This window comes from Corynebacterium sp. FDAARGOS 1242 (genome assembly GCF_016889985.1).
Taxonomy (GTDB): Bacteria; Actinomycetota; Actinomycetes; order Mycobacteriales; family Mycobacteriaceae; genus Corynebacterium; species Corynebacterium minutissimum_B.
Genome location: NZ_CP069568.1, coordinates 402,688 through 518,030, shown reverse-complemented (window position 1 = coordinate 518,030; position 115,343 = coordinate 402,688). Strand labels below are relative to the sequence as shown.

Sequence of the window (115,343 nt, the reverse complement as noted above, 5' to 3'; positions counted from 1 at the left end):
CGGCGGTCCACCACAAGTTTCATGTCAGCCTCCTGCTCGTGGGCATTGCAGTCTCGCTCAAAGCGACGGCCGTGTTCGCCGCGCCGTTCATCGTGTGGCTCATGGTTCACCACTGGGCACCGGAAGGGACGAAGGCGCTCAAACGAGTCGGTATTTTCCTTCTGTCCGGAATCTTTGCCGTGGCTGAGGTCGCGTCAGCGGTTGCGGTGATCACGTGGGCGTCGGGAAGCTCGTGGGGCTGGCTCTCACAGATTAGCGGAAACTCCAAGGTGATTAACCCGTTAGCAGGGCCGACGCTGCTTGCCGACGTCCTCGTGCCCCTCATCCAGTTCTTCTCACCCGATACGACCTACAACGGCGTGCTCGGGGTGCTGCGTTCTGCAGGCATGGTGCTCATGCTGCTCGGGCTCGTCTTGGTGTGGTGGTGGGGACGCACCGGTGTGCGCCGAGCCATCGCCGCCACGGCTGCGGCCTACCAGGTGGCATTCGTCTTCAACTCCGTCACGCTGCCCTGGTACTACGCCTCAGTGTCGACGCTGATGGGCACGTTCCGCCCGCCGCTGCCCATCCTCAAGCTCGTTACGGGCGCCACCTTCTTCATCGGAGTTGCCTTTGCTGGTGACGGAAACCACCAGCTCTACAACTGGTTCTGGGTCATCGGCATGGTAGTCGTGGCATGGAGCGCCACGCAGTGGATCTTTGCTGGTGTTCCTGCAAGGTCGGCGTCTAAGACGTCCTGACTTAGGCCACTTTAGTGCGGAAGTTCGCGGCCGGTGATTGCTTGGATGGTGGCGGTGATATCGGGCGGGAGTGGTATGGCGGCGTGGATGGTTTCGCCACCAATGTTGAGTTCAAAGCTGCGGTATTTCTTGAGTGTTCTCACCAGGCGTTTGATGGATTGACCACTGCGGGTCTCCATCAGGTGGGCCACGGCTAGTGCTGCCATCACAATATTGAGATGTGCTGTGATCGAGTCTTGTTTCCTGGCGTAGATTGGGCGTGCTTTCAGGTCTGATTTCGACATCCGAAACGATTTCTCAATGTTAAATAGCCTGCGGTAATGCCCGATAACCTCTTGGGCGTCAAGAGCGGTCAGGTCGGTTTCATAGCCTTTTATTCCGGCTAGGGCTCGGTGTTTGGCAGCAAGGGCGTAGTTGACCTTCTTGTTCGGGGCGCAAAGATCGATATAGCGGTTGCGCTTGATTGCGATATCGCCGTCAACAGCGCGTTTGACTTTTGCGACTTGCTCTTTGATTCCGCGCAGGCTGCGCCTAGCCCGATCGTGAGAGTACTGGTAATGCGTCACCGTATTCGGGGTTGTGTGTTTGCGCCCATCGCTTGCCGAGGCTTGTGTCCAGATCTGGCCGTGGGTGTAGTCTTCACCGGGGTTTTCCCGCCGCCAGGTTTCAATCACCTCAGGCACGGTGGGGGTTTTCACCGACAAAATGTAGTGCAGACCTGCATCTATCAATGCTTGTTTGTTCGCCGCGGAGAACATGCCTGCATCAGCAACGACGGTGACCTCGTCGAGCTGGTAGGCCTCTTGGAACCGTGTGATCATCGGCAGCATCGTGTGGGTTTCTGCAGAGTTGCCAGCAAACGCGCCCACATGCAATGGAAACCCAGTGGCATCAGTAAGCAGCCCGACAAGGATTTGTGGCTCTACACGGCGCTCTTTGGAAAACCCGGGTTTGCGAAGCTCATCAGGAGTATCGGTTTCAAAGTACAAGGTGGTCACGTCGTACAAGATGAAAGTACCTGGCCCGATACCTGCATGATGGGCCAACGCTTGGGTTAGTATCTCTCCGAACGATTCGGTGGCGAAGGAGGAAAGACGCCTCTGGATGGTGCGGTAGCTTGCGCTGGTGATGCCAACCTCGGCAAGAGTCTCGATGGAATCCAGCTTTGAGCCAGGATTAATCAACCGGGCACGCACCAGATCGCGAAACACCGGATCATCACCGCTTGCTGCAGCAAGACCTAACTCGTTGAAACACGCATCAATACAGTCCAGTAAGTATCCGGCCCGCTGACCGACTACCGGCAGCGGGTTGGAAACGCTGCCTGTTGCCGGTGCGATGTGTTTCACCTCGCCGAAGTCCAATGCCAGTTGGTCACCATCGACGATGCGTTGAGCTTCAGCTCTTAAAAGTGCAAGCTCAGACTCTGAATGCGCTGAGCCGACATGCTTCATCCTTTTCGCACCTTTGCGTTCAGAGAACACCACCTGCACCGCCATCGCCCCAGAAGCGGTCTTGACAGTGCGAATATAAGGACTCACAAAAATCAGACTACTGAACACCCCCGGCACTACCCACTTAGTGCGGAAAAATTCCTACCCACCGACGAAAACCAACAGGTTACAGTGTCAAGAGTGACGTTACTCACCCACCCATGACCTAAGTCAGGTTTCATGTCAGCCTCCTGCTCGTGGGCATTGCAGTCTCGCTCAAAGCGACGGCCGTGTTCGCCGCGCCGTTCATCGTGTGGCTCATGGTTCACCACTGGGCACCGGAAGGGACGAAGGCGCTCAAACGAGTCGGTATTTTCCTTCTGTCCGGAATCTTTGCCGTGGCTGAGGTCGCGTCAGCGGTTGCGGTGATCACGTGGGCGTCGGGAAGCTCGTGGGGCTGGCTCTCACAGATTAGCGGAAACTCCAAGGTGATTAACCCGTTAGCAGGGCCGACGCTGCTTGCCGACGTCCTCGTGCCCCTCATCCAGTTCTTCTCACCCGATACGACCTACAACGGCGTGCTCGGGGTGCTGCGTTCTGCAGGCATGGTGCTCATGCTGCTCGGGCTCGTCTTGGTGTGGTGGTGGGGACGCACCGGTGTGCGCCGAGCCATCGCCGCCACGGCTGCGGCCTACCAGGTGGCATTCGTCTTCAACTCCGTCACGCTGCCCTGGTACTACGCCTCAGTGTCGACGCTGATGGGCACGTTCCGCCCGCCGCTGCCCATCCTCAAGCTCGTTACGGGCGCCACCTTCTTCATCGGAGTTGCCTTTGCTGGTGACGGAAACCACCAGCTCTACAACTGGTTCTGGGTCATCGGCATGGTAGTCGTGGCATGGAGCGCCACGCAGTGGATCTTTGCTGGTGTTCCTGCAAGGTCGGCGTCTAAGACGTCGGCGTCTAAGACGCCGACGGTTAAAAGGCCGAGGCCTGCGCGCGCCGAATAACCTCGCGCGCGAGGTGACCATGCAGTCCATCAATGGGACGCCCCGGCAAAGAGTCGTCCTCGGTAAACAGGTGCGCCAAGATTTCGTTATCGTGCCACCCATTGTCCGAAAGGACAGTAATGACGCCCGAGACGTACTTGGAAATGGCGCCCTTTGAGTTAAAGAAGGACGCGGGGACTAGGCGGTTTCCCTCTGGGTCACGCCAAGCAATGAACTTGCGGGCATTGAGCAAGTCAAAGACGCGGGTGATAGGAAGATCCAGCTTTTCAGCCACGTCTTTGAGCGTCAGCAGCTCCTCGCCGGCGAGCAACTCGACCAGTTCGGGATGGGAATTCTCTTCAGGTTTCGCAGAATTAGTCACAGACACAACTGTAGCGGGATCACACTTTGAGGAGAGGATCGACCATACTGGAATCCATGACAAGGCTGAACGTGGGCGACATTCTTGAGGGACGCTATCGTATCGACCAGCCGATCGCCCGCGGCGGCATGTCCACTGTGTACCGCTGCGTGGATATGCGTTTGGGCCGCGCCGTCGCCGCCAAGGTCATGGATGAGCGCTATCACGATGACCCCGTTTTCGTCACTCGTTTCGAGCGCGAGGCCCGCGCCATGGCGCAACTGAGCCACCCCAACCTCGTCGGGGTCCATGACTTCTCCGCGGACGGACTGCCTATTTATCTCATTATGGAGCTCATCACTGGCGGTACCCTGCGCGAGCTTCTCGCGGAGCGTGGCCCCATGCCGCCTCATGCCGCCGCTGGAGTCATGCATTCGGTACTGGCAGGGCTCAGCGAAGTCCACGACGCCGGGCTCGTGCACCGCGATATCAAACCGGATAACGTGCTCATCACGAACACGCATCGCGTCAAAGTGGGTGACTTTGGTCTCGTGCGCTCAACCAGTGCAGAGCACGATAGCTCCGGCCAGATTGTCGGCACCGTTAGTTACCTTTCTCCGGAGCAGGTCACCGGCGCGGAGATTTCACCGGCTTCCGACGTCTATTCGGCGGGAATTGTGCTCTTCGAGCTGCTCACAGGCACCGTTCCCTTCAGTGGTGAAACTCCGCTGGCCCATGCCACCGCACGCGTCCACGCGGATGTCCCCGCGCCCTCCTCACGTATCGAGGGCGTGCCGATGCTTTTCGACGCCCTCGTGGCCACCGCCACCGCACGCCACCCTGGCGAGCGTTTCGCCGATGCAGGCGAGTTCCTCGATGCTTTGGACGATGTCTCCCGCGAGCTTCAGCTGCCGGCCTTTACAGTCCCCATCCCCCATAATTCGGCCGCTGCCCGCACCGCTGCTGTGCCCACGGACTTTGCCGGCACTGGCAATACCCGAGTCTTCGAAGCAACCTCTGCACTCAACACTCCGCGGTCTGACGCGCCCCAGCCAGTTGCACCAGACTTCGAGACACGCGTCGAACCGCCCCTAGATTCCCCTCCGGCTGAGCCGCCGGTGCCGGTCGAGGAGCCCTACGCTCCTGCCGGTGCCGAAGAAGAACCCGAGGAACGCCCGCTGACCAACCGCAGCGCGGTTTCCCTTTTCGGGTTCCTTATCCTCGTTAGCCTCGCCACGCTCGCCGTTGCGGTGGCGGCGTGGTGGTTTGGCTCCGGAGAATACGGCACGTGGCCGATTCTCTGGAGACCGTACTAGCTTCTAGTTGCGCAGCATCTCCGCGATGAGGAAGGACAGCTCCAGCGATTGCTGGGTGTTCAAACGCGGGTCCACGGCAGACTCGTAGCGGCCCGGCAGATCCACGTCCGTGATGTCCTCCGCGCCACCGAGGCACTCGGTCACGTCCTCACCGGTGAATTCAAGGTGCACGCCGCCCGGGTGGGTGCCCAGCTCGCGGTGAACCTCGAAGAAGCCCTGAACCTCATCGACAATCTTGTCGAAGTGGCGGGTCTTGTAGCCGTTGGACGCGGTGAAGGTGTTGCCGTGCATCGGGTCGGACTGCCAGACCACCTTGTGGCCGGATTCCTCCACTGCCTTGATAATCGGGGGCAGTACGGAGCGCACCTTGTCATGGCCCATACGAGCAATCATGGTGAGGCGGCCCGGCTCACGGTTCGGGTCCAGCTTCTCCGCGTACTCCACTGCCTGCTCCGGCGTCACACCTGGGCCCAGCTTGATGCCCACAGGATTGCCAATGATGGACGCAAACGCCACGTGGAAGTCCTCGATACCGCGGGTACGCTCACCAATCCACAACTGGTGTGCGGACAAGTCATAGAGCTTGGTTTCGCCATTGAAATCCGTACCCAGTCGCAGCATGGAGCGCTCGTAATCCTTCAATAGGGCTTCGTGAGAGCAGTAGATCTCCGCCGAGCGCAGGGTTTCATCAGACACGCCACAGGCATTCATGAACGCCAGGCCGTTTTCAATCTCATCGGCCAAAGCCTGGTAGCGGGCGCCCGCCGGCGAGTTTGCCACGAATTCGCGGTTCCACTCATGCAGGCGGTATAGGTCCGCGGTGCCGGAGTGTGTCAGGGAACGAACCAGGTTCATCGCGGCCGACGAGTTTGCGTAGGCACGAATCATGCGGGCGGGGTCGTGGCGGCGAGACTCCTCATTGGCTTCAACGCCGTTGACGATGTCACCGCGGTAGTTGTACAGGCCGTTCGCATCGAGATCAGAGGAACGCGGCTTCGCGTACTGGCCGGCAATACGGCCCAGCTTCACTACCGGGGTAGACGCGCCATAGGTCAAGACCACAGCCATCTGCAGCAGGGTCTTGATGTTGCCGCGAATGTGCGGCTCAGTGTTGGATTCAAAAGTCTCTGCGCAATCGCCGCCCTGGAGGAGGAAGGCTTTGCCCAAGGCGACGTCGGCAAGCTTGCGCTTGAGCTCCTCAATTTCCGGGGCCACGACGATGGGCGGGACCGATTCCAGAATCTTGCGCACGTTATCTGCTTGCAGCTGGTCCCAGCTAGGCTGTTGCTTGGCCTCACGTGCAATAACGTCCTGGAACTTCTCGTTGATGCCCTCCGGCAGCGGCGGCAGATCAGGAAGCACTTCTTTGGGAATATCTACTGTCCAACTCACACCCAGTATTAAACCATCTCGCGCCTATAGTGCGTTAGTTAATCCCCCGATTGCCCCACCTTATAGATTCACGCGGTTGCCGCGGCTCAACGGCAAGTGTTGCTCACAGGTGCGAAACTTGGCGAGGTTATGGCGGGCGTCGACAAGCGCATCGTGATTCCCATTCGGCACCGGCGGCAACGTGGGGCGTCCCGCAAACTCCCAATACTGCTTGAGCTCACGTGTATAGCGCGGCATTCCCTTAGGCAGCCCAGCCATGTCGCCCCAAAGCTGGGCCAAGACCACATGGTCATAGGCGCCGACCCATGCCCACAGCTCAATGGGGCTGGAATGGCCGCCCATAAACTCGAGGAGCTCCTCACGGATAGTGGCGCGGGACTTCCACACCTCGTTGCCGGGACTCGGCAGTTTGTCTAGGACGTTCTCACGTACCCAGGCATTCGCCTTGGATGGGTCAAAATCGGTGGACACGGCATAGTATTCGCTACCGTCTTCGCCCACGATGCCGATGGAGACCAACTCGATGGTCGATCCGTCCTCGATAAACTCGGTGTCGTAGAAGTAGCGCACGGTTTCGTATCCTAGCCTCTCTTCCATTCCCCATTGTCACCGGGGCCCATACTCAGCGCCGCTACCACACATGTCCTGGACCTGGTGGCGGAGATTCCCGGGAACGACTATTTCCTCGTCACCAAGCTGCTCATGGCCGCAGCATCGTGGTTGTCCAGTGGCTCAACGGGCTCTGCTTGGCGACGCCCCAGCGCCGGCGGCTTCAGCGACCAGCCCAGCACGGGAATCTTGCCCAAGGCCCACAGCGCCAGTGATGCCAGCCCCGCGTACACCATGCACATGCTCAACCAGAACCACGTATTGTCCAACGGCCACTGCCCCGCCAGAGAAACCTCTCGTGGGTACAGCGCCATGGGGAAGCCATACAAGACAGTCAAACCAATTGGGTGTCCCAGATAGATCGGGAGCGTGTGTGCGCCGATGAATCTAAGCCCCGTCGACACTGCCGGAATGTAGGACACAGCCACCGCCACGGCGATGCCCACAGGAACTTCAAAGAACTGCTCCACCATGCGCACCAGAATGTGAAGGTCATGGTCAGCCAACACCTCAGCGCCGGGAAGCGGCCACGCCACCTCCATGGGATTGGCGCGCTGATCCCAGTCACGGTGAATGAAGAAGCCAACGGCGTAAGCCACCAACGTTGCCGAATAAGCCCACAACGTGCGCTGCTCCCAGCGTCCTTGGAATGGTGCCTCGAGAGCATCGGCGAAGACCGTGATCGCGTCACGGAAGTACGCCGCTGCCACGAACACGGGCAGGAACATGACTGCCTTGGCAATGGTGTGAAACTCCGCTTGCCACGCCATGAAGAGGATCGGGAAAAAGCTCAACGAAAGCCCCAGCCACCCCGGGAGCGTGCGCACGCACCACAGGAAGACATTAAAAAGAATGAGGGCATAGAGGAACCACGCCATGGAGTGGCCCACGAGAAGGCTGGCCACCATCTGGCTCGGATCAAAAATGGGATCCCCAAAGACCCAGTGATACTCCACGCGTTTTGTCTGCTGCTCAATGAGCATCCACACCACATAGGGCACAAAGAAAAACCACAGACGCCGCGTAACCAGTTCGGCAAAGCTAAAGCGAAAAACCTTCTGAGAAAAATAGCCACTGACAAGGAAGAACAAAGGCAGGCGCAGAGGATCTAGCCACACGTTAAAGGCAGCCAGCCACGTATCTTGGGCCTCTGGTACGGCTAAAGTGACGTGGAGCAACACCACGCCAAGGATGGATAATCCTTTCGCTACATCAGGCCAGGCAAGGCGATGAGAGAGAGAAGAGCTCACAGATTACTGCGCCTCCGAACCGGGCTCGGCCCCTTCCGGGTAGCCGTGTCCAGCTTGCAGGGATGCTTTGACATCAGAGGCGTAAACATCCACATATGGCTGCCCGGTCAGCTCCGCCAGCTGCTTCATCACATAGTCCGTGAAAGCGCGGGCAGTGTCGTGATCTTCTGGATCAAGGCCGCGTTCTGCTGCCCACGCGGTGGGATCAATAGGCTCGCCCACGCGCATGCCAACGCGCACCGGACGCGGAATCCACGAGCCAATAGGGTTGGCTTTTCGGGTATTGATCATGGCAATCGGCAGCACCTTTTCCCCTGTGGTGAGCGCAATGCGGGCCATGCCGGTGCGCCCCTTGTAGATGCGGCCATCCGGCGAACGCGTGCCTTCGGGGTAAATACCAAACAGATCGCCGCGCCCCATGATGCGCTGCGCGCTGGCCAACATGGCATCGCTAGCGTTCTTATCCACACGGTCAATCGGCACCTGGCCCACGGAGCTAAAGAACCACTTCTGCACTCGCCCCACCAGTCCAGGGGTGGTGAAGTATTCGCTCTTAGCCAGGAAGGTGATCTGCCGCGGGCACAACAGCGGAAAATAGAAAGAATCCATGACCGCTTGATGCGAAGACGCCAAGATAGCCGGGCCCGACTCTGGAATGCGTTCCATACCCTCAGACCATGGGCGGTTCCATACCCGCAAGGCAGGCCCAAAGAAGATGTGCTTAAAAGCCCAATACCACTTGTTTCGCATCGCTTATAGTCCTATCTCTGGTTGTGCCGGCCCCGCGGATGACTCCACGAAGGGCAAGTATACGGTGTTAACCTCGGCGCTCCTGACGGGCGAGATCTGCGACACCGATCATACCTGCCGCCGAGCCCAACTCGGCGGTCGCGACGCGCGCCACGGGGCGGTGACCGGCACCGACAATCTGTTGTGCCATGCGCTCACGGGCTACATCGAGGAATAAATCTGCGTCCTGCGAGACGCCTCCACCGATGATAATGAGCTCTGGATCGAGCACGTCCGCCACCATAGACAGACCCTGGCCGAGCCACTGCCCGAAGTCCTCCATGACGGCTGTGGCCAGCGGATCTCCTTGACGAGCCGCAGCCGTGATGTCTTCACCGGAGGGCTTGTTAGGAAGCGCGGTCTCATACTTCCCACGCAATTCTGCGAAGGTGTCCGGCAGCGCCGTGCCGGACGCGTAGCGCTCCAGGCAGCCGCGCTTGCCACAGGAGCATAAGCGTCCGCCGGGGTTGACAACAAGGTGCCCGAACTCGGGGGCAGTTCCGAAGGCACCGCGGTAAATGCGGCCCTCGGTAAACAACGTAGCTCCGATGCCAGTGCCCACGGCAAAGAAGACCCACTCCTTGGCACCGCGGCCGGCACCGAAACGCCACTCGCCCCATGCAGCCGAATTAGCATCGTGCTCCAAGCGAACCGGTACGTCTATTCGCTTGCTCAACGTCTCGCGCACAGCGGCGTCACGCCACGGCAGGTGCGGAGCAAAACGCACCACTTCGCAGTCAGGATCCAGGAACCCGGCGAGGGCGAGTCCTACCGCAGTGATGTCATGTCGAGCTGAAAGTTCCTCTACGCACCGAACGATGTCATCTTCCAGCTGGCCAGCATCGGTGGCTGTGGGCACGCTTGTGGAATCTACAATCTCTCCAGCTGCATCGATGACTGCAGCACGAAGGTTGGTGCCGCCGATATCGAAACCAATGGTGAGGCCAGCGTCGTCGCCTTCGGCAGAGGGAGAGTGTTCAAGCATGACTAGTAGGATATACCTCCGACTTAGCTCCGGTCACATTCAAGAACCTCGCGCAGACGCGCTCCCATAATTTCCCACGTCCAGTGCTCCTCCACGTGGCGGCGTCCGGAGGTTGCCATGTGGTGCCTCAGGGGGACGTCGCCAAGCAGCAGCTCCACCGCTTCCTCCACCTCCGCGAGGACCGACCCCCTCACGACAACGCCTGACTCTGGGGTGATGGTCTCTGGAGCGCCACCAGAATCCCCCGCGATGACCGGCAATCCCGCCGCCTGCGCCTCTAGGTAAACAATCCCCAGCCCTTCGACGTCGAGCCCTCCACCACGGGTGCGGGCTGGCATGGCAAAAATATCGGCCGCATGCAGTGCCATGAGCAGCTCGTCGGTGTCCCGCGCCTCTTTAAGCACTGCATCAGGACAGTACTCCTGCGCAAGTACCCGCAGTGTGGACTCATAGCTTCCACGGCCGATAATAAGCAGCTGGGCATCCGGGTACGTCTGCCGTACTCGCGGCATGGCGCGCAAAAGTTGATCTTGGCCTTTGCGGGGCACCCATCGTGAGATACACACGATGACCGGCCCCTCACCCAAACCAAAATGCTGGCGCGCTTCCGCCTTCTGCGCCTCCGTTGCGGGCACAAAGTCCTCGAGGCTCACCGCTGACGGCATATGTACCCACCGCGGGTGCGGGCCAAACGCCCTGGTCAATCGACGGCGGGTGTACTCCGAAATATAGGTGACGACATCAGAGGTGCCTCCAATCCGGCGCAGTGCTTGACGGGCCCCAGGCAACATGGACCAGCCCACCTCGTGACCGTGCGTCGTCGCCACGATGCGGCGCGCCCCCGCTTTCCGTGCCGCTGATGCCATCAGCGCAAGAGGAGCCGCCGCGCCGAACCACACGGTCTCAATGTCGTGTTCACGGATAAGGCGCTGCATTTCGTGGGCCGTGGCCGGGGTCGGCAGCATCACCTTACGCGGCCACCGCACCACCGTATAGTCCACCGACTTGTCATATTCAGCAGCGGCATCCACATCCTGTGTTGAGGCAAAAACGACGACGTCCTGCGGGGCGAGAGTGCGGAGGAAATCTCGCAGGTAGGACTGAATTCCCCCAATGGTAGGCGGGAAATCATTCGTGACCAGGAGCGTCCGTGCCATGCGCTAGTACCGGACAGCGCCCTGAACCGGCATCGAATTCAGCGGAACCACAGCAACCGGGACACCATACGTCGATGCATGAACGACCTGCCCGTCGCCGATATACATGCCCACGTGGGTAATGCCCGGGTAGTAGCCCACAATGTCACCTGGCTGCAGCTGATCCAGCGGCACCGGCGTGCCACCAGCGATCTGCGCCTGCGACGTGCGCGGAATACTCTTGCCCATTTGCTGGTAGCTCCACACCATCAGACCTGAGCAATCGAAAGTGTCCGGCCCTGCAGAACCCCAACCATACGGTGCGCCCAGACGAGTCATCGCAGCGTGCACCGCAGCAGAGCCGGAACCATCAGCGAGTGCAGCAAGATCAATATCGGAGGAGCCGCCAAAGTGCTCAACCCATGCTTGACGTGCCTCAGGGCTTAAAGCATCAATTTTTTCTTCCAGCTCCTGTTGCTGCTCTTCGAGCTCCGATTGCTCATCCATAAGCGTCTCTCGCTGGCGCTCCAGTTCATCACGGCTACGGCGTGCCTCTTCAGCGGCATCGACTGCTTCCTGGTGGGCAGCATCAGCCGCTGCGGAAGCAGCCACCATAGCGTCTTCTTCACGCTTCGCTGCCTTTGACAAAGCGCCAAGGTACCCCATGCGTTCCACTGCACTAGCGACATCCTCAGCGTCGAGCGCCGCTGCGATTGGTGACGCCGCATCACGCCGATAGCGCTTTTGCGCCAACGCATCAATTCGCTTCTGTTGTTCGGCCAACGCTGCGGACGCCTCGTCAGCGTTGCGCTGAGCCCCGGCTGCCTGCTCATCGAGTTCGCCGATTCGCTTCTCGGTCTTCTCGATCTCATCCTCGAGGCCCTTGACCTCCTCCCCCTTGGCAGACACGCGCTGGGCGACGTCCGCCATACGCTCGATGAGTCCAGCGAGATCCTCCGGCGCGTCCTCCTGCCCGACCTCTTGAGCAACAACCGAAGGCGCGACAACGGTTGGTGGAACTGCCGCCACCGCACACGCAGTGATAACGGAAGCAAGACGGCGACGCGACATGGACACCCCAGAATCCTAAGAGAATGGCAATAGTTGACTGAAGTATAGCCTCAGTCAAGGGAAACTAAAATACTTCCGTTTAACAATAGCGGAACCCCTTCCCCACACTCATCTTCAACGCGACGAGAGTGACGGAAGGGGTCAAAAATATCGCCTGAGACGCCTCTTAGAAGCGAACAGCAGAGTGGATCGGCATGTAATTCAGGGAACGCTCGCCCACCGGGGTGCCGGTGTTCAGCGCGTCAATGATGGTGCCATGGCCGGTGTAGATACCAACGTGGGATGCACCGGAGTAGTAAACGATGATGTCACCCGGCTGAAGAGCATCCAGGGAGACCTGGGTGCCGGCAGATGCCTGCGCCTGGGAGGTGCGCGGGATCTCCACGCCAGCCTGACGGTAAGCCCAGGAGGTCAGACCAGAGCAGTCAAAAGCGCTCGGACCGTTGGCGCCGTATACATACGGGGAGCCGACTGCAGAACGAGCAGCCTCAAGGACCTTCTCGCCGACAGACTTAACCGGGGCGGGGGCCGGAGCCTCCTGTGCTACCGGCGCCTCAACGGAGGCAGCGTAGTCGGAGCCCTGGTTGGACTTCAAGGACGGGACGTACTTATCAACGTTCGGAACCTGCTTGATGTTCGGAACGTTCTCCAAGCCAGCGACCTCGAAGCGGATGTCGGTGTTCGGAACGACGACCTCGGCGGCGTTGGCGGCAGCCGGTACGGTAACGGCTGCGGTTGCTGCGACAGCAGCGGTGGTTGCAATGCGACGGGTGTTCAGGTTGCCCTGGCGACGGTGCTTAGCCACGAATTTAAACTCCAAATCTTCCAGTGCGCCTACCTTCGCTGCCTCCAAACAGAACATAGTTCTCTTGGAGTGCAACGAAAGCTCTGACCCATGGGCGGGCCTAGCGTTCGACGGTGACCCATTCCTGTAGGACCACCTCCGCTCGGCCCCCGAATTTTAGGAGGGGCCAGACGCGGCGCTTAAATCTTCAGTTCGTATTGAGCACCGGTGCTTGGTACACCGTGTCGGTAACTCAATGTCTCGAATAGGTTACGAAACCATCACAAGCGATGTCGAGTTAGAAACACGATTCCCCCTTCGTTACCGTCCTGTTACCAAACGTCAACCCTAAAGAGACCATCACACATTTTCAGGGTCCAATAGCCAAGGGGGCCCACACTACACATACCCTCACCTGCAACGACGTGATGCCAATAGGATCGCTGGAAACTGGACCATTACAAGTCCCTTCACACGGAAACAGTAAGAAAAATTTAGACTGTGAGCTTCGTCACCTCGCTGTAATGTGGAGTATCAGAAGCCCCATATAACCCTTTCAGCACAGTTTTCCCACCAGAAAAAGTGCCGTCTTCCAGCGGTTTTCCTGTCACCCACGTCACCCCGCTCAGAGATCTGGGCCTCAAAAATTCAAGCGGACACGCTCACATCGCAAAGGTAATGCGCAGGTAAACAGAAGGTTACGAGCCTCCTCCAAGGGACTTGCCCCTGCCCTACTGGCAGCCCTCATACATAAACACGCCAAATGACGCCCTACGGCCGCCTGGCAGCCCCAGCTCCTTTGTTCAGCCGAGCACTCTTCGTCGCCGTGTATTTCGACGCGCAAGCCGGCCTCATCGCCGCCTTCCTCTCGCAGAAGGGGATATCTTCGCCGCCGGTGGTGATGCAAGAATCTGCACAGCCTTTCATGCCGAAGACTTATAGATATAGGTATGTACCAAGGCTTTTCCTACTGCCGGCTCCACCGAACCAGACCCACAGTTAAGCCACAACACCTAGACCACGCGCCACACCCAGAAAGGCACGGCGAGCTGGAGGGAGACGGCGCCAAACGCTGCGCGTCTCGAGAACGCAAAAGCCCGCTCCCCTCCTCTGATGAGGAAGGAAACGGGCTCGGTGAGCGTGTTTCAGAGGCTGGCGCTAAATGCGGCCGTTCTCTTCGTCGTCGCGACGGTTAGCCTCGTTGAGCTGACGGAACATCTCCGCCTCTTCAGCGTGGTTCTCCTCGCGGATTTCCTGTGCGCGGGACATAATGCCAGCGTCATCCGGGGAGAAGATGCCCTGGGTCTCGGCGTCAGCCAAACCAAGCTGGTTAAGCTGCTTCGGAACTTGAGCACCGGCGTACTCGAGCGGAATCGGGTGGCCGTGATCATCGACGGGTCCAAGCGGCTGGTGAACCTCGATGAAGGCACCATTCGGCAGCTGCTTGATAACACCAGTTTCGATACCGTGCTCCAGGACCTCACGGTCAGAGCGCTGCAGACCAACGCAAATACGGTAGGTCATGAAGTACGCAATCGGAGGCAGAACGATAAGACCGATACGGCCGACCCAGGTCATCGCGTTCAGCGAAATCTGGAAGAAGTTTGCCACGTGGTCGTTACCACCAGACAGCGTTACCAGCAGGAAGAAGACGATGGCAGCTGCACCGATAGCGGAGCGAACCGGAACGTCTCGTGGGCGCTGCAGAAGGTTGTGGTGGGCGTCGTCTCCAGTCAGCTTCTTCTCAATGAAGGGGTAGGCGAAGAGCAGGACAACCATAAGGCCACAGAGCAGCGCGACCCAGAATGCGGACGGGATGGTGTAGTTGCCGATGTAGAGCTCCCATGCCGGCATGACACGGGCGACACCGTCAGTCCAGAGCATGTAGATATCCGGCTGGGAACCAGCCGAGACCTGGGACGGGTTGTACGGGCCAAGGTTCCAGATGGCGTTAATCGTCATCAGACCAGAGATGAGAGCCAGAACTCCAGCAACCATCATGCCCATGCCGATTGCCTTTGTGGCGAAGACCGGCATAATGCGGACACCGACGACGTTGTTCTCAGCGCGACCCGGTCCAGGGAACTGGGTGTGCTTCTGGAACCAGACCATGATGAGGTGTGCTGCGATGAGGCCCAGGATGATGCCCGGGATAACCAGCACGTGCAGGATGTAGAAGCGGTCCAGCATCAGGTCGGACGGGAAGTCGCCGCCGAAGATGGCCCAATGCAGCCAGGTACCGATGATCGGCAGACCCAGGATGATGGCGGACATGATTCGCAGACCAACACCAGAAAGCAGGTCATCCGGAAGGGAGTAACCGAGGAAGCCCTCGATCATGCCCAGCAGGATGAGTGCGCAACCGATAATCCAGTTAGCCTCACGCGGGCGGCGGAAGGCACCGGTGAAGAAGATGCGCAGCATGTGGGCAATCATGGACATCATGAACATGAGTGCTGCCCAGTGGTGCATCTGGCGGATGAAGAGGCCACCGCGCACCTCAAAAGAAATGTCCAGTGCGGTTGCATAGGCGCGAGACATCTCGACGCCATTCAACGGGGTATATGCACCGTCGTAGATGACCTTCGTAATGGAAGGGTCGAAGAACAGTGCCAGGTAGATACCGGTCAGCAGCAGGATGATGAAGCTGTACAGCGCCATCTCACCAAGCATGAAGGACCAGTGAGTCGGAAAGACTTTGTTGAGCTGGGTACGCAGGACGCCGGCGGCTGAATAGCGCTCGTCCATGTTGTTGCCCATCTTGGCAAGTTTGTTACTCATTATGACTTACGCTCCCAGAATGCAGGTCCGACGGGCTCAACGAAGTTGCCCTTGGCAACCATGTAGCCTTCGTCGTCCACCTCGATCGGCAGCTGCGGCAGTGCACGGGCTGCCGGGCCGAAGACCGGCTTACCGTAGTGCAGTGCGTCGAACTGCGACTGGTGGCACGGGCAAAGAATGCGGTTGGTCTGTGCCTCGTACAGCGAGGTCGGGCAACCAATATGGGTACAGATCTTGGAGTAGGCGTAGTAATCGCCGTAGTGGAAGTCCTCTTGGCCCTTACGCTCGATGGCTTTCTTAGCGTCATCGTTGCGCAGGCGAATGAGCATCACAGCGTTGCGGTTTCCGTGAATGGAGTGCATGTGATTCTCGTAGACGTCCTTTTCCTCGGACCACTCGGCGCCATCGTTGACGTCCTCCGCTGCGAGCGGGAAGACGGTCTCCATGCCGCCAGCGGCAAGGTCCTCCGGACGAACACGCACCAGGCGTGCAAGGCCGCGGGTGGTGTAGTGCTCACCAGACTCGCCCACGTGCTTCTCAGCGATGGTACCGGTGTCACGAGCGAGGTAGAGCTTTACGCCCTTCTCATGCATGGTCCAACCGGAGGTCCACAGCGTGCCGTCGCCGGTGTAATCCAAGTCGTGGCGCTTCTTCCACGGGTTGTTGATAGCGCCGGCAAGCGGAGCGATAACCGCCAGGCCGAAGAGGACGCCGGCGCCGCCGAGCAGACCCTTGATGGTCTTACGGCGACCCAGAGTCGACGTGTTCCACGAGTCATTCAGCAAAGCAGTGAGGGTACGGCGGTCAACCTCGTCGGAAGGACCGTCGTGACGACGCTGCACGGAAATCTCTTCCGGCAGAATCTTCTTCACGTACTGAACGATGGCGAAGCCAAGACCCAGAATGCACAGACCGGAGGTCAGACCGAGAAGCGGGGTGTATAGAGTGTGCCACCACAGGCCGTCCTCACCCAGCATCTTGTAGTTCCACGGCCAGAACAGGTAGACGCCGAGGAAGGCGATGCCCATCAGCACGGAGATAACGAGCCAGATGGTGATGTTGGTAGCGGCGCGCTTCTCAGCCGGGTCGCCGTCCACCGGGAAGCGCTCCTTACGGAACGCAACGGTGACGTCATCAAGCTCGGTACCGAGAGCGGCGAGCTCGTCGTTGCTCATAGCATCGAGCTCTTTACGAGAGTAATTCTTCTTTACGTTGCTCATGAGCGAGATCCAATCCACATAGCGGCAACGCACAGAAGGCTGATGCCGATAATCCACATTGCCAGGCCCTCAGCCACCGGGCCGAGACCGCCAAGGTCCCAACCTGCCGGAGACGGGGTTTCCTTCGCAGACTTGAGGTAGGCGATGATGTCCTTCTTCTCATCTGCAGTCAGCTGACGGTCAGAGAACTTCGGCATGTTCTGCGGGCCGGTCAGCATTGCCTGGTAGATTTCCTGCTCATTAGCCGGTGCTAGCGGCGGAGCAAACTTACCGGAGGACAGCGCACCGCCCTGACCGGTGAAGTTGTGGCAAGACGCGCAGTTCATGCGGAAGAGCTCCGAGCCCTTGGCAACGTCCTCAGCCTGAATCTGACCGTTGTAGTTGGTACCGCGCAGGGACTCCTGGGCGATGGAGCCATCGTCGTTGTAGACAATGTCGGGGCCGCCACCGTTGGCAGCGACATAAGCCGCGAGAGCCAGAGTCTGCTGCTCGGTGTAGCGCGGGGTCTTACGCTCAGCCTGTGCGTCGTTGGACATCATCGGCATACGGCCGGAGTGCACCTGGAAGTACACAGAGCCGGCGCCGACACCGGCGAGGGAAGGACCGCGATCCTCGATGCCCTGAAGGTTCGCACCGTGGCAAGTAATACAAGCGACTTCGTAGATGTCCTTACCCTCTTGAACGAGAGCTTGGTCATCCTTGGCAGCGGTAGCCACCTGAGCGTCCGGAGTCAGGGCGGAAGCCAAGACACCGGCGCCGGTGAGACCGATGCTCAGAGCGAAGACGCCAGCAAGCGTGCGCTTCGCCTTACGGCGACGGCGGGTCTTCTTAGCCGCGGCAGTGGTCTCCTCCACTGCGGCGGGCTGCTGGATGTTATCCATCATTTTCCTTTAGATAACTCGTACATGGAAGTGAATGGCTGTAGGCCGGAAGGTCCGGCGCTTACGGCCTACTGAACTAGGTAGATGACTACGAAAACGCCAATCCACACAACGTCAACGAAGTGCCAGTAGTAAGACACTGCCATCGCTGCGGTTGCCTGTGCCGGCGTGAACTTGGAGCGGGCAATACGCGCCAAGATGATTCCGAAGGAAATCAGACCTGCAGTCACGTGGGCCGCGTGGAAACCGGTCAGGATGTAGAAGACCGAACCAAACACGGAGGACTGGACAGTCACACCTGCCATGATCAACTCTGTCCACTCGAATGCCATGATGCCCAAGAAGACAACACCCAACGCGAGGGTCACCGAGTACCAGAGTCGGAGCTTGTATACGTCACCCCTTTCTGCTGCGAACACGCCGAACTGAGAGGTCACGGAGGAGAGAACCAGAACAGTCGTGATGACAAAGCCCATCGGCACGTTGATGTGCGCGGTGTGCTCAGCCCAGTCACCCTCCTGGCCGTTCGCACGCGAGGTGAACCACATCGCGAACAGTCCAGCAAAGAACATCAATTCCTGAGACAGGAACACGATGGTGCCGACGCTGACCATGTTGGGTCGGTTCAGCGCGGCAACACGTGGTGCTGCCATACCTTGGTTAGAAACTACGCTCGTCACGCATAACAGTATGGCCGGTTGAGACGCATAAGTCATCTCAATTCCCCCCGATTTTTTGAGGCAACGAGCTAGACCTTCCCAGCCTTCGCGCACCTATCCCACATTTATTCGGTACATAAAGATGTGGGAACTTTGTGCCACGCTTTCCGACGTCCCATTGACGCAGGTAGCGCGACCCCTCGCCTATCGACCATCACACACGCCCCTCGAAATAGTGCGGTGCCAACTCGATTCGCAAGCACTTAGCGCGATTCCTTCAATGAGATAAATCACAAGGGCGAAAGCGGCATCAGTGCAGGTTTGCAACTTTCGGTTGACCCCCGAAGAAAATAGGCTTTTACGTGCTAAAAGTGGCATTGAGAAGGCGCAGTTCTACGAAAGACACTAGGCACATCTACCCCAATGGAGAAAATTTTACGGAACCGAGGGAACTTTCTTGCGGTTTATCCGACTCCGCGATCGACAAAGCCCCCGCCCGGTTGATATCGGGCGAGGGCTAGAGAAGTCGTGGCGCTTATCTGCGCGGCAGAAGAAACCTCTTAGTGCTTTTCCTTCGGCAGGCCGTACTGCAGGGACAAGCCGGTGACAGAGGCAACAAGCAGGACTGCGCCTAGGGCGATCAGCCACAGATACATGAAGATGATGCCAAGGCCGAGAACTGCAATAGAACCGGTCATGGCCAGCGGCCAAATGGAGTTCGGGGAGAAGAAGCCGAGAATACCGGCCTTGTCCTCGGTCTCTGCCTCTTCCCAGTCTTCCGGAGCCAAGTCGACCCGGTTATCGGTGAAGTGCAAGTAGCCGCCGAGCATGAGGCACAGGAGCATGGCAAGGACCATGCCCACGATGCCGACCCACTCAGGGCCATAGAGGTAGCCGTCATCCTTGACGTAGTTCACGCCGATGACGTAGACGATGAGCGACACGAAGAGGTAAGTCGCAATGGCGTAAAAGACCTTAGATGTTGCACGCATTGTGTATCAGTTCCTTTTCTTATGCCGCTTCAGCGGTGTCGACGAAGTTGTCGGCATCGCGGGTATCGCGCAGGGAGTTGAACGGTGACGTGGTCACAGCGTAAGGCTCTTCACCGATGTGCTCAAGAGCTTCAGCATTGGTAGCCTCCGGGTTCTCTTCGCGGAACTTGAGGTACTCATTGAAGTCAGCGCGGTCAACGACACGCAACTCGAAGTTCATCATGGCGTGGTAGGTACCGCACATCTCGGCACAGCGGCCGACGAAAGCGCCCTTCTCCTCAATCTTCTCTACCTGGAAGCGACGCTCCTGAGCGTTAACCTCCGGGTGAGCGTAGACGTCACGCTTGAACAGGAATTCCGGAACCCAGAAGGAGTGGGAAACGTCACCGGATGCAAGACGGAACTCAATCGGGGTATCGACCGGGAGAACCAGGACCGGAACTTCCTCGGTGGAACCTACGGTCTCAATCTTGTTGAAGTTGAGGTAGGAGATGTCACCGGTGGACTTGCCGTGAATCGGGTTCGGGTTCGGGGTGCCCTCCGGGTCGGTGGCGGATTCTTCGGCGAGCTTCTGACGCTCAGCGTCAGCACCGTCGTAGTTCTCGCCGTCTACCTTGTTCTCGGCGTAACCAAACTTCCAGTTCCACTGGTACGCAGTGACGTCAACGGTAACCTCTGGATTCTTATCCAGTGCGGTGACCTTCTGCTGAGCCTGAACGGTGAAGAAGAACAGGCCCATGATGATGAGAATCGGCATGATGGTCAGCGCCAGCTCGAGCGGCACGTTGTACTGCAGCTGCTTCGGGAACTCGCCCTTGCCAGCCTTTTCTGCCTTCTTCGCGTTCCAGCGGAAGATGGCGGTGAGGAAGAGACCCCACATGATGAAACCGATAATCCAGGCTGCAACCCAGACCCAGATCCAGAAGTTGTACATCGATTCAGCCTCAGGGGTAATACCCTTCGGCCAGCCGAAACCGAGGAGGTTCTCCACGGCGGTCGGCGCTGCGACATCACAACCCGCCAGAGCGAGGCCGCCCATGGCGATGACGCCTGCTAGACCAGCCTTGCGGGCGAGATTGCGTTCTTTACGCTGTCCCACGTGTGTTCTGCCTTTCTGTGCACACAAACTTCTCGAATACTCATAGAGCATTCCTACCCAATTAGGATAGAGCATCACGCTCGAGTTTCAGACCTTTTCACTGGCCTGATGAGGAGATGATTCCGCTCCATAAATAGTGAACGAACGGGATGTTACAGGCCCACCTGCACAAGATCACTCCCGCTCCCCCACCCTCCCCCTGCCCCTTATGACTCAATTCACAAGGTTTACTCTGCCCCATCATCCGAAAGTTCGCACCCTAACGGGGAGCGCGGCGCGGGGTTCGCAGATCCTCAACACACGGCCGTAAAGTGTGTCGCAGATGAACCTTCATATATAAGGAGAAACACGTTTATGTGCGGACTCTGCACGCTGCTTAGCGCCGATCGCAACGCCGCCGAGCATCTCGAAGCCCTCGAACAGTCCCTGCAGTGCATGCGCCACCGCGGCCCCGATGCCGCCGGCACCTGGCACGACGAGGATGCCGCCTTCGGCTTCAACCGCCTGTCCATCATTGACTTGGAGCACTCCGACCAGCCTTTGCGCTGGGGCCCAGAAGACAATCCTGAGCGCTACGCTCTGACCTTCAACGGCGAAATCTACAACTACGTCGAACTTCGTGAAGAGCTCACCGCCGCAGGTTATTCCTTTAATACCCAAGGCGATGGTGAGCCCATCGTCGTGGGGTACCACCACTGGGGCAAGGACGTTGTCGAGCATCTGCGCGGCATGTTCGGCTTCGTTATTTGGGATACCGAAACCCGCACCATGTTTGCTGCGCGCGACCAGTTCGGCATCAAGCCGCTCTATTACGCGACGACGAACAAGGGCACCGTATTTGCCTCCGAGATGAAGTGCATCCTCAGCATGGCAGATTCGTTGGGTCTAGACCTGAACCTTGATAAACGCGCCATCGAGCACTACGTTGACTTGCAATACGTTCCAGAACCGGAGTCTCTGCATGCCAACATTCGCCGAGTAGAGTCCGGTTGCACCGTCACGCTACGCCCGGGCGAAGAAGTAGTGGCTGAGCGCTACTTCTCACCCCGCTTCCCCATCCAGCCTGTTAAACAGGGCGAGGAGCAGCAGCTCTTCGATAAGATTGCGCGGGCGTTGGAGGATAGCGTCGAGAAGCACATGCGTGCCGATGTGACCGTGGGCTCCTTCCTCTCTGGAGGCATTGACTCCACCGCCATCGCTGCTTTGGCCAAGCGCCACAACCCGGACCTGCTCACCTTCACCACGGGTTTCGAGCGTGAGGGCTATTCCGAGGCGGACGTCGCTGCCGAGTCCGCTGCCGCCATTGGCGTGGAGCACATCGTCAAGATCGTTTCCCCGGAGGAATACGCCGACGCGGTGCCAAAGATCATGTGGTACCTGGACAACCCCGTGGCAGATCCGTCTCTAGTCCCCCTCTACTTCGTGGCCCAGGAGGCCCGCAAGCACGTCAAGGTGGTGCTCTCGGGCGAGGGCGCCGATGAGCTTTTTGGCGGTTACACCATTTACAAGGAGCCGCTGTCCCTCGCACCGTTTGAGAAGATCCCCTCCCCTCTTCGACAGGGCCTGGGCAAGCTTTCGCAGGTGCTTCCCGACGGTATGAAGGGCAAGTCCCTACTCAACCGCGGCTCCATGACTATGGAGGAGCGCTACTACGGCAACGCGCGTTCCTTTAACTTTGAACAATTGCAGCGCGTTCTCCCTTGGGCCAAGCGCGAGTGGGACCACCGTGAGGTCACCGCACCGATTTATGCCCAGTCCCAGGACTTCGACCCGGTAGCACGTATGCAGCACCTAGACCTTTTCACCTGGATGCGCGGCGATATCTTGGTCAAGGCCGACAAGATGAACATGGCCAACTCCCTTGAGCTGCGCGTTCCTTTCTTGGACAAGGAGGTCTTCAAGGTAGCGGAGACAATTCCACACGACCTGAAGATTTCCCACGGCACCACCAAGTACGCGCTGCGCAAGGCCATGGAGCAGATTGTTCCGCCGCACGTACTACACCGCAAGAAGCTCGGCTTCCCCGTGCCCATGCGCCACTGGCTAGCTGGCGACGAGCTCTACGGCTGGGCACAGGATCAGATTACGCAGTCCCAGACCGAGGACATCTTCAATAAGAAGGAGGTCCTCGAGATGCTCAAGGAGCACCGCGATGGCATCTCCGATCACTCCCGCCGCCTGTGGACCGTGCTGTCCTTCATGATCTGGCACGGCATCTTTGTGGAGGATCGCATCGATCCCCAGATTGAACAGCGCGATTACCCAGTGAAGCTCTAAAACACAGGAAAGCCCTCGCCACTGAATAAACTGGCGAGGGCTTTGCTGATCCCTACAGCATTGATGTCTACTAAGAATCAGTTGAAGGAATCACCACAGGCACAGGAGCCTCCGGCGTTCGGGTTATCAATGGTGAACCCCTGAGCCTCAATGGTGTCAGAGAAGTCGATCTTGGCACCGGTGAGGTATGGGATGGACATCTTGTCCACGACGAGATTGACGCCACCGATGGTGTCGACCTTGTCGCCATCGAGGGTGCGGTCGTCGAAATACAGCTGGTAACGCAGGCCAGCGCAACCGCCCGGCTGGACGGCGATGCGCAGGGACAGGTCGTCACGGCCTTCCTGCTCAAGCAGGGACTTTGCCTTGGCGGCAGCGGCGTCGGTCAGGATAACTCCGGTTGCGGACGCGGGAGCAGTCATGGTTTCTCCTCTTAATATGTACGGAATTTTCTGGAGCCCACCCTACCCCCTCACGCGGAAGGAAGAAAGGATGTCTCGCTAGCACTGGTGTCGTGTCACTTAACCCAACAACAATGAGGGCGGGCCTATTCCCAGAATGTCGTGACAACCTTGTACGCTTAACAACGTGAAACTTCCGTGGCAAAAAGACGATCAGACCCCTTCCCCGGCCGAGCAGACCCCGGCGCCTGAGGAGAAGGCCGCCGCCGAGAAAAGGTACCCCAAGGGCTACACGCCGCCAAAGGGCCGTCCTACTCCTAAGCGCGATGCGCAGGAAATTGCGCGCGGCGTCAAGCGCGATCCCGCGGGCATGTCTGAGGCCCAGCGCCATCAGCACCGCAAGGAGCTCAAGGCCTCCATGTCCAAAGAGGAGTGGAAGGACTACAAGCGCAAGGAACGCCAAGAGTCCCGTGCGCGCAACAAGGAAGCCCAGGAGCGCATGGCTGCCGGCGATGAGCGCTACCTCCTTGCCCGCGATAAAGGTGAGGTCCGCCGCTACGTGCGTGACTGGGTAGACTCGCGCCGCTTCCTCAACGAGTGGGTTATGCCCTTCGCCATCGTGCTCTTTGTGCTTTTGTTCATCAGCAGCAGGAATCCGAACCTGGCCAACATCATCTCCATTGGTTCCATGGCGGTCATCGCGGTCTTCGCTGTCGAAGGTATCTGGCTGTCGCGCAAGTGCAACAATGCTGTGCGCCTGAAGTTCCCGGGCACCACCGAAGCTGGCTTCGGCTTGGGCTTCTACGCTTACTCCCGCGCTTCCCAGCCGCGCAAGTGGCGTACCCCGCGCCCGCAGGTCGAGCGCGGAGCCGCCGTCTAGTTCGGAGGACTCATGCCTGATTTCACCGCCGTTCCGCAGCTGCGCAGCATGCCCCCTCAACAAGCCCCTCAACACACAGGGCGTCTTGCGGAAATCGCCGCGTGGCTTGCTGCCGCGCAGGATTCTGAGAAGGCCCAGCCTCTCGCTCATGTACGTGCGATCATCTTTGCTGGCGCACACGGTATTGCCGAGCGCACTATCGACGGCGTCGGAATCGGGCCATGGAGCAGTGCTGATGAAGAGTCTTGGCGCGAGGATCTCACCACCGCAGCTCACCGTGCGGGGGCCGGTATCGAGTTCGTTGAGTGCGCGGAAGCAGCATCTATCGACCTCGTCCCTGCCATGTCTGCTGAAGAGCTCGAGCGCCACGTTGAGCTCGGCAAGAAGTCAGCGGATCGTGAAGTGGATTCCGGTTCAGATCTCCTTCTTACCTCCGATTTCGGCATTGGTGGCGAGACCGTCGCCGCTGCGGTCATGGGCCGCATTACTCGCACAGAGCCGGTAGCCATTCTGGGCACGCGCACCAGTGGCAGCGTGAGCGATCAGATGTGGAAGACCCGCGTGACGATTGTGCGCGATGCTATGTTCCGCGCCCGCAATCTTGAAGGCTGGGAGGTCGTGCAGACCATTGGTTCCCCGAGCCTCGCAGCATTGGTGGGCTTCATCGCGCAGGCCACAGCGCGGCGAACGCCCGTGCTTATCGACGGCCCCCTGGCCGCCACCGCAGCCGTCCTCGCCGAGCGCAGCGCCCCCGGTGTCAAAGGGTGGCTGCGTGCGGGAAGTACGTCCCTCGAACCAGCCCACGCCCTCGCGCTCAAGGAGCTGGGCCTTAGCCCGCTCCTCGACCTCAAGCTGAGCGCCGGATATCCCTTGGGCGCGCTTGCGGCGCTACCGCTCGTGCAGCTGGCCGCTGAGCTTGGCTAGACAGCGACGTTATTTCGCTTTCACGAGCGTGTGCAGCCAGCCGTGGGTATCCTCCACGGCGCCGCGCTGAATCCCGGTGAGACGCTCACGCAAGGCCATGGTGGTCGCACCGGCCTCATCATTGTTAATGCGGAAGTCCACATCATCACCCATCACATGTCCCACCGGGGTAATGACGGCGGCGGTACCGCACGCAAAGGTTTCCTTCATCGCACCGGAAGCAACATCGTCGGCCCATTCCTTGTAGGTAATGCGGCGCTCTTCGACCTTGAGCCCCATATCCTCGGCCACCTGCAGCAGGGATTTGCGGGTAATACCCGGCAGCAGCGAACCCGACAGTGCCGGAGTAACCAGGGTCTGATCCCCCTCTTCGCCATAGATGAAAGCTAGGTTCATGCCGCCCATTTCCTCGATGTAGGTGCGGTCGATGGCATCCAGCCAGACCACTTGGTCGCAGCCCTTCTCCGCTGCCTGAGCTTGCGCCAAGAGGGACGCGGCGTAGTTGCCAGCGAATTTAGCAGCACCGGTGCCACCCGGGGCGGCACGGACGTAGTCGGTGGATAGCCAGACAGATACCGGCTTGATGCCGCCGGAGAAGTACGCGCCTGCCGGGGAGGCGATCACGACGTAGCGGTACGAGTTCGCCGGGTGCACGCCCAGGGATACATCTGTAGCGATCATGAAAGGTCGGAAGTACAGGGCTGCCTCTCCGCCGGCTTCGGGGACCCAGGCCTGGTCGACGTCGACAAGCTGGCGCAGGGACTCCACAAACTCCTCCTCCGGGAGCTGCGGCATAGCCATGCGCTCAGCAGAGGACTGCAGACGCTGCGCATTCTGTTCCGGGCGGAAAGTAGCGATGCTGCCATCCGGCTGACGGTAGGCCTTGATGCCCTCGAAGATGGCCTGGCCATAGTGGAATACGGTGGACGCCGGTTCCATGCTGAACGGTTCATAGGGGCGCACCTGTGCATCGTGCCAGCCCTTGTCCTCAGTCCAATCGATGGTCACCATGTGGTCGGTGAAGTACGTGCCAAAGCCCGGGTTCGCCAGAATCTCCTGCAGACGCTCCGGGGAGGTGGGGGTATCAGTTCGCGTCACGGTGTAATTCAACATGCCACACAGCGTACTCCCCACCTGCCTATTGAGGTGCAGAAATACAGGAAGTTCGCCCCTGCGCGGCAGCGGCCACTACCACGGGTAGGGTGTGAGGAGTATCCCATTGTCAGTTTTCTCAAGGAGGACATCGTGGCTTCTTCCACGTTCGAACTGCCCGCACGCGGCGCTTTCCCCACCGTTGAGTTGGCCAAGAAGGCCCCCAAGCAAGCAGACGCCCTGCTGATCGCTACTTTTGTTGGCGAAGACGGCCTCGAGGTTCCCGGCACATCCCTGCTCGGTTCATCTGCGTTGCGCTCGACGTATGAGGCTCTCGCGGCCGTGGGCGCGACCGGCAAGGTTGGGGAGATCGTGAAGGTTCCCGCCCCACAGAAAGCAGGTGCTGCACAGGTCATCGCGCTGGGCATGGGTGATGTTGAAGCGCTTGACGATGAAGCCCTGCGCCGCGCCGCCGGCAGCGCTGCCCGCGCCACCACAGGTGTGGGAACGATCGTGACGACCTTGGCGGACTTCGGCGTGTCCGCTGCGGTTGAGGGCCTCATCCTCGGTGGTTACTCCTACCGCGGCATCCGCTCCACCGAGCTCAAGGACGAAGAGCAGCCGGCCACCTTCGTCGTCGTGGCCGATAAGTCCGCCACCGAAGAGTTCGAGGCTGCCCGCACCGTGGCCGAGTCCGTCCTGTTGGCCCGCGACCTGGTTAATACCCCGGCCAACGAGCTCTACCCTGAGTCTTATGCCGCGTTCCTGTCTGCCCAGGCGAAAGATGCGGGCCTCGATGTCGAGGTGCTCGATGAGAAGGAGCTAGACAAACAAGGTTTCGGCGGCATCCTCGCCGTGGGCAAAGGCTCGGCCCGCCCGCCGCGCCTGGTTCGCCTGAGCTGGAAACCGAAGAAGGCCACGAAGCACGTGGCTCTCGTGGGCAAGGGCATTACCTTCGATACCGGCGGTATCTCCCTGAAGCCGGGTAACGGCATGTGGGACATGATCTCTGACATGGGTGGCTCCGCTGCGATGGCGGCAACCATTATCGCAGCGGCGAAGCTGAAGCTGCCGGTCCAGATCACCGCTACTCTGCCGCTGGCAGAAAATATGCCGAGCGCGAACGCTACTCGCCCGGGCGATGTGATTACCCACTACGGCGGCCTGACCTCCGAGGTCCTCAATACCGACGCCGAGGGCCGCCTCGTACTCTCGGATGCGATTGCCCGCGCCAGCGAGGACAAGCCGGACTACCTCATCGAAACCGCTACCCTCACCGGCGCGCAGATTGTGGCGCTGGGTGCGCGTACCTCGGGCATCATGGGCTCCGAGGTCTTCCGCGATCGCCTCGCCGAAATCGGCCGCGAGGTCGGCGAGAACGCCTGGGCCATGCCACTGCTGGAGGAGCACGACGAGGAGATCAAGTCTCAGGCCGCGGACATCCGCAACATCAACGCCAAGCGCGAAGGCGGTATGGAGTTCGCCGGTACCTACCTCAAGCAGTTCGTGGGCGAGGGCATCGAGTGGGCTCACATCGATATCGCCGGCCCGTCCTGGAATGGTTCCGCACCGCGCGGCTACACCCCGAAGCGTGCTACCGGCGTTCCGGTGCGCACCGTGGTGACTGCACTGCGCGAGATTGCAGAATCCTAGAGTGTTTCACCGGCGATGACGTAGTCCTCCTTGTCCGCCAACGGAAGGACCGTGCCGTCGGACATGGCGCGGTCGGTGACGAGCCCGTTGTCATCGACTAGCGCCACCTCGTTGCCACCCTCCCGCAAGCGGCGCAAGCCTTCCTTGAGCATGCGGCGGCCCACGGTGTGAAGGCCGGAGACCTGCGAGAAATCGAGCGCGAGGCGCTTGCCAGAGAACTGACGCTCCTCCAGCTCGTAGAGAATAGCTTCGGTGGCGGTGAAGTTGATGTGACCTTGAAGGCGGATAATCGCGGTCTCGCCGTCCTCGTCCACGCTGCGCACTGGGTGCACGCCAAAGCGGTTATCAGTAGACATCAGGTGCAAGCCCATGTCCGAGGACAGCTTCTGGAAAATAGCGGTGCCCCGCACGCTATTGCCCTGCTCGTCCAAGCGTGGGGAAAGCGTGGCCACGCCGAGCTGGCCAGGCAGGGTACCGATAAGTCCACCGGCCACACCAGATTTAGCGGGGATACCAACCTCCGCCATCCAACGTCCAGCGCCGTCATACATGCCGCACGAGCTCATCACTGCCAGCGTGAGGCGGCAGACGTCGGCATCAAGAATCTTCTCCCCCGTCACCGGCTGGCGCCCACCATTGGCTAGCGTGGCGGACATGACGGCCAAGTCACGGACGTCGACAGACAGCGCGCACTGCGAGGTGTAAGACAGCACAGCGTCGTGCGCGTCATCCTGAATAATCCCGTAGGAGCGCAGCATATGGGCAATCGAGAGGTTGCGCTCGGCATGTTCGAGTTCGGAATCACACAGGCGCTTATCGACGTTCACCTCACGCCCCGCCAGCTTCGAGACAAAGCTGCGGATGCGCTCCACGCGGTCTTCCACAGTCGAATCCACGCCGTTGATCAGCTGGTTAACCACGATGGCGCCGGCATTAATCATCGGATTAACGGGGCGGTGGTCCTTGGCCAGGGAGAGCTCGTTAAAGGCTTGGCCCGAAGGTTCCAGCCCCACCACTTCACGCACCTCACTCAGGCCCAGCTCCTGCAGGGCAAGCGCATAAATGAAGGGCTTAGAAATCGACTGGATAGTAAAGCGGTTCTCCGCATCACCGGCGCTGTACAGGTGGCCGGTGACGGAGCACAGGGCGACGCCAAGCTGGTCCGGGTTGGCGTCGGCAAGCTGCGGAATGTAGTCCGCTACTTCACCACTGTCTTCGTCGCGTACGGAGTTTAGGATCTTCTCTAAATAAAAAGGAATCGGAGTTTTCATCCCGACCCAGCGTATAGAATTGTGATGCATGAAGCCCGCACTCATTATCGTTGACGTCCAACACGACTTCTGCCCGGGCGGTGCTCTCGCCACTGGCAAGGGCAACGACGTAGCTGATCGCATTGGCGCTCTCCAGCCCAGCTATGACACCGTGGTAGCTACCCAAGATTGGCACATTGACCCGGGCACCCACTTCTCTGAGAACCCGGACTTTATCGATTCTTGGCCCCCGCACTGCGTGGCCAATTCCTTCGGCGCGGCTATGCATGAATCCATCGGCGCTGTACAGGCTTACTTTCGCAAGGGTGAATACACCGCGGCCTACTCCGGTTTCGAAGGCGCGGCAGATGGTGTTTCATTGGCGGAGTGGCTGCGCGAGCATGACATCACCGACGTAGACATCGTCGGAATCGCCACGGATCACTGTGTCCGCGCCACGGCTGCTGACGCTGTGAAGGAAGGCTTCACTGTGCGTGTGCTGGCGGACTACTGCTCACCAGTTGATGCGGCCCGGGGCGAGGCCGCACTTGAGGAACTTGCCCAGGCAGGCGCCACCATCGTGAGGGGATAACCCCCATTAACCCTCGTTAACCCTCGTTCTGCTGGCGGCGCTGCTCGAAACGCTCGCGGCGTTCGCGCTGTTCTTCCCTTTTGCGCAAGATGCGCTCCCGTTCGATGCGCTCCCGCATACGCTGTGGATAGCCGGTTTCCTCCACGTCGTAGATATCGCAGCGCAATAGCTTCGCTACTGCGTCTATCCCCTTCGGCCCACCAATGCGGCGCCGGATGAAGGCACCGTTCTCATCGACGACAACCACGGACATCTCGTTGACCACGGTTTCGGGCTCCACAAAGGCCTCGATATACGCGCGGCCTTGTGCCCAGCGCTGAAGCTCCTGGGCGTCCTCCGCGCGAATGGTCTCCCCCGGTGCGCGGGGCGGGCGCAATTGAGATCGGGAACTGTTGCGTCGGAAGGGGTTGAACATGACTCCCCAGCCTACCCCGTGGTGAGGGTGCCCCAATTCACCCCACCCATGCGCACTGTCTGCGGGCACGCTGTAGAATCGAGCACTAGCGTTTCACTACTTCCAACTTTCGAGGAGTCTTATAACTTATGGCACACTCCGTTGTGATGCCCGAACTGGGCGAATCCGTTACCGAAGGCACGATTACCCAGTGGCTTAAGTCCGTTGGTGACACCGTTGAGGCTGACGAGCCTTTGCTCGAGGTTTCCACCGACAAGGTCGATACCGAAGTCCCCTCCCCGGTCTCCGGCACCATCCTCGAAATCAAGGCTGATGAGGATGACACTATCGATGTAGGCGAGGTCATCGCCATCATTGGTGATGAGGGCGAGTCCGCTCCGGCCGCTGACGAGTCTGACTCCGCGGATTCTTCCGAGAAGGCTGCAGAGACCCCGGATAAGCCTGCTGAAGACGCAGAGTCTGAAGCTGCTCCGTCGGGCGATGCTACCGACGTGGAGATGCCAGAGCTCGGCGAGTCCGTCACTGAGGGCACCATCACCCAGTGGCTGAAGTCCGTCGGCGACACCGTCGAGGTCGACGAGCCACTGCTCGAGGTCTCCACCGACAAGGTCGACACCGAAATCCCATCCCCAGTCGCCGGCACCCTCCTTGAGATCCTCGCCGATGAGGACGACACCGTCGACGTCGGCGCCGTCATCGCCCGCGTCGGCGACGGCTCCGCAGCAGCATCCGAGAAGCCTGCTGCTAAGGAAGAGCCGAAGGCAGAAGCCAAGGAAGAACCAAAGGCAGAGGCCAAGGAAGAGAAGTCCGAGGACAAGCCGGCTGCTTCTGGCGACGCTACCGACGTGGAGATGCCGGAGCTCGGCGAGTCCGTCACTGAAGGCACCATTACCCAGTGGCTGAAGTCCGTCGGCGACACCGTCGAGGTCGACGAGCCACTGCTCGAGGTCTCCACCGACAAGGTCGACACCGAAATCCCATCCCCGGTCGCCGGCACCCTCCTTGAGATCCTCGCCGATGAAGACGACACCGTCGACGTCGGTGCCGTCATCGCCCGCGTCGGCGACGGCTCCGCAGCAGCCTCCGAGAAGCCAGCTGCCAAGGAAGAAAAGAAGGAAGAGCCGAAGGCAGAAACCAAGGAAGAACCAAAGGCAGAGGCCAAGGAAGAGAAGACCGAGGACAAGCCGGCCGCTGCCTCCCAGTCCTCTGAGCCGAAGGCAACCGAGACCTCCACCAGGGTCAACAACGGTGACAACGTCCCGTACGTCACCCCGCTGGTACGCAAGCTGGCTGAGAAGCACAGCGTGGACCTGTCCACCGTGTCCGGCACTGGTGTGGGTGGCCGCATCCGTAAGCAGGATGTTCTGGCTGCCGCTGGTGAGGGCGAGGCTCCGGCATCCTCCGCTGGCACCGGCTCCTCCAACCCGCGTACTCGCTGGTCCACCAAGTCTGTGGATCCGGAGAAGCAGGAACTCATCGGCACTACCCAGAAGGTCAACCGTATCCGTGAGATCACCGCCTCCAAGATGGTTGAGGCTCTCCAGATCTCCGCTCAGCTGACCCACGTCCAGGAAGTCGATATGACCGCCATCTGGGACCTGCGCAAGCAGTCCAAGCAGGCGTTCATTGATAAGTACGAGGCCAACCTCTCCTTCCTGCCGTTCATCGTAAAGGCCACCGTTGAGGCACTGGTGTCCCACCCGAACGTCAACGCCTCCTACAACCCGGAGACCAAGGAGATGACCTACCACGCTGACGTGAACGTGGCCATCGCCGTGGACACCCCGAAGGGCCTGTTGACCCCGGTCATCCACAAGGCTCAGGAGCTCACCCTCCCGGAGATCGCACAGCGGATTGCTGAGCTGGCTGACAAGGCCCGCAACAACAAGCTCAAGCCGAACGACCTGACCGGTGCCACCTTCACGGTGACCAACATCGGTTCCGAGGGTGCCCTGCTGGACACCCCGATCCTGGTTCCGCCGCAGGCCGGCATCCTGGGCACCGCAGCTATCACCAAGCGTGCAGTTGTGGTGACCGAGGACGGCCAGGACGCCATCGCTATCCGCCAGATGTGCTACCTGCCATTCACCTACGACCACCAGGTGGTCGACGGTGCCGACGCTGGTCGCTTCATTACGACCATCAAGGACCGTCTTGAGACTGCAGACTTTGACGCAGACCTCAACCTCTAAGCCCTTGGGCAAACCCTAAAGGCAGCTCCCCCGCCATTGCGACGGGGGAGCTTCGTCGTTTTGTCTACTTTTCTCCCCGCGGCACTGCGCAGGCTTCCTGCAGTACCGCACAGCAGTGCTGTTCCCACCCTCGCCGATAGGCACGAGCGCTAGCACCCCGCCGATCTGCCAAAAGTCGGCACCGATCCTGCAAGCGAATGAGGAATCTTTGTCAGTTTTGCGCCTACCGCACGCACCTGACTCCGTCGTTAAGCCACTGCACTGTGATTCAGCACACTAGACTGGTCTGCATGATTTCTCAGAAGTGGTTCCGAGTAGCCCTCGGCATGTTCCTTGTTGCCTGCGGCGCCAACCTCTTCGCCCCCATGGTGGTGGTCTACCAAGTCACCACCGACTTAGGGGTTCTGCACACAACCTTCCTCTTCGGCATCTATGCCCTCGGCATCATGGTGGCGCTCTTTCTCGGCGGCCCCTTGTCTGACTCGCTGGGCAGGCGCGCCATCATGCGCCCAGCCGTTCTAACCACCACAGCGGGCTCACTTATTTTTCTGCTGGGTTTTGAAGGCGCTTTCCTCCCCCTGCTGATTGGCCGCCTGTGCGCTGGAACCGCTGTTGGCCTCGCCATGTCCTCTGGTGCTGCCTGGATCAAAGAGCTGAGCACTCGTCTTACCGTCGGCGCCAAGCGCTCCTCCATCGCCTTGTCTGTCGGCTTCGCTCTTGCCCCGGGCGTTGGCGGCATATGCGCACAGTTTCTGCCGTGGCCCACAGTCGTGCCCTACCTCTTTCACATTGGCTTAGCGCTCGTAGTTGTTCCTCTTGTGTGGACTGTGCCGGAGCGCAAGAATGCTCCTTCCACCCGCTGCGCCTTGTTTCCGCGCAGTGTGCTCACGCCGCGCTATTTTCGCGTCGCCGCCTATGCGCCCTGGGTCTTCGGAACGCCCACCACCGCTTTTGTGTTTCTACCAGCTCAGTTAAGCGAGCATCTGCACCGGCCGATCCTGGTGGCCGGCCTTCTTGCCATGCTGACGATGGGAAGCGGAGTCATTATCCAACAGTTCGCCGGTAGAGTGACTCTCACTCCCGTGCACGGAATGTTCCTGGCTGCCTGCGGTATGGCCTTGTGCCTTATCATCGTGGCATCTGCTCAGCACCGATGGGCCGTGTATCTGCTGCCCGTGACTGGCATCGTGATGGGGTGTTCCTACGGCATTGGGATGCTCAGCGGTCTGGCCGAAACCCAAGCAATCGCTGCCCCTGATGAGCTTGGCGCGGCAACGGGGGTGTTCTATTCGCTGACCTATCTTGGGTTCTTTGCTCCCTTCATCCTCTCGCTTTTAGGCCCTGCGGTGGGCAATGCCACCGCTTTTGTGATTGGTTTAAGCGTTGCCATTCTCACCGCCGCATGGCTTCATCTCACAGCCAGGGGTAGTCAAAATTAATGTCATAGGCCACGTCTTATACTTGAGGACGGTTTAGGCCACACTGACTAACGCCACGAAGGAGTTCAAACACATGGATTTCATCTCTCGCCACCTCGGACCTGATGAGGCCGAGCGCGCGACGATGCTCAAGGCCGTGGGCTACGACAGCGTTGAAGCGCTTGTCGACGCCGCCCTCCCCACCACCATCCGCGCCGCCGAGGCCCTCAACCTCCCGGATGCGTTGAGCGAGGACGCTGCCCAGGCCAAGCTGCGCGAGTACGCCTCTCAGAATGTCGTACTGAAGTCTTTCTACGGCCAGGGATATTCCGATACTCTGACCCCGGCAGTCATCCGCCGCGGACTGCTGGAAGATGCCGGCTGGTACACCGCGTACACGCCCTACCAGCCGGAGATTTCCCAGGGCCGCCTTGAGGCTTTGCTCAATTTCCAGACCATGATCGAGTCCCTCACCGGCCTGCCTATCGCAAACGCCTCGCTTCTCGACGAAGCCTCTGCCACCGCCGAAGCCGTCGGCCTCATGGCGCGTGCGGTGAAGAAGGGCCGGCGCGTTCTGTTGGATTCCCGCCTGCATCCACAGGTCCTTGCCGTGGCTGCCGAGCGCGCCCGCGCCATCGAGCTCGAGGTCGAAATCTCTGATGTTCGCGACGGCATCGTGGGCGAGGACCTCGTTGGAGCCATCCTCGCCTACACCGGTACCGAAGGTGACATTGTGGATCCGCGCGCGGCCATTGAAGAGCTGCATACCCGCGGCGCCCTGGCTGCCGTGGTGGCGGACCCGCTGTCCCTGCTTCTGCTCGAAGCCCCGGGTGAGATGGGCGCGGACGTTGTCCTCGGCTCCTCCCAGCGCTTCGGTGTGCCCCTCTTCTTCGGCGGTCCGCACGCAGCCTTCATGGCCGTCACGGAGAAGCTCAAGCGCCAGATGCCGGGCCGAATTGTGGGCGTGTCCAAGGATGCCGCCGGCCGCCCCGCCTACCGGCTCGCACTCCAAACCCGTGAGCAGCACATTCGCCGCGAGCGCGCGACCTCCAACATCTGTACTGCACAGGCCCTGCTGGCCAACGTAGCCTCCATGTACGCCGTCTACCACGGACCGGAAGGCCTCAAAGCCATTGCGCAGCGCGTCCACGACCACGCTTCTGCTTTCGCCGCTGCAGTAAGCAGCGCCGGTAAGGAGATTGTCTCGCGCGACTTCTTCGATACCGTCACCGTCACCGGTGTCGATGCCGCCGCCATCAAGTCCCAGCTGCAGGAGCAGGGCTACCTGGTTCGCGCGATTGGCGCAGACAAGGTCTCGGTCTCCTTCGGCGAGTCCGCCACCAGCGAGGACGTGACTACCCTTGCCGCTGCCTTCGGCTCCGCTGCGTCCGAGCCAGCCTCGTCTGGCTCCGCCGCCTCCTTCGAGATTCCGTCCTCCGTCCAGCGTGCCGAGGCCCCGCTTAAGCACGAGATCTTCAACTCCATCCACTCCGAGACCCAGATGCTGCGTTACCTTCGCACCTTGGCGGACAAGGACCTCGCACTCGACCGCACGATGATCCCGCTGGGCTCGTGCACGATGAAACTCAACCCCACCTCCGCCATGGAGCCCATCTCCTGGCCGGAGTTCGCTGGCATCCACCCCTTTGCCCCGGAGGAGACCACTGCGGGTTGGCGCGCGCTCATTGAGGAGCTGGAGGCGTGGCTGTCTGAAATCACCGGCTATGCCCAGGTGTCTATCCAGCCTAACGCTGGCTCCCAGGGTGAGTTGGCTGGCCTGCTGGCCATCCGCCGCTACCACGTGGCCAACGGCGATAACGGCCGCGATGTCATCCTCATCCCGGCTTCTGCGCACGGCACTAACGCCGCTTCGGCGACGTTGGCCAACCTGCGCGTTGTCGTGGTCAAGACCGCTGACGACGGCTCCATTGACGTCGCCGACCTTGACGCCAAGATTGAGCAGCACGGCGAGCACATCGCCGGCATCATGATTACTTACCCCTCCACTCACGGCGTCTTCGACCCGGAGGTACGCGAGGTCTGCGATAAGGTTCACGCGGCCGGCGGCCAGGTTTATATCGACGGTGCGAATATGAACGCGCTGGCCGGTTGGGCCCGTCCGGGTGCTTTCGGTGGCGATGTGTCCCACCTCAACCTGCATAAGACCTTCACCATCCCGCATGGTGGAGGTGGCCCGGGTGTGGGCCCGGTGGGCGTCGCCAAGCACTTGGTGCCCTTCCTGCCGACCGACGCCAACGATCCGCAGCTTGACCCGTCCCAGCCCGCGCAGGATGGCAGCGGCGTGCCGTCCACAGCGACGCGTTACGGCTCCGCCGGTGTGCTACCCATTTCGTGGTCCTACCTGGCCATGATTGGAGCACAAGGTCTGACTGACGCCACGAGCCACGCCATCCTCGGCGCGAACTACCTGGCGCAGAGCCTCAAGGATTCCTTCCCGGTGCTCTACACAGGTAATGCCGGTCTGGTGGCGCACGAATGCATCTTTGACCTGCGCGAGCTTACTGACGCCTCCGGTGTCACCGCCGCCGACGTGGCCAAGCGCCTCGTGGACTACGGCTTCCATGCACCGACCCTGTCCTTCCCGGTGGCCGGCACCCTCATGGTGGAGCCCACCGAGTCCGAGGACCTGGGTGAGCTGGACCGCTTCATCGAAGCTATGCGCTCCATCCGCGCTGAAATCCAGGAGATCATCGACGGCCAAGTAACTTACGAGGATTCCGTCATCCACCACGCCCCGTTCACTGCTGAGGCCGTGGCGGAAGATGAATGGGAGTTCGCTTTCACCCGCCAGCAGGCTGCCTACCCGGTGGCTTCCCTGCGCCGCGGCAAGTACTTCCCGCCGGTGCGCCGCATCGACGAGGCTTACGGTGACCGCAACCTCGTCTGCTCCTGCCCGCCGCCGGAGGCTTTCGACTACACCGATAACCAGGAGGATTAATTCAATGACTGAGTACCTGCACTCCCCACTGCATGCTGAGCACGAGAAGCTCGGCGCCACCTTCACGCCATTCGGCCCGTGGGAAATGCCGCTGAAGTACGACAACGAGCTGGATGAGCACCGCGCAGTTCGCAATGCTGCCGGCCTCTTTGACCTGTCCCACATGGGTGAAATCTGGGTCAACGGCCCGGATGCCGCCAAGTTCCTGTCCTACTGCTTCATCTCCAACCTGGTCCCTCTCAAGGAGGGCAAGGCGAAGTACTCCATGATCTGCGCCGAGGACGGCGGCATCATGGATGACCTCATCACCTACCGCTTGGAGGAGACCAAGTTCCTCGTCGTGCCGAACGCCGGCAACGCCGACGCCGTCTGGGAGGCGCTCAACGAGCGCGCTGAGGGCTTCGACGTGGACTTGAAGAACGAATCCCGCGACGTAGCCATGATTGCTGTTCAGGGCCCGAAGGCACTGGAAATCCTCGTCCCGCTGGTGGAAGACAACAAGCAGCAGGCTGTCATGGACCTGCCTTACTACGCCGCGATGACCGGCAAGGTTGCCCGCAAGTACGCCTTCATTTGCCGCACCGGCTACACCGGTGAGGATGGCTTCGAGCTCATCGTCTACAACTCCGATGCCCCGGAGCTGTGGGAAGAGCTGCTCAAGGCCGGCGAAGAATACGGCATTAAGCCCTGCGGCCTGGCTGCGCGCGACTCGCTGCGCTTAGAGGCCGGCATGCCGCTCTACGGCAACGAGCTCACCCGCGACATCACTCCGGTCGAGGCCGGTATGGCCCGCGCCTTTGCTAAGAAGGAACAGGACTTCGTGGGCGCTGAGGTGCTGCGCCAGCGCGCCGAGGAAGGGCCCGAGGCCGTAATCACCGGCTTGGTCTCCTCCCAGCGCCGCGCGGCCCGTGCCGGCTCCGAGGTATATGTAGGCGAGCAGAAGGTGGGCACGGTAACGTCCGGCCAGCCCTCCCCCACTCTGGGACACCCGGTAGCACTCGCACTCATAGACACCGCCGCTGGTCTCGAGCCGGGAGCTGCCGTCGAGGTAGATATTCGCGGCAAGCGCTACCCCTTTGAAGTTTCTGCCCTCCCCTTCTACAAGCGAGAGAAGTAAACTCCACTTCTGAATTCAACTACCGAAAGGACATCCTTCACATGGCTACCCTTCCTTCCGATTTCTCTTACTCCGAGGACCACGAGTGGGTCAACGCTACCGCTGACTCCGTCGCCGGCTCCACCGTTCGCGTCGGCATCACCTCCGTTGCTGCCGACCGCCTAGGCGAGGTTGTCTTCGCCGAGCTGCCGGCCGTCGGTGACACCGTTGAGCACGGCGAGACCTGCGGCGAGGTGGAGTCCACCAAGTCCGTGTCTGACCTGTACTCCCCGGTTACCGGTACCGTCACCGCCGTCAACGAGGACGTGCACGATGACTACGCCGTCATCAACAACGACCCCTTCGGCGAGGGCTGGCTCTTCGAGGTCGAGGTCACCGAAGTTGGCGAGCTCATGACTGCAGAGGAGTACGCCTCCGCTAACGGAGTCGCTTAAAAGTTCTGACGTCGCGGGGACTACCATGGGTTGCCATGACTGCTCCCCGTGAACCATTTTTCCCCGCTGATCGCTCCATCCGCGCCTCCGACGAGCCACTGGAGATCCGGCACCTGGGCCGCATGGGCTACCAGGAAACCTGGGATCTCCAGGCCGAGCTCGCCGCGGCCCGGGCAGCGGGCACGCAGGGCGATGTCATCCTCGTGGTGGAGCACCCGAATGTTTATACCGCCGGCAAGCGCACGCAGCCGGAAGATCTGCCGGATAATGGCCTGCCAGTCATCGACGTCGACCGCGGCGGACGCATCACCTGGCATGGTGAAGGCCAGCTGGTGGTCTACCCCATTATCAAGCTCGCGGAGCCCGTTGACGTGGTGGATTACGTCCGCCGCCTCGAGGAAGCCATCATCCAGGCCGTGCGCCAGCTGGGTGTGAGCACTGCCGGGCGCATCGACGGCCGCTCCGGTGTGTGGGTTCCCTCCACCACCCAGGCTGCCGACCCAGGCGCCCCGAAGCGCGACCGCAAGCTCGGTGCCTTGGGTATTCGCATCACCCGTGGGGTGACCATGCATGGCTTGGCGCTCAACTGCACCAATACCTTGGAGTACTACGAGCACATCGTCGCCTGCGGCATCGACGACGCCGACGTCTCCACGCTCTCGTTGGAGCTGGGCCGCGAGGTCACCATGGAGGAGGCGGAAGCCCCGCTTCTCGACGCCCTCCTCAAAGCCCTCTCCGGTGAACTCACCGTGGCTGATCACACCTTCGCCTCGGCTCCCGATCCCATCAAGGTGGCCAACGAAAAGGCACGTCAGGCTCGCCGTGCTCAGCAAGGTTCTACCCCGGTGGAATAAAGCTTCGAGCGGCTTTGATTGTATTAGGAAGAGCACTAACCGACGCGTAAAGTGAGTTTTTGTGACTGTAAAGCCTGAAGGACGCAAGATGCTCCGCATTGAGAAGAAGAATGCGGAGTCGCCCATCGAACAGAAGCCACGTTGGATCCGCAACCAAGTCCGCACTGGACCGGGCTACGAAGACATGAAGTCCCGCGTTTCCGGCGCTTCCCTGCACACCGTGTGCCAGGAAGCCGGCTGCCCCAACATCCACGAGTGCTGGGAATCCCGCGAGGCCACCTTCCTCATCGGCGGTGACAAGTGCACCCGCCGCTGCGATTTCTGTGACATCGCCACCGGCAAGCCGGAGGAGCTGGACCGTGACGAGCCGCGCCGCGTTGCAGAGAACATCCAGGAGATGGACCTCAACTACACCACCATCACCGGCGTGACCCGTGATGATTTGCCGGACGAGGGTGCTTGGCTCTACGCCGAGGTGGTCCGCAAAATCCACGAGCTTAACCCGCACACCGGTGTGGAAAACCTGACCCCAGACTTCTCCGGCAAGCCGGATCTGCTTCAGGAGGTCTTCGAGGCCCGCCCCGAGGTTTTTGCCCACAACCTCGAAACCGTGCCGCGTATTTTCAAGCGCATCCGCCCGGCCTTCCGCTACGAGCGCTCCCTCGACGTCATCCGCCAGGCCCACGAGTTTGGTCTTATCACCAAATCCAACCTCATCTTGGGCATGGGCGAGACCGCTGCGGAAATCGAAGAAGCCCTACGTGACCTGCGCGAGGTCGGCTGCGACATCATCACGATTACGCAGTACCTGCGCCCGGGCCCGCGCTTCCACCCGATTGAGCGCTGGGTTCGCCCGGAAGAATTCGTCGAGCACTCCAAACTGGCTAAGGAACTCGGTTTCGGCGGCGTCATGTCCGGTCCGCTAGTTCGCTCCTCCTACCGTGCTGGCCGCCTCTACGTTCAGGCTATGGAGGCCCGCGGCCTCGAGCTGCCGGAGAACCTCAAGCACTTGGCCGAAACCTCTCAGGGCGCTACCGCGCAAGAGGCCTCCACCCTGCTGGAGAAGTACGGCCCGTCTGAGGAGACCCCGGTAACCACCCGCATGGTCAAGACCCCCGCCGGTGCAACGAACCCGAACTCTGCGGCGTCCACCATTCGCTAGTTCGATTCTCTTTTTCACCCTCTGACCTTTAAAGTAGGAGCCATGGCTAACGACGACAAGGCATCGCTGAAGGAAGCGAAGAAGCAGGAGCGCGCCGCAAAGCGCGCTCAGCGCAAGCAGAACTGGTCACAGATGTGGCAAGCGTTCAACATGCAGCGCAAGCAGGACAAGGCGCTCATTCCGATTATGCTGGCCGCCTTCCTGGGCATGGGCTTGCTCTTCTTCCTCATCGGCATGCTCTTCAAGGGCCAATGGTTCATGCTCATCCTGGGTCTGGGCATCGGTGCCATCCTGGCCATGTTCCTGTTTACTCGCCGCCTCGAGCGCGATATGTACAAGAAGGTCGAGGACCAACCAGGCGCTGCCGGCTGGGCACTGGAGCAGCAGCTGCGTAACACCGTCGGCGTGGTGTGGAAGGTCAAGACTGGTGTGGCAGCTACCCGCCAGCAGGATCTCATCCACCGTGTCATCGGTAACTCGGGCGTCATCTTCGTCGTCGAGGGCGACCGCAAGCGCGTAGGCCCCACCCTCAACCGCTTGAAGAAGCGCGTGGACCGCTTGGCCGGCGGTGTGCCGGTGTACGAGGTCTTCGTGGGCAATGGCGAGGACGAGGTTCCAGTTTCCAAGCTGCGCAGCCACATCATGAAGCTGCCGCGCAATTACAACAAGAACGAGACCTACGACAACATCCGCCGCATTGAGGCAATGGATGATCTGCCCGGCACCACCCCGGGTTTGCCGAAGGGCCCGATGCCGCGCCAGGCTCAGAACATGTCCGGCATGAACCGCCGTATGCGTCGTATGCAAGAGCGCAAGGGCGGCAAGTAAGTTAAAGCCTCTGCGCTAACCCGCTCACGTCAAAGGGTCTCTTCCGACAAACTCGGAAGAGACCCTTTCTCATTGCAGATTCTCTGCCCCCCCCCCAAACAAACCTTTTCAGTAGAACCATCTGCGTTGACCTTGAAAAGGACACCGCACTGAGAAGCTGAAGCTGCTGCTTAAGCCATGATAACGGCGGTGCCCGTTGCACGGTCGTGGAGGCCGCGGCCATCCGCGTCAACCATCGCGGCGGGGAACAGCACGCCGGTGAGTAACGTGCGAACGGCGGCGCGCCAGAAGCCCACGGGTTTGCCCGGCTCATCGAGGCGAGCCACGCCCATACCTAGAATCAACATGCCCGGCGTGCGGGCAAAGAGCCAGCCACAGACAATGCCCATGACGGCCCACACCGCATAACCCAAGAACGCAGGTCCGCCGAGCGCGCTGGTGTAGAGCTCGAGGAGATTGGCAATGAGCATGGCTAGTAGCCAATCAATAAGAACTCCCCCGGTGCGGCGCATCACTGAAGCGAGTGAGCCGGAACCCTCCTTCGGGAGACCAAGTTTCTGCCCGGGCCACTCCCCCGGCCCAAAGCCATCTTTGTTGTCTGCCATGCCCACCAATCTAGCGCCCCTACACTGCAGCAAGAAATTTCGATCTGACTCCCCCGCCTTCGACGGTGGTGGAGTCAATACCTGTAAACTAGTCGAGAGTAATACAGGTCAACCAACAGGAGACTACCGTGTCCTTCGAGACAATCCAGGACGTCGTAAAGTACATCAAGGAAGAGGACGTCAAGTTCGTTGACATCCGCTTCACGGACGTTCCCGGCACCGAACACCACTTTTCAATCCCAGCCGATGAGTTCACTGAGGAAGCGGCCGCTGAGGGCCTCGCTTTCGACGGCTCCTCTATCCGCGGCTTCACCACCATTGATGAGTCGGATATGACCCTCCTGCCGGACCCGTCTACCGCGTTCGTAGATCCCTTCCGCACCGCGAAGACCTTGAACATCAAGTTCTTCGTGCACGATCCGTTTACGCTTGAGCCGTTCAGCCGCGATCCGCGCAACATCGCCCGCAAGGCTGAGGAGTACCTGACCTCCACCGGCATCGCTGACACCTGTTACTTCGGCGCTGAGGCTGAGTTCTACATCTTCGACTCCGTTCGCTACGGCACCGAGGTGCACAACGGCTTCTACGAGGTCGATACCGATGAGGGCTGGTGGAACCGTGGGTCCGAGACCAACTTCGATGGCACTCCGAACATTGGTTTCAAGACTCGCGTGAAAGGCGGCTATTTCCCAACTGCCCCTGTGGACAAGCACGGCGAGGTCCGTGATGCCATGGTCGAGCAGCTGCAGAAGGCTGGCTATGTCATCGAGCGCTTCCACCACGAGGTAGGCAGCGGTCAGAACGAGATCAACTACCGCTTCGATTCTCTGCTCCACGCGGCGGATGATATCCAGACCTTCAAGTACATCATCAAAAACACCGCTGCCGAGTACGGCAAGAGCGTGACCTTCATGCCGAAGCCGCTGGCTGGTGACAATGGTTCCGGTATGCACGCCCACATGTCTCTCTGGCAGGACGGCAAGCCACTTTTCCACGATGAGGCTGGCTATGCAGGTCTTTCCGATATGGCTCGCTACTACATCGGTGGCATTCTGGCCCACGCACCGGCCGTGCTGGCGTTTACGAACCCGACCTTGAACTCCTACCACCGTCTGGTTCCAGGCTTTGAGGCTCCGATTAACCTCGTGTACTCGCAGCGCAACCGCTCTGCTGCTATCCGTATTCCGATTACCGGTTCCAACCCGAAGGCCAAGCGCATCGAGTTCCGTGCACCGGATCCCTCGGGCAACCCGTACTTCGGCTTCGCTGCCATGTTGATGGCTGGTCTGGACGGCATCAAGAACCGCATCGAGCCGCACGCCCCGGTAGACAAGGATCTCTACGAGCTACCCCCGGCAGAGGCTGCTTCCATCCCGCAGGCTCCGACCTCCCTGGAGGCTTCCCTTGCTGCGCTGGAAGAGGACAACGACTTCCTGACCGAGGGCGATGTCTTCTCCGAAGACCTCATCGAGACCTACATCGAGTACAAGCGCGAGAACGAAATTACGCCATCGCGTCTGCGTCCGACTCCGCTCGAGTTTGAGATGTACTACGACTGCTAAGAATCGAAGCAGCACACTCCGGCCCCTCTCCGCTTCTACGGTGGTGATGGGCCGGTTTCGTTTTCAACGCTTCCTCCGAAAGGGGACGCCGGTCACGCTTGTCCTTCTAAGCCGTGCCCCACACACGGCGTTGTGCCCTCAACAACTACGCACCACAATTCAGTGAAAACTCACCACGTTTTCGCTCTTCAGGATGAGGCATGCGCAATCGAAAGAAACTACCATGCCATCTGTGTCTGATAGATTCCGCCAATTGCCGCCGCCTGGCCCCGCTTGGGGAGGCAGTCTCATGGGTACCTCGATCGTATCCCGCCTCCTTGTCGAAGACGGTTTGATGATTGGCTCCGCCGTGTTCGCTGGCATTGCCTGTGTCATCTTCCTGGTGCTTACCATCGGCTTTGCGCGCTACCGCCAGCCCAGCTTTGCACGCACCACCATGGCGGAATGGTCGATGTACTTCATCGGAATCTTGGCGCTCGGCGCAGCGCTGTCAGGCCTAACGGGTATTCCCGCGTTCCGACTCGTGGGTTTCTGGATTGGTGCTCCCGTCACCGTTGTCACGTGGGCTATTCAGCTCACCCGCTTCGACGGCCAGCCGCGGTTCACCTGGGGTTTGCCGCTGGTGGGCCCCATGATTTCCTCCTCCGTCGCAGGGTTCTGTGCCCGCGATTACGGCCAGTTCTATCACTTGTTGGGTACAGGCTTTTTCGCCATGTCGATTCTCACGGCCGTCCCAACGTTCATCCGTGTGTACTGGGCCGCGTGGCACGGAAAAGTGGATCTCAATGGCCCGAACTCCGCCACCGCCTGGGTGCCACTTGGTGTGGTGGGACAGTCCACCACTGCCATGCAGATCCTCTACCCAGGTAAGTTCTCCGTGTACTACGGTCTCACCGCGATGATTATCGCTATCCCCCTTGCTCTGTGGGCAATGGCGAAGTTCTACCCCAACGTCGTACGGTGGACGGAGTACACACCGGCCTGGTGGGCGTGCACGTTCCCGCCGGGAACAGTGAGCATGGGAGGCCACCAAGTTGCTCTCGTCAACGGCTCTGAGCTTTTAGATCTCATCTCCCTGAGCTTGCCCATCTTGCTCATTGTTCACTGGACAGCCTGTTCCAGCCGCTTTGTCAGCTGGGCTATCGAGGGCCGCCGAATTGCTGAACGCACAAAAGAAAGTGGCCAGCCCGTTGCGGGCTAGCCACCATGCGGCGCAGTTTGTTTACTTTATTTCCTCCGCAGCTTTGACGAACTGAATGACGTGTCCCTGGGTGACGAAGGCAATGGTCGAATCGTCGATGGTGTAGACGTGTGGCTTGGCGTAGACAAGATCGGTGAATGCCTTAGCATCCTCCATCACGGACTTTTCGCAGCCCTTTTTCGTGGTCATCACGTCCTTCAATTCCACGGTGCCGTTCTTTTCGTCGACCGCATAGGTGCCGCTGCCGCCATTGCAGCCGTCATCAACGGCAACGGTGCCGTCTTCTTGGAAGCCGATGGTGATGTTCTTGTTCTTCTTGGCTTCAAACGGGCCGTCAAGGAGAACCTTGTTGGCCTCATCGGCGGAGAGTGGTGCCTTCAGGCCCTCGACGTCATCGATCTTTTCGACAACGCCGGAGCCCTTCTCATCATCTTGGCCGCCAAAGATCTTGGAGCTCAGCTGTGCGAACTGGCTGGAGCTGGAGGCGAAGGGGTTGGTAGGGGCAGACTCCACAGCACCAGCAACGCCGGTGCCAAGGGCGCCGCAGGTCAGTGCTGCGAACGCGGTTGCAATGGTCGCTTTCTTGAATGTGTGCGTCAACATGGTTTCACCCTAAAAAGCATCACGCTACAAACACAAGGCTTTTCATGGGTTTACACTACAGCTTTATACTTTCTCCAAGGAAACCATTTGTCTCACAGCTTTGACACCCACCGGCAAGCTTTTACTTGTCTTCAGACTTGACGAACTGAATGACAATACCCTGGGCGCCCAAGGCATAGGTGGAATCGTCGATAGGGAAGACTGCAGGCTTAATCTCTAGAATCGACTTGAAATCCTGGGCATCAGCCATCACCGGCTTATCGCATGCCATCCTGGTCTCAGTGAGATTGTCAATGACAATCGCATCAGCCCCGTCGAAGTGGTAGGTGCCAGAACCGTGGTTGCAGCCATCGTTGTAGGACAGGGTGCCGTCCTCGTTGAAGGTGACAGATACGGCATTGTTCTTCTTAGCCGTGAAAGTGCCGACAATCGCCTTCTTCGCTTCATCGGCAGGAAGCTTGTCCTTGAAGCCGTCGACCTCCTCATACTTCTCGATGAGGCCGGAGCCCTTCTCATCATCCTTGCCGCCGTCATTGTTGCCGCCCTTGTTGCCAAACAGCTTAGAGCTCAGCTCTTCGATCTGGCTGGAGCTGGAGGCGAAAGGGTTAGCGGAGGTCGGTTCTGCAGCACCAGCAACGCCGGTGCCAAGAGCGCCGCACGTCAGTGCTGCGAGCGCGGTTGCAATGGTCGCTTTCTTGAATGTGTGTGACATCATGGTTTTCACCCTAAAGAGCGCCCCACCCACGCCTCAAGGGATTTCATTAGTTTGTGCTACTACTTTATGCTTCCGCCAAGGAAACAATCTTTCTCCCAGCTTCGCCATGACACCACCATTGACCTTCATCGCTCTCGACCGCGCCAACGTTGATGCGGTGCGCAACCTGCTTGCGGGCCTGCCCAGGGAAGGAATCTATCTGCGCCGAGGCGATTTGGTGCTCGAAACTCCCTACCTGGGTCCAGGTGCGCGGGATGTGTATGCCACGGCGTGGAGCTACGGGCTTAGTGATACTGCCCTGTTCTTCGCCCTTTCCTGTCATGGACGGCTGCTGATGACCGTGGGACAGCGGGTCGTGGTGGGCGTCGATAGGCACAGCCCCTGGATTGGCCGAGAAGAACTGGAGGACTCCATCGTCGACGGTGAGGTCAGCGTGGTGACGGAGCCGAAAGAGCTAGCCTACTGGTTGCGTTTGACGTAGCCCATGCGGGGACGGAAGCCCTGCGGGTGCTTCATCTGCGCCACAGCATCGCCGATGATCATGCGGTGGCGGGCGCTGACGGATGTTGGCATCTGCGCCACGGAGAACCACTGGGCATCCAGGTTTTCCTCGTCAGAAACGACGGGTTCAGCATCGTCCGGAACAGACACGCGGAGGGTGGTGTCCATAAACATGCACTGATCCCCGTTGGGAAAGGTAACGGGGCCGACCTGGCCCACGCCAAGGAGTGCCTCAATGCGACCATCGAGGCCGATTTCTTCCTTGACTTCGCGCAGCGCTGTGGTGGTGATTTCCTCACCCGGCTCGCAGATTCCAGAGACCGGAGCCCAGGCACCATTATCGGCACGCTGCGCCAAAAGCACCGAAGGCAGCTCCCAGATAGCGGAGCCGGTAGGCACCGCGCGCACAATTACCGCGGTAACAGCGGGAAGAAAGAGCTGGTCGTGGCCGATTTTCTCACGCAAAGACAGAATGTATTCAGGGGTGGGCATGGCCTTTATCCTACTGGTTTAGAGGGCTTCCAGAATTCCCGGGAGGAGAGCTTCGATATCGGCTGCCACAGTAAAGGACATTTCCGCACCGGCAGCGGACGCGCACTCGGCGCCGTCGATAGCCGCATCCGTCGTCCCGGAGAGCACGCCCACGATGACCCCTTCCTGCGGGGTTCCTGGCGCTCCATAGACCGGCGCACCGGAGTCGCCGCGGGCCGAGCAGGCGTGCGCCCGCGCGGACCTCGTATCCACCGTGCGGTCGTCATAGGTGAGCTTGCCTGGGCCTTCGCGGTGTGTAAGCTCCCCGCACGTCTCTCCTGTGATGCGCCCCAGCTTGCACACCTGGTCAGGCAAGGTACTCTCCCCCGCTGCGGCGACGGAGGTCAGTATGTCCTGCGGTGTGTAAAAGTCAACGTCGCGGGTAATCTCCACCAATGCGAAGTCGAGCTCGTGTGTTTCCGGCGCCAACAGATCCGAATAGATGATGGTTCCCACAGGCTCCGCTGGGTACGTGAATTCCCCTTCGGCGTTGCCGGCCCACACGGTATCGCCAGGCTCACCGCAATGGGAGGCGGTGACAGCGATCGTGCGGCCGTCGCCAAGCACAAAGCTCCATGCCACCGTGCACAAGTTGAAGTCGAAATTCTCCCCTGGAACGGGCTCACCGGAGCTGACGTCCAGGGCGGCACCTGGCGGCACCGGGGATGCCTCCGGTGTTGTTGCCTGTGGTGGTGCGGCCACCACGGTCGAATACGGCGCGCTGCCTGCCGCAGAGAGGGGTTCCTCCGCAGGTATGCAGGAGGCCGTAGCGAGTCCCACGGCGAACAGGACGCCGGGGAGGATGCGCCTAGTCATCCTGCTCGGGGCTAGCCTCTTCCGTGTTCTTGGCCTTTTCTTTTTCCATCTCCGCGACCTGTTTCATGTCACGGATGAACTTCTCTGGATCAAACTCGGTGTAGTATTCCGGTCCTGAGAACTGTTCCTGTGCCATGGTTTAGACCTCCGTTGTGCTAATCGACGCCATAATGTAGTCCTTCACCGCCGCCGCATCATTCGGCAGGTCCTTGACGTGGCGCTCAGCGTCGAGGATGCCTTGGAAGCGCTCAGGAACCTCTGGTTCTTCACCGATGGCTTCCACGATGGTCTCGGAGAACTTCACCGGCAGGGCCGTCTCCAGACACACAATGGGACTTTCCACCCCGTATTCTTCCTTCACCGCGCGGGCCACCTTGATGCCGTCCGCGGTATGCGGGTCGACGAGGACATCGTACTTCTCGTGCACGTCCTTGATGGTGGCAAGACGGTCCGCGTGTGTCGAGGCACCAGACAGGAATCCATAATCCCCGTGGGCAGCGTCGAGCACGTGCTTCTCGACGCTAAACCCGCCTTCCTTCACCTTGACCCCAAAGAGCTCGTCCACCTGCGCGGCATCGCGGCCAAGCAGATCGAAGACGAAACGCTCAAAGTTGGAGGCGCGGGAAATATCCATCGACGGAGAGGAGGTCTTGTGCGTCTGCGCCGAGGAACGCGGACGGTAGTTGCCCGTGCGGAAAAACTCATCCAAGACGTCGTTCTCATTCGTGGCCACGATCAGCCGATCAATCGGTAGGCCCATCTGGCGGGCGATGTGCCCGGCACAAATATCACCGAAGTTTCCGGTAGGGACACTGAAGGAGACCTTCTCGGTGTTTTCTGCGGTGACCTTGAGGTAGCAGTTGATGTAGTAGACAATCTGCGCCATGAGGCGGGCCCAGTTGATGGAATTCACCGCACCAATGCGGTATTCCGCCTTGAAGTTTGCGTCAGCGGACACAGCCTTAACCACGTCCTGACAATCATCGAAGACACCGTCAAGGGCGATGTTGAAGATGTTGGGGTCATCGAGGCCAAACATCTGAGCCTGCTGGAACGGAGTCATGCGCCCGGCAGGGGTCAGCATAAACACGCGAATGCCCGAGCGACCGCGCATGGCGTACTCGGCGGAGGACCCCGTATCACCCGAGGTAGCGCCCAGAATATTGAGGCTTTCACCCCGGCGCGCCAGCTCGTACTCGAAAAGCTCCCCCAGCATTTGCATCGCCATATCCTTGAATGCAGCGGTGGGCCCCTCAGAGAGGTGACCGATGTGCAGGCCCTCTCCCAGCTCGCTGACCGGGACGATCTCCTCGTTGGCGAACTTCGGGAAGGTGTAGGCGCGCTGCGCGATTGCCTCAAGATCCGTGTCCGGAATATCATCCACAAAGAGCTTCAGTACCTCCGCAGCCAGCGCTGCGTACCCGCCCTCTGCGAGCCTCTGGCGCCACGCGGTCAGGATGGCATCGTCGATGCGCGGGTAGGATTCCGGCAGGTACAGGCCTCCATCAGGAGCCAAGCCTCCCAGGAGGATATCCGTAAAGGAAGCCGGCTGGCGGTCGGTGTCTCGGGTCGAAATGTACTTCACCCCCTGCATCTTAGTGGGTTGGGCGTAAAGTATCAGCCATGTCGGCTCCTCATCCTCGCGAAGTCATCACCACCAAAGCCCTATCTGTGTGGGTTGCCGCAATGCTCGTGTACATCGTGGCGATGACTGGCCGAACCTCCTTTGGTGTGGCCGGGTTGGAAGCTATCGACCGCTTTGAGGTGGACGCCTCCCGTATCGCGGTTTTTACCTCGGTTCAGCTGGGCGTTTATGCTCTCGCGCAGATTCCTACTGGGTTGCTCATTGATAAGTTTGGGCCTCGGCGCTTGCTCGTCATCGGCTCCATCATTATGGGTATCGGCCAAATGGTGTTGGGTTTTACCGCCAACTATTGGGTAGCCATTGCTGCGCGCATGTTAATCGGCTTAGGTGATGCCACCGCCTTCCTCTCGGTGATGCGCATCCTTCCATATTGGTTTCCGCTACACCGAACTCCTATGTTCACTCAGGTGACCTCATCACTGGGTCAGCTGGGGCAATTTATGTCCGCCATCCCGTTCTCCCTCGTGCTGGGGTGGGCTGGGTGGACCACGGCCTTTGTCACCCTGGGCGCGGTGGGCATTCTTATCGCTGTGGCCGCTGCGGTAGCGGTGGCTGATTCCCCCGAAACCCTGGGGATTGTGTCCGCCCCGAAGGAGCGCCCCAATGCCCAGCCGCACCGCCTGGGTACTCTGCTGGCCACGGTGTTGCGCTCCCCGGTGGCCTGGCAGGCTTTCTTTATCCACTGGGTCGGGCTCGTCGCCACCAATGTGTTCGTCATGCTGTGGGGAATGCCGATGATGACCGCGGGCCTCAATTTTTCCAAGACGGCGGCGGGATGGGTGCTCACCTGGTTTAGCGTGTGCATGGTCCTCGTCGGCCCTCTCCACGGCAAACTTTCCTCCCGTGCCAGCGGCTATCGCCCGTGGCTCACGCTTGGGTTCGTCGCGGTCAATATCTCTGTCTGGGTGGTCTTTTTCTTGGCGGGCGGCAGCTACCTGTCCTTGTTTATCCTCATCAGCCTGGTGTCGTTGTGCACACCGGTGGCAAATTATGGCTTCGATATTGTGCGGGAAAACCTTGACCGCACCGTGGTGGCTACCGCGACTGGCCTGGGGAATATGGGCGGGTTCATCTCCTCCATGCTCGGCGCGCAGTTGTTTGGCGTGGCGCTCGACCACTTGGGCCACGGCCCGGACTACCCCATGGCGGATTTCCGTCTTGCGGCATTCGCAGTGCTGGGAGTGTGGTGCGTGGGAATCGTGGGCGTCCTCATTACCCATTTCTTACGCGGCAAGGACTCTGGCCCACGCGCCACCATCGTGCAGGTTGGTTAACCTGCGGGCAGTGCGCTTATCGACGCCTCCAAGGGCACCCCATTCGCCACCGCGAACATTCCCAATCCCCCGCCGATGGGAACGAGGATAGCGAGGCTTACGCCGCACACGGTTCGCAGGAACTCTCGCAGTTGTCGCCGTTTCTCCACGTCAACGCACCAACCTTTATCGTTTCGTTATCTGTGCGTTTGAGAATAAGGCGCCCTCCTGCCAGTAGCGTGCCGGGTCTCTGCCGACTACCTGCCAGAAGCTGGGGGTCTACTGCGCTGGGTTAGATTCGGCGACAATTGGCCCCACCGCAGGGGTGACGAGGCCGGCGTCGAAAGCAGCGAGCGTACCCGCGGCATCCTCCTTGGTTATTTTGTTGTTGGCCACGGCTTTATCCAGCTCAGCTTTGAGAATTTGGCGGGAGCGGTACACATCTGAGGACACCGAGAGGATTCCGCGCGGTACTGATTCCGCAGGGATGCCGAGTGCTTCCGCCAACGCCACGATGCGGTCTTGCTCCGCGGGATCTACGTACGCGTTAAGCGATTGGTCTTGGGGCACTCCACCATCGACGACGTCTTTGACAGTGAGAGTGCCTTCCGGGGTTTGCTGACGCTCTGTCACCCACCAGCCAGTGACGATAGCGGCGATGATCGCCAGCACCACCGCGATCCACACAGCGATAATCTGTTTGGACTTCACGCCCATCAGTCTAGTTCTCTTTCATCCGCACGGTTTAATCCGTGTCGGGACCAAAGGATCCAAAGGAGCCACCACGCGGCGGGTACGGCGGGTCAAGGCGCTCGGAGAGGGCATCAATGATGGAACGGATGGTGTTTTCCGCTACGGGACGGTCGAAGTGTGAGCGCTGCTGTGCGTTCTTCTGTGGTTCGACTGGGCACACGCGTGGCTTGTCGACGTCCACCCGCATCACCGTTCCATCCACACTCAGCGCTGCGTGCGGATCACTATCGGCTGCTCGCGCTGCGGCGAGAAATGCTTCGAGGTCGGCGAGGGTGGCATCTTTCAGGTCAAGGGAAAGGTTAAGGCTCATGATCGGTGCTCCTTCTTTACGGGTTGTGTGGGGTCTGTGGTTCTTTTCCTAGCACTAAGGATATAGATTTTCAGGGAACCGGTTTAGTCATGCTCAAAGGACTCCGCTTCTCCCCAGAACACCTCATCCACCACTTTGCGGGCATGACGCGTGACTTTGAGATAGTGCTCGAGAAAGTCTTGGTTACTCTCCGGCGCCCATCCAGCAGCACCGGCGACCTGTGCCAACTGAGGCCCTGGCGCCGGTAGTTGGTCGACGCGCTTGCCGCGAACAAGGACGAGAGCATTGCGGGCATCGGTGGCCAATAGCCAGGCCTCACGCAAGTCCTGGACTTGCTGTACCGGAATGACCTCATGTTCCTCCAGCGCATCTAACACTCGGAGCGTGGAAGGATCATGCAGCTCCGGAACCTCGTGTGCGTGCATCATTTGCAGCAGCTGCACAGTCCACTCAATATCGGTCAAGCCTCCTCGCCCGAGCTTGGTGTGGGTATTGCGGTCGGCACCGCGCGGCAGGCGCTCATTATCTACGCGAGCCTTCATTCGGCGAATATCGCGCAGCGTTTTCTCGCTCGCTCCTTTGTCTGGATAGCGGAACTCATCAATCATGGTCATGAACCGCTCTCCTACGTCCTCATCGCCGGCAACGAACGCGGCGCGCAACAGCGCCTGCATCTCCCAGGATTCACCCCAACGCGAGTAGTAGCGCTCGTAGGATTCAATCGAGCGGGCTACTGCACCTGACCTTCCTTCAGGCCGCAGGCCCAAATCGACCTCTAGCGGTGGGTCTCCGGAGGGCTTAGCCAGGCGGCGACGCAGTTTGTCGATCATGCTAATGGCCCACGCCATAGCCTCTGATTCTTCGTTTCCTTCTTCGGGCTCAGCAACGACGATGACGTCAGCGTCCGAACCAAAGCCCAGCTCCATTCCGCCTAGACGCCCCATGCCGATGACCGCGATGCGTGCAGGAGGTTCCGCGTCCTCGTTGTCTATCCGCCACGCGCGAACTTCAGCCCTCAGTGCAGCCTCGAGGACGGCATTCCAGATCGTGGAAAGCTCGTGGCACACCTGTTGCACTGGCAGAAATCCGAGGAGGTCAGCTGATGCAATGCGGGCAAGCTCCACGCGGCGCAATGACCTGGCCACTGCCACGGCCTTATCCGGATTGGCATGGCGCTTAGTCGAGTTAATGAGTGCCTTCGACACCTGATCCGGCTTCGTCTCCAGCAGTTTAGGCCCGGCTGCGCCATCGGATAGCTGCTTCACCACATCTGGTGCCTTGATGATGAGCTCCGACGTGAACGGCGAGGTGCCCAGAATCTTCATGAGGCGTTGTCCTACGACACCTTCATCACGCAACATGCGCAGGAACCAGTTACGGTCATAGGCTGCTTCCGACAGTTTGCGGTAGTTCAGAAGTCCCATATCGGGGTCTGCAGTAGCAGAGAGCCATTCCATTAGCGTGGGCAGCAAGATGGCCTGGATTCGGGCCTTGCGTGAGCTGCCCGCCGCCAAGGAGGTGAGATGCTCGAAAGCGCGATCTGGGTGCCGGTACCCCAACGCAGCCAGCTGTAGGAGTGCCGCTTCTCGGGAAAGCTTGAGCTCATCTGCGGACATCGATGCCACAGAGTTGAGAAGCGGGCGATAGAACAGGCGCGAGTGCAGTTCCGAAATAAGAAGGCGAATTTTGCGCAGATGCTCATTCATCCTGTCCGCGGCTGACTGTTGGCCGTGGGAATGGAAACCTGCGTTAATAGCAAGCCACTTCAGCGCAGCGCCATCATCGTTGGATGGCATCGTGTGTGTACGGCGGAATCGCTCCAGCTGTAGGCGGTGCTCCAGCAACCGCAAAAACTCATACGCTTCGATGAGCTGCGTGCCGTCTTCGCGGCCCACATAGCCCGCGCGTACAAGTGCTGCGAGGGCATCGACTGTGGCCAGCGGCCGTAGCGTTTCATCAGAGCGCCCATGCACCAACTGAAGCAACTGCACTGCGAATTCAACATCACGCAAGCCACCTTCGCCGAGCTTGAGCTCACGATGGCGCATATCCTCTGGCACGTTCTCGAGGACGCGACGACGCATGGCTTGGACATCTTCAACAAAGGACTCTCGCTGGGAGGCTGTCCAGACCATGGGGCCGATTTCTTTGAGGTAGTCCTCCCCGAGCGGGAGATACCCGGTCTGCGGACGTGCCTTGAGCTGTGCCTGGAACTCCCATGTTTCTGCCCATCGCTTGTAATAAGCAACGTGCGAATCCAGGGTTCGTACTAGTGCTCCAGACTTTCCCTCAGGCCGTAGGTTCGCGTCGACTTCGAAGAAGCAGGCCGAACCGATGCGGTTGAACTCTGACGCCAGGCGCGTCACCCGGGGCGCGGCGTCCGAACCGACAAAGATGACGTCAACGTCTGAGATGAAGTTGAGCTCCCCCGCTCCACACTTACCCATTGCCAGAACGGCCAGTTGCGCATCGAGTGGTTCATCACCATAGACAGCGCGAACTGCGCAGGCCAGGGCAGCTGTTAGTGCGGCGTCTGCCAGCGCCGTCGTAAGCCGCGTTACCTCGCGGAAACCGACGCGGGGTTGCGGTCGTGACTGCCCCTTTCGCGAGTGAAAAGTACCGGCGAGGTCGTGCGCGGCAATGCGCATCATCAGGGTGCGGTATACCGTTTTGAGCTGAGCCTTATGGTCCCCCGGCTGGGCGCGGTAGGTTCCGGGAGTCGTTAGGTCTTCGCTCGCAGTATCAGGGCGCTCTGGCTCTTGAGCGAAGGTTGCGGGTTCTGCTCCCACCGTTGCGAGAAGAGTATGAAGCATTTCGGTAGGCGTCGGCAGCGCTCGCTGCAGTTCCTTCCATGCCTCTGGATGCGCTGCAAGATGGTCACCAAAGGCCGAAGAACCACCGAGTAGTGCAATAAGACGCACGCGGAAAGTTTCGTCTTCCCGCATTGCGGTAATGACTTCTGGTGCTCCGTCAACGACCCGCATGAGAGTATTGAGCGCCATGTCAGGATCACCTGCTGCAGCCAAAGTCCACAGTTCATCGAGTGACTCGGCGTTATCCCATCCCAACTGCGCAAGGTCTTCCGCAGCGGTCGGTCTCGTCAGCCCAAGAGTTGCTGGTGACGGTACAGATGCAGGACGCATGCTTCTCCTAGAAGTTCAGGTTGTGGCGAAGTTCAAAGGCCGTAATCTGCTGCTGGTACTCGTGCCATTCGTCCCACTTAGCACGTAGGAAGTACTCAAAGACATGCTCGCCTAAGATTTCCGCCATAAACTCAGACCGCTCAAACTCACGAAGTGCCTGATCCAAGCTGGTTGGCAAATCCTTGTAGCCCATTGCAAGGCGTTCCCGGCGCGTCAGCTGGTGGACATCGTCTTCTGCTGGATCTCCGAGCTCGTAGCCTTCCTTAATCCCGCGAAGACCTGCGGCGAGCAGCACCGCGTAACCCAAGTAGGGATTCATTGCCGAATCCAGCGAACGGATCTCTACTCGGCGCGACATTTCCTTGGACAGTCGGTAGGTGGGAACACGCACAAGTGCAGAGCGGTTTGAAACACCCCAGGTCACTGACCCCGGTGCTTCGCTGCCGAACATGAGGCGCTTGTAGGAGTTCGTCCACTGGTTGGTGATTGCAGTCATTTCGACGGCATGCTCGAGAATTCCCGCAATAAACTGCTTTGCCGTTTCCGACAGAGAAATTTCGTCATCCGGATCGTGGAAGGCATTCGAGTCACCTTCAAAGAGACTCAAGTGCGTATGCATACCGGAGCCCGAACGATGCTCAAAAGGTTTGGGCATAAAGGTGGCATGCACGCCTTGCTGGGAGGCCACCTCCTTGATGACGTATCGGAACGTCATAATGTGGTCTGCCATCGTCAGTACATCCGCATGGCGGAGGTCAATTTCCTGCTGCCCTGGGGCGGTTTCATGGTGGCTAAATTCCGTAGCGATCCCCATGGACTCCAATGCATACATGGAGCGACGACGAAAGCTTGGCGCGTTGTCATGAGTAGCTTGGTCGAAGTAGCCGCCATTGTCAGTTGCAACGAGGTTATTGATATCGCGGGCATCTTCGAGAAGATAAAACTCAACTTCTGGCGAGGCCATGCAGGTGAAGCCCTCGTTGGCAGCCTCAGTGACCTGACGGCGCAGAATATGGCGTGGATCCACCATCGAGGGTTGGCCATCAGGCTGGGCAATATCGCAGAACATGCGCGCCGACAAGAGCTCTGGTTCGCCCTTATCGAAGGGCATGATCTGGAATGTCGACGGGTCCGGCATCGCGATGGTGTCTGCCTCAGAGATACGCGAGAACCCCTCGACCGATGAGCCATCGAAGCCAACACCTTCCTCAAACGCAGATTCCAGTTCCGAGGGGCTCATCACCACGGATTTCAAGGCGCCCAGGATGTCGGTGAACCACAGACGGATGAAGCGGATATCGCGTTCTTCAACCGTGCGGAGGACGAATTCGTGTTGGCTGTTCATGATTTAAACCCTACCGGCGGGTGCTGCACTCCAGCCGTAAGTTGCCGTGATTGCCCCCGCGCCGCCAAACGTTCTTCCTGTTCGCAAGAGTAACTCGGGGGCAAAGCTTTTCGAACCAACAAACGCTAATCCAAACAGCATGCTTGAATGGCACCACATCACGAACACATGTACCAAAAAGAAGGGCAATCATGAACTCTTACCACTCAGCTCTCAGCGACCGAGCTATCGAACTCGTCATTAACGCCGCTCAACGGGGCTGGTCTCCCAAGGACCTCCTCCACGTACTTGGAAACTACTGCTACCCCACTATCTACCGCGCCGCTGGACGGATACCGGCCCACATTACGTCTACGGTTCTCCGCAAAGAGTGGCTAACCCTTGAACCCCCGACATCCATGAGTATGACCACTCAAGAGGTGGAAACACTCGTTGAAGAGGTAACGAGGCTTCCTTGGTTGCGTGACGTCGACGTTCTCGCGGAAGAGACCACTTCGAGACCTTCACGCGATAGCAAAGAAGAGAAGATACGAGCCAAAATCATCAACCTCCTTAAGAAGGCAGAGTCGACTCCGTACGAGCAAGAAGCCAGTGCGCTTATCGCCAAAGCTCAAAGCCTTCAGCAACAGCACCGCCTCAACGGACTGTGCGGCGATTCCCCTCTGAAATTCGCCTCCAAACGAATTCACATCAGCGCGCCATACATTAACCATCAAGCGACGCTGCTCAGCGTCATCGCTGACAGGAATGGTTGCTCCGCTTTACAACTTCACCCTAAAGGGATCATCACGATCTTCGGCGCTGAGGATGACCTCGACCATGTCATTGATCTCTTCACGTCACTTCAGCGCCAATGTGATTGGCATATGCGCCACGGTGAGCACGCCGAGATTGCGCAGCAGTTAGGAAATCTTGCTTCATACCGCCGAAGCTTTATTTTGTCCTACGCTTCCCGTATTGGAGAGCTGCTCGATGAAGCAAACCAGTCTTTTACGGCCCAGAACTCTGATGAACCTTGCGCAGGAAGGGCTGCCGAGGAAGATGAACAGGCAACTTTGGCTCTGACACGTCGCACCCTTAACGCTCTGGATCAGCGAAGACTCGACGCAGAGGCAATCCGTGACCGCTACTTCCCGCACGCGCGGACTATATCTTTGGCTGTGGGAAGCCGTGCAGGCATGTCCGCGGGGGCGTCTGCAGCTGAAAAATCTCACCTCAGCGGTGATTCCGCAGGGGTGAAGGGGCGCCGGCAGCTAACACGCTAGGCAAGAGGAAGGACACACAAATGAGTCCCGTACCCAGGTAAACTAGGTGCATAAGACAGGGCCATTTCCGCCCGACAATGAACAATCCATTCTGCCGACGAAGGTGTGTGTATGTCTCCGAAGACGTTCTTAGAAGTCGAAGCCAAGTTCGCCGTGGACGAATCCACCCCGGTACCTGATCTCACTCAGCTCGAAGAGGTCGCACGAGTCGCGGAAACTCGCCATCACTCAATGTCCGCGATTTACTACGACACCGAGGATCTCCGTCTTACTCATGCGAAGATCACGTTGCGTCGCCGTACAGGCGGCAATGATGATGGCTGGCACATCAAGATTCCAAGCGATGCGGGACGTACTGAGATTCGTGCCGAATTGGGCGAACCGGTTGATGGGCGCTACGAGGTTCCGGCTGAGCTCATCCACGAAGTCCGCTCTGTGATCCGTAATCACCCTCTGGCGCCCATTGCGCAGGTAGACAACAACCGTACGGAGTTGTTGTTGGTCGACGAGGCTGACCAGCCTGTCGCGGAGTTCTGCGATGACCACGTCACCGGTTTCTCCTTCCTTCCCGGCGGCGTGCAGTGCGCGTGGCGCGAATGGGAAGTTGAACTCGCGGGAGAACTTCCTGCTTCTAAGAAGGGCGGATCGCTCTTGCGTCACGCTACTTCGTTACTTATTGGCTCTGGAGCCCGCGTGTCATCTTCCCCGTCGAAGCTGAAATCAGCTTTGGGTGACTCCATCAATAATGTTGAGCTGCCGCCGGCTCTCGCTGTGTCGAATCTCGATCCGGACTCCCCCGCTGCTGCTGTTGTAAACGCCCTGAAGGCTAACCGTGACAAGCTCGTGGAGTACGACCCACGTGTTCGCCGCGACGAGTGGGATTCCGTCCACCAGATGCGCGTTGCTACTCGTGAGCTTCGCAGCCACCTCCAAACGTTCCACGGAATCGTTGTCGGTCCGGAAATTGAACGACTGGAGTCGGATCTCAAGCAGCTGGCCAGCATGTTGGGCGTAGCCCGCGATGCAGAAGTCGTCGAAGAACGTTGGCAGAGCCTGCTCGCATCTGAGGATTCGGATGTACTAGATGCGGCCACTCGTGAGCACATCGCGCATGACATGGGCCGTGACTACCGCCGAGCCCACCGTCGCGTCATTGCCGCTCTAGATTCCGACCAGTACCTTGATCTCCTCGATGCTCTCGATGCTTTCCTGGCCAACCCGCCAGTCGCGGGTGAGGACACCGAGCTCGAGGACAACGCAATCGATTCTGAGGCGGAGTCTGCGGCATCCGAATCGACAGAAAAGAATGAGACTCAAGAGCAGCAGGCGCAGCCGAAGGAATCCAAGCCGAAGCATGCCAAGAGCGAGGACGCGGAGCACCATGACCTCGATACGGTTATGGCGCTGCACCTCAACCAGGCGTATGACAAGTTGGTGAAGCGCCACAAGAAGGCGGTTAAGAACTGGGATAACACTGAGTTGACCTTGCATGAGCGTGAGGAGTACTTCCACGACATGCGTAAGGCTGCCAAGAAGCTGCGTTACGCCGCTGAGGCTGCGGGCTCTGCAACCAATCTCAAGACCAAGGGGCTCTACAAGGCGTGCAAGAACATGCAGTCGGTCTTGGGTGACTTCCAGGATTCCGTCACGTCCCGAGACAAGCTCATTGAGCTTGCAGAAACGGCACGTCGCCGCGGCGAAGACACCTTTGGTTATGGTCTGCTCTACCAGCGCGAGCGTGCTATTGGCTTGGAGGCACTCGATGCCTACGCAGAGAGTTTCAAGGCGATTAAGTCAGCTTTTAAGCCGCTGCGTAAGAAACTGGATAAGTAACTCTGCTTAGTCGAACGGTGTAGAACGACACTGACCCCGCTGTTTCCCATATCACCCAATGCACAAGGCACACGGTGGATGGGAATCAGCGGGATCTGTTCTTTGTCAGCAGTTGCTGCTCAAAGGCGCTGCTTTAGTAGTCGTCTTCGGCTGCGTCCTCGGCATCGGCCGCGGCAGTGCGGGCGTTGGCAATCTCGATGGCGTGCTCGGCTTCCTCACGGGAGTCATAGGGGCCCATACGGTTTTCCCAGCCGGAAACCTTGCCCTGGGATACCTCACCGGTAGAGGGATCGTAGAACCACTTCTTGTCAGCGTCAGCCATTGTCTTCTCCATTCTGGGATGCTCATCCCTCATTCAGTGAACCGCGGGAACTGGCTTACTTCTCTGGCACGGTGGCCAGAAAGGTGAGCTTTCGGTTCTCGGTGCACCCCACACTACAGACCGGCAGCGCATCGTGCGGCTAGAATAGACAGGTCACTCTCTTCTGCCCTAGCGCAGAGAACCTATCGCCACCTGCAAAGGAGTACCTCCCCGATGCCCCAGTGGACTGCCCCTTCAACACCGGTCGTCGACCGCGCACGCACCGCTCACCGCGACGCTATCGGTACCGAACCAACGCACATCGCGAGCGCCCCGGCCACGTGGTCGCTCATCGGCGAGCACATCGACCACTTCGGCGGCATCGCCATCATGGGCCTGGCAGATCTGCGCGCTGCAGTTGCCGTTAGCCCCCGAGACGATGGCACCGTGTCCGTTCGCTGCCTGTCTGCTGATGGCAGCACCACCAAGGATTTCATCGCCTTGGAGAAGGTGTCTGCTCTTGCCGCCGAACAGCAGCCCAGCGTTGACTCTGAGGGCCAGCCGATTGCGCCCCCTGCGCCGAAAGGTGGCCTCGCAGCCCGCCTGGGCGGAGTTGTCTACACGATGATCAACCGCCAGTTGCTCTCCCGCGAGACTGCCGGTGCAGATATCACGGTAGTCACGGACATCCCCGACAATGCGGGACTGGGCGCTGCCGCAGCCATTGATACTGCGACCGCTCTTGCATTGCTGGGCGGGGCTGATGAACCGTTCGATGCACCTTTGCGCGCACGTCTGGCTGAGGTCTGCTCACAGGCCGTAGGAACCTTCGCGCGCTTCCCCGCCTTGCGTGCCCGCCACTCCGCCGCACTGCGCGGAACGGGTGAGTCCGTCACCATCATCGACTATGCCGATGGCTCCGTCACCCAGGCACCACACGCGGTGAACCAAGACCTCGTAGCCTTTGCGCTTGCTGTCCCAGGCGACTTTGACTGCGAGGAGACGATCAGTGATATTCGTGCCCGCGAGCGTTTCATCGATGACGCCTGCCATGCCTTCGGCACGGAATCGCTGCGTCTCTTACCGGATGCACCACAGCGCGTCCTTGATTGGTTGGCAGCCGTCCACAAAATTCACGGCCCTGACAACCAGCCCACCATTGCCCAGGCCACTGCGTGGTTGACGTTCTACGCGGAGGAAACACAACGCGCCCAAGGCGTGGCCCGTGCACTACGCTCACGCCGCGGGACAGAGCTTTTCCCGCTGCTGACACAGTCGCAGTCCGCCCTGGCTACGGTTTATGGTTTTGATTCTGCAGAGAAGCTCGCGCAGTTGGCAACCGCCCGCGGTGCTGCTGCCGCACGCTCAGCGCATGCCGGTACGTCAACGGCGGTCATCGCATATGTCCCGAGTACTAAGGCCACCAACTTTGCTGCGGATTTGGCGGAAGATGGGTTGCTCGTGGTTCCGCTAAACGCCGGCGCACCGGCGGTGACCGACAGCTAGTCGGCGGGCCAGGCAAAGAGCACGTCGCGCTCAGCGACGTCAGCCTTGACCAGCGAGACGGTGGTCTCGCTGCCCGTGGGAGGCTGGCCCACAGCCTCCCCTATCACCGGCGGCTCAAGGATAAACAGGCGTGCCTTGTCGCGCTTGTCGCCGCCATCGACCACGACTGAGTCGAAGTTGGTGCCCACCCAGGGAGCGAGCACGGTGGCCTCAGTGAGCTTGAGGCAGGCTCGGTCCACCTGGGAAGCCAACTGTGAGGTGGAGCGCATCGTGGAGATGACATCCCCGGCGCGGTTGCGTACCCACTCCGGGACCTCGTAGCCGCCACTCAACGCGAGGCAAACCTCGGTGGCGAAGCGATCAACGAGCCGGCGCAACGGTGCTGTGACGTGGGCATAATAGCCGCCGATGCCCGCATGAACGTCGGCTGAGGACTCTTCGAGCCACACATAATCTGCGCCGCGCAGTAGGCGCTGCGCCTCGCGCATGACGGCCATGCCGCGGGGAGAATCAGCATCAACTGAATGCAAGAACTCAGAAATCGATTGACCTTCCAACGAGAAACCCAGTGCTTGGGCTTCGGAGCGGAACTCAGCCTCAGCTTCCGGGGTAGCAGCTGCCAAGGTGCGCAAGAATCCAATGCCATGGGATTCCATGAGGCGGCCAGCGCACATGCCAGTCAGCAGGGAAATCTCCGAGTTATAGTCCATGACTTCGTAACGCGGCTCCATCACCAGCTCAAAGTGGCCTTCGCCCTCATCGCTGCTTTCTTGTACTCGCTGCGAAGGAAGGCGCAGGTTAATGGCGTCGCGGCGCAACGAAGAGGCTTGGCGTAGCTTGCCTACCTCCGGCAGCAGCGCAATGGAGGAATGCAGGGAGCCGTTCTCCAAATCCTCGTGGACCTGGTCGTAGTCCAGCCGTGCGCGGTTGCGCACGAGCGCACGTTCCACCGAGAAATCCTCCACCTCGCCGGCGGAGTCGAGGTCGAAGGTCCACAGGACGGCGGGACGGTCGACGTCGGCAAGCAGCGAGGCTCTATCTTCTGACAGCTCTGCCGGGTGCAGCCGCGCTGGCTCATCCGGAAGATAGATGGTCTGGCCGCGCTTGAGGGACTCCTCTTCGAGGACAGAACCGGGTTCGATGAAGGCAGCAACGTCAGCGATGGCATACAGCACGCGGTAGCCACCATCGCGGGCTTCGATGAAAACTGCCTGGTCCAAGTCCAGAGAACCCACCGGGTCGATGGAGACGAGGGGGATATCGCGGGCATCGCGGCGCTGGTCCGCGTAGCGGTCCTGCGCCGAGGCGGCCTGGGCAGTGACCTCTTCCGGGAAGGTGGTCGGGACGGAGAATTCCTCCGCGATGGGACGGAAATCCAGGGGTGCGGCATACAACTTCATGCCGCCCCATTGTTCCAAAAAATAAGAATGTGGGTGCGAATGAGCCAACCTATAAGCCGGATTCTGTACCGCGCGCCAAGGCGCGGTGGTAAACATCCATCCAGGCCAACCGTTGCCGGGTGGCTCAAGCAGCTACCTTCAGGCTTCGGCGAGCAGCCTACTGACGCCTGATCGGGCCCGCTGTCGAGCGGGCCGTGATGCCTTGCTCCCAGTGGGGTTTACCCAGCCACCGCCATCACTGACGATGCTGGTGCGCTCTTACCGCACCCTTTCACCCTTACCGCTCCACCTCGCCGCGCCGAAGCGTAGCGGAGTGCGCGGCGGTTTACTTTCTGTTGCACTTGCCCGCGGGTCACCCCGGGTTGCTGTTAGCAACCACCGTGCTCTGTGGAGTCCGGACTTTCCTCGGCCCGCGCCTAGCCCCAGGAAGAGGCCGGTTCGACGGAACGCGTTTACCCGGTCGGCTCATTCGCGCCTGTTAGTTTATCGCAGCGCGCCCAGATGCCCCACATCGTTAAATCGGTGCAGGGTGCTACCGCCATCGAAGAACTCAACTTCGCTCAACGAAGCCAGCTCCAGGAACAGGTGGTTAGGGGTCTGCGGGCCGGAATCGAGCGCCTGGCGCACGAAGGACTTAATCGGGTTGACGTGGGAGACCACGAGCACAGTTTTGCCTTCGTAGCGCTTTTGCAGGTCACGTCGAGCAGCACTGACGCGGCGGTGAACCGCGCGTAGGGACTCACCACCGGGGCAGGACACGGAGGTATCCTGCAGCCAGCGCGCGTGGAGCTCAGGGTCGGCGGCGTCGGCTTCGGCGAAGGTTTTGCCTTCCCAGCGGCCAAAGTCCACCTCGATGAGCCCCTCTACGGTCTCCACCTGCAGGTCCCGGCCCTCCACTACCGCGGCGGCGGACTGCTGACAGCGGCGCAGAGGTGAGCACACGACGGCGTCGATGTGGGTACCCGCCAAAGCTTGGGCGGCTGCAAGTGCTTGTTTCTTGCCCAATTCGGTAAGCTCCGGGTTCGCACGTCCGGAATACTGCTTGGCTGCGGACATGGCAGTTTGTCCGTGGCGCAGCAGGATGAAGCGCGTCACGGGGCCGGTCTCGAGGCGCCAATCGGAGGCCTTCCAGGAATCGGTTGCGGTTTCCGCAGGCGCAGTGCTTGGCGACGTCTCCCCCGCCTCCCCACTACCCATATCGAGAATGCCAACGGGCTCACCTTTCGCGGCGGCGTCCATGGCGACGTTGGAGAGCTCATCGGCCACCGAGTTCTGGGCGCGTGGAACCCACTCGAGGGTGTAGCTGCCAATCTGGTTGAGCAGGCCGCGTGCCTCAAGGGCGAGCTTTTGCATGTCGGGGTGCTTGATCTTCCAGCGCCCGTTCATCTGTTCCACCACGAGTTTGGAATCCATATAGAACTCCACCTCGTCCGCTCCCAGCTCCACGGCGGCTTCAAGTCCACGGAGGAGTCCGTGGTATTCAGCCACGTTGTTGGTGGATTGCTGGCCTACCACGTAAGCGATTTCCTTCAGCAGCTGCGAGCGGTCTTCGTTGTAGACCGCGGTACCGGAGCCGGCAATGCCGGGGTTGCCGCGAGAGCCGCCATCAGCGAAGATGACGAGTTTCATGATGCCGGGCGCACCAGGTAGGAACCGCAGTCGCCGCACTGCGGGAGGACGTCGGCAGCCGCGTTGCGCACCGCGTTCTGCTCAGCCGGCGGCAACACGATGAAGCAACCGCCGCAGGCACGGCCAGTGAAAGCTGCTGCACCGACGCCGTTTTCCTCACGCACAGTCTCGTACTCATCGAGAACATCCGCCGGCAGCTGTTCGCGCAGTTCGTTGATGCGCACCTGCGGGTCCGGCTGGTTCGCGGCTGCTTCCTGAGCAGCTTCCGCCGCGCGTTTGAGCACCTCGAGCTTGCGCTCAGAATCGGAGACCCTGGCGCCGTGAACATCCAGGTTGGCACGCAGAGCGTGAATTTCGTTGTGGGCTTCCTGCAGCTCGCTCATCAGGTCTGCGATGCGGGACTTGGCTGCGTAGAGATCGTGCTCTAAGTCCTTGCGCTGCTCTGGGTCGGTAGCGGCGCCGAGCTGGGCCTTGTCGTCGCGCTCGCGCTGGCGCAGCTTGCGCTCATCGGCTTGGATGCGCAGGATTTCCAGTTCCATGTCGTCGACGGCGAGTTGGGCGGAACCGGAGGCGTCGATAAGCCGGGCGTGCGCGGCTTGGGCCTTCTCGTATTCCTCTTGTTCCGGGATCGTGGCGGTACCACCCAGCGCCTGGGTGCGCTCCAAGGTGGCCAGTTCGAGCAAGGTCTGCTGCAGGTCCTGTGACAGCTTCATTTAGTTCTCCTTCTGCGCAGAAATAGTCCAAGGGTCGGTGCGGATATCAATAATCTCCGTCTTCACGCGCAATACGCTCTCCACAATATCGCGCGCCTGGGCGGTCCAGGGAAATTCGCTGGCCCAGTGGGCGGTATCCACCACAGCCGGGCCTTCCGGATCCATGAGGTGCGCAGCACGGAGGTGCTCATCCACCGGGTGGTGGCGCAGGTCAGACGTGACATAGACATCCACGCCCAATGCTGCTGCCTTATCGAGGAAGGAGTCTCCCGAACCGCTAGAGACCGCCACGCGCTTGACCATCCGCTCCGGATCACCGGCTGCACGCACGCCCCACTCGGTCTTCGGGAGGGCCTCAGCCACGCGCTGAGTGAACTCCCGCAGAGTGATGGCCTCCGGCAGCTCACCAATGCGCCCTAGCCCGCGGGCTTCCTCAAGGTTGTCATAAGGCTCTACCGGAACGATGGGGCGGCCGGGTTTAATTCCCACAAGTTCCGCCAGCTTGTCATTAACGCCGGGGCGAGCCTTGTCAGCATTGGTGTGCGCGGAGAGCAACGCCACGCCATTGCGGATGAGAGTGTGAATGACCTTGCCCTTCGGAGTATCCGCCGCGACTGAGGTCACCCCGCGCATGAGCAGCGGGTGGTGCACGATGAGCATCTGCGCGCCGAGTTCCACGGCCTTATCCGCTACCTCTTGTGTGCAATCAAGGGCGAAGGCCACGGTGCTGACTTCAGCGAGCGGGTCGCCACAGACCAGGCCCACCGCGTCCCACGATTCCGCCAATTCGGGTGGGTAGGCCTCATGGATCACGCGGCGGATGTCGCCGACAGTCGTGCGTTCTGCCATCTCAAATGCTCCTTAGTTGAAGGTGGGTTTCACGTCAGTCGCGTCGCTGCTATATCCTAGCTTTCGTTCGCCAGCGCACCCTCGAATTTGTAAGGAGTCCCCTTCCATGACGCCTCCGGAGAACGACAATCAGCTCCACATCGTCTTTGTGTGCACTGGCAATATTTGCCGCTCACCAATGGCGGAAATCATCACCCACGATGCCATGGAGACCGACATGCTCGATCTTCTGGCGCGTGTTTCCTCGTGCGGCCTCGGCGGCTGGCACGTGGGCCAGGGAGCCGATGAGCGCGCTGTGGCTGAGCTACGCCGCGGCGGCCACGATGGTGCACACCACCGCGCCAGCCAGCTCGGTGAAGAGCACATGGACGCCGATCTCTTCGTGGCCATGGATACTGGCCACCGCGATGCCCTTCTTGAGCGCGGCATCCCTGAGGAGAAGGTGCGCCTCATGCGCAGCTTCGATCCGAACTCCCCGGAGGATGCCAGCGTAGAGGATCCCTTCTACGGCACCGAGGAGGACTTTGAGCGCACCCGCAAAGAGATTGACGCGTCCGTGCCGGGCCTGCTCGATTGGATTCGCCAGCAGCGCGACTAGACTGGGCTCCATGCTCAAGACGTTCCTCAAGCCTGGGTGGGTACTCCTGCTCATCTTTGTCGTCGCTTTTAGCTATCTCACCTTCACGGTGCTTGCACCCTGGCAGCTGGGCAAGGACGACCAGATTGTGGAGCGCAACCACCTCATCGAGGAAGCCTACGACTCTGATCCGCAGCCGATTGAGGAGGTCTTCTCCGCCGACGGCACTCTCAACAAGGAGTGGACGCGCGCTGAGCTGACCGGCCACTACCTCCCCGACCAGGAGGTTTTATTGCGCCTGCGCCCGGTGGGGTCGAGTCCCGCGTTCCAATCGCTCGTGCCTTTTGAGACCACCTCGGGCATGACGCTGTTGGTCAATCGTGGGTGGGTGCCCACGGATGAGGGCAACGCCGTGCCCCACATCGACAAGGCCCCGAGCACGGAGGTCACCATCGAGGCCATGGCCCGCGTCAATGAGCCTCAGCACGCCTCCGCCCCGACTGAGCAGCAAGGCTACATGCAGGTCTACTCCATCCATACGGAACAGATCGCGGAGCTTACCGACGTCTCCCTCGCCCACGACTACCTCCAACTCACCCCCGATCAGCCAGGTGGGCTCAATCCCCTCCCAGTCCCGAAGCTGGACCGCGGCAACCACCTGTCCTATGGCTACCAGTGGATTGCCTTCGGCATCATGGCGCCGCTGGGCTTCGCATATTTCGTCTGGTCTGAAATCAGGGAACGCCGCCGCGCCCGCGAGGAGGAAGCTGCACTTGCTGCGGCTGCCGCTGCCGTCGATGGCCCCACCACCGACGAGACTGACCCTTCCGTGACAGAGTCCTCGCAGTCTCCTGCACCACAGCAGGACGAGCCCGACACCACAGCGCCCTCCACCGAAGCTGCTCCGGCCTCCTCGCGGCGCACCCGCTCGCGGTACGGCGGCTCTAAGCCGGACTTCTACGAGAAAATCCGCGAGCGCGGCCACGAACGCTTCTAGCCTCGGCCCTTAACCGCAGAGGAGGCGAGGAAAAGGCCCCTTGTCATTCACGCCCGACGCTACTAAATATGGGTCAATGCGGATACCGATGCACCTTCCTGTGCTCGAACCAAGCCCAAATCAAAGAAGCCAAGAACAACAGTGGCGTAACCCACGCCAGACGATGCCACCAATGTGCTCCAAAGTATGATTCATCAGCACTTAGTCCTGCTAGATAATTGATTACAAGCGTTGCGATGAACAGCACTACAACGACAGTAACGCTCCACCAGTAGGCTGCGCTTTTCTGTTTACGCATCAATGCCATCCTCTTCAATACATGTTTGCTGTTTTAGCGCGGGTTTGTGTGGTTAGTCGTCTCCCCCACCCAGACTACATCGTTCGGCTATTGTTCTAGGAAGTCCAACATCAGGGCGCCAATCCTCCAAGTTCCAACTAGGCTTAACTCGGGCGACTTAAGATAGCGGGTGACACACTAACTGGTTGTGGAGGCTTCCGGTACCCGCACCCCCCTTGGTTTTTGCTTCATTCCAACCTGCAGTTTCAGGGATTGGTGACTGCATTGCCCTTCCCAAGACCATAGGAAAGACCATGTATCGCGTACCTTCGGGCTGTCCTTCGCCCTAGAGCACCCGCCCTCCGAGCACGGCGAAACCCCTCTCCGCATTTAATGGAAAGGGGTTTCATTTGGTGCGGCCTGAGGGGATCGAACCCCCGACCTACTGGGTGTAAACCAGTTGCTCTTCCAGCTGAGCTAAAGCCGCAGTGCACTTGGTGCGCTCGCACAAGATTAGCCTATAGGCACCCGCAGCAACAAATCAGGGCCCCTCTTGTTGCTACGAATACCGCCTGAGCAGGGTTTTCTTCTTAATCCTTAAGGCTTCTTGGTGTAGCCGCGAGCAACGAGGCAGGAGCCCTGCCACTCGCCGAGGCGCTCAGCCTTGGTCTGCACGAGGCCAGCCAGCTGAGCGGATTCAGAAATCTCGCCCGGTTCCAAGTTGCCCGGCTTTCCAGCACCCGGGGTCATCAGCCAAATGCGGCCAGAGTCCCCAAGGGGACGAGTAGCGTCTACAAGGCCATCAACCAAGTCGCCATCTTCAGCGCGCCACCACAGCAGCACGACGTCACACAGCTCGTCGGTTTCCTCGTCAAGGAAGTCATCTCCCAGTACGTCCTCAATGGACTCGGAAATCGTGGAATCGCAGTCCTCATCCCACCCGAGCTCGAGGGCAATCTGTCCCTCTTTGATGCCGAGCTTGGCTGCTGATCCGGTCACGTGTTGAGTTCCTTCCGATGGAGTTGTCGTTGTCATGCAGAGTATTTTAACGTCTGCGGTGCACTTTTTCGCGTCGAACCGCCTCCAAATCTGCCTAGAAGTGGACAATTTCCCCAGTAAAACCACCCAAGGGGGCCTTGACGTGTCTCCCCAAATAGACACGCGTATCCTTGTGACAGATCTTTGTACCACGAACCAGGAGGATTCCATGGCCGACTTGGACGCTAAAAACGGCGACTCCAACTTCCCCATCGTTCGCGATGGCGTAGCCGCGTACCTGCACGATAACGACCCGGAAGAGACCCGTGAGTGGATGGACTCCCTCGACGGTCTGTTGGATTCTTCCGATCCGGAGCGCGCCCGCTACCTCATGCTGCGCCTGCTTGAGCGCGCCACGGCAAAACGCGTATCGCTGCCGTCCCTGACGTCCACAGACTTTGTGAACACCATCCCCACCTCTCTCGAGCCGGAGTTCCCGGGCGATGAGGAGTTGGAGAAGCGCTACCGCCGCTGGATCCGCTGGAACGCAGCCATCATGGTGCACCGCGCACAGCGCCCAGGCATTGGCGTGGGCGGCCACATCTCCACCTACGCTGGCGCTGCCCCGCTCTACGAAGTGGGCCTGAACCACTTCTTCAAGGGCAAGGACGATCCGTCCGGCGGTGACCAGATCTTCTTCCAGGGTCACGCTTCCCCGGGTGTATACGCGCGCGCTTTCATGGAAGGTCGCCTCACCGAGGAGGATATGGACAGCTTCCGCCAGGAGCACTCCCGTGGCGAGGACAAGGGTCTGCCGTCCTACCCACACCCGCGCCTTATGCCGGATTTCTGGGAGTTCCCGACTGTATCTATGGGTCTCGGCCCGATTAACGCTATCTACCAGGCTCGCTTCAACAAGTACCTGGAGACCCGCGGCATCAAGGACACCTCGAAGCAGCACGTCTGGGCCTTCCTGGGCGACGGCGAAATGGATGAGCCGGAGTCCCGCGGTCTGCTACAGATGGCGTCCCTCTACGAGCTGGACAACCTCACCTTCGTGGTCAACTGTAACCTGCAGCGCCTCGATGGCCCCGTGCGAGGTAATACCCAGATTATCCAGGAGTTGGAGTCCTTCTTCCGCGGTGCTGGCTGGTCCGTCATCAAGGTCGTGTGGGGACGCGGCTGGGACAAGCTTCTCGACGCCGACAAGGAAGGCGCCCTTGTCAACATCATGAACACCACCTCGGATGGTGACTACCAGACCTTCAAGGCCAACGACGGCGCCTACGTGCGCGAGCACTTCTTCGGCCGCGATGAGCGCACGCTCAAGCTGGTCGAAGACATGACTGATGATGAGATTTGGGCACTGCGCCGCGGTGGTCACGACTACCGCAAGATCTACGCTGCGTACGACAAGGCTCTTAGCTACGCCGGCACTGGCCGCCCGACCGTCATTCTGGCCCACACCATTAAGGGCTACGGCCTGGGCCACAACTTCGAGGGACGCAACGCTACCCACCAGATGAAGAAGCTGACTCTGGAGGACCTCAAGCTCTTCCGCGATAAGCAGGGAATCCCGATTACGGATGAGCAGCTGGAGGCTGATCCTTACCTGCCGCCGTACTACCACCCGGGTCCGGAGACTCCGGAAATCAAGTACATGCTGGAGCGTCGTAAAGAGCTTGGCGGCTTCCTTCCGGAGCGCCGTGAGAACTTCACTCCGCTGACCACCCCAGATTTGTCTAAGCTGCGTTCGGTACGCAAGGGTTCCGGCAAGCAGGACGTGGCCACCACCATGGCTCTGGTCCGTACCTTTAAGGAACTCATGCGCGATAAGGAACTGGGCAAGCGCGTGGTTCCGATCATCCCGGATGAGGCTCGTACCTTCGGTATGGACTCCTGGTTCCCCACCCTGAAGATCTGGAACCCGCGTGGCCAGAACTACGTGCCGGTCGACCACGATCTCATGCTCTCCTACCGTGAGGCCACGGACGGCCAGATCCTCCACGAGGGTATTTCTGAGGCCGGCGCTGCCGCCTCCTTTACTGCGGCAGCAACGTCCTACGCAACGCAGGGCGAGGCCATGATTCCGCTCTACATCTTCTACTCGATGTTCGGCTTCCAGCGCACTGGCGATGCCTTCTGGGCCGCCGCCGACCAGCTGGGCCGCGGCTTCATCATCGGCGCTACCGCCGGCCGCACCACCCTGACCGGTGAGGGCCTGCAGCACATGGATGGCCACTCCCCTATTTTGGCGTCGACCAACCCGGCCGTCGAGGTCTACGACCCGGCCTTCGGCTACGAGATTGCTCACCTCGTTCCGCGCGGTATTGAGCGCATGTACGGCGAGGACCACGAGCCCGTCATGTACTACCTCACCGTGTACAACGAGCCGGTGAAGCAGCCGGCTGAGCCGGAGAACCTCGACGTTGAGGGTCTGCACAAGGGCATCTACCACTACAACACCGCTGAGTCAGGCTCCATCCCGGCCAACATCCTGGCTTCCGGTGTCGGTATGTATGAGGCACTGCGTGCCCAGGAGATTCTGGCTGAGCAGTTCGACGTCAAGGCGGCTCTGTTCTCCGTCACCTCCTGGGTCAACCTGGCCCGCGATGGCGCTGCCCGCAACCAGGAGGCCCTGCGCAAGGGTGAAGCCCCGACTGAGGCCTTCGCCACCTCCCAGCTCAAGGGCTCCGAGGGACCGTTCATCGGTGTCTCCGACTTCGCCACGGACCTGCAGGAGCAGATTCGCCCCTACGTCCCGGGCGAGTACATCGTCTTGGGCACAGATGGCTTCGGCTTCTCCGATACGCGCGAAGGCGCTCGCCGCTTCTTCAACAACGATGCCGAGTCCATCGTTGTCGCCGTCCTCGAGGGCCTGGCTCGCGAGGGCAAGGTAGAGCGCAGCGTCGTGCAGCAGGCTGCTCGCGACCTGAAGCTCGATGACCCGACTGCCACTACCTCCAGGTCCTCCGATGAGGACTAAGGCTTAGGGCTTCAAAGCTTCTAGCCCTCCAGCCCCTTCTGCCCCGCTTCGGGCAGAAGGGGCATTCTCATGCTCAAAGCCATAAGGGCAACTGCCCTAGGTGACAATTTTGGCTCCAGAAATCGAGTCAGAGGCGATAACTTTGGCAGATCGGGCAGTTCGGTCACCGCGCGTGGCTCGGCGCCACAAGCAAAAGGGTCGGCGCCATCAGCAACGGGCACGACCGACATCAGCAAACGGGCTCAGCCACGGCCAGCCAAGGTCTCAGCCAATATCAGCGGGATCTAGCGAGCACACGGTCGAGGACCCGGCCCAAAGCTTTGGAGACCTCGCTAGGTTCTTCCAAGATGACCATATGCCCAGCACCATCGATAACGGTGAGGTTGGCGGAAGGCCAGTGGCGGGCAATGACCTCAGATTGGCGGTGTGGGGTGACAATGTCTTGCTTGCCCACCACAATTTCGCCCGGGATATCGCGCAGACGAGCGGCGGCACCGAATTCGGAGTGCCTCACGAGGTCATCGAAGAAGCCAGAGTAGCTCGACATCGGGGTATCGAGCAGCATGGACACGTGGAACTGTAGCTTGTCCATCTGGGGGAAGCCTTGCAAGAGCGCCGCAAAGGCTGGGGCCACCACGGCGGCTATCTCAAAGCGCGCGTTGTTTGCGCGTTCTGGAAGCCGCAAGCAAGTCCGGTACACCGCTTTCATAAACTGTGTTTCGAGGATTCGCGCAACCCCCTCTGCGGCAAAGCGCTGCATGGAGGTCGACACCAGCACCATGCCGTCAATGCGCTGGGCCACCTGTCGAGGTGCGCGCCGAAGGAGATTGAGGGCAATCATCCCGCCCATGGAATGGCCCAGCACGACGAGAGGTCCGGAAGCGGCACGCTCAGCAATAACGGCCAGCACATCATCGGCTGCGCCCCGAACCGTGCACTCGGAGGGGGTGACGTGGGTGGTGAGGCCGTGGCCGCGGACGTCGACAAGCAAGCAGCGCACCGAGGGATAACTCGCGCGGACGTCGTCGACTTGGGAGTAGAAGCTCTCCGCAGACAAGCAGTATCCGTGAATAAAAACAGCGGTCACCGCAGCATCGGAAGGCCCGACTTCATACCAGGCCACGCGCACGCCATCGTTGTCCACGAAGCCGTGGTCACTGACCTGCGTCAGCCCTGGTTCCGTGGTGAGATCGTGTAATTGCGAATAGACAGTATGCTCGACGCGACGCATTTGTGGGCGGACCCGGCGGGTCCAGCTGCGGGCGATTGCGGAGGAGCGTGCTCGATAAACCATGACATTTCAATACTAGACTGATGCACATGGCTAACGACCTTTCCACACAACTCGCAGCCCGCTTCGGCTCAGCACCGGCCGAGGACACCGATTCGGCACCTGCCGGCGACACGTACGGCGAACTCACTCGCCTCATCACGAAAGTCACGGGCATCGAGGAAGGCTTGGAGCGCGATGCCCTTCTAGAAGACCTTGGGGTGGAGTCACTAGAGCGCATTGAGCTGGCCGTTCGCCTCGAAGAGGCCTGTGGGGTGCGCCTTGATGAAGAAACCATGCTCTCCGTGACCACGGTGGGCGACCTTGCTGATTATCTGGAGGAACACTCGTGATTTCTTATCTCTCTGACATGGACGGCGTCCTCATCAAGGAAGGTGAAATGATTCCCGGCGCGGACGCCTTCATCCAGACGCTGAAAGATAATGACATCGAGTACATGGTGCTCACCAATAACTCGATGTCCACCCCGCGGGATCTCTCCGCACGTTTGAAGAACACCGGCCTGGATATCCCGGCGGAGCGCATCTGGACTTCGGCGACGGCTACCGCGGCGTTCCTCTCGAATCAGGCGGGGCTGTCCACTGCCTACGTCGTAGGCGAATCTGGCCTCACCACTGCCCTGCATGAGGCGGGCTGGATTCTCAATGACACTGACGCGGATTTCGTGGTCTTGGGTGAGACGCGCACCTATTCTTTTGAGGCCATCACCACGGCTATCAATCTCATCCGCAACGGTGCACGTTTCATCGCCACCAATCCGGATGTCACCGGTCCGGCACCCCAGGGCGTACTGCCGGCTACCGGAGCGGTGGCCGCACTCATTACCGCGGCAACGAACCGCGAGCCCTACTACGTGGGCAAGCCGAACCCGGTCATGATGCGCAGTGCGCTGAACAACATCGGCGCACACTCGGAGAACACAGTCATGATTGGTGACCGCATGGATACCGACGTCAAGTCTGGCTTGGAAGCCGGTATGCGCAGCATCCTCGTACGCTCTGGAATCAGTGATGACCGCGAGATTGAACGCTACCCCTTCCGTCCGACGCGCATCATCAATTCCGTAGCAGATCTCCCTGAGCGCATCTTCGATCCTTTCGAGGATTAGGGTTCAGGCGGCGCGCTTGACGACGGCCCGAAAACCGTACTCCCCTGCCAGCATCTCCACCGCACGGCCCAGGGCCTCCAGCTCGCTGGGCGTGCCGGTGAGTACCTGACGGCAGCCGATTCCTACGCCGCGCGCGGCGCCGCCCAGCGTCTTCCCGCTGACGGGGTCCCAGTCGGCATCGCGGCACCAGCGCGTACACCACTGCGCGGTGAGGGGATCATCGCCAGGCACGATGAATTCGCTCTCGCTGCGAATGCAGCGCGCCATAGCCCGCTCGATGGCTGGGCGCAGGCAGCGGGGCATGCCTGAAATCTGCAGCACGGCTGTGCAGACCTCACCGCTGACCCGGTTGGGCCAGCTGCTTGCGGGGCAAGCTTGCGAGTCACCGACTGGACTCGCTGACGAGACCGACGCAGATGCGTCAGCCTGTTGCGGGTGAACGCGTAGATTCACTCCTGTGTCTCCTTTGACGTCCGTGTGATGGCACGCCGACTCAAGCCGACGCAAGACGAGCTTCGTCTTCCCCTACGAACTTGTCTGCATCACGTGCGGTGCGTCTGAAGTGTGACCACAATTTTCCCCCTGTCACTCACACCCCATCAACTCTCAACCTGCACTTAAACCCCCACAGCCTCAAGCGGAACTTGAGACTTCTTCTCCGAAAATCGCCCCACGCGCCACTGAAATCACAGGCGTTTACATAAGCCACGTGGATGTATCGCGGCCACAGCACCCCCACTACCCCCGCGCGGACCAGCTTCACCAACCGCGCAGGGCCCTTCCCGGCGCGACTAGCGGGACTGACACTCCTCCCAGATGGCCGTGTTGGTCTCTGCCCACAGGGGCTTGCACCAGTCTCCGAAGTCACGGTCAGTCAACGCCACCATGGCCCACTCGCCGGCGATCCAGAGGAAGGTGCCGCTCATGCCGAAGTGGCCAACAGCATCGGAAGGCAATCTCCCCATCCACTGGTCTTTCTCACCATGAATCTCAAAGCCCAAGCCCCACGTGCAGTCTTTGAAGCTGCCATAGCCCGGCACAATGCCCCGCAGGCCAGGGTATTGGACGCGTGTCATCTCAGCCACCGTTGAGGGGGCCAGCAGCTGTGGCGACTGTACCTCACGGGCAAAAGCGACAAGGTCCTCCATGGTAGACGTCAGACCATGCCCAGCGGAGCCCTCAAGCGTGGTGGCGGACATGCCCAAGGGAACACAGACGCCCTCAGCGAGGTACTCAGGGAAAGGAATCTCGGTAGCCTTCTCCACTACCTCCGCGGCCCACTCATAGCCCGCCGAGGAATAAATGCGCCGCTGCCCCACGGGTTTCTGCGGTTCGCGGGAATCAAAGCCCACGCCGGAGGTATGCGCCAAGAGGTGGCGCAGCGTGGAGCCTTCGGGACCAGCTGGTTGGTCCAGCTCCACCGCACCTTCTTCCACGGCCACCATCACCCCATAGGCGGCCACCAGCTTGGTCACTGACGCAACGGGGAAGCGGCGGGAAGCATCACCCACCTGCTCCACTACCTCGCCGCGGTGCAGCAGCACACCGGCAACGGTATCGACAGGCCAGGACTCGATGGAAGAAAAAGCGCTCATGCGCTCTAGCTTAACGAGGATCGCGCTCGCAGCCTACGCCATCTCCATCACGGTCAAACTTGGACTGGAAACCCGGGTCGCTCGGGTAGATGGGGCGGCCCAGTGCGTTCCACACATCGAGGCAGCGACCGTAGGAGACAGGAGCCGGACGCGGTGCCGGGGCAGGTGCAGGTTTCGGAGCCGGCTTCGGTGCAGGAGCCGGAGCTGGCTGAGGAGCCGGAGCAGGCTCGGGCTTCGGCGCAGGGGCCGGGGCGGGAGCAGGTGCCGGTGCCGGAGCGGGTGCTGGCTTCCGTGGCGACGGGATGACTCCCGGCAGCGGGTTCGGGATGATGCCCTGCTGCACGGCCCAGTACACGCCACCAGCGACGGCGGCGAGAACAGCAGCGGTGATGCCCACGCCCAAGGCAATCTTTTCGCCCTGGGAGGACTGCTGGCCTTCAGCATCGCCAGCTTCTTCCTTGCTGGACGATTCAACGTTCAGGTCAGACGAGAGGTCACCGCCAAAATCAGGCATGGAGGATTCAGACACCGAAGCCTCCGAGGCGGCCGGCTCTACGGCAGGAGCCTCCACCTCTGCGTGTGCGGGGACGACGGACAAGGACAGGGATACGGACAAGGATGCGGCGAGAACCGCGCGAGAGAACTTCTTCATAAAAATAAGTTATAGCCATAAACCTCCGCTTCTGGAAATCCTTCCACCCCTAGGGGTAAAGCCTTCGTAACATGCGGGAAAACGGTTTTTAACCAGCGGGCGAATTCTCACGCTTCAAGTTGCGATCATGCTTCAGTGGAGAAACCGTGGAGGCATGCGCCGTTCCTTCTCTCGTCGCCGCCTCCTTCACGCCTCCGGCCTGGCCACCGCCACGGCCGCCTCCCTCGCTGCCTCTTCTGCTTCCGCCGCCGATCCGAATTCCACCGCTTCGCTCGGCCTAGTGGAACCGCCGCAAGGCGAATTGCCTTTCCTCCATGGCGTGGCCTCGGGAGATCCGATTCCAGATTCGGTTATCTTGTGGACGCGCGTGACCCCCACGGATGAGGCGCTGCCGGGCAGTGGGCTGGGCCCTGCGGTCACCGTGGAGTGGGAGGTGGCCCGGGATGGGGAGATGGGGGACGTCGTCAAGCGCGGGCACACCTATGCCACAGCGGAGCATGACCATACCGTGCACGTGGATCCGCACGGTCTGGAGCCGGACACGGTGTATTTTTATCGTTTCCTGGTGGACGGGGTGTCCTCCCCCATCGGCCGCACCAAGACAGCACCGGCGGCGAGTGCGTCACCGGAGAAGCTCACCTTCGGTGTGGCGTCGTGCGCGAATTGGGAGTCGGGGTTCTTCAGTGCCTACCGTGACATCGCGCAGCGCGCTCATGCAGATCAGCTCGATTACATGGTCTTTTTGGGCGATTACATATATGAATACCGCTCCGGGGCCTATTCCGGTTTCGGCCCGGTGCGCCTGCACCACCCGGCACACGAGATTACGACGCTGGCGGATTACCGCACGCGCTACGGCCGCTACCGTACCGACCGTGACCTGCAGGCCGCGCACGGCGCGCTGCCGTGGGTCGTGGTGTGGGATGACCACGAGATTGCTAACGATAACTGGTCCGGCGGCGCGGAGAACCACGACCCAGCTACGGAAGGGCCCTGGGCCACGCGTCAGTCGGCGGCTATGCGTGCGTACTTCGAGTGGATGCCGGTGCGCGCCACTGCACCGTCCGAGGCGGGGCATCTCTACCGCTCGCTGACTTTTGGTGATCTGGTGGAGCTGACCATGATGGACCTGCGCACCTACCGCGACGAGCAGGTCTCCTGGAACCCCGTGGCGTTCACTAAGGAAGGCCGCTCGATGCTGGGCTCGGAGCAGTACACCTGGCTGCTGAACAAGATTGAGACCTCTCACGCTCGGTGGAAGCTGCTGGGCAATTCCGTCATGTTTGCCCCGCTCAACCTAGTAACACTGCAGGAGAATTCCATCACCGCGCAGGTGGCCCGGGCCCTGACGAGCAACATCACGAGCATCCCCGTCAACGGTGATCAGTGGGATGGGTATTCAGCCGAGCGCCGTGCGCTTATCGACGCCCTCCCGGACCACACCCTCTTCCTCACCGGGGACATCCACACCGAATGGGCCCACACCATCTCCAAGGGCGACCGCATCGTGGGCGCGGAAATGGTGTGCGCTTCTATTTCTGCGCCCAACATCAACGAGGCGCTCAACATGCGCCCGGGCAATGCCATCTCCCACACCGCACAGCAGGTGCTGCGCGCGGCCAACCCGCACTGTAAGCACGTGGACTTGGATAGCCATGGCTATAGCTTCGTCACCGTCACTCGCGAGGAAGCCCACATGCGGTGGCTGCGCGTTGACGATCTGCTGAGGCCGGATTCCCCGGTTCACGAAGCCGTGTCGATGACCTTTAAGCCGGGCGTGGGATTTATCAATTAATTCCGCCAAGCCAGTAACGAAGGGGCCAAGAGGACCGATAAGTCAGATGTAACGCTTCACCGCGTTGCATCCCTATCACTCATATGTCTCATGCGCTCTCTCCCGAGCGTCTCCCACGGTGAGCCTCCCGTTAGTTCGCGGTAGAAGGCTCGGTGGCGTCGGCGGTCGCCACCGCTGTCTCCGGCACGTGGGATTCCTCGCTACCCGTGGCGGTCTCCGTGGCACCCTCAGTGCCCGAACCGCCACCTTCTACTGCTTCAGGAGTATCCACCGGCGCTGGTGCGACGGACGTCTGATCCTGCGGGGCATCCTCCGTCGCCCCGTCCGTCACCTCTGCGGTGGGTTCTTGACCTGTGCTTGCCGGCGTCTCCTGCTCACTCGGCGCAGGTTCCGGCGTAGAGGACTCCGTAGATGGGACTGCTGACTCAGCAATCTCACTCATCCAGCGCGACAGGGACAGCCACCCGGCATCCACACCATCTGGGTTCGCGGAGGCCAGCCACAGCGCGCCAACCACGCAGAGGCCTGCCAGGAGGCCGGTTGTCGACGCCCTCACGCGCCCACCTACCGTCCAGAAATAGGCCCACTTATTCTTCGGCTTATCCGCACGCCAGATGCCTCGCCGGTACTCGTCCGGTTCTTCGTCTTTGTCGTTGTCCGAATACGCTGGGCGGCCCGGCCCATTGTCATTGCTCGTGTCCGTCTTGGCCACAGCCCCCGACACCGCCTGTGACGCTTCCTGAGATTCGGAATCTTTGTCCGCCTCATGCACCTTTGTCGCAGACATGACCGTCGTGGGCGCCTCGTTCAAGTCCACAGGGAGTTCATCCGGGATAGCTTCCGAGTTCGGCAGCTTATACAGGTCCCAGAAAGAGGCAAGCAAGGCCGAACGAATGGCGCGTTCCACGGCCCATTGGCGCGCAGGGTTGACTTGCACGAGCACGCGGTACTTGACTTGCCACGGCTGGCCGGCGACGGTCGGCGCCACGATTCCGGTCGCGGGGAGAACATCCAGCTCGCCGGCCACATCTGCGCGAATATCCGGGGAATGGATGGCATGTTCCGAAATCTTCTCCACGCGCGCGGTAATGTCCGGCAGGTTATCGCCCTCATGAACCGGGATAGCGATATCCACCACTGCACGCGACCACTCTTGCGAGAAGTTCGTCACCACGCCCGCCGAGCCGTTAGGCACCATGACTACCTCGCCTGTAGGGGTGCGCACGGTGGTCGTGCGCAGGGTCAAGGACACCACGGTGCCCTCCACGCCCGTCACGCCGTCGAAGCTCACGTAATCGCCCACACCGAACTGCTTCTCCGACAGAATGAAGAAACCCGCGAGGAAATCACCAATAATGCTCTGCGCGCCGAAACCAACGGCAGCTGACACGACCGTTGCGGGGATGGCCGCTCCCAGGGGCGGCACGCCAAGGTTAGCCAGTGCTGCGACGATAAGAAGGAAATACGCCACCGCTTGGGCCACGTACACCAGCGCGCCGGCCAGCGCTAAGCGCGCCTTGGTTGACTCCTCGTTCTCATCGAGCCGGGACTCGATTACGCGCACGGCCAAACGGCCGATGCGAGGAATGAGAATCGCCGTGAGCAGCATGCCCAGAAGCGGCAGACCGTGGTCGACGACTGCCTGCCAGATGGCGAACATGTAAAACTTCAGCATTGCACCAAGAATAGACCTCAATGCTGCCAGAAGCCTTGGAGAATCAGTCCGCCTTAGCGCTCAGCGCGGTGAATGAGGTAGTAATTGGGCGTTGGCTTCCACGTGTAGCCTGCCGGAACAATATCCTTGCCATAGGCGCCCACGGACTTCGACGTCCACAGCGGAATCGCTGGCATCGCCGCCACGAGCAGGTCCTGGGCCTTGGCATAGTACTCATGGGCTTCGTCCTCGGTACGCGCCTTGCCGGCCCTCTCCAGCAATTTATCGAACTCCGGATTATCAAACCCGGACTCATTTGCCGCTGAGTAGGAGGCAAACAGCGGTGCCAGGAAGGATGACTCGTCTGGGTATTCCGCCTGCCATGAGGTGCGGAACGCACCGGTAATGTGACGCGCGGTGACCTCTTGGCGCAGCTCCTTAAAGGTATCGAAGGGACGGCCCTCCACCTGCACACCGAGGGTCTCCGTCATCTGCTGCGCCACTGCATCGACCCATTTCTTATGGCTGCCGTCGAGGTTGTAGGCAATGCTAAATTTCCCTTGGAAGGGGTCCATCTTCTCTGCCTTGGCCCATAGCTCGCGGGCCTTATCCGGTTGGTAGGTCAGCGCCTCCGCATCTTTCGGTGCTGGGGGCATCACCCCGTGTAGCGGCGCGATAAAACCATTCGCTGGAGTCACGGTGTCATAGAAGAGCTCTGTGGCCAGCTTCTCGCGGTCCACGGCCATCGACAACGCTCGGCGGCGCAGACGTCCTGCCTCGCCAGTGAAGTTGGAATCATTGGCCGGGATGGTTATTTCTAATAGGGAACCCACTGGTCTGCTGAAGGCCTGCGAACCCAGCTCTTTTTCAAAGGTTCCAAGTTTCTCCGCCGGAATGTGGACCAGCACGTCCAGGTCTCCCGATACTAGGTCCTTATAGGCCTTATCCTCTGAGGGATACACCACGAACTTGATGCCCTCATTCTGCGGAGTGCGCGGGCCCGTATAGTGCGGATTGGGCACTAGGGTCAACGCTTTGTCGTGTTCCCACGAGACCAAGACGTAGGGACCGTTGCCAATAGGATCGGTACCGCGTTCGGCGAGTTCATCCTGATCCTCAGAACGCATGGGGAAGAAGACCGAGTAGCCCAAGCGCTCGAGGAAGCCACTAGTGGGACGGGAAAGCTCAATGCGGAAGGACTTCTCCCCCGTCACTGTTAACCCGCGCATGTTCTTCTGGCCCTCATGGAATCCCAGAATCGGCTCGAAATGATGCGCCGAGAGCAGCGACTGGCGCACAGCGGTATTCCACGTATCCACGAAGTCCTTGGCATCGACATCGGAGCCATCGGCAAAGACCGCGTCATCCCGGATAACCACGTTGTAGGTCGTATCGTTGACCTGGGTCACGGATTCCGCCATGTCATAGTGCGGCTTGCCGGATTTGTCGAGGTACATCAGGCCGGAGTACACCAGATTGATAATGGTGTGCCCGCAAACATCATTGGAGTCTGCTGGGATGAGAGAATTCTGCGGTTCCGCAATGTCGGTGGTGATAAGGTCTAGGCCTTCAGTGTCCACGGGTGCTGTGTCCGCAGTACACCCAGTAGACACAGCTGCCGCAGCACACACTACGGTCAGCGCTGCCACCATGCCGCGCCTCAGCCGAACAATTCTCACCTTGACTCCTCTCGCACCCACTTACCTTAACGTATTTATTAGCTTCTAATCATCTCTTTTCTCATAGCGCCGCATAAGTTTTTCAACCAACTCATCGGTGAGCTTGTCATCAGACAAAATGCGGTCCAAAAGCTCACGGGGCGTGGGACCATCAGTGCTCTGAGCTTCATACGAGTCGCCAGAAAGGTCTACGCCAAAGTCAGAGTCGGTATCCGCGGATGCCGCCGCCATCTCCGCGGACATCTCGGCGACCTCTTCGTTGAAGGAATCGAGGAACTCGGAGGCGTCGATAGTCGCGTCGGCCCTGCGCTTTCCTTCCCGCACCTCACGTTCAATGCGGCGCTGCAGGGCCTTTTCCATCTGGTTATGACGCCATGCGCGCAGCTTGGTCGGCTCCAGACGGCGGCCAACAGCACGGCCTTTATTCTCCGCCTTGCGCGCCAAAACCATGACATAGGCCGCGGTGTCATTCACCGGCGCCCACTCCTGCCGAGCAGGCACGCGCCAGCCCGCCCAAATGCCCAGCATGGTCAAGACGAAGGAGACGATAGGGCCAATAATGACGCCCCACGCCAAGTGCCCCGTGGAATTTGCTCCTAGCACTACCAGCGCACACGCCACTGCCGGAATCACGGTGGGGGTGTTATCACCAAACACTGCCGGCTCACGGCCCATGGCGATATCACGAATCATGGAGCCACCCGTGGCCGTAAACACGCCCATCATGATGCAGGGAATGAAGGGCAGGCCGTAGGCGATGGCCTTGAGCGCGCCTGTCGACGCCCACAGGGCCGACACCACCGCATCACCATGCGACTGCACGTAGTCCCATGTCTTGCCCTTGAAGTAGACGAAACGGGCGATGATAGCACCGGTGAACGCTAAGTAGAGATACTCCGGCTGGCTCATCGCGGCGACTGTGCCTCGATTGATGAGCACATCGCGGATCATGCCTCCGCCGAGGGATGAAAACATCGCGATGAAGAAGAAGCCCACGATGTCATAGCCGCGCTGACGGGCCATCGTTCCGCCAATCATGCCCATGAGAAGGACGCCGATAATGTCGGACCAGTAATACAGCGACTCGATTAACGGGTCCATCTCAACACTCATGTGGGTCATCGTAACGGGTAGCGCGCCGATTCTCGCATTAAGGGCACGCTGACCCGCACTTTAGTGCTGCAGCGAGAATGAAAGCAGTGTCGTGCTAGTGCGAGTACAACTTGCCATACGTGTTCTCTATCCAGATTACGTAGAACACTTCCCTGTCTTTCCAGCCTACGAACGGCAAGTTTCCCTTGTGGCGGTAGACCCTAAACCGCGATACGTCTTGAAAAGGCCGTGGAATGTCAGGCTTAATGGCAGTAGCAGGGATGAATTCAGAGCCCAGCCCATGTTTTGGGTGCCGCGTCAATTCTTTCCATGTGAGGACAGACCGCCTGTGCCATTTTTCTAGGAACTCCGCTCGCATAGAATCATCCATTTCTTCAAAGCCCCACCTCTTTTGAAGAAACCTAGTGGATAACAGCGGGTATTCCTCTCGAGTTCTGCCTAGAGCATCAATAACACCTTTCTCTGGTGCGCTTCGTGCTGCGTGAACTGGACGGGTCCCCCTTCGTTTATTCTTGCCCACGGCTAGCAGAAATAGTTCTTAAGATCGGCATCGGTGATTTCGCGGCCGCGCTCGCCTTCTACAAAGTTTCTTTGCCAAGGAGATTCCGTGTGCGTTTTATTGCGCAGCGCCCACGCAGAAAAAGGGCCGTACTTATCCCAGACCTCAATCAGATCCTGTTCAACGTCACGATAGTCATCCCAGTTGAAATCCCCTGAGACAAAGTCGTCTGGGTCAATCGGAAGCTTTCCGTAGTGTTTTAGCTGGTGATAGATATCCACGACTACAGGGCCGTGCGCCCAAGCTTCCATTCGTTCAGGGAATAGTGGAACCCCCGAAGAGGACCGCATATACAGCCCTTTTGCATAATACAGAAGCTTCTGAAGCTTAAGCTGCGTTATCTCAGCGTCGTCGGTCTCATCCGCCCACGCGACGAACCATTCGGCAATTTGCCGCGCCGTATGTTGTTCCATGACAGTCCTCCCTTCCTTCACCGTCAGAGTACAACAAGGCTTGGACCTTCATCTGGCACAACGTTGGGTTGTCATGCCTAAGGCACTTTGTCCCAAGGAAAAGAGGCTGCCTACTGTGGGGCCACCGGGGCTCGAACCCGGGACCAACGGATTATGAGTCCGTAGCTCTAACCGACTGAGCTATAGCCCCGCGTATTCCCTGTCTGCATTCCGCACCAGCGCTGAGACAGCACTCACGCACACAGTGAATCCGCTCCCAGCAACATTAATCGGCAGGCCCAGAAAACGGCAATTTAGGTCCCGTCCTGGCCCAGATTTTCCGGACTTGAACTCTGCGTCGGGTTCTGAGCAACGGCCTTCCGGCCTTTCACCGCCACAACAACGCCAACGATGTAGGACACAATCACCCCAAGGACACAGGGCCAAAACAGTATCACGGACAGATCTAAAGCCCACCTCCCCACAATCTGGGAGAAGGCGGATTTCCCGCTCTCATCTGTATCGCCGCCATCGACCATAAAGAAGCCGGCGAGGAAGAGAAACACCGTGACCACGATGAAGGCCCAAGATTCGGGCCACCCGAGGGCCTTATACGTTCCGGATCCCGCGTCCTCCTTCACGATGCGCACGGGGATAAACCACAAGCCAAGAAGCGCAACGGCCATGATTCCCCCAGCCGGAATGGCCGGAATGGAGAAGAGTGCGAGCCATCCGCCAACGCCAAATATCACCCGCCCCACAGCAAAGAACGCCGCGCCTACAAGGCTCATGACAAGCGCCGCGACGGAGCTAATGTGAACGTTCCGATACTTCATGCCAGAAAGCTAAGCGTGCACCAGCTCTATTTTCGCCCACAAAACTTATACAGCACTCGGCCACGGAAGCACAGCGGACCCACTGCACGCGGACTTTGGACGCTGGGTCAGCTGCCAGACCTATTCTTTCGTCTTCATTTTCCAGGCTTGCCTGCGCTCGCGCCTTCGAGCACGTTTTGCTGTGCGGATGTCCACGACCCAACGCGGAACAAAAGGCCACGGAAGCGGAATCCCGAACGCACCCGTAAAACCAATCGCTCCGATGGCGAAAGCAGCCACGATTGGAATAGTTAGCACCGTTTCGACGAGCTCTGGAAGGTTCATACTTCCGACCACCCCCGCGGCACCAGCAGCGCCCAAAAGTAGTGCGCCGTAGGGATAAATAAAGAGCGGGCCATCACTTTCTGCGCCTACCGCATCGGCTGAGTCGTACCACTCTTCCGATTCGGGAATCCTTCGCACGCGCAGGATGTAGAAGGTCCAGTAGAGCACCATGACAACCACTAACCCGAGGCATACGAGCAAACCAGTAATATCCCCGTCCATAGGATGTGGCCTCCTGTGGTCGCTTTTGCGGTGTGTACTAAAACGCTACCAGCGTCCGCTGAGGTCAGGCTTTGGGCCAAAAATCTGGGTGCGGGCAAGCACCCGAGCCTGGCACAGGTTTAGATGATCACGCATGTGTGAGCTTGTAGTCTTGCGAGCATGAGGCTCCTTTCCTTCAGCGTGTCGAACTTCCGCAGTATCCGTGCAACGCAAACGCTGTCGTTTTATCACGACTGGACCCACTCCACGCCACCCGAAGAAGGCTGGGATTCGGTAAGCCAGCCCATCACCGTGCTGGTGGGCCCAACGGCGTCGGGTAAAAGCAGCGTGCTCGAGGCACTGAACTTCGCGCTGCGAGCCATTTCCTTATCGGCCACACAGTGGCTCGATGATGCCCCGCCTAATCAGCTGCCCCACGCGCCGTTTCGGCTCAACCCCACCACGCAGCGCCGCCCCAGTACCTTCGAGCTGGAGTTTGCCGTCGATGGTGTGCGCTACCTTTACGGTTTCCAGTGGAGCTACACCGGTGTACATACCGAATGGCTCAGCCGCGTGCCAGCGAATCGCTGGACCCCCTGCTTTGTGCGCAGCCGCGGGGAGGAAACACAGTGGACGCGGACGTTTATGGATAAGGGGGACGTCGCCAAGCTTGGCCCCGTTGAGGACACCGAGCTAATCCTGTCTGTCGGTTTGCGCGATGAGCACCCCGTGCTCGCCCCGCTGGCCCGCGCGCTGGTGCATGATGTGGCGTACCTGCCGCATGCGCATTCCGCGGCTAACAATGCCGCGCGGTTTACCGCTCTTATTCGTGAGGGCAAGCTGCGCCTGCACGAGGCTGCCCCGCTGCTGCGCGCGGCCGATGCCGGCATCCATTCCGTACGGCTCAACCAGGACCAGATCCCACGGCATGTCTTCTGTCAGATGCGCCCGGTCATTAATGCGTTGAGCAGTACCGACGGCGCTATCCGACGTCCCGATGCTTTCCGCAGCTACTCCGACGCCGAAATCGAATCCCTGCTCCATGCGATCATCGTCGAGCACAAAGGCGAGGCCACACACTATTCGCTGAGCCTTACCGATGAATCCGGCGGCACGCAGACGTGGATGGCCACCGTGCCACTTGTTCTCGACGTCTTGCGCCGCGGCGGCATCCTGGTTGCTGATGAGCTCGATTCTTACCTACGCCCAGCCCTTCTGGACTTCATCATCCAGGCCTTCCGCGAGCCCAGCATCAACGTCAACGGCGCGCAGCTCATCTTCGCCTCCCACACCTTCAGCGTGCTCGAGCGCGCCGCCGAGCTCGGACTTAATCCGGAAAGCTTCTGGTCCGTGGAGAAGACCGCCGCCGGCGAATCCGAGCTGCATAACCTTGCCGATGTCTCCCTCGACAACCCCGACACTACCCATCGCTTCCTCACGGAGCGCTACGGCACCGCCCCGCGTGAGGCCCTCGACGCTCTCAAGGAGCTCGTCACGGCTAGCGCGTGAGCAAGCTTAGGTTCCCGCGTACAATCGGCGGCCACACAGCCCGCAACATTCAAAGGAGTTACACATGACCGCCGCATACACCACCGAAGCACTCTCCACTGGCGCCGGCCGCGATGGCCGCACCGTAGTCCAGGATTCCGACCTCGACTTCACCATGACCGCCCCGAAGGAAATGGGCGGCAGCGGCGAGGGTGCCAACCCGGAGCAGCTCTTCGCCGCCGGCTACGCCGCCTGCTTCCACTCCGCGCTCAAGGCCGTGGCCAAGGACAAGGACGTCGACGTCACCGACTCCGCCGTCGGCGCGCGCGTGACCCTCAACAATGGTTCCGAGGGCTTCTTCCTCAGCGCCGAGCTTGAGGTCACCATCCCCGGTGTGGAGCAGGAAGAAGCACAGGCGCTTGCCGACGCCGCCCACGAGATGTGCCCCTACTCCAAGGCCACCCGTGGCAACATCGATGTCACCGTCACCGTGGCGGAGGACTAGGACCGCCAGTTAGGAATCGACAGAAGAGGGTTCGCTCTCTTCTTCGAATGCCCGCCACTCACGGAATGCCTGCATCCGTTCCTCGGTGCGCTGCTGTTTCAATTTCAGAACATCATCACGCTTAAACCGAGTGTGCGTTCCGCGCTTGTGGGTCGCTATCGCTCCTTCTTTTGCCCATTTCATGAGGGTTGGACGAGAGACACCCAAAATCTCTGCAGCGACCGTACTGGTAAGTTCCGCGGGTACGCGCGAAATGGTAACTTCACCGCGCTGCGCAACAGAAGTCAACACTTGAGAAATCAGTCGCTGCACACCAAGGGGCAGCGAAACAACACGGCCTTCTGCGTCTGTCACTCGAAAAGTCGCGGCACCGAGAGAAGGTAGCGACTTGAGATCTTCAACCATCGCATCGTCGATCATCACTCGATCATTAATCACCGTCGCGGAGTTCATTGACGCTCCTTTCTCTATTTGCAACCAATAAGACCCTTTCACTTACAAGTGAAACCTCCTCCAATCGTAGCCATACTGCACGTTCGTGACCACAAAGCACCCCAATTCGCCACCCCACCCCTTTACCTGGATTGTCACGGTTTTACCCACGCATAAACCTCCGATCTTCGAAAATCTGAGCCCCACTCCACTGCATATGTCCGTTCCGCCTGCCAGAATCGAATCATGTCTGTTGAAGCACGCGCCCTATCGCTGCGGCGTTTGATGTGCGATTCCGCCGCGATCCGGCTACTGGCCGCGGATAACGCGCCCGTGATTTTGGCGTTGATCGCGGAGTACTTCCCGCGCGGCACCCGGGCGCGTCCAGCGGCAGAGGTCTATGAGCTCATGGTCACCGATTTCGAGGTGCTCGCCAGTGAATTTTCCATGCCCCGCACACCGCAGAATTACTGCAATGATTGGGTCAAGGCCGGGTGGCTCATCAGAAAGTCCGGAAAGAGCTCTCATGGAGAAACGCTCGAACCCAGCGAGGAAGCCCTGTCCGCCCTCGAAGCCATTGAGCACTGGGAAGCGCCGGTGACCGCGGTGACGGCGTCACGCGTGGAATCGATCAGCTCTGCGCTACAAAGGTTGGCGCGTGATACCAACGAAGATATCGCCAGCCGCGTTGCCAGTCTAGAGGAAGAGCGAGACCGCATCGACCGTGAGATTGAGAAGGCCCGCCGCGGGCAGTTCGAAAGGCTCACCACAGCGGAGGCAGAAGAACGCGCCCAAGACGTGCTGAACATGGCCATGGCCGTGCCGAGCGATTTCGCTCATACCGTCCGCCACAGCTATATCCAACGGAAAGACCAAATTGCCTATGACCTGCGCTGCTTGGGCCGTGCCTGCGCTGGCTGCGCGCCAACCCCAATTCCGGCGAGTGGGAGCGCGCCGTGCCGGTCGAAGGTGTCGACGGCAAGTGGATTGGCAACCACCGCCGCCTGCTGCTGACACTCCTCGCGCCCTTTAATATCACGGACTTGGGTCTGCGCCGCAGCGACACCCGCCTGCGCCTGCGCTACCTCAACCACGCACCAGCGCTCTCCGATATCGAAATCCCCCTCGCCGACGCCACCGAGCTCTTCCCCGACACCCCACCCCGGGTGCTCATCGTGGAAAACAAGCAAATCTTCCTGGCCCTGCCGGCGCTTGCCGACGCCTCCACTCCAACCATCGCCCTCCTCGGCTCCGGCACCGCCGCCCATCAGCTCCACGCACTGCGCTGGCTCAACCACGCCGACATCACCTACTGGGGCGACCTCGATGCCGCCGGCTTTGCCATCCTCAACGCCGTGCGCGCCCACTTCCCCCACACGAAGTCACTACTCATGGACACCGCCACCGTCACCGAATTCCAGCACCTAGCCGTCCCCGACCCCGGAGACGGCTCTGCCACCCTCACCCACCTCACCACCGACGAACAGCGCGCCTACCGCTTGCTCTTCACCAAAGGAAGGCTGCGCATTGAGCAGGAGCGGATTCCGTTTGCACATGTGAGTCCGCCGATTAGGGAGATTTTCGGACTAACTCAGCAACCTTAAAGTTCAGGCAGTAGCACAAAAGAGAGGAGCTCCTAAGCCGCTAGGAGCCCTGGAAGGGCCGGATTGAGACATCCCAGCCACGATATTAAACTAATAACTTGGAGTTTTTCCATTATCAGAGTCTTCGAGCTGCAGCTGCTAAAAGTTAAAGTCTGCCAAAACCGCAAACAGTACAATTAATTCAAAAAGTCGAACGTCTTCCACTTAGAATTTAACGCAAACGAACTAGGCACAATTGGATAATCAAGCTGTTTCAAAATGTCTGATTTCCAGTTCAATTCCCCTCGATCTTCAGATAGGAAATTAACGAAAACAGAAAACGGGGACAATGACACACTTGAATTTAGGTCATATACCCCATCATACACCGACTTGACGAATCCACCGTATAACTTTTCAACCCGCCCCTTAACCCTATCAACCGCAGGTCGCCCATAGCTCTTCTCTATCACTTTCCGAAGCTGTATCTTGTCAACATTTGAATTCACAAACCCTCCCCGAACCAGTTTCACAAAGAGACGTTCAAACTCCTCATATTGGGTAATGCTTTCAACAAGAGCATAGATATTATCCGCGAAACGATTCATCGACAACGGCCGTTGAACGTCTTTTAATAGTCCATCAGAAAATAGCCTTTCAGTCTGCTCTACAACATACTCTTTGGCTAACTCCCGCTTGCTCCTCTTGTAACCTAGCTCACTAGAAGAATCCTTCTGAAGCGATAACAACCATTCAACCTGCTCGAAATTCGCCTTGATCATGGAAGCTGTCCTGAAAGCGGAAGAATCAAATTCAGCCCCCTTGTAAGCAAAATCGTGCGTTAATTTCAGCCAAGCCCACTCGAGAATGGTCGGTATTTGCACTTCAAAATTGAGATTTTTTTTGGAATCAGCCAGCTTTGACCGCCATTCCTCAGGGGCGGAAAATATATAACGAGGAGAACTAAAGCCAAAACTTGATGATCCACCAAACCCTGTGGTTTCGCGCTTCCTTTCTTCGATAGGCTTCCCCAAGAGGCCTTTCAGCACCACAAGAGCCCGCTCTTCCTCCCCCGGATCAGGAACAACGACAGTCGCCGCAAAGATATCATCTATTCGACTCCACTTGTCGAACCGGCCCGTTTCAATCTTCTCTGCCACAGACTCGACGGTCTTTAATCGATGCTCAACCACCCACCCCTGCTCACGCAGTTTAGGGACAACCAAATTGGAAAAGAAATTCTGTATTTGTTTATACTCAGCGAAATCGTCGTTAAAACGCTCACGAACCCCTGCATCAACCTGCGGCACGCTACTCCCCTTTATCTGCAATGAAGTCTGACAGCAAATCCAAGAGTGTTGCCGAGCGCGCACTTCTAGGACCACTATCGGAGGAGGAAGCACGCGTATGGGCTCTAAAAGCAGCAGCTTGGGTTCCCTTCTTTGCGGTTCCCGAATACACTTTTTTAAAAAACTGGTCTAGCTTCTTCCGAACCTTTTCAGCTTGGATATCCGACAACTCCCTCATACGAGAAAATACATCGAATAGGGAGTAAAAATTCGCCTGGTTTTTCGATTTTTCAAGGAATTCTGTTCTGACATCACTAGCCTCTAGCACTTTCTTAAAGTTTGAAACCGCTAAAAATGCGCGATCCTGAATATATTTCTTTTTTTCCCAAGTTTTCTGTCGAGATGCGTAAACTTCATCCATCTGCTCCTGGGTTACACCACTGGGACCATTTTCAACTAGCAACAACAAATGACTAGCAAATTCGACATCCTTCATCTGCCGGCGTGCCTGTGCCGCATATCGCGGCCATAACTTCAGTTCACTCTCAATCTTATCTGCAAGCTCTTCAGATGCTTCCGAAAAACATCCTGAGTATCGAGCGTTCCTCAGCTCCTGCGGCGTAAGCTTGTTTACGTTCCGGTTGATGCGGTCGAAAATTTCCTTCAAAAGGTTTTCGGATTTACTAGGAAGAAACTCGATCGAAAACTTGTAAGTCCAAATGCTAACTTTTAGCGCTTCCGACAGTTGATCAAATGTTTTTCCAGCGTTTTCCGCATGTCGAGATTCATCGTCTGCCAACGTAACTTCCGAGTTCGGCTTGACAAATTCCAATATAGTGCTTAGGCGTTGCTTCCCATCAACTACAGAATATCGGATTTCCCCTTCTGGAGAAATTTCTTCGTACAAAAAAATCGCAGGAGCAGGAAATCCAGACAAGATCGTGTCTAAAAAATAGTCCTTATAGTCCTCATTCCATACAGATCTACGCTGATACTCCGGAGAGAGGTCCAAAAGGCCACGCTTATAGAGATCATTGAACCAAGCGACCGTTTGAACTGACTGGCGCCGATTCTTCATCACATTTTCAATTTCTTTTCTGCTCATGAGAAAAGTCTACATCGAGATTAATGTTTTTCTCTCTACGATGCTGCTGCTTCGACCGTTGCCTAGACAGTCAATTCGGACTATCAAGCAATCTTCTGCAAGACTGTCAGAGTACTTGAAGCAGTTGTGCTCTGGATGATTTGCACATATGCCGGCTTAAAGGAGTGGTGAATTCGACGATACATCCTGGCTAGCCACGGAGAGGCAGAAGAAGAAGTAATACTATGTCGGTCCGCACCTCGTGAGTCCCTACAGGCCTCTCAAAGCTACTCTCAGTCATAAAACTGCTTACCTTCGATTTTCAAAGCCTCACCTAGCCACGCAGAATTGCAAAGTTGACGCCCGCTATACAATCCAAAATCCCGTTGAATCATATTGACTCCAATCTGATTCACGTGTTTAATCGAAGTCAACAAGGAGCACCACCATGAACATCCCCACTGACTTCGGCGAGCGCGTCCGCACGCAGCGTCAGCTGCGCGGGCTCAGCCAGAGAGAGCTTGCCGCTATGACTGAAGGCATCCTGTCCCAGCCCACCCTGGCCCGCCTAGAGAAAGGCACGGCCACGCCTACTCTCCACCACATCATGGCCCTCGCGTGGGCACTAGGCATCGATGCCGCTGAGCTTGTGGACGCCACCCCACTCTCTAAGCGCGTGCGCGTTGCGGCCCGTGGTCACCAGACCCAAGTTGAAGGCACAACACAAACCCTTCTTCCGTATCTCCAGCTCCGTGTGAACCTGGATAACGCACATGCCTAATTCACCAAGCCCTTCGAAACAAGGTGTTGAACTCGCTGCTCGTTTTCGCGCGAAGCACAAGCTAGGTGTGGGACCAGTCGATGACATCAACGATCTCATGAAGCTCGTTGATGCTGACTTCATTGTCCTCGATTTAGCGGAAGACCTCGATGCGCTGACGCTACGCGATCCTGGTTCGGGCGCTTTAACCGTGGGAATTGGCACTAGTAACAATCCTTTCCGCCAGCGTTTAACCATCGCGCACGAAATCGGGCACATCGTGGCCGGGGATATCACGGAGGACGGGGCTTCCCTACAATGCGATAAGACCCTTCCCAACCTTCCCAACGAGACTCGCGCGAACACCTTCGCGCGCTGCGTCCTCTGCCCCGAGGAAGGGTTGCGTGAGCTTCCACAGTACGAAGATCCAGAAGAGCTTTTGTCTGCAGTTGTCCAACGCTTCCAGGTCTCTCCTTACGTAGCAGCCATCCAGCTTCATCAGGCGGGCCTCATTTCGAAAGACGCTAAAGAGGAGCTAAAGAGTCACACCGCCAAGAAACTCGCCTCCCGCTTCGGATGGAAAGCCACTTATGACCACGCCTGCCAAATTGCGCAGCTGCCACGAGCTTCCGAGAGGCTCGTCGCCGATGCCTACAAGGCATACGCTCAGGGACTCATCGCACTGCCAACAGTAGCGTTCGCTGAGCAAGTAACCCCCGAGGAAGTAGCGGACTCAATGTACGCCGCCCCGGGTTCTGTCGGTAAAAACCTATCAGGTCAGCGCGATATTGAGGCCGACCTGGAAGACTTCTTCGCAAACGAGTAGGTTCGCCATGACTAGAAGGTTCATCTTTGCGGACACCAGCGTTTTGCTGAACTTCATCTGTGCCGGTGAGCAGCACCTTCTTCTCAAACTCGTGGGCAATGACAAACTCCACGTGCCTGCTGCGGTCAACAACGAGATGCACAGAAAGCTGAAGGACACCAGGTTTCAGTGTGGCTCCCGAACCTGGTCATCACTCATTGCGCATGGCCACGTGCACGTGCTTGACGACGACATGGATCGCCTCTTCAAACACATCCGCCTATTCGCGGGTCCCCGATTCTCAATCCAAGGCGGAATGGCGAAGAACCTGGGAGAATACACCGCAATCGCGCATTGCCTTGCCCTCCTTGAGGAGGATCCTTCGGTGCGTACCGCCATCATCATCGATGATGAAGAGGCCCAGGAGCTCGTACACAAGCGACAGGCAGCAACGGTCTTCACCACTGAAGCCGTGCTTCTCCGCTGCGTGCATCTAGGCGTCCTTACCGACCGCGGCCAGTCCCGCAAGGTGTGGGACAAGCTCTCAAAGTTCGATGTTCTCGCTCCTTTTGAAACGACTCGATTGAACGACCGCACCGTCTACCGGGCGCGAAAGAAAATTAAATGACCCTCACCTGCCAGTAGCCTCCGGTGAGGGTCAAGCAGCTGTACGTAATGTAGGGCTGCTTCTGCCCCTAATCATGCCTCATTTTGCCCTTTCAATCGAGAGACGCACTGCTATCACCCCCAACGCCGCCTGCGATACTCAACCCGAACTGGAATCTCGTCAGGCTCTAATGGTCTGTCAGGGGTCTCGCGGATGGTATACGGCGTTATCTGCTCCGCAAGTAGTTCCTGCCGGTACATTTTGGCAATCTCTGGTTGTTTCTCTTCAATAATCTCGATTAGCCGCTTAGCCAAGTCAAAAAGCCTTTCTCCCTCTGCTTCAGCCGCTATTTCTCGTTCGTACTTCCGTACCGCAGCAAAACCGCACCATTCACGCCAGAGTTCAAACATCGGCCGGTAGTGCTCACAATAGAATTCCCATTCCCATCGCGCAGAAATAATTCCGTGATGCTCTCGGAGCTTAAGTTTCCACTCCTTCTCTTCTTTTGCCACGACCTCAAGCACTTCATCAGGCGAGACTTCCGCGAATCTTTGCACAATGCGAACGCCGCCAAGGGGAGATATTTGCAGCCCTTCCTCGCAGGGGGCGGTGAGCACTCCCTCCAAAAGCACGTCCAAAGGGGAATCCACTAGTTCTTCAAGAGTTTTCGGATCGGTGATTATGAAATCATCGCCGCTTCCCAGCTCCATAGCTTCTCCTAGGCGGCAACTCTCAACCATGAAGCTTGCGGCACTGTCTTCCTCTTCCCCACTTCGTTGCGCGTGAAGCCTCACCTGATGATTCACTTGTTCATCAATCTCAGCGGCCTTAGCCCACGGTCCCTTAATTCGCGGCCGTGGGACCTTACGTATGGATCCGTCCTCAAGCTCTAGGGAGTACCGAAACGAGGCCTTCCCCGAAGGCTGAATGTCCACAACCCGAGCCTTTAAAGATTGTCCGATGATGGAATCGCTTTCTCTAAACGCAACTACGTCTCCAACCTCGACCTTGTCCATTTGCCATTCCTCGCTTCTCGACGCCAACTGAACACTGCCCTCTCAAAGTCTAGTGCTAAAGCGTGCGGTCAGCGCCGTGCTTGCCGACGCTTCTTCCCACCAATCTGACCACATCAAACCCAGGACACAGCGCTTTTCTAGGACTACAGTTTCCGCTATGCACAGACTCTCTACTCTCACCCTCGCCGTCGCAACGGCATTCGCTCTCTCCGCATGCAGCGACAATGACCCGATGACGTCCGAGGCCCCAGACACCACCACCGAAGAAGCAACAACGGCTGAAGAATCCACGACGCCAGAAAGCCCAGACAGCTCTTCAAGCACCAGCGAGGAAGACGAAGACCCCTCCCCAACCCGCGCTGACGAGCAGCAGGAAGAAGAATCCAGCAAGCAGACCATCAACGCCAGCCAGGTCGGCGGCGACTGCGGCGTGACATCGGAGGGCGACACAATCTTCGCCGGCAGCGCTACCTCTTGTGAGTTTGCCGCAGCCATGTTTGGACCTGCCAAGAAGGCCAGCTACGCCCTCTACCAAGCAGACCCCACGGTCAATCCCCTCTACACCGCAAACATCACGGCAAAGAGCCCCGTTACCGGCGAAAGCTACCAGCTCACCTGTCAGATCGGCAGCGATCTAGCCGGCCTGAGTTGCCGTAAGCCCGACGACAACAATGTATTCGCCATCTTCACCTCAGCCGCCCACGACTGGCCGCAGCGCCTAAAGACTGCCGACTAGCTACCAAGCTATTCCAGAATCAACGATGCCGTCTCCTCCGGCGGCACATCCTTCAGCTGCCGGCTCTTGATGGTCCACGATGCCAGCCCCAGCACAATCCAGACCACCAGCGCGATGAGCGGAGCCGTTCCCAGCATGCCAGGCGAGCCCGGTACGAAGAGTAGCGCCAAGAACCCGATGGAGAGGATGCAACCGGCCAGCGCGAAGTACTCGTAGAACTTGTTCGGCGCAATCGGTTTGGACATTCCGGAAACCTGCCCGGTACGCGCAATCTTCCAGGCGCAGAAGCAGGTATAGAAATACGCCACCGTGATGCCGGCACTGGACATGTCGACGACCCACGTCAACGCCGCGCGCCCGAACCATGGGGTCACCAGGCACACCGCACAGACCAAGAGAATCGCATTGCGCGGTGCGCGCTCCTTGCCCTTCAGCTCACCCAAACGGCGCGGGACCAGGTTCGCCCGCCCCAAGGTAAACAGCACGCGGCTTGCCGCAGTGTAGAAACCATTAAGGCCTGTCAACACACCCGCGCTCACCGCAACGACCATGAGCACCAAACCAGCTGGTCCCATTACCTCGCTGATGGCGGCTGCCGGCGGCCATGCCTCTCCTTCGAAAGCTTCGTGACGGGTTCCCACAGCGATGGAGGTTGCAAGCATCATCGCCATATAGATAACCGTCGCGACGGTAATCCCCCATAGCAGAAGCCCCAGCGCCTTCCGCGGAGAGAAATTGAACTCGCCCGCCAGCTGCGGAATGGAATCAAAGCCCACATAAGCCCACGGGGCAAAAGCGATGATGGTCGCCACCGCCGCAGCCGGCGGCACATCTACAGGAAAGGCGGGAGCAAGCTCCGGGCGCTCGACGACGTAATAGATCACCATCGACGCCACAATAACCACCACCGCGAAGATCATGAGCACAACAGCAAAGAACTGGAACCGGCCCGAGAGCGCAGCACCCTTGGAGTTCAACCACGCGAACCCAATGATGAACAGTGAGCAGATGGCTACTTCGGGGAGATAGATGGTCCACCCGGCGACGTCGTAAAGCGCGCCCCGCATGACCAATTCAGGGAACGTGACACGGAAGACGAGCGTGACCGCCGACGCATTCAACGCGACAACACACGAGTACCCCAGCGTCAGCGCCCAGCCTGCGATAAACGCATGAGTCCGGCCGAGTGCGGCCATGGCAAACGCCACGCCACCACCGGTCAGCGGCAGTGCGCGAATGGTAAAGCCGTAGCTCAAACCAATAATGGCAATCATCAGGCCACCAATGACAAAGCCGATGAGTGTTCCACCAAGCCCCGCCTTCTGCATCCAGTCGAAGGGCAAGATATAGGCGCCCCAGCCAATCGCCGCGCCCAACGCCATGGCAAAGACCCACGAGGGCTTCATCGTTTTCCGCAGTGTCGCATTCTCCGACATGTAGTTTCACTCCAGACAATTCGCCTTAAGCGCGAGGACCTTGCGGACGATCCCAGCGTGCGTTTCTGGTAAGTCTATAGATTCTTAATTAAGTGTGTTGCAAATATAATCAACACGACGCAGTTTTCCACCACACATACGAATGATACGAAGCTAAAGCCAAGCTGGGACGGAGTCCTCCTGTCAATCGCTCAAATGTTCTTTGCGCGCCCAGAGATCTGAACCAGGAAAATTCTGCTTCTCGCTTCCATACAGGGGCGCTTGACGACGTCCCTCTCACCTTTGCTTAAAGTTCCACTCCCTACGGGCAGCTGAAGCGACTATCCGACGAAGATGATCGTACAACATTTTTCGATGACGTTGATCGTAAAATGCTGCACAATCATCTCTACCGGAAAGCCGCTTGTTCTGCGTATGAACCCATTTGTGGTATCCAGACCGAGATACCTTCAACAAGCGCGCCATCCGTTTGATACTGAAATTCGCCTTCTCCTGCCGCATTAGTTCGAACTTTTCTGCTCGCGTTGCCTCAAAGCGAAGAAGGCTGTCGCTTTTGACAAAAACTCGTAATCCATCTTGGCTTCCGCCAGCTCACGACACAGACCAGCATTTTCAGCACGAAGACCCTCCTAGCTTAGCCCATCTGAGGGTCCTCGGCGTTGGCGCTCATTTTTTACCCACCGTCTTAAAAGGCCTGGTGCGACGCCAATCTCCTTTGCCACATGAGCGATTGGACGCTGCGACTCGATCACCAGGTTCGCGGCTTCACGCCAATACTCAGGCGTGTACTTCTTGCGCTGTTGATTCTCAATGAACATTCTCTCCTACGGACACAAGATCCGCACAAACAGGGTGTCCACTAAACGAGTGGTAACCTCAGATAGGTTCAGATCTGGGATAAGGTACCCGAAGAAACTCTTCAGAGCGTCGTGACTTGGCCCGTATCCACCTAGTGCCGTGGGCGAGTTACTGCTTAGAGTCTGCTGCAATCCGTTTGAGTGCATCTTCCCATTCTCCGCCGAGTTTTACATCGTACTCTTCGGTGAATTTGTAGAGCTTCCCGTGGTACGGCCCACCGGGGGCGGGGGTCAGTTCCCCGACCAGGGCGCCGCGGGTTGAGTTGTAAAGATCGACCCTCATAAACGGAGTATTAACGAGCTTCGTTACCTGTGAAGCGAGGGAAAGCATTGATTGAGCGGTCCCGGGTGGGATTGGCTCTATGGGCTGGTAGTGCTTCCATTCGCTTTCGATCTTTCCAGCAAGATTAAGCGGCTGGAACTCCCCGTCGAAGAAGGCTGTTCCTGTGGGATTAACGTTTCGATCTATCTGCTGCACGAGGATGGGCTTGTCGTAGAAGCAGTACACCTTATAATCGGTGGGAATCGATTGCGGATTCCTCGCATCGACTACGATCTCCTCTGCAAATACCCTGAATGACTTTTTGTAAGTGGCCTTATCGAGACACCGGTTCTGTTCTGCGAAGATCTCGTTCATCGTCACAGTCTTCTTGCGTAAAGATTCGTAGTAAGTACCTTCTTCCTGCCTAGATAGAACCATAACACCTGATGAGGACGACATGATGTTGGGTTTCAGGACAAACCGTTCAGGCAATCCAGTGAAGTCAATCTCGCTTGGATCCGTCCACACCTTGAATACTGTCGGGGATGGGAGATCGTTGTCGGCGCAAAAACGTCCCAGCGTCACTTTGTTGTTTACCCACCAAGGAGTGTTCTTTTCAACATGAGTTATGCGGTCACGTACGAATTCCGTCCAAGACTTAGTCATGCCGAGGAACCCTTTCTTATATAGAAGGACACAAGCAGTTTGTGACTTGCTCATTAGTAATATTTTAGAGGCTACCGACCAAAGACGTTGGCTGGCTCCTTGCCAAATCGGATCGATTTCTGTCCTGATCTCCGCTGAGGGTGGGGCCTGACCCCGGAAGGTAGACACATTGGGGGTTAGCTAGGCTGCTTGGAACAGTGTAGCCGATGTGAGTTCTTCGAAGTTTTCGGGGGCTAGAAGTGTTGCGACCGGCTATTTGGTAGCAGCGTCGTGACTTTCCGGTAGCGCGTCAGTGAGTATCCGGTAGCAGCTCACGAGAGTGTCTGATGAGGCCGCGTGTCCTTTTGCCACGCGGTCAGATGAATCTTCTCCCAAAGCGTTACTCGATACTCACCATCCCGTTACTGGATAGTCACCACGGTGTTACTAGATACCCCCGCGCAACAGGTGGTCAAATGCTCAGTACTGCTTGCCACCAGAGTCAACGCCGACGGGTACCGCGAAATGCTCGGCATGCACGTTGCCTCCGCGGAATCCAACGCGTCGTGGAAAGGTGTCTTCCAGGTCCTAAAAGCCTGCGAACTTACCGGCGTATTCCTTATCACCAGTGACGTCCTATGAAGGTATCCAGCACGCCATTTCCGACGTGCTGCCCGATGCGTCGTGCCAGCGGTGCCGCACCCATTTCGCAAAGAACCTCTACGAAAAGGTCCCGAAAATGCAGTGGCCTTTGGTCTCCGTGATGTTCCAGACGATCTTTCAGCATCCTGACGCCACATCCACGTGGGCTCAAGCCCGCGAGGTTGTCGACCTGTTGGAACCGAAGTTCGCTCACGTTGCGGCGTATTTGGAGGAATCACTCGATGAGGTACTGGCATTTACCGCAGCGCCGAAACCAGTCTGGACGAAGGTGTGGTCGAACAACCCCACAGAACGGTTACATCGGGAGATCCGTCGACGTACCGACGTCGAGGGCATCTTCCCAAACCGCGAATCCATAACCCGGCTTGTCGGTGCGGTCCTAGCCGAGCAACACGACGATTGGAGCCAACAAAAACGCTACATGTCACTGACCGCATTCGAACACACCAAACACCTCATGCACCACCCAGGAAATCATCGTGGCGACCACCACCAGCTAACCGCCTAACCAAACCCCGAACTTCATACCAAGCCGAAAGCAAAACGGCTACACCACTACACAGGACTTGGCCTCCAAGTAGATGTTGACGCAACACCAGCGGATTGTGGTGTCGCCAACCCGGATTCTAAGGATCGTGGAAACACCTGACCTTGATTGGTGGTGTTTGTGGTGTCGAGTCGTTGGGAGCCTTCGCCGGATGTGGTGGAGCAGCTGTGTTGCTTGGTTTCAGGCGGTCGTAGTGTTCGTAGTGCGGCGTTGGAACTGGGGCTTAGCTTGAGTGTTGCGTATCGGCTGGCTCGTGAGTATCAACTTCCTGTGCGCGTTCAGAAGTCGACTTCTGCTTCGGTTACAGAAAGCATTGAAGCGCTATGGAAGCAGGGTGTGAAGCCGTCAGATATTTCAATGCGGCTTAATGTAGGAACCAGTGTTGTGTACCGCATTGGTATTGAGCTTGGCTTGTGGCAGCGCAATCCGCATGGCCGTCGGGCTAGTGCCACGTCGCGTCGGTGCGAGTATTTGATGCTGCGTTCTGGTGCGATGAGCCGAAAAGACGCAGCAAAAGCCGTCGGTATTAATCCGCGCGAGGCTTTAGACATCGATAAAGGAGTAACCAAGCTCAATGGTGTCGGGCGTGTGCCGTTTGTTCCCGATGGGCCAGACACTGAGCTTTATAAAAGACTTATGCAGGTTTTGCCTTATGTTGACGGCCGTCAAGCAGTGCCCGTCGAAGTTATCCCACAGCACGCGATAGACAAACGTATTAGTCCTCGATATTTATCCGTCGAGGAACGTGAACTTATCGCCGACTTGTACCGTCAAGGCCTAGGCGTGCGTGCTATTGCCCGGCATTTGGGTCGCTCACCGGGAACAATAAGCAAGGAAATGACACGCAACCGTGACGAATTGGGGTTGTATCTGCCGCATGCAGCTCATCGGAAGTCCGTGCTGCGCAGATTCCGGCCTAAGCCACGCAAACTGGACACACATGCAGCATTGCGTGATGCGGTGTGGGCGATGTTGAAGAAGCGATATTCACCGGTGCAGATTTCCCGAAGGTTGCGTCTGGACTTCCCTGACGATGACACTATGAGGGTGTGTCCTGAAACTATCTATATGTCGTTGTTCTTCCAAGCTAAAGGCGAGTTGAAGAAAGAAATCGCCGCATGTCTGCGCCAAGGCCGTGCTGTGAGAAAGCCACGCAACCAGCGTATTGCCCGCCAGCGATTTAGCGACCCCATGGTGATGATTTCCGAACGACCAGCAACGGTTAACGACCGCGCTGTTCCAGGACATTGGGAAGGCGACCTCATTTTGGGCAAGGGAAACAAATCAGCTATCGGCACGCTTGTCGAACGCAGCACCAGATACGTCATGCTGCTGCATCTGCCCAACGGGCATGGTGCTGTAGAAGTGCGCAACGCGCTCGTCGAGACTATCCAACAGCTACCAGCACACCTGCGTGGTTCGCTGACGTGGGATCAAGGAAGTGAAATGGCCGGCCATAAATCATTTACCATTGCCACCGATTGTCCGGTGTACTTCTGTGATCCAGGATCACCCTGGCAGCGAGGAAGTAACGAAAACACCAACGGACTTCTGCGCCAGTATTTCCCCAAAGGCACTGACCTATCCGTCCACACCAAAGAAGACCTCGAGTTCGTTGCCATGCAACTCAACGACAGACCACGCGCAACCCTAGGCTTCGCCAAACCAGCCGAAAAAATGGCCGAACTGCTAAGCTATGCCACCGAAAACTAAAATCGTGTTTCCACGACCACTAGAATCCGCCCAACATCAACTATGAAAGAAAACCCCTTGCAGTACCGAGTACGGGGAACACCAGTACCACCTACGCAGACTCGCGGTACCAACTACCCCAAATCGACAATCTCAGGCCTAAGCTCTTGAACTATCTTGTGACGCCGCTCGACCTACTTCGCAAACGATTACTTATCCTCAGTATCCATCAAGGCTGGAAATCCCCATCGAAATAAGAAACAGTCGCGACCATTCCCGAGAGATGGTCGTCGTAGTACACCATGCCTATCTCACAAACAGGCGTTTGCACGTATATCTTTAGGAGGAATCGTCCCCTCTTGCTCTTTCAGTCGTTCATTTACGATACACGCTCCTGTGGTCGGATCTCCATCGAAAAACTTTGCGGAAACTTCGCTGGTTTTTCTAAAATCTGCTTTTCGTCACCGACTCATTAGAGACAGCTAATCTGAAGCTGTCGCCATCTAGAACTCCTAAATCGACACCTATAGAGGTCGAAGCGAAACTCGGTTTTAAAACAAACTCCTGGGACAGCTTGCCCCCAGGGAATGCCCGAAAAGGGGCTTTATAAAACACTTCCGGCTTACGTATCCCCATAAATTTCGCTATTTCCCGAGCCTTCGACTTCGCCCCTCGGAAAGAACGGAACTGATTCTTCTCCACCTTCTAGCCGGACTTTCACTCGATCTCGGTATGATAGCACCTGAGATACTTCGGACTCCCTTAACAATCAGTACGCATAATAGGATAAATATCCTTCGGTCTCGACTGCGAGCTTGTCAGCCCTCACCCTTCATACTTGTAATTTTTGCTCTAACGTCTTAGCCGCCACACCATTCTGGGATGGGGTAGATTACTTTTCTTTAAAATCAAAGCGTCTTGTTGACATGACAGTGAGAAACCTTCAGTAAAGTAGTGAAAGCCGGTGACTCGCAACCCAGTGATTTGGATGCCTTCAGTGCAAGCCAGGCCACGGATAGCGAAGCTCCTTTCACGATCTAATGCCAGTGAGACATCCTCATCGAGCTGGGGGAAGGATATCTCAAAGTCCCTGTAAAGAATCTGCCCATTCGTCACTGCATCTCAAGTGCCGGAAAGGGAAATAAATAAAGCTATTTTCCATATACCAGGCGAACATCGAATATATCTCGAACTCCTGGATCGTAACGAATTGAACAGGAAGACCTATCCGTTATCATTACGCAACAATACTTTTACTGCCGGCGAGATTTGAATGGCTGTCGATCATCGAGACAATGATTCCACCAGTGCCTTGACATCACCAATCGCAACTGAATCGAGCCGACCCCGATTATGATGTAGATCCAAGATGGGAAGCTCAAAGGAAGCACATGGAAGGCCACACGTCATCGACTCCGCAATTGCGTAACCAAACGACTCCATCAGAGAGGTCGATACATAAACGCCTCCTCGATCCCGCGCCGATCGATATAGGTTGGCCATTTCAGGCTGAGAGAGGTTCATATAGAGCTGAATTCTATCTCTGATCCCCATGGCATCGCATTCAGACAAGAAGCTCGCAGTTCGTGCTGGCTCACTCTCCAAACTTACGACGAATACACCAATGAATTCATCCGGTAGTTGGGCCAAGGCACGCACAGCGTATTGATAGCCCTTGTTCTTGTCAAAGCGCCCGACCCAAACCAGGGGACGTCGATTCCCCGTAGCGAAGTGCGGATCATTATCGAAAAAGTCCGCGGCACCGTCAGCCCTAAAAACACGTTTGTCGACCAAGTTAGGAACTACGGAGAGTCGACTGAGTATGCGGCGCGGCAGCCTCTCCCCAATCTTCATTCTCATGGCGTCTGATGGAACCACTATCTCACTCATCTTATCGATGTCAAGAATGTCAATCTCTTGCTCTACCACAGGCATGCTAGACGAGTGGAACTCGTAAATCACTACAGCGTCTGGGTTCTCTACCAAAGCATTAGCAATTTTAGGGGCGCTCAAGACATGAACCGAATCGTACTCCACACGGTTAATCAAGTACGTGAGATAAGCGTTCGCTCTATCCTCGCGAATGATCCGAACTTCGGTATTCGGTACATCAGCAAAAGTTTGCAGTCCACCTCGGTCTTTTAAGAAGACTACGTCGAAATGCGTGTCCGACTCATCCGCGGCCCTGCCGCGAATCACGGAGGAAACGCCGCCCTTTGAGCAATTTGGGTAGATAATCAACTTACGCATCAGTTTCTCCTAGAACTTAGTTTCCGGGCTTCATGATTTCGAGCATTTCGCGAGCTCTATCATCCCAGGATGCACTCTCGAGGAAGCGAGTAAGCGTTTCAATTTCGCCATAGGTCAATTCAGAGTCCAGGGCGCTCTCAATGCAATGAATGAACTCGTCGACTCCACGATAGACCCAGGTGGAAGGATACTCATGCACCATGCCCATGGGGGCAGTAACGCATCGAAGTCCCCATGCAAAGTACTCATAAATCTTATTCGGATCTACCGATCTCGTGAGCGGAATGTCGGCGAAAGGAATGAGACCGGCCTTCCAAGTCTTTACTAATGGTCGAAGTTCGTCATGATTCATCGCACCTAAAAACTCAACGTTTTTCGGTAGCCTAATCCCCTTGGGCATTCCGTGCCCCACAATTTGGAACGTAACATCTGGCAGCCTCTTAGCTGCTTCCACCACTAACGGCCAATCAAACCAGCTTTCGGTCAAATGTCCTACATAACCGACCTTCCTCGAGGCATTTCGCTGCGCGGTTACTTCAGTTGAGCGAAGTTCACGAGTTGAGTCGATGACGTGCTTGTTGACGGCATTCGGGACAATAAAGTGACGCTCAAGAGCGGGGTACAACGAAACCAGTTTCTCATCGAGAGCGGCGCTAACGCTAACAACTGTATCTACCATCCGGAGCATTTGCCGCTCGAGCTGTGGGTCATACCATTTGGAATACCCTACCCGGTTAAATTCTTCCATATCATCGCGGCATTCATAGACCGTGGTCCAACCGGCTGTCTTCAGCCGTTGAACCGCGGTCACACTTTGAATACTTGGGAAAGAAGAACAAATAAAAGTGCTGTTTTCGGGTGTTCGATCTGCAGTAACAACCTCCAGCAATTCGTTAAAATCAGCGCGTGGAATCTGCGCTAGCTTATCGCTCACCATTGCTGGATACTCCTGCAACGACCCGAACGGTATAAACACAACGCCTATTCCTAAACGGCTATACGCTGCGGCTAGATTATTAGGGCGCAGCGACAAGGTCTCGTGCCCCAGTGGCGGAGCAGTTGTGTCGATAATCATCAAAGGAGTTTCGCGCCCCAACTGTCTGATGAAATCTCGAATGCTAAAGGACTGATCCTGAGCCACACGACTTTCAAAGGGGCCTACGATAGCAGCACGAGAATTTCCCCAATCAACACCTGCAATTTCGAGCGCCGTAGCCCCCTTAGGGATCTCAATCGTGCGTTCAAATTTTGTTTCGATGGATTCTCCAGCAGGCAGTCCTATGAAGGACCCAAACCTTGGGTTCTGCGGCAAGTCCGTCGTCCCCAAAAGCTCGTTTCCATTGCTGTCCATGAAACGCACGCTAAGCGGAGCAATATTCTTCAGCTCCTTGCTTGGAATATATGTCGCCGACAGAGTCAATTCTCGTGCTGAGGAATCCAAAGTAATACGCTGAATGAACTCACTTGACGAAAGCGTAGCAGGCTTACCTGAAGGGTATCGAAAAGCAGCCACACCGTCTGAAGTGGTTTGGAACTGAAAATCACCTAAGAGCATTGTTGGACTCCCGTTCTTCCCCTTCCTCCACTGCTTCCCCACAGCTTCGAAGACAACCGCTTTAGGTGGAACAATAATGTCCAGCCGGTCCTGAACGGGCTTCCCATCAACAGAAGGCGAAAGGTAGGAATAGAATCCCACTGCTTCGGAGATACGGCTCCACTCAAAATCCTCAATCGGTTCCCCGTCGGAATCCAAGAACTTGAATGCGACGAGTGCGAGTCTTGAACGATCGTCTTCTGAAACAGTCTCAACGAATAATGAGATTTTTTGTCCTGGCGAAACATTTTCACGTAGGCTAACGCCATCCAACGGGCGCGTTAATTCATCAATCTTTTGGACTGCCATTTTCCTCTCTGACTTTCCGACTCTAGGGCTCTTTACAAACGAGGATTGTTTACAGCAATGATAGCTTACCTGGCTGTAAGATCAGGGCGATTGGGCTAATCTAGAGGGTGTTCATCTGCAGCAATCACCCTATTGCTGAGTCGATGTTGCGGACTGAAGTGAAGCGTCTTGGAGTTTATTCCGCTTCTTTTATGGTCTCGTGGCGATCTGCTGGGTGAGGTAGTACTCGGTTTCTATTTCCTGTGGAGAGGTTTAATCCAGTGCTTCGTGAAGACGCTTAGTGTTCCACCAGTTCATCCAACGCTAGATGGCGAGCTCGACTTCCCCAACCGACGTTCACGGTCCTTAGGAATGAATTAGTTCCGCTTTGTAGAGACCGTTGACTGTCTCGGATAGAGCATTGTCGAAAGAATCGCCAACTGTTGCTCCGCTTGGCAGGATTCCGCTAAAGCCGTGGAATATCTCAGTGTAAAGTGCTGCCTGCCCCAATCGCTATGGTGAATCAGTTGGTTTCCATGGATTCGCCCAACAGTCGTTAACGCATGCTCCAAGGCCCCCATTGGTAGTGCATCGGTGCGCATCGTCGAGCGTGTGGCAACACCAACAATTCTTGAGCTGTAGACGTCCACGACAAACTCGGTGTAGGCGCATCCTAACTGGGTGCGAACGTAGGTAATGTAGGCTACCTAAAACCTGACTGGTGCGTGTGCATGGAAGTTTCGCTGCACTAGGTCCGGGCAATGATCCGGTGCCTTGGGTTGAACGTGGTGACCGGGTTTCGTCTAGGTCTGCGGCTGAAAGCACCGGCTAGCTTCATCAGACGTGCCGTGTTGTCGCACCCAATATCGAAGGCCTCACAATTAGTCATGTGCCATATTGTGCGGATACCTCAGACCGAGAAATTCTTTGCATGTACGCGTTGGCTCTCTTGGGTGAGCAGGCTATCGCTCCAGGCTCTTGCGCGGGGGAGGCGTGTGGCGGCTTTGCAGTAGCCACGGGAGGTGATTAATCCACGATCTGCTGGGTTAAGGACTCGTCAGATAGCCTTGGGCCTCACACTAATCTTTGTACGCGTCGATGTAGAAGATCATTTTGTCGTGGGTCGGTCGAATTTCGCTGCGAAAAAGCCGAAGTGGTTTTAAGAATCCTGTTTGCTCGTTTCAGCTCGCGTTTTCCTCGGCTCAGACACCCCAAGTCCTTCTTCCATTGTTTCGCCGCCTTACGCGTCTGAGTCATCACGTACTGAAGCGCTGTTACGGTACCACGCCCGTAACGTGTGATGAGATAATACAAAGAGGTTACCGACCTCCGTGTGGGCGCGCTGCAATGAAAAACACTCCAAGCAGACCATATCGATGATCTGATGGACTGCATTCTTCTTGAACCCAACGGAATACTTTCGCGGTAGCCATGTTCGCTCCCGCCTCGAAGGCCACCTACACCATGACCCCGCTCGAGCCTTCAAACCCCACGGTCGGCTCCCTCTACACCGCTCACATCACCGCCAAGAGCCCCGTGACTGGTGAAAGCTATGACCTCGTCTGCCGAATCGGCAGCGACAGTGCTGACCTGACCTGCCAGAAGCCCGGCGATCGCAGCGTTTCCGGTTCCTTCAACTCCGCCGCGCACGATTGGCCGGATAGGGTGAATACGGTCGACTAGTCCTCCAGTGACGGGTTCCATGGGATAAAACTGTCCACAAGAGTCTTAGGAGGAGGGAACCTTTTGTGATTTGCTTGAGGCCGCAGCTTCGCCTTTCAAACTATCTACAAACTCAGTGAGCACCCCGCGTTCTTCCATGCCCAATAGAATGTCGCGAATTGCAAGAAGCTGCATAGATACTCCTTGCCCCTTAGATTCGGCATCTGCAATCACACGAGCAAGTGCCTCGGCAACGCTTTCCGACGCTCCCACTTCCGCACAATGCATCCCTCTTTGCAGTCCCTTCTCCTCTCGGAACTCTTTCGTGCCGATTGCTCCGTCAGCTGGCAGGTCTAGGTAGGAAAGACAGAAATAGTCTGGAAGACCAGCACGGGTGAGATCGCGACGATAGCCAATAGGCCTAGTAACGATTGGAACTGGCGGCGTTGTCGATGAGCGGAAGGCGCTAAATCGGTTGCTGGAAATCCTTTTGAGGTAGCGGCGCGTTCCTGGCACCGCGGCTTCCTCAAAGTACTCTCGTTCAGCTGCGATACTTAGAATATCGGCGAATGTTGCCGAATATTTTCCATCCAGTAAAGAGACCGAACCTGATCCTGAAGGGATCAACAAGTTACTTGAGTTATCTGACATCGCGCCTTGGAATCCAATGATGAGATTGTTGTCCTGGGTGATTACCAAGGTAGATGAGCCTATAACGTTGGCAGCGCTACTATCTATGAGATTAACTAATTCTCCGGTTTGAGAGTCAATGATCAAATTATTGCCATCGTAAATGAGCTCCTCATACCCTGGTGTGAAGTAGAGGTTATCCACCACAAGGTTGCTCGTAATATGGTCGAAATACCCGATTGGATGAACTTGGATTACGGCACTATTTTCGTCAGGGTCGCAAGCAAGTCCCAGCAATTTGCCGTTAAACATGGCGCGACCTTTGCATAGTGTCGGCGTAAGTTGAGGTACTTGAACTGCTGAAGCGTACTCGGCAATCGGTACTTGAAAGAAGAGTACTTCCAAGGCTTTCGAAGACCGCCTCGCTGAATATATTCGTCGATACTCGGCGATTTCAGAAACAGACGTCCTCCAAAATTAGCCATGCTGTATCCCACGGCTTTCTGGTACTCAGATAAGTCGGCCCTTTCGAGTGACTCCGCCGTACGTGAGTGCAACGACCTTACCGAGAAAGAAAAGCGATCCTTACGCTCCTTGGATACAGCCCCCATCCAGTACAGCAGAACGACTACCGCGATAGCCACAGTTGCGGTAACAAGCACCGAATCGGGTATCACGGAAGTCTCCCACAACGCGGTGAGAACCGGAATTGCAATCGTGAGAGGGGTGAGAAACCGGGAAGCATCCGCTACAGTCACTGATTCAGCCAACAATTTCAACGACGACAGACTCGCACCTTTCCAGCGTCGAACTGCCTGATAGACCGTTGCCTCTTCTCGTTTCTGGTGCACAGGGAAACAGCTTATCTCACTCTCACAACAACGTATCGACCCAAGAGAAGTAGCAGCACCGCTTGGAAACTTCGCTAGAGCATCAGCAGCCCCTTTTCGGGATGTTAGAGCTCTACCCCCAGTGCTCAGATAACGGCACTGACGAACTCGAAACGCCTCCCCATTATTTACTGTTTCCGGCATCAGGAGCCGTTAAACTTTTACTCGTCTCATTCTCGCACCCAAGGAGCCTCTCATGCGTCGACCGCCGCGCACCAGTAAAGCACTCGTTGCCCTAGCCCTCACCGCCTCTCTGGTTACCGGACAGGCAACCGCCCCAGCACCTGCTGAAGCACAACAATTCCCAGCCTTCCAGATGCCTGCCCTTCCCCAATTCAATGAGGAACAGTTCCAGCAGGCCGTTGCTGCGCTCGTGGCGCTTGCAGCAAGCGTTGGCGGTTTGGCTCTCATCGCCGGCTTACTGCCCGGAGTCGGTTCTTCCAATGGCTCTTCATCGGCCCCAGCACCGAGCACCACTCCTACGGCAACTCCGAGCACTCCCACTTCCACGCCTGAGTCCTCTCAACCTTCAACTTCCCCGGTACCTACTGAGGAGCCCAGCTCCTCGGCGGAACCGACCACGAGTACAGCTCCCGCCCCAGTTACTTCCGTGGAGCCCTCCCCTGGTTTTGCGCAGCACGTAGCCGGCATCAAAGACCGGCTCGCCACCAGTGAAGAGAAAGATCCATTGTGGGCGTGGACCGCTCCCCGCGGCCCGCAGCTGACACTGCCCACCCACGAAGGCAGCGGCCAAGCCACCCACCCTTCAGTCCTCTACTTTGAGAATGGTTGGAACGGTTGGAAGTACTGGATGGCAATGACCCCGTACCCAGCCAGCGATGAAGGCGATGAGGATCCCAATGTGCTCGTTTCCAACGACGGCTGGACCTGGCAGGCTCCAGAGGGGCTAGATAACCCTATCGATGACCAGTTGGGCAAACCTAACCCGCACAATTCCGACACCCAACTCGTCATGGCTCCCAGCGGCGAAATGTACTTGACCTGGCGCATGGTCGATCGCCCGAACGGAAAGACCAACCGAATCTACCTAGTGAAATCCACCGACGGTGTGCACTGGTCTGAGAAAGAAGAGATCTGGACCGGTGAGCCGCAGTTCATGTCTCAAGCCCTCATCTGGACGGGAGAAAAGTGGCGCCTCTACGGTGTAGCCAACGGCGGTGGTGTGCCTAACCGCGTGGTCTTTTACGAAAGCTCGGATCTCAAAACCTGGTCTGAACCAACCACCGTGTCATTTGACCCTGGCCTCACGTCTGGCCAGCGCCTGTGGCACATCGACGTCCAATTCTACGACGGTGAATACATCGGCCTCGTCCACATCATCCCCGGCACGGTCAAGCAAGGTAACCTCTACCTTCTGCGTTCTCAGGACGGTGTCACTTGGAAGCGCTCGGACACCCCGATCATCTCCCACGAGGAGTCCGGCTACCCGAACCTCTATAAATCCGCCCTAGTCCCCCACGGCAGCGGGGATGACCTCACCTTCGAGCTGTACTACTCCGGTTTTAGCGAAGGCCGCGCTGACTGGCGCATCAACCGTACGGTGGCGGAGCGCGTCAGCGCGGAGTAAGCCCACCGTCCGCGTACCCTCGTTCAACGGGTGCGGACAATGCCCGCACTCGTTTGGACTTGACGTCATAATCAAAGAGGAAGGTCTGGCTCCCACGAACGATGCGCAGTACGCGTTTGCCAGGCCCATTCTCCTTGAAGGTGTACTCCACCTTGTCTTCTGGCTTGGCAACAACCACTGCGGTGAGAACGCCGAAGTCCCGGCTGGCGCGGCCAAAGCCGAGTGTCCACGTATCGGTGGGTTTCTCATTGCGGAAGACAATTCCACGCTGGCCCTCATGGTCGCCTCGGGCGAGGTTAGTATCCGTAGGCTCGAAGTAGCGCGAGCCGTCGATGCCGTAGCGGATGAACACCAATTGGGTTCCATCGACAACGGATCGGAATCGAACTGTCTCGTACTGCGAGCCCACGTATTCGAACTCTGGTGCCACATTCCATCGTTGCTCCGCGTACTCCACAGTGCGCGTCGGTTCAAGGCTGTCTGAGACCACAAAGGGGCCGCAGTCTACAAAGCACGCACTGCGATTCCAGTGAAGGCCTTCCCAAGCGGTGTCTTCAAGATCGAACGCCGACCACGATTCCTCGATCTGGTGATCGACCAGTCGTGAGGCTGCTTCAGCGTCGTGCTCCTTTCCACGAACAGTAAGGACATTATGAGCTAGGCGACTCTGGGCATAGGAACGCAACGGGCCTCTCACATAACCCGGGTGACCTGCATCAACGATGATATTCCTTCCGCGGTCCCAGTAAGTCAGTGACAGGTGGTCAAGATGCCCATGGATCTGCCGCGGCGGCCCGAAGCGCAAGGTGTAATAGCTTTCCAAATCCTTAGGCCTGCGCTGACCAAACCCCGAGCGTCCAAAAATGTAGCCCGCCTCATATACTTTGACTCGCGGTATCTCAGCCCCAGCAGCACCATTCGATAGCGCGAATTCCAACGCCCCTCCACGAACAAACTCTGGACGGCGAGGCATAGAATCACCGACTTCCGCAAATGTTCCGCCCGGGGTAAGGGAATGGGCAATAAATTCCTCCAGAGGCTTTTGCTTGGCACGCAGCTTCTCCACACCCGGTGCCCCAAGCATTTCTAAAGCGCCAACAGAAGTCTGTCGTAAACGTTCAATGTAGTTCGAGTACTCCGGTGCTTGTTCGTTGATAGCACCTTCACCGTCAATCATGACCTCAAGGCACGCTACAGCGCGCTCAGAACCGGTAGAAATCATAGACTCATTGCCCAGCCTATCTCCCACCACGAGCAGCGCAAGAGCCTGAGAGAGCCCATGGTTCCAGTATCCATCAAAATGTTCCAGCAGCCACTTTCCGTGATACTCGATAGCCTCATGCAGCCATTCATCCTCAGGAAAGATCTCACTAAGCGCGCATAGAGACGCCGCCCTAATCGCCACCGCATGCCCGCCCCAAACGTATTCATCGTCCTTCCACTCAAGCGTTACATGGTTCATCTCCCACCAATTCCACGCCACCGCCCACGCGAACTCTGCACCGGCTGCAACTTCCTCCGTCCACTCCGACTCAGGAAGCTCCGCCGCACGGTCCACTATGAAGTCGATCCAGTTCAGTGAGTGCAAGTAAAAACGCACTGTCGGATGCAATTGCTGTGCCTCGATCTGGGGCCAGAACGCTTCTTCAGGATCAAAGCAAACCGCCGGATAAGAATGAATCACAATCATTCCGTTTAACACACGCGAAACCTTGTTTGTACGTCCTAAGCCACCAGAGATCACGATGGGGCGGCCGCGGTTGGGCGAAGTATAAAGCGACAAAACTTTCCTTTCGACGAACTGTCAGAGCTTTCTCGTACTAAACGGAAAGCAGTATTTCGTCCCAACGCGGAAGAACTGTTGTAGTGTCCCAACGAGTCGCAAACTCGCGACACTCTTCTCCCCTAGCAGCAAACGCTTCTTTATCACGCATGCTCAGTACAGTATTTACATGATGCTCGATGGACAGATCTTCGGCAAAGGATCCAAAGACTTGTTCTACTCCCTCTCGCTCCCACAAAAGCGGAATCCCTCGTGCTGCCATCCCCTCGGCCGGCGCAAGATGAAAACTCTCTAGTTCACTCGGCGAAAGAACGAAACCGACTCCACGATTCCATGCTGCGATGTCTGCGCCAAATCCGTCGAAGACTACACGGGGCCTGAGACGAGAGGAAGACGAGACTCTGTTGAAGAATTCAAGGTACAGCTGCTTTTGAATCGCAGAATTCCATACATGTGGATAGTCCCACGGCAGTCGTCCTTTAAACCGCAGAATGTAGCGATCATCTTCCTCTACGAGCTTTTCAAGAAGATCTATGGCACGGTCAGGACGTTTGAGGAATGGGACAAAGCCGACCATTCCCAAGGTGAAACGAGCATTTTCAAGCTTTGGCCGATCAAAGTCGGACAAATCGACTGTATTGGGCAAAACTACAGTCTTGACAGTACTTAGGTCGAATTTGTCCCTTGCCACTGTGCGTACCCACTCAGACACGAAAACAAGGGTGTCTACACTAGTCCATTGGACCTTAGACATCCACGGCCCATTCAGTTCGAACCGGTGCAAACGCGCAACCAAACGGGTAGTTTCAGGCTTGTGGGTGGAGTACCAAGCCAGCGATGGGCCAGCCCACTCACAAAACACCACATCCGCCCACTCTGCAAGCAAACGACTCTGCTCAGGATCATGGTCATGCAGTGTCGTCCATCTGTCCTGCTTTACCTCAAACTTCGACGAACGCTGCAAGTAGTCCATGATCTCACCCATGAATTTGAGGTCATGCGACGCTACCACTACACGACAAGGACGCACCTTGCCTTCGTTTGTCGGAGGTTTCATTTCGATAGCACGAGAAAATGCGTTACCCAAACGAGTTTCAGCCGCGTCCATTGAGTATTCAGCACTGGCGGCGAAAGCTACACGCCGCGCAACCTGAATCTGCCCCAGATTGCTTGCAATGGTCTGTGCAATCTCATCAATCGAATCGCCGGAATTGACATAGAAGGGGTATTCTTCACCCCATACCGCACAATGGTCAGTCGTCCGGTTGATTAGAGGTGCCGTACCAACAGCTCCATATTCGAGTGCCTTCGTAGAAATCTCAAGGCTAGAGTCAAGCTCTTCGCTTCGCCAGCCGAAGCCAATGTCAGCCTCGCTAATTCTTGCCATAGAGTCTTCACGCGTCAAAGCGCCGACCCATGTTACACCACTATCCGAATCCGAATTCGCACGCTCAAGTGCTTCACGCATGCGCTTAGCCCAGCTAGGTTCCGAAGAAGATGCATTTATCTTGGAGCCAATAACCTCGAGCGTCGCCGAAACGCCAAGCTTGCTCAATGCTCGCGGTAGCTCAAGCATCTCCAGAGTCCGCCATTCTTTCGCTAGCTTCCCTGAATATACAAGTCGAAGCGGCGAATTCTCAGGAGCAGCCGCTTCCGTAGGCTCCTTGAACAATTCACTCGGAATCATGGGGGGCATCAACACTGTCTTCCCCGCTGATTCTGTAACAATCCCCTCCCAATACGACCGTGCTGCTTCTGTCTGTGCCAGAATTCGGCGCGAAGCGATGGCGATCTTTCTCAACCGATCTACATTTCGTTCTGAGAGCTTCTTCGGCGGAAAGGGAATATCGGTAACATATGCCCATAAAATCTCAGCTACTTTAGGTTTCAACCCAAGTTGATAGGAAACCTCAAACCCGCGCGCCAAGACAGCGCACGCATTCGAATCAACGACGACTGAATCCACAAAATCAGCAGCCACTTCAGGCGTCAGACCCTCCCCATTCTCAACACCACGAGGTGCGTGAATTACCACGTTTGAGATGCCGTCGATCGAGCTCAGAAGCATATCATTGACGACTCCGTATTTCAGGATGAGATGCACCTCATCAAACAAACGCGACAGGACTCTTGTAACAGAGACTAGCCATACCGACGAACCATCGATTGCATTTACGTTTACATCACCGTAGACGACGATAGACTTCATACTTCTTCGCCTCGCAATACAGAAGTCAAGACCTTCAACACTGGGAAATAAACATCATCTTCCCACTCCCAGTTTGGCTCTGTTCCTTCAATAAGAACCGTTGCCATTGTTCTTAATTCATTCGAGAAATGGTCTTGTTGTGATGCCTTTACTACTAAGACAACCACTCCCCGTGCCTGCGCCTTTCGAATGTGTTCCGACAAGCTTAAGAACCGCGAGGTGGACTGTGATGTTAGTGTCCCCGCCCAGGCACCAGACTTCAATTCTCGTTCATCCACAATAAGATAAGACGTTCCGCTGCAGCATGCACCAAGTTGATGAGGAACCTCAATTCTTTGCACAAAGCCAAGGCCGCCTAACGATTTCGCAAGAGAATCCGACCCAATCACTTCGATTCGACGCTGACGAGTTTCATCGGTAGCACCTTCGAGAGCCCTCAAAACTTCAAACGCATCGCTGTCCATTGTCTGCATGGCTGCAAGCCGTCCTGCTTGTTGCGCTAACGGACGATCCAAGATTGCAGATGCGGTAATTGTTTGCGGTGCAAAAAATAGCCCTTGCTTGGCGTCGGCGGCCCCGTCTTTCGGCACAAGGGCAGGAGCGACTAAGTCATTAAGGTTCCGTTGCCGGGCTTCTCGTTCATATCTCTTTTGACCAGCACGTAGCTCTTCATTAGCTTGCTCCAAACTGCTCACTCGCCGTAGAATTTCGCGCGTATAACCTTCTGATTTCTTTTGAGAAGACACCCACATTGAAAGGAAGAAGAACATAACGCCTAAGGCTCCGATGAACAAGAGGTTCTTCATGACTGTCGGCTCCACAACTATGGCTGTTGAAGCCAACAACGCCGATAAAGCGCCAAGAAGTGTTAGTCCCCTGCCTCGTCGAAAAAAGTCAAGCACTTTCGCTCTCCTTAGAGAAACGTCGACGAACCATCGGTCTACCTTCCTTCCTTGTTCCCGCGCACATTGAATCCAGGAACTCTATGTCTTCCGCACTGACAATCATCATCGCACTGACTTTTCGAGTAAGACGAGTGGCTTTTTAAAGTTTTGTTTAATGTCGCTGAGGAAATCGTGCGCAGGTTCCTTATTCTCCCTGCCCATGAGCTTTGCCCACTCTCGGTACTGAGTGGCTACAAGATCCGTTGGACCATCGGCAATGATATGCCCCTTTGAAATCCAAATAGCCCGACTGCAGTTTCGCTCAATTTCACCAAGCGCGTGCGAAACCAGAAATAGATTTCCTGCTCTCTCCAAAAGCTCCTCCATTCGCGCCGTCGCCTTAGCTCCAAAAGCAGCATCACCTGTCGAAAGCGCTTCATCAATCATTAGGATTTCAGGACGCACCGCAGTTGAAATCGCGAATGACAAGCGAGCAGACATTCCTGATGAATAGGTCTTCATCGGTCTTTTGATCGCGTCGCCCAATTCAGTCCACTCCCCAATCTCTCCAATTTGGTCTTTCGCATCATTAGGACTCATCCCCAGCGCGAGACAGCCTAAATAAATGTTGTGTTCCCCCGAAAGGTCGGGTTGAAGTGCAGGTGAGACTCCCATAAGTGTAGGTTGCGAGCGTGTGAGAATTCGACCAGAGGTAGGAGCGAGCCCTCCGGAA

Annotated in this window: 99 protein-coding genes, 2 tRNA genes, 1 other RNA gene and 4 pseudogenes (2 of these 106 only partly in view); 40 read left to right on the top strand and 66 right to left on the bottom strand. The window is 58.2% G+C overall.

Going from position 1 to position 115,343, the window contains the following annotated elements; all coding sequences use genetic code 11:
• Nucleotides 1–740, top strand: the end of a protein-coding gene (locus I6J72_RS02475; protein ID WP_204099791.1) for an alpha-(1->6)-mannopyranosyltransferase A. 760 nt of this gene lie to the left of the window's left edge; only the last 740 of its 1,500 coding nucleotides appear in the window; its start codon lies off the left edge, out of view; its stop codon occupies nucleotides 738–740.
• An 11-nt stretch (nucleotides 741–751) separates the two neighbouring features.
• Here the strand turns inward: I6J72_RS02475 and I6J72_RS02470 are convergent, their stop codons facing one another.
• The gene (locus I6J72_RS02470) at nucleotides 752–2,233 is read right to left on the bottom strand and encodes an IS1634 family transposase (RefSeq protein ID WP_204100406.1); all 1,482 of its coding nucleotides are present in this window, start codon (nucleotides 2,231–2,233) and stop codon (nucleotides 752–754) included.
• A gap of 197 nt (nucleotides 2,234–2,430) precedes the next feature.
• Here I6J72_RS02470 and I6J72_RS02465 point away from each other — a divergent pair, with 197 nt between their 5' ends.
• Nucleotides 2,431–3,180 carry a hypothetical protein gene (locus tag I6J72_RS02465; RefSeq protein WP_239107464.1) on the top strand — a complete coding sequence of 250 codons (750 nt, stop codon included), beginning with the start codon at nucleotides 2,431–2,433 and terminating at the stop codon, nucleotides 3,178–3,180.
• On the opposite strand, the gene I6J72_RS02460 is transcribed toward I6J72_RS02465, so the two are convergent.
• Nucleotides 3,149–3,547, bottom strand: a complete 399-nt coding sequence (locus I6J72_RS02460; protein WP_115022911.1) for an Rv2175c family DNA-binding protein — start codon at nucleotides 3,545–3,547, stop codon at nucleotides 3,149–3,151. The genes I6J72_RS02465 and I6J72_RS02460 overlap by 32 nt on opposite strands.
• A 50-nt stretch (nucleotides 3,548–3,597) precedes the next feature.
• Between I6J72_RS02460 and I6J72_RS02455 the strand changes: the two genes are divergently transcribed.
• A complete protein-coding gene (locus tag I6J72_RS02455; protein WP_204099790.1) occupies nucleotides 3,598–4,836 on the top strand; it encodes a protein kinase in 1,239 nt (412 codons plus the stop codon).
• A 3-nt stretch (nucleotides 4,837–4,839) separates the two neighbouring features.
• On the opposite strand, the gene I6J72_RS02450 is transcribed toward I6J72_RS02455, so the two are convergent.
• From I6J72_RS02450 to I6J72_RS02385, 14 genes are all read right to left on the bottom strand, one after another.
• Nucleotides 4,840–6,228: a class II 3-deoxy-7-phosphoheptulonate synthase gene (locus tag I6J72_RS02450; protein WP_204099789.1), complete on the bottom strand. Its 1,389-nt coding sequence runs from the start codon at nucleotides 6,226–6,228 to the stop codon at nucleotides 4,840–4,842.
• 60 nt (nucleotides 6,229–6,288) lie between these two features.
• Nucleotides 6,289–6,798: a polyadenylate-specific 3'-exoribonuclease AS gene (locus I6J72_RS02445; RefSeq protein ID WP_204099788.1), complete on the bottom strand. Its 510-nt coding sequence runs from the start codon at nucleotides 6,796–6,798 to the stop codon at nucleotides 6,289–6,291.
• Nucleotides 6,799–6,905: 107 nt separating this feature from the next.
• Nucleotides 6,906–8,087 carry an acyltransferase family protein gene (locus I6J72_RS02440; protein ID WP_204099787.1) on the bottom strand — a complete coding sequence of 394 codons (1,182 nt, stop codon included), beginning with the start codon at nucleotides 8,085–8,087 and terminating at the stop codon, nucleotides 6,906–6,908.
• A 3-nt stretch (nucleotides 8,088–8,090) separates the two neighbouring features.
• Complete coding sequence (locus I6J72_RS02435) at nucleotides 8,091–8,837, bottom strand: 1-acyl-sn-glycerol-3-phosphate acyltransferase (protein WP_204099786.1); 747 nt, start codon at nucleotides 8,835–8,837, stop codon at nucleotides 8,091–8,093.
• Nucleotides 8,838–8,904: 67 nt separating this feature from the next.
• Complete coding sequence (locus I6J72_RS02430) at nucleotides 8,905–9,861, bottom strand: ROK family protein (protein ID WP_204099785.1); 957 nt, start codon at nucleotides 9,859–9,861, stop codon at nucleotides 8,905–8,907.
• A 23-nt stretch (nucleotides 9,862–9,884) separates the two neighbouring features.
• Nucleotides 9,885–11,018, bottom strand: coding sequence for a glycosyltransferase family 4 protein (locus tag I6J72_RS02425; RefSeq protein WP_204099784.1), 1,134 nt, complete (start codon nucleotides 11,016–11,018; stop codon nucleotides 9,885–9,887).
• A 3-nt stretch (nucleotides 11,019–11,021) separates the two neighbouring features.
• Nucleotides 11,022–12,068: an NlpC/P60 family protein gene (locus tag I6J72_RS02420; RefSeq protein ID WP_204099783.1), complete on the bottom strand. Its 1,047-nt coding sequence runs from the start codon at nucleotides 12,066–12,068 to the stop codon at nucleotides 11,022–11,024.
• A 166-nt stretch (nucleotides 12,069–12,234) separates the two neighbouring features.
• Nucleotides 12,235–12,873 (bottom strand): C40 family peptidase, encoded by a 639-nt coding sequence (locus I6J72_RS02415; RefSeq protein ID WP_204099782.1) that lies wholly within the window; start codon nucleotides 12,871–12,873, stop codon nucleotides 12,235–12,237.
• A 1,137-nt stretch (nucleotides 12,874–14,010) separates the two neighbouring features.
• Complete coding sequence (locus I6J72_RS02410) at nucleotides 14,011–15,633, bottom strand: cytochrome bc complex cytochrome b subunit (protein ID WP_204099781.1); 1,623 nt, start codon at nucleotides 15,631–15,633, stop codon at nucleotides 14,011–14,013.
• Entirely contained in the window at nucleotides 15,633–16,853 is a 1,221-nt protein-coding gene (locus I6J72_RS02405; protein ID WP_204099780.1) for a ubiquinol-cytochrome c reductase iron-sulfur subunit, read from the bottom strand. Before I6J72_RS02405 ends, I6J72_RS02410 begins: the two co-directional genes overlap by 1 nt.
• Entirely contained in the window at nucleotides 16,850–17,737 is an 888-nt protein-coding gene (locus I6J72_RS02400) for a c-type cytochrome (RefSeq protein ID WP_039676130.1), read from the bottom strand. The genes I6J72_RS02405 and I6J72_RS02400 overlap by 4 nt, the downstream gene beginning before the upstream one ends.
• A 65-nt stretch (nucleotides 17,738–17,802) precedes the next feature.
• Complete coding sequence (locus I6J72_RS02395) at nucleotides 17,803–18,387, bottom strand: heme-copper oxidase subunit III (RefSeq protein WP_181815463.1); 585 nt, start codon at nucleotides 18,385–18,387, stop codon at nucleotides 17,803–17,805.
• Between the two features lie 566 nt (nucleotides 18,388–18,953).
• Entirely contained in the window at nucleotides 18,954–19,385 is a 432-nt protein-coding gene (locus I6J72_RS02390) for a cytochrome c oxidase subunit 4 (RefSeq protein WP_115022932.1), read from the bottom strand.
• Between the two features lie 19 nt (nucleotides 19,386–19,404).
• Nucleotides 19,405–20,484 carry a cytochrome c oxidase subunit II gene (locus tag I6J72_RS02385; protein WP_204099779.1) on the bottom strand — a complete coding sequence of 360 codons (1,080 nt, stop codon included), beginning with the start codon at nucleotides 20,482–20,484 and terminating at the stop codon, nucleotides 19,405–19,407.
• A gap of 354 nt (nucleotides 20,485–20,838) precedes the next feature.
• Between I6J72_RS02385 and asnB the strand changes: the two genes are divergently transcribed.
• On the top strand, nucleotides 20,839–22,761 hold the full coding sequence (gene asnB / locus I6J72_RS02380; protein WP_204099778.1) for an asparagine synthase (glutamine-hydrolyzing): 1,923 nt from the start codon (nucleotides 20,839–20,841) through the stop codon (nucleotides 22,759–22,761).
• A gap of 77 nt (nucleotides 22,762–22,838) precedes the next feature.
• Here asnB and I6J72_RS02375 read toward each other — a convergent pair whose 3' ends face one another.
• Nucleotides 22,839–23,183: an iron-sulfur cluster assembly accessory protein gene (locus I6J72_RS02375; RefSeq protein ID WP_039676139.1), complete on the bottom strand. Its 345-nt coding sequence runs from the start codon at nucleotides 23,181–23,183 to the stop codon at nucleotides 22,839–22,841.
• Between the two features lie 166 nt (nucleotides 23,184–23,349).
• Here I6J72_RS02375 and I6J72_RS02370 point away from each other — a divergent pair, with 166 nt between their 5' ends.
• Together I6J72_RS02370 and I6J72_RS02365 are read left to right on the top strand one after the other, a co-directional pair.
• On the top strand, nucleotides 23,350–24,042 hold the full coding sequence (locus tag I6J72_RS02370; RefSeq protein ID WP_204099777.1) for a DUF3043 domain-containing protein: 693 nt from the start codon (nucleotides 23,350–23,352) through the stop codon (nucleotides 24,040–24,042).
• Nucleotides 24,043–24,054: 12 nt separating this feature from the next.
• On the top strand, nucleotides 24,055–24,966 hold the full coding sequence (locus tag I6J72_RS02365; RefSeq protein WP_204099776.1) for a nicotinate-nucleotide--dimethylbenzimidazole phosphoribosyltransferase: 912 nt from the start codon (nucleotides 24,055–24,057) through the stop codon (nucleotides 24,964–24,966).
• A 9-nt stretch (nucleotides 24,967–24,975) separates the two neighbouring features.
• On the opposite strand, the gene I6J72_RS02360 is transcribed toward I6J72_RS02365, so the two are convergent.
• Nucleotides 24,976–26,079, bottom strand: coding sequence for a branched-chain amino acid aminotransferase (locus tag I6J72_RS02360; RefSeq protein WP_115022951.1), 1,104 nt, complete (start codon nucleotides 26,077–26,079; stop codon nucleotides 24,976–24,978).
• 132 nt (nucleotides 26,080–26,211) lie between these two features.
• Here I6J72_RS02360 and I6J72_RS02355 point away from each other — a divergent pair, with 132 nt between their 5' ends.
• Nucleotides 26,212–27,711, top strand: coding sequence for a leucyl aminopeptidase (locus tag I6J72_RS02355; protein WP_204099775.1), 1,500 nt, complete (start codon nucleotides 26,212–26,214; stop codon nucleotides 27,709–27,711).
• Here I6J72_RS02355 and I6J72_RS02350 read toward each other — a convergent pair.
• The gene (locus I6J72_RS02350) at nucleotides 27,708–28,982 is read right to left on the bottom strand and encodes a glutaminase (RefSeq protein ID WP_204099774.1); all 1,275 of its coding nucleotides are present in this window, start codon (nucleotides 28,980–28,982) and stop codon (nucleotides 27,708–27,710) included. The genes I6J72_RS02355 and I6J72_RS02350 overlap by 4 nt on opposite strands.
• A gap of 28 nt (nucleotides 28,983–29,010) precedes the next feature.
• Between I6J72_RS02350 and I6J72_RS02345 the strand changes: the two genes are divergently transcribed.
• Complete coding sequence (locus tag I6J72_RS02345) at nucleotides 29,011–29,553, top strand: isochorismatase family protein (RefSeq protein WP_204099773.1); 543 nt, start codon at nucleotides 29,011–29,013, stop codon at nucleotides 29,551–29,553.
• 16 nt (nucleotides 29,554–29,569) lie between these two features.
• Here I6J72_RS02345 and I6J72_RS02340 read toward each other — a convergent pair whose 3' ends face one another.
• Nucleotides 29,570–29,968, bottom strand: coding sequence for an oxidoreductase (locus I6J72_RS02340; protein WP_070672703.1), 399 nt, complete (start codon nucleotides 29,966–29,968; stop codon nucleotides 29,570–29,572).
• Between the two features lie 128 nt (nucleotides 29,969–30,096).
• Between I6J72_RS02340 and sucB the strand changes: the two genes are divergently transcribed.
• From sucB to I6J72_RS02300, 8 genes are all read left to right on the top strand, one after another.
• On the top strand, nucleotides 30,097–32,160 hold the full coding sequence (sucB, locus tag I6J72_RS02335; protein WP_204099772.1) for a 2-oxoglutarate dehydrogenase, E2 component, dihydrolipoamide succinyltransferase: 2,064 nt from the start codon (nucleotides 30,097–30,099) through the stop codon (nucleotides 32,158–32,160).
• A gap of 290 nt (nucleotides 32,161–32,450) precedes the next feature.
• Entirely contained in the window at nucleotides 32,451–33,599 is a 1,149-nt protein-coding gene (locus I6J72_RS02330) for an MFS transporter (RefSeq protein WP_204099771.1), read from the top strand.
• A 73-nt stretch (nucleotides 33,600–33,672) separates the two neighbouring features.
• Nucleotides 33,673–36,537, top strand: a complete 2,865-nt coding sequence (gene gcvP, locus I6J72_RS02325) for an aminomethyl-transferring glycine dehydrogenase (protein WP_239107463.1) — start codon at nucleotides 33,673–33,675, stop codon at nucleotides 36,535–36,537.
• A 4-nt stretch (nucleotides 36,538–36,541) separates the two neighbouring features.
• Complete coding sequence (gene gcvT, locus I6J72_RS02320) at nucleotides 36,542–37,654, top strand: glycine cleavage system aminomethyltransferase GcvT (RefSeq protein WP_204099770.1); 1,113 nt, start codon at nucleotides 36,542–36,544, stop codon at nucleotides 37,652–37,654.
• Nucleotides 37,655–37,695: 41 nt separating this feature from the next.
• Nucleotides 37,696–38,088, top strand: a complete 393-nt coding sequence (gene gcvH / locus I6J72_RS02315) for a glycine cleavage system protein GcvH (protein ID WP_204099769.1) — start codon at nucleotides 37,696–37,698, stop codon at nucleotides 38,086–38,088.
• Between the two features lie 35 nt (nucleotides 38,089–38,123).
• Complete coding sequence (lipB, locus tag I6J72_RS02310; protein ID WP_204099768.1) at nucleotides 38,124–38,942, top strand: lipoyl(octanoyl) transferase LipB; 819 nt, start codon at nucleotides 38,124–38,126, stop codon at nucleotides 38,940–38,942.
• Between the two features lie 88 nt (nucleotides 38,943–39,030).
• Nucleotides 39,031–40,104, top strand: coding sequence for a lipoyl synthase (lipA, locus tag I6J72_RS02305; RefSeq protein WP_204100404.1), 1,074 nt, complete (start codon nucleotides 39,031–39,033; stop codon nucleotides 40,102–40,104).
• Nucleotides 40,105–40,146: 42 nt separating this feature from the next.
• Nucleotides 40,147–40,932, top strand: a complete 786-nt coding sequence (locus I6J72_RS02300) for a DUF4191 domain-containing protein (RefSeq protein WP_204099767.1) — start codon at nucleotides 40,147–40,149, stop codon at nucleotides 40,930–40,932.
• Nucleotides 40,933–41,102: 170 nt separating this feature from the next.
• Here the strand turns inward: I6J72_RS02300 and I6J72_RS02295 are convergent, their stop codons facing one another.
• Nucleotides 41,103–41,537 carry an RDD family protein gene (locus I6J72_RS02295; RefSeq protein WP_070672732.1) on the bottom strand — a complete coding sequence of 145 codons (435 nt, stop codon included), beginning with the start codon at nucleotides 41,535–41,537 and terminating at the stop codon, nucleotides 41,103–41,105.
• 128 nt (nucleotides 41,538–41,665) lie between these two features.
• Between I6J72_RS02295 and glnA the strand changes: the two genes are divergently transcribed.
• Together glnA and I6J72_RS02285 are read left to right on the top strand one after the other, a co-directional pair.
• Nucleotides 41,666–43,099 (top strand): type I glutamate--ammonia ligase, encoded by a 1,434-nt coding sequence (gene glnA / locus I6J72_RS02290; protein WP_070672724.1) that lies wholly within the window; start codon nucleotides 41,666–41,668, stop codon nucleotides 43,097–43,099.
• A gap of 289 nt (nucleotides 43,100–43,388) precedes the next feature.
• Complete coding sequence (locus tag I6J72_RS02285) at nucleotides 43,389–44,300, top strand: hypothetical protein (protein WP_239107552.1); 912 nt, start codon at nucleotides 43,389–43,391, stop codon at nucleotides 44,298–44,300.
• A gap of 21 nt (nucleotides 44,301–44,321) precedes the next feature.
• Here I6J72_RS02285 and I6J72_RS02280 read toward each other — a convergent pair whose 3' ends face one another.
• Nucleotides 44,322–44,903, bottom strand: coding sequence for an META domain-containing protein (locus tag I6J72_RS02280; RefSeq protein WP_204099765.1), 582 nt, complete (start codon nucleotides 44,901–44,903; stop codon nucleotides 44,322–44,324).
• Nucleotides 44,904–45,024: 121 nt separating this feature from the next.
• Entirely contained in the window at nucleotides 45,025–45,618 is a 594-nt protein-coding gene (locus tag I6J72_RS02275; protein ID WP_204099764.1) for an META domain-containing protein, read from the bottom strand.
• A 106-nt stretch (nucleotides 45,619–45,724) separates the two neighbouring features.
• On the opposite strand from I6J72_RS02275, the gene I6J72_RS02270 reads away from it, so the two are divergent.
• A complete protein-coding gene (locus I6J72_RS02270; RefSeq protein ID WP_204099763.1) occupies nucleotides 45,725–46,099 on the top strand; it encodes a hypothetical protein in 375 nt (124 codons plus the stop codon).
• On the opposite strand, the gene I6J72_RS02265 is transcribed toward I6J72_RS02270, so the two are convergent.
• The 4 genes from I6J72_RS02265 to thrC are packed head-to-tail and all read right to left on the bottom strand — an operon-like array spanning nucleotide 46,078 to nucleotide 49,051.
• Nucleotides 46,078–46,611 (bottom strand): NUDIX domain-containing protein, encoded by a 534-nt coding sequence (locus I6J72_RS02265; protein ID WP_204099762.1) that lies wholly within the window; start codon nucleotides 46,609–46,611, stop codon nucleotides 46,078–46,080. The genes I6J72_RS02270 and I6J72_RS02265 overlap by 22 nt on opposite strands.
• Before the next feature lie 18 nt (nucleotides 46,612–46,629).
• Nucleotides 46,630–47,466 carry a S1 family peptidase gene (locus I6J72_RS02260; RefSeq protein WP_239107462.1) on the bottom strand — a complete coding sequence of 279 codons (837 nt, stop codon included), beginning with the start codon at nucleotides 47,464–47,466 and terminating at the stop codon, nucleotides 46,630–46,632.
• Nucleotides 47,459–47,602 carry a hypothetical protein gene (locus I6J72_RS02255; RefSeq protein ID WP_168165561.1) on the bottom strand — a complete coding sequence of 48 codons (144 nt, stop codon included), beginning with the start codon at nucleotides 47,600–47,602 and terminating at the stop codon, nucleotides 47,459–47,461. The genes I6J72_RS02260 and I6J72_RS02255 overlap by 8 nt, the downstream gene beginning before the upstream one ends.
• Before the next feature lie 3 nt (nucleotides 47,603–47,605).
• Nucleotides 47,606–49,051, bottom strand: a complete 1,446-nt coding sequence (thrC, locus tag I6J72_RS02250; RefSeq protein ID WP_204099761.1) for a threonine synthase — start codon at nucleotides 49,049–49,051, stop codon at nucleotides 47,606–47,608.
• A 38-nt stretch (nucleotides 49,052–49,089) separates the two neighbouring features.
• Here thrC and I6J72_RS02245 point away from each other — a divergent pair, with 38 nt between their 5' ends.
• Nucleotides 49,090–50,385: a nitrate/nitrite transporter gene (locus I6J72_RS02245; RefSeq protein ID WP_204099760.1), complete on the top strand. Its 1,296-nt coding sequence runs from the start codon at nucleotides 49,090–49,092 to the stop codon at nucleotides 50,383–50,385.
• Nucleotides 50,386–50,643: 258 nt separating this feature from the next.
• Here I6J72_RS02245 and I6J72_RS02240 read toward each other — a convergent pair whose 3' ends face one another.
• From I6J72_RS02240 to I6J72_RS02225, 4 genes are all read right to left on the bottom strand, one after another.
• Entirely contained in the window at nucleotides 50,644–51,081 is a 438-nt protein-coding gene (locus tag I6J72_RS02240) for a hypothetical protein (protein ID WP_204099759.1), read from the bottom strand.
• Between the two features lie 28 nt (nucleotides 51,082–51,109).
• Complete coding sequence (locus tag I6J72_RS02235) at nucleotides 51,110–51,427, bottom strand: hypothetical protein (RefSeq protein WP_204099758.1); 318 nt, start codon at nucleotides 51,425–51,427, stop codon at nucleotides 51,110–51,112.
• Between the two features lie 83 nt (nucleotides 51,428–51,510).
• Nucleotides 51,511–54,570, bottom strand: a complete 3,060-nt coding sequence (locus I6J72_RS02230; RefSeq protein ID WP_204099757.1) for a bifunctional [glutamine synthetase] adenylyltransferase/[glutamine synthetase]-adenylyl-L-tyrosine phosphorylase — start codon at nucleotides 54,568–54,570, stop codon at nucleotides 51,511–51,513.
• A 7-nt stretch (nucleotides 54,571–54,577) separates the two neighbouring features.
• On the bottom strand, nucleotides 54,578–55,915 hold the full coding sequence (locus tag I6J72_RS02225) for a glutamine synthetase family protein (protein ID WP_039676186.1): 1,338 nt from the start codon (nucleotides 55,913–55,915) through the stop codon (nucleotides 54,578–54,580).
• Nucleotides 55,916–56,319: 404 nt separating this feature from the next.
• On the opposite strand from I6J72_RS02225, the gene I6J72_RS02220 reads away from it, so the two are divergent.
• Together I6J72_RS02220 and I6J72_RS02215 are read left to right on the top strand one after the other, a co-directional pair.
• Nucleotides 56,320–57,180: a DUF2786 domain-containing protein gene (locus tag I6J72_RS02220; protein WP_239107461.1), complete on the top strand. Its 861-nt coding sequence runs from the start codon at nucleotides 56,320–56,322 to the stop codon at nucleotides 57,178–57,180.
• A gap of 111 nt (nucleotides 57,181–57,291) precedes the next feature.
• Nucleotides 57,292–59,013, top strand: a complete 1,722-nt coding sequence (locus I6J72_RS02215) for a CYTH and CHAD domain-containing protein (protein WP_204099755.1) — start codon at nucleotides 57,292–57,294, stop codon at nucleotides 59,011–59,013.
• 133 nt (nucleotides 59,014–59,146) lie between these two features.
• On the opposite strand, the gene I6J72_RS02210 is transcribed toward I6J72_RS02215, so the two are convergent.
• Nucleotides 59,147–59,335: a hypothetical protein gene (locus I6J72_RS02210; RefSeq protein ID WP_039676191.1), complete on the bottom strand. Its 189-nt coding sequence runs from the start codon at nucleotides 59,333–59,335 to the stop codon at nucleotides 59,147–59,149.
• 213 nt (nucleotides 59,336–59,548) lie between these two features.
• On the opposite strand from I6J72_RS02210, the gene I6J72_RS02205 reads away from it, so the two are divergent.
• Nucleotides 59,549–60,820 carry a galactokinase family protein gene (locus tag I6J72_RS02205; protein WP_204099754.1) on the top strand — a complete coding sequence of 424 codons (1,272 nt, stop codon included), beginning with the start codon at nucleotides 59,549–59,551 and terminating at the stop codon, nucleotides 60,818–60,820.
• On the opposite strand, the gene I6J72_RS02200 is transcribed toward I6J72_RS02205, so the two are convergent.
• The 5 genes from I6J72_RS02200 to I6J72_RS02180 all read right to left on the bottom strand — a co-directional run bounded on the left by I6J72_RS02200 (nucleotide 60,817) and on the right by I6J72_RS02180 (nucleotide 65,411).
• Nucleotides 60,817–62,220, bottom strand: a complete 1,404-nt coding sequence (locus tag I6J72_RS02200) for a ribonuclease catalytic domain-containing protein (RefSeq protein WP_204099753.1) — start codon at nucleotides 62,218–62,220, stop codon at nucleotides 60,817–60,819. The genes I6J72_RS02205 and I6J72_RS02200 overlap by 4 nt on opposite strands.
• Before the next feature lie 36 nt (nucleotides 62,221–62,256).
• Nucleotides 62,257–62,688, bottom strand: an RNA gene (rnpB, locus tag I6J72_RS02195) — RNase P RNA component class A.
• 15 nt (nucleotides 62,689–62,703) lie between these two features.
• Nucleotides 62,704–63,849 (bottom strand): bifunctional RNase H/acid phosphatase, encoded by a 1,146-nt coding sequence (locus I6J72_RS02190; RefSeq protein WP_204099752.1) that lies wholly within the window; start codon nucleotides 63,847–63,849, stop codon nucleotides 62,704–62,706.
• Complete coding sequence (locus I6J72_RS02185) at nucleotides 63,846–64,562, bottom strand: zinc ribbon domain-containing protein (RefSeq protein WP_204099751.1); 717 nt, start codon at nucleotides 64,560–64,562, stop codon at nucleotides 63,846–63,848. Before I6J72_RS02185 ends, I6J72_RS02190 begins: the two co-directional genes overlap by 4 nt.
• Nucleotides 64,563–65,411, bottom strand: coding sequence for a Nif3-like dinuclear metal center hexameric protein (locus I6J72_RS02180; protein WP_204099750.1), 849 nt, complete (start codon nucleotides 65,409–65,411; stop codon nucleotides 64,563–64,565). It abuts the gene before it with no gap.
• A 106-nt stretch (nucleotides 65,412–65,517) separates the two neighbouring features.
• Between I6J72_RS02180 and I6J72_RS02175 the strand changes: the two genes are divergently transcribed.
• Both I6J72_RS02175 and I6J72_RS02170 read left to right on the top strand, forming a co-directional pair.
• Nucleotides 65,518–66,009 (top strand): low molecular weight protein-tyrosine-phosphatase, encoded by a 492-nt coding sequence (locus I6J72_RS02175; protein WP_115023008.1) that lies wholly within the window; start codon nucleotides 65,518–65,520, stop codon nucleotides 66,007–66,009.
• Between the two features lie 10 nt (nucleotides 66,010–66,019).
• Nucleotides 66,020–66,985 carry an SURF1 family protein gene (locus tag I6J72_RS02170; protein ID WP_204099749.1) on the top strand — a complete coding sequence of 322 codons (966 nt, stop codon included), beginning with the start codon at nucleotides 66,020–66,022 and terminating at the stop codon, nucleotides 66,983–66,985.
• 350 nt (nucleotides 66,986–67,335) lie between these two features.
• On the opposite strand, the pseudogene I6J72_RS13100 reads toward I6J72_RS02170, so the two are convergent.
• The 3 genes and pseudogenes from I6J72_RS13100 to I6J72_RS02155 form a co-directional block, all read right to left on the bottom strand.
• Nucleotides 67,336–67,548, bottom strand: a pseudogene (locus I6J72_RS13100) (DUF2599 domain-containing protein).
• Between the two features lie 125 nt (nucleotides 67,549–67,673).
• Nucleotides 67,674–67,749, bottom strand: a tRNA-Val gene (locus I6J72_RS02160).
• Nucleotides 67,750–67,859: 110 nt separating this feature from the next.
• Nucleotides 67,860–68,297, bottom strand: coding sequence for a DUF3052 domain-containing protein (locus I6J72_RS02155; RefSeq protein ID WP_052319738.1), 438 nt, complete (start codon nucleotides 68,295–68,297; stop codon nucleotides 67,860–67,862).
• Between the two features lie 172 nt (nucleotides 68,298–68,469).
• Here I6J72_RS02155 and aceE point away from each other — a divergent pair, with 172 nt between their 5' ends.
• Entirely contained in the window at nucleotides 68,470–71,226 is a 2,757-nt protein-coding gene (gene aceE / locus I6J72_RS02150; RefSeq protein ID WP_204100401.1) for a pyruvate dehydrogenase (acetyl-transferring), homodimeric type, read from the top strand.
• A gap of 274 nt (nucleotides 71,227–71,500) precedes the next feature.
• Here the strand turns inward: aceE and I6J72_RS02145 are convergent, their stop codons facing one another.
• Nucleotides 71,501–72,520: an alpha/beta fold hydrolase gene (locus I6J72_RS02145; RefSeq protein ID WP_204099748.1), complete on the bottom strand. Its 1,020-nt coding sequence runs from the start codon at nucleotides 72,518–72,520 to the stop codon at nucleotides 71,501–71,503.
• Between the two features lie 26 nt (nucleotides 72,521–72,546).
• Here I6J72_RS02145 and I6J72_RS02140 point away from each other — a divergent pair, with 26 nt between their 5' ends.
• Both I6J72_RS02140 and I6J72_RS02135 read left to right on the top strand, forming a co-directional pair.
• Nucleotides 72,547–72,849, top strand: a complete 303-nt coding sequence (locus I6J72_RS02140; protein WP_204099747.1) for an acyl carrier protein — start codon at nucleotides 72,547–72,549, stop codon at nucleotides 72,847–72,849.
• Entirely contained in the window at nucleotides 72,846–73,625 is a 780-nt protein-coding gene (locus tag I6J72_RS02135; protein WP_115023021.1) for an HAD-IIA family hydrolase, read from the top strand. The genes I6J72_RS02140 and I6J72_RS02135 overlap by 4 nt, the downstream gene beginning before the upstream one ends.
• A 3-nt stretch (nucleotides 73,626–73,628) precedes the next feature.
• On the opposite strand, the gene I6J72_RS02130 is transcribed toward I6J72_RS02135, so the two are convergent.
• From I6J72_RS02130 to I6J72_RS02120, 3 genes are all read right to left on the bottom strand, one after another.
• Nucleotides 73,629–74,078, bottom strand: a complete 450-nt coding sequence (locus I6J72_RS02130; RefSeq protein ID WP_204099746.1) for a hypothetical protein — start codon at nucleotides 74,076–74,078, stop codon at nucleotides 73,629–73,631.
• Nucleotides 74,079–74,416: 338 nt separating this feature from the next.
• Nucleotides 74,417–75,220: a serine hydrolase gene (locus I6J72_RS02125; protein ID WP_204099745.1), complete on the bottom strand. Its 804-nt coding sequence runs from the start codon at nucleotides 75,218–75,220 to the stop codon at nucleotides 74,417–74,419.
• Nucleotides 75,221–75,230: 10 nt separating this feature from the next.
• Nucleotides 75,231–75,872 carry an excalibur calcium-binding domain-containing protein gene (locus tag I6J72_RS02120; protein WP_204099744.1) on the bottom strand — a complete coding sequence of 214 codons (642 nt, stop codon included), beginning with the start codon at nucleotides 75,870–75,872 and terminating at the stop codon, nucleotides 75,231–75,233.
• A gap of 127 nt (nucleotides 75,873–75,999) precedes the next feature.
• Here I6J72_RS02120 and I6J72_RS02115 point away from each other — a divergent pair, with 127 nt between their 5' ends.
• The gene (locus tag I6J72_RS02115; protein ID WP_239107460.1) at nucleotides 76,000–77,667 is read left to right on the top strand and encodes an alkaline phosphatase; all 1,668 of its coding nucleotides are present in this window, start codon (nucleotides 76,000–76,002) and stop codon (nucleotides 77,665–77,667) included.
• Nucleotides 77,668–77,797: 130 nt separating this feature from the next.
• Here the strand turns inward: I6J72_RS02115 and I6J72_RS02110 are convergent, their stop codons facing one another.
• The 7 genes from I6J72_RS02110 to I6J72_RS02080 form a co-directional block, all read right to left on the bottom strand.
• Nucleotides 77,798–79,342 carry a mechanosensitive ion channel family protein gene (locus I6J72_RS02110; RefSeq protein ID WP_204099743.1) on the bottom strand — a complete coding sequence of 515 codons (1,545 nt, stop codon included), beginning with the start codon at nucleotides 79,340–79,342 and terminating at the stop codon, nucleotides 77,798–77,800.
• Nucleotides 79,343–79,395: 53 nt separating this feature from the next.
• On the bottom strand, nucleotides 79,396–81,000 hold the full coding sequence (locus tag I6J72_RS02105) for an ABC transporter substrate-binding protein (protein ID WP_239107453.1): 1,605 nt from the start codon (nucleotides 80,998–81,000) through the stop codon (nucleotides 79,396–79,398).
• 45 nt (nucleotides 81,001–81,045) lie between these two features.
• The gene (locus I6J72_RS02100; protein WP_370552152.1) at nucleotides 81,046–82,122 is read right to left on the bottom strand and encodes a trimeric intracellular cation channel family protein; all 1,077 of its coding nucleotides are present in this window, start codon (nucleotides 82,120–82,122) and stop codon (nucleotides 81,046–81,048) included.
• Nucleotides 82,123–82,635: 513 nt separating this feature from the next.
• Nucleotides 82,636–83,085 carry a Panacea domain-containing protein gene (locus I6J72_RS02095; protein WP_115023040.1) on the bottom strand — a complete coding sequence of 150 codons (450 nt, stop codon included), beginning with the start codon at nucleotides 83,083–83,085 and terminating at the stop codon, nucleotides 82,636–82,638.
• Between the two features lie 116 nt (nucleotides 83,086–83,201).
• Nucleotides 83,202–83,275, bottom strand: a tRNA-Ile gene (locus tag I6J72_RS02090).
• 103 nt (nucleotides 83,276–83,378) lie between these two features.
• Nucleotides 83,379–83,900: a hypothetical protein gene (locus tag I6J72_RS02085; RefSeq protein WP_204099742.1), complete on the bottom strand. Its 522-nt coding sequence runs from the start codon at nucleotides 83,898–83,900 to the stop codon at nucleotides 83,379–83,381.
• A 120-nt stretch (nucleotides 83,901–84,020) separates the two neighbouring features.
• A complete protein-coding gene (locus I6J72_RS02080) occupies nucleotides 84,021–84,446 on the bottom strand; it encodes a hypothetical protein (protein ID WP_204099741.1) in 426 nt (141 codons plus the stop codon).
• 159 nt (nucleotides 84,447–84,605) lie between these two features.
• Between I6J72_RS02080 and I6J72_RS02075 the strand changes: the two genes are divergently transcribed.
• Entirely contained in the window at nucleotides 84,606–85,934 is a 1,329-nt protein-coding gene (locus I6J72_RS02075) for an ATP/GTP-binding protein (protein ID WP_204099740.1), read from the top strand.
• Between the two features lie 64 nt (nucleotides 85,935–85,998).
• Nucleotides 85,999–86,418 carry an organic hydroperoxide resistance protein gene (locus I6J72_RS02070; RefSeq protein ID WP_204099739.1) on the top strand — a complete coding sequence of 140 codons (420 nt, stop codon included), beginning with the start codon at nucleotides 85,999–86,001 and terminating at the stop codon, nucleotides 86,416–86,418.
• A 9-nt stretch (nucleotides 86,419–86,427) separates the two neighbouring features.
• Here I6J72_RS02070 and I6J72_RS02065 read toward each other — a convergent pair whose 3' ends face one another.
• On the bottom strand, nucleotides 86,428–86,871 hold the full coding sequence (locus I6J72_RS02065) for a helix-turn-helix domain-containing protein (protein ID WP_204099738.1): 444 nt from the start codon (nucleotides 86,869–86,871) through the stop codon (nucleotides 86,428–86,430).
• A gap of 225 nt (nucleotides 86,872–87,096) precedes the next feature.
• Between I6J72_RS02065 and I6J72_RS13095 the strand changes: the two are divergent.
• Nucleotides 87,097–88,454, top strand: a pseudogene (locus I6J72_RS13095) (DUF3375 family protein).
• Nucleotides 88,455–88,630: 176 nt separating this feature from the next.
• On the opposite strand, the gene I6J72_RS02050 reads toward I6J72_RS13095, so the two are convergent.
• Together I6J72_RS02050 and I6J72_RS02045 are read right to left on the bottom strand one after the other, a co-directional pair.
• Nucleotides 88,631–89,743 (bottom strand): hypothetical protein, encoded by a 1,113-nt coding sequence (locus I6J72_RS02050; protein ID WP_204099737.1) that lies wholly within the window; start codon nucleotides 89,741–89,743, stop codon nucleotides 88,631–88,633.
• A gap of 1 nt (nucleotide 89,744) precedes the next feature.
• Nucleotides 89,745–90,827, bottom strand: a complete 1,083-nt coding sequence (locus tag I6J72_RS02045; RefSeq protein ID WP_204099736.1) for a DUF262 domain-containing protein — start codon at nucleotides 90,825–90,827, stop codon at nucleotides 89,745–89,747.
• Nucleotides 90,828–91,254: 427 nt separating this feature from the next.
• Between I6J72_RS02045 and I6J72_RS02040 the strand changes: the two genes are divergently transcribed.
• Genes I6J72_RS02040 through I6J72_RS02030 form a run of 3 tightly spaced genes read left to right on the top strand, consistent with a single transcriptional unit; the run spans nucleotide 91,255 to nucleotide 92,999 of the window.
• Entirely contained in the window at nucleotides 91,255–91,587 is a 333-nt protein-coding gene (locus tag I6J72_RS02040) for a helix-turn-helix domain-containing protein (protein ID WP_204099735.1), read from the top strand.
• The gene (locus tag I6J72_RS02035) at nucleotides 91,580–92,392 is read left to right on the top strand and encodes an ImmA/IrrE family metallo-endopeptidase (RefSeq protein ID WP_204099734.1); all 813 of its coding nucleotides are present in this window, start codon (nucleotides 91,580–91,582) and stop codon (nucleotides 92,390–92,392) included. The genes I6J72_RS02040 and I6J72_RS02035 overlap by 8 nt, the downstream gene beginning before the upstream one ends.
• Before the next feature lie 7 nt (nucleotides 92,393–92,399).
• Entirely contained in the window at nucleotides 92,400–92,999 is a 600-nt protein-coding gene (locus I6J72_RS02030) for a hypothetical protein (RefSeq protein WP_204099733.1), read from the top strand.
• A 113-nt stretch (nucleotides 93,000–93,112) separates the two neighbouring features.
• On the opposite strand, the gene I6J72_RS02025 is transcribed toward I6J72_RS02030, so the two are convergent.
• Nucleotides 93,113–93,994 carry a hypothetical protein gene (locus tag I6J72_RS02025; protein WP_204099732.1) on the bottom strand — a complete coding sequence of 294 codons (882 nt, stop codon included), beginning with the start codon at nucleotides 93,992–93,994 and terminating at the stop codon, nucleotides 93,113–93,115.
• Nucleotides 93,995–94,151: 157 nt separating this feature from the next.
• Here I6J72_RS02025 and I6J72_RS02020 point away from each other — a divergent pair, with 157 nt between their 5' ends.
• Nucleotides 94,152–94,730: a hypothetical protein gene (locus I6J72_RS02020; protein WP_204099731.1), complete on the top strand. Its 579-nt coding sequence runs from the start codon at nucleotides 94,152–94,154 to the stop codon at nucleotides 94,728–94,730.
• 8 nt (nucleotides 94,731–94,738) lie between these two features.
• On the opposite strand, the gene I6J72_RS02015 is transcribed toward I6J72_RS02020, so the two are convergent.
• The 3 genes from I6J72_RS02015 to I6J72_RS02005 form a co-directional block, all read right to left on the bottom strand.
• On the bottom strand, nucleotides 94,739–96,136 hold the full coding sequence (locus I6J72_RS02015) for an APC family permease (RefSeq protein ID WP_239107450.1): 1,398 nt from the start codon (nucleotides 96,134–96,136) through the stop codon (nucleotides 94,739–94,741).
• 659 nt (nucleotides 96,137–96,795) lie between these two features.
• Nucleotides 96,796–96,984 (bottom strand): transposase, encoded by a 189-nt coding sequence (locus I6J72_RS02010; RefSeq protein WP_204099729.1) that lies wholly within the window; start codon nucleotides 96,982–96,984, stop codon nucleotides 96,796–96,798.
• A 148-nt stretch (nucleotides 96,985–97,132) separates the two neighbouring features.
• Nucleotides 97,133–98,005, bottom strand: a complete 873-nt coding sequence (locus I6J72_RS02005; RefSeq protein ID WP_204099728.1) for an ATP-grasp fold amidoligase family protein — start codon at nucleotides 98,003–98,005, stop codon at nucleotides 97,133–97,135.
• Nucleotides 98,006–98,395: 390 nt separating this feature from the next.
• Between I6J72_RS02005 and I6J72_RS02000 the strand changes: the two are divergent.
• A pseudogene (locus I6J72_RS02000) lies at nucleotides 98,396–99,101 on the top strand (transposase); the annotation flags it as partial.
• A 531-nt stretch (nucleotides 99,102–99,632) separates the two neighbouring features.
• The gene (locus I6J72_RS01995) at nucleotides 99,633–100,853 is read left to right on the top strand and encodes an IS30 family transposase (RefSeq protein WP_231913912.1); all 1,221 of its coding nucleotides are present in this window, start codon (nucleotides 99,633–99,635) and stop codon (nucleotides 100,851–100,853) included.
• Nucleotides 100,854–102,116: 1,263 nt separating this feature from the next.
• Here I6J72_RS01995 and I6J72_RS01990 read toward each other — a convergent pair.
• The 3 genes and pseudogenes from I6J72_RS01990 to I6J72_RS01980 all read right to left on the bottom strand — a co-directional run bounded on the left by I6J72_RS01990 (nucleotide 102,117) and on the right by I6J72_RS01980 (nucleotide 106,336).
• Nucleotides 102,117–103,082, bottom strand: a complete 966-nt coding sequence (locus I6J72_RS01990; RefSeq protein WP_204099727.1) for a glycosyltransferase family 4 protein — start codon at nucleotides 103,080–103,082, stop codon at nucleotides 102,117–102,119.
• A gap of 16 nt (nucleotides 103,083–103,098) precedes the next feature.
• The gene (locus I6J72_RS01985) at nucleotides 103,099–104,985 is read right to left on the bottom strand and encodes a glycosyltransferase (protein ID WP_204099726.1); all 1,887 of its coding nucleotides are present in this window, start codon (nucleotides 104,983–104,985) and stop codon (nucleotides 103,099–103,101) included.
• A 189-nt stretch (nucleotides 104,986–105,174) separates the two neighbouring features.
• Nucleotides 105,175–106,336 (bottom strand): annotated as a pseudogene (locus I6J72_RS01980) (IS3 family transposase).
• A 59-nt stretch (nucleotides 106,337–106,395) separates the two neighbouring features.
• On the opposite strand from I6J72_RS01980, the gene I6J72_RS01975 reads away from it, so the two are divergent.
• Nucleotides 106,396–106,647, top strand: a complete 252-nt coding sequence (locus tag I6J72_RS01975; protein WP_070821508.1) for a hypothetical protein — start codon at nucleotides 106,396–106,398, stop codon at nucleotides 106,645–106,647.
• Nucleotides 106,648–106,692: 45 nt separating this feature from the next.
• Here the strand turns inward: I6J72_RS01975 and I6J72_RS01970 are convergent, their stop codons facing one another.
• Nucleotides 106,693–107,568: a hypothetical protein gene (locus I6J72_RS01970; RefSeq protein ID WP_204099725.1), complete on the bottom strand. Its 876-nt coding sequence runs from the start codon at nucleotides 107,566–107,568 to the stop codon at nucleotides 106,693–106,695.
• A 774-nt stretch (nucleotides 107,569–108,342) separates the two neighbouring features.
• Between I6J72_RS01970 and I6J72_RS01965 the strand changes: the two genes are divergently transcribed.
• Nucleotides 108,343–109,734: a sialidase family protein gene (locus tag I6J72_RS01965; protein ID WP_204099724.1), complete on the top strand. Its 1,392-nt coding sequence runs from the start codon at nucleotides 108,343–108,345 to the stop codon at nucleotides 109,732–109,734.
• Here the strand turns inward: I6J72_RS01965 and I6J72_RS01960 are convergent.
• From I6J72_RS01960 to I6J72_RS01945, 4 genes are all read right to left on the bottom strand, one after another.
• A complete protein-coding gene (locus I6J72_RS01960; RefSeq protein ID WP_204099723.1) occupies nucleotides 109,721–111,334 on the bottom strand; it encodes a heparinase II/III family protein in 1,614 nt (537 codons plus the stop codon). The genes I6J72_RS01965 and I6J72_RS01960 overlap by 14 nt on opposite strands.
• 220 nt (nucleotides 111,335–111,554) lie before the next feature.
• Nucleotides 111,555–113,726: a glycosyltransferase gene (locus I6J72_RS01955; RefSeq protein ID WP_204099722.1), complete on the bottom strand. Its 2,172-nt coding sequence runs from the start codon at nucleotides 113,724–113,726 to the stop codon at nucleotides 111,555–111,557.
• Entirely contained in the window at nucleotides 113,723–114,628 is a 906-nt protein-coding gene (locus I6J72_RS01950; protein WP_204099721.1) for a hypothetical protein, read from the bottom strand. Before I6J72_RS01950 ends, I6J72_RS01955 begins: the two co-directional genes overlap by 4 nt.
• A 105-nt stretch (nucleotides 114,629–114,733) precedes the next feature.
• Nucleotides 114,734–115,343: the 3' portion of an ABC transporter ATP-binding protein gene (locus tag I6J72_RS01945; RefSeq protein WP_204099720.1), read on the bottom strand. It continues 338 nt past the right edge of the window; the window shows 610 of its 948 coding nt (coding positions 339–948); its start codon lies off the right edge, out of view — the gene reads right to left on this strand; the stop codon is at nucleotides 114,734–114,736.

Bases quoted from the DNA above. Each gene is read 5' to 3' on its own strand.
- I6J72_RS02455 (WP_204099790.1), top strand. From the start codon at position 3,598: ATGACAAGGCTGAACGTGGGCGACATTCTTGAGGGACGCTATCGTATC.
- I6J72_RS02435 (WP_204099786.1), bottom strand. From the start codon at position 8,837: ATGCGAAACAAGTGGTATTGGGCTTTTAAGCACATCTTCTTTGGGCCT.
- I6J72_RS02430 (WP_204099785.1), bottom strand. From the start codon at position 9,861: ATGCTTGAACACTCTCCCTCTGCCGAAGGCGACGACGCTGGCCTCACC.
- I6J72_RS02425 (WP_204099784.1), bottom strand. From the start codon at position 11,018: ATGGCACGGACGCTCCTGGTCACGAATGATTTCCCGCCTACCATTGGG.
- I6J72_RS02420 (WP_204099783.1), bottom strand. From the start codon at position 12,068: ATGTCGCGTCGCCGTCTTGCTTCCGTTATCACTGCGTGTGCGGTGGCG.
- I6J72_RS02410 (WP_204099781.1), bottom strand. From the start codon at position 15,633: ATGAGTAACAAACTTGCCAAGATGGGCAACAACATGGACGAGCGCTAT.
- I6J72_RS02405 (WP_204099780.1), bottom strand. From the start codon at position 16,853: ATGAGCAACGTAAAGAAGAATTACTCTCGTAAAGAGCTCGATGCTATG.
- I6J72_RS02400 (WP_039676130.1), bottom strand. From the start codon at position 17,737: ATGATGGATAACATCCAGCAGCCCGCCGCAGTGGAGGAGACCACTGCC.
- I6J72_RS02395 (WP_181815463.1), bottom strand. From the start codon at position 18,387: ATGGCAGCACCACGTGTTGCCGCGCTGAACCGACCCAACATGGTCAGC.
- I6J72_RS02390 (WP_115022932.1), bottom strand. From the start codon at position 19,385: ATGCGTGCAACATCTAAGGTCTTTTACGCCATTGCGACTTACCTCTTC.
- asnB (WP_204099778.1), top strand. From the start codon at position 20,839: ATGTGCGGACTCTGCACGCTGCTTAGCGCCGATCGCAACGCCGCCGAG.
- I6J72_RS02375 (WP_039676139.1), bottom strand. From the start codon at position 23,183: ATGACTGCTCCCGCGTCCGCAACCGGAGTTATCCTGACCGACGCCGCT.
- I6J72_RS02365 (WP_204099776.1), top strand. From the start codon at position 24,055: ATGCCTGATTTCACCGCCGTTCCGCAGCTGCGCAGCATGCCCCCTCAA.
- I6J72_RS02360 (WP_115022951.1), bottom strand. From the start codon at position 26,079: ATGTTGAATTACACCGTGACGCGAACTGATACCCCCACCTCCCCGGAG.
- I6J72_RS02350 (WP_204099774.1), bottom strand. From the start codon at position 28,982: ATGAAAACTCCGATTCCTTTTTATTTAGAGAAGATCCTAAACTCCGTA.
- I6J72_RS02345 (WP_204099773.1), top strand. From the start codon at position 29,011: ATGAAGCCCGCACTCATTATCGTTGACGTCCAACACGACTTCTGCCCG.
- I6J72_RS02340 (WP_070672703.1), bottom strand. From the start codon at position 29,968: ATGTTCAACCCCTTCCGACGCAACAGTTCCCGATCTCAATTGCGCCCG.
- sucB (WP_204099772.1), top strand. From the start codon at position 30,097: ATGGCACACTCCGTTGTGATGCCCGAACTGGGCGAATCCGTTACCGAA.
- I6J72_RS02330 (WP_204099771.1), top strand. From the start codon at position 32,451: ATGATTTCTCAGAAGTGGTTCCGAGTAGCCCTCGGCATGTTCCTTGTT.
- gcvP (WP_239107463.1), top strand. From the start codon at position 33,673: ATGGATTTCATCTCTCGCCACCTCGGACCTGATGAGGCCGAGCGCGCG.
- gcvT (WP_204099770.1), top strand. From the start codon at position 36,542: ATGACTGAGTACCTGCACTCCCCACTGCATGCTGAGCACGAGAAGCTC.
- gcvH (WP_204099769.1), top strand. From the start codon at position 37,696: ATGGCTACCCTTCCTTCCGATTTCTCTTACTCCGAGGACCACGAGTGG.
- lipB (WP_204099768.1), top strand. From the start codon at position 38,124: ATGACTGCTCCCCGTGAACCATTTTTCCCCGCTGATCGCTCCATCCGC.
- lipA (WP_204100404.1), top strand. From the start codon at position 39,031: ATGCTCCGCATTGAGAAGAAGAATGCGGAGTCGCCCATCGAACAGAAG.
- I6J72_RS02300 (WP_204099767.1), top strand. From the start codon at position 40,147: ATGGCTAACGACGACAAGGCATCGCTGAAGGAAGCGAAGAAGCAGGAG.
- I6J72_RS02295 (WP_070672732.1), bottom strand. From the start codon at position 41,537: ATGGCAGACAACAAAGATGGCTTTGGGCCGGGGGAGTGGCCCGGGCAG.
- I6J72_RS02285 (WP_239107552.1), top strand. From the start codon at position 43,389: ATGGGTACCTCGATCGTATCCCGCCTCCTTGTCGAAGACGGTTTGATG.
- I6J72_RS02280 (WP_204099765.1), bottom strand. From the start codon at position 44,903: ATGTTGACGCACACATTCAAGAAAGCGACCATTGCAACCGCGTTCGCA.
- I6J72_RS02275 (WP_204099764.1), bottom strand. From the start codon at position 45,618: ATGATGTCACACACATTCAAGAAAGCGACCATTGCAACCGCGCTCGCA.
- I6J72_RS02270 (WP_204099763.1), top strand. From the start codon at position 45,725: ATGACACCACCATTGACCTTCATCGCTCTCGACCGCGCCAACGTTGAT.
- I6J72_RS02265 (WP_204099762.1), bottom strand. From the start codon at position 46,611: ATGCCCACCCCTGAATACATTCTGTCTTTGCGTGAGAAAATCGGCCAC.
- I6J72_RS02260 (WP_239107462.1), bottom strand. From the start codon at position 47,466: ATGACTAGGCGCATCCTCCCCGGCGTCCTGTTCGCCGTGGGACTCGCT.
- I6J72_RS02255 (WP_168165561.1), bottom strand. From the start codon at position 47,602: ATGGCACAGGAACAGTTCTCAGGACCGGAATACTACACCGAGTTTGAT.
- I6J72_RS02245 (WP_204099760.1), top strand. From the start codon at position 49,090: ATGTCGGCTCCTCATCCTCGCGAAGTCATCACCACCAAAGCCCTATCT.
- I6J72_RS02240 (WP_204099759.1), bottom strand. From the start codon at position 51,081: ATGGGCGTGAAGTCCAAACAGATTATCGCTGTGTGGATCGCGGTGGTG.
- I6J72_RS02235 (WP_204099758.1), bottom strand. From the start codon at position 51,427: ATGAGCCTTAACCTTTCCCTTGACCTGAAAGATGCCACCCTCGCCGAC.
- I6J72_RS02230 (WP_204099757.1), bottom strand. From the start codon at position 54,570: ATGCGTCCTGCATCTGTACCGTCACCAGCAACTCTTGGGCTGACGAGA.
- I6J72_RS02225 (WP_039676186.1), bottom strand. From the start codon at position 55,915: ATGAACAGCCAACACGAATTCGTCCTCCGCACGGTTGAAGAACGCGAT.
- I6J72_RS02220 (WP_239107461.1), top strand. From the start codon at position 56,320: ATGACCACTCAAGAGGTGGAAACACTCGTTGAAGAGGTAACGAGGCTT.
- I6J72_RS02215 (WP_204099755.1), top strand. From the start codon at position 57,292: ATGTCTCCGAAGACGTTCTTAGAAGTCGAAGCCAAGTTCGCCGTGGAC.
- I6J72_RS02210 (WP_039676191.1), bottom strand. From the start codon at position 59,335: ATGGCTGACGCTGACAAGAAGTGGTTCTACGATCCCTCTACCGGTGAG.
- I6J72_RS02205 (WP_204099754.1), top strand. From the start codon at position 59,549: ATGCCCCAGTGGACTGCCCCTTCAACACCGGTCGTCGACCGCGCACGC.
- I6J72_RS02200 (WP_204099753.1), bottom strand. From the start codon at position 62,220: ATGAAGTTGTATGCCGCACCCCTGGATTTCCGTCCCATCGCGGAGGAA.
- I6J72_RS02190 (WP_204099752.1), bottom strand. From the start codon at position 63,849: ATGAAACTCGTCATCTTCGCTGATGGCGGCTCTCGCGGCAACCCCGGC.
- I6J72_RS02185 (WP_204099751.1), bottom strand. From the start codon at position 64,562: ATGAAGCTGTCACAGGACCTGCAGCAGACCTTGCTCGAACTGGCCACC.
- I6J72_RS02180 (WP_204099750.1), bottom strand. From the start codon at position 65,411: ATGGCAGAACGCACGACTGTCGGCGACATCCGCCGCGTGATCCATGAG.
- I6J72_RS02175 (WP_115023008.1), top strand. From the start codon at position 65,518: ATGACGCCTCCGGAGAACGACAATCAGCTCCACATCGTCTTTGTGTGC.
- I6J72_RS02170 (WP_204099749.1), top strand. From the start codon at position 66,020: ATGCTCAAGACGTTCCTCAAGCCTGGGTGGGTACTCCTGCTCATCTTT.
- I6J72_RS02155 (WP_052319738.1), bottom strand. From the start codon at position 68,297: ATGACAACGACAACTCCATCGGAAGGAACTCAACACGTGACCGGATCA.
- aceE (WP_204100401.1), top strand. From the start codon at position 68,470: ATGGCCGACTTGGACGCTAAAAACGGCGACTCCAACTTCCCCATCGTT.
- I6J72_RS02145 (WP_204099748.1), bottom strand. From the start codon at position 72,520: ATGGTTTATCGAGCACGCTCCTCCGCAATCGCCCGCAGCTGGACCCGC.
- I6J72_RS02140 (WP_204099747.1), top strand. From the start codon at position 72,547: ATGGCTAACGACCTTTCCACACAACTCGCAGCCCGCTTCGGCTCAGCA.
- I6J72_RS02125 (WP_204099745.1), bottom strand. From the start codon at position 75,220: ATGAGCGCTTTTTCTTCCATCGAGTCCTGGCCTGTCGATACCGTTGCC.
- I6J72_RS02120 (WP_204099744.1), bottom strand. From the start codon at position 75,872: ATGAAGAAGTTCTCTCGCGCGGTTCTCGCCGCATCCTTGTCCGTATCC.
- I6J72_RS02115 (WP_239107460.1), top strand. From the start codon at position 76,000: ATGCTTCAGTGGAGAAACCGTGGAGGCATGCGCCGTTCCTTCTCTCGT.
- I6J72_RS02110 (WP_204099743.1), bottom strand. From the start codon at position 79,342: ATGCTGAAGTTTTACATGTTCGCCATCTGGCAGGCAGTCGTCGACCAC.
- I6J72_RS02100 (WP_370552152.1), bottom strand. From the start codon at position 82,122: ATGACCCACATGAGTGTTGAGATGGACCCGTTAATCGAGTCGCTGTAT.
- I6J72_RS02095 (WP_115023040.1), bottom strand. From the start codon at position 83,085: ATGGAACAACATACGGCGCGGCAAATTGCCGAATGGTTCGTCGCGTGG.
- I6J72_RS02085 (WP_204099742.1), bottom strand. From the start codon at position 83,900: ATGAAGTATCGGAACGTTCACATTAGCTCCGTCGCGGCGCTTGTCATG.
- I6J72_RS02080 (WP_204099741.1), bottom strand. From the start codon at position 84,446: ATGGACGGGGATATTACTGGTTTGCTCGTATGCCTCGGGTTAGTGGTT.
- I6J72_RS02075 (WP_204099740.1), top strand. From the start codon at position 84,606: ATGAGGCTCCTTTCCTTCAGCGTGTCGAACTTCCGCAGTATCCGTGCA.
- I6J72_RS02070 (WP_204099739.1), top strand. From the start codon at position 85,999: ATGACCGCCGCATACACCACCGAAGCACTCTCCACTGGCGCCGGCCGC.
- I6J72_RS02065 (WP_204099738.1), bottom strand. From the start codon at position 86,871: ATGAACTCCGCGACGGTGATTAATGATCGAGTGATGATCGACGATGCG.
- I6J72_RS02045 (WP_204099736.1), bottom strand. From the start codon at position 90,827: ATGAGCAGAAAAGAAATTGAAAATGTGATGAAGAATCGGCGCCAGTCA.
- I6J72_RS02040 (WP_204099735.1), top strand. From the start codon at position 91,255: ATGAACATCCCCACTGACTTCGGCGAGCGCGTCCGCACGCAGCGTCAG.
- I6J72_RS02035 (WP_204099734.1), top strand. From the start codon at position 91,580: ATGCCTAATTCACCAAGCCCTTCGAAACAAGGTGTTGAACTCGCTGCT.
- I6J72_RS02030 (WP_204099733.1), top strand. From the start codon at position 92,400: ATGACTAGAAGGTTCATCTTTGCGGACACCAGCGTTTTGCTGAACTTC.
- I6J72_RS02025 (WP_204099732.1), bottom strand. From the start codon at position 93,994: ATGGACAAGGTCGAGGTTGGAGACGTAGTTGCGTTTAGAGAAAGCGAT.
- I6J72_RS02020 (WP_204099731.1), top strand. From the start codon at position 94,152: ATGCACAGACTCTCTACTCTCACCCTCGCCGTCGCAACGGCATTCGCT.
- I6J72_RS02015 (WP_239107450.1), bottom strand. From the start codon at position 96,136: ATGAAGCCCTCGTGGGTCTTTGCCATGGCGTTGGGCGCGGCGATTGGC.
- I6J72_RS02010 (WP_204099729.1), bottom strand. From the start codon at position 96,984: ATGTTCATTGAGAATCAACAGCGCAAGAAGTACACGCCTGAGTATTGG.
- I6J72_RS02005 (WP_204099728.1), bottom strand. From the start codon at position 98,005: ATGAGCAAGTCACAAACTGCTTGTGTCCTTCTATATAAGAAAGGGTTC.
- I6J72_RS01995 (WP_231913912.1), top strand. From the start codon at position 99,633: ATGAGCCGAAAAGACGCAGCAAAAGCCGTCGGTATTAATCCGCGCGAG.
- I6J72_RS01990 (WP_204099727.1), bottom strand. From the start codon at position 103,082: ATGCGTAAGTTGATTATCTACCCAAATTGCTCAAAGGGCGGCGTTTCC.
- I6J72_RS01985 (WP_204099726.1), bottom strand. From the start codon at position 104,985: ATGGCAGTCCAAAAGATTGATGAATTAACGCGCCCGTTGGATGGCGTT.
- I6J72_RS01975 (WP_070821508.1), top strand. From the start codon at position 106,396: ATGTTCGCTCCCGCCTCGAAGGCCACCTACACCATGACCCCGCTCGAG.
- I6J72_RS01970 (WP_204099725.1), bottom strand. From the start codon at position 107,568: ATGTTTAACGGCAAATTGCTGGGACTTGCTTGCGACCCTGACGAAAAT.
- I6J72_RS01965 (WP_204099724.1), top strand. From the start codon at position 108,343: ATGCGTCGACCGCCGCGCACCAGTAAAGCACTCGTTGCCCTAGCCCTC.
- I6J72_RS01955 (WP_204099722.1), bottom strand. From the start codon at position 113,726: ATGAAGTCTATCGTCGTCTACGGTGATGTAAACGTAAATGCAATCGAT.